General features: G+C 55.8%; 105 protein-coding genes, 2 tRNA genes, 1 other RNA gene and 1 pseudogene. 41 read left to right on the forward strand and 68 right to left on the reverse strand.

Annotation, left to right across the window (positions count from 1 at the left end; translation table 11 throughout):
• Window positions 1-13: 13 nt before the first annotated feature.
• The 20 genes and pseudogenes from M8013_RS12900 to bcsO form a co-directional block, all read right to left on the reverse strand.
• Window positions 14-931, reverse strand: coding sequence for a glycyl-radical enzyme activating protein (locus M8013_RS12900; protein ID WP_271268206.1), 918 nt, complete (start codon window positions 929-931; stop codon window positions 14-16).
• 94 nt (window positions 932-1,025) lie between these two features.
• On the reverse strand, window positions 1,026-3,578 hold the full coding sequence (grpM, locus tag M8013_RS12905; protein WP_271268207.1) for a glycyl radical diol dehydratase GrpM: 2,553 nt from the start codon (window positions 3,576-3,578) through the stop codon (window positions 1,026-1,028).
• A gap of 48 nt (window positions 3,579-3,626) precedes the next feature.
• Complete coding sequence (locus M8013_RS12910; RefSeq protein WP_271268208.1) at window positions 3,627-4,202, reverse strand: DJ-1/PfpI family protein; 576 nt, start codon at window positions 4,200-4,202, stop codon at window positions 3,627-3,629.
• Between the two features lie 10 nt (window positions 4,203-4,212).
• The gene (locus M8013_RS12915) at window positions 4,213-4,512 is read right to left on the reverse strand and encodes a BMC domain-containing protein (protein ID WP_271268209.1); all 300 of its coding nucleotides are present in this window, start codon (window positions 4,510-4,512) and stop codon (window positions 4,213-4,215) included.
• Between the two features lie 23 nt (window positions 4,513-4,535).
• Window positions 4,536-6,056: an aldehyde dehydrogenase family protein gene (locus tag M8013_RS12920; RefSeq protein ID WP_271268210.1), complete on the reverse strand. Its 1,521-nt coding sequence runs from the start codon at window positions 6,054-6,056 to the stop codon at window positions 4,536-4,538.
• Between the two features lie 49 nt (window positions 6,057-6,105).
• Window positions 6,106-6,891 (reverse strand): propanediol utilization microcompartment protein GrpI, encoded by a 786-nt coding sequence (gene grpI, locus M8013_RS12925; protein WP_271268211.1) that lies wholly within the window; start codon window positions 6,889-6,891, stop codon window positions 6,106-6,108.
• Between the two features lie 21 nt (window positions 6,892-6,912).
• Window positions 6,913-7,194: a propanediol utilization system shell hexameric protein GrpH gene (gene grpH, locus M8013_RS12930; protein ID WP_002438304.1), complete on the reverse strand. Its 282-nt coding sequence runs from the start codon at window positions 7,192-7,194 to the stop codon at window positions 6,913-6,915.
• 204 nt (window positions 7,195-7,398) lie between these two features.
• Window positions 7,399-8,598, reverse strand: a complete 1,200-nt coding sequence (gene tdcD / locus M8013_RS12935) for a propionate kinase (protein WP_271268212.1) — start codon at window positions 8,596-8,598, stop codon at window positions 7,399-7,401.
• A gap of 31 nt (window positions 8,599-8,629) precedes the next feature.
• On the reverse strand, window positions 8,630-9,127 hold the full coding sequence (locus M8013_RS12940) for a GlcG/HbpS family heme-binding protein (protein WP_271268213.1): 498 nt from the start codon (window positions 9,125-9,127) through the stop codon (window positions 8,630-8,632).
• 23 nt (window positions 9,128-9,150) lie between these two features.
• Window positions 9,151-9,423, reverse strand: coding sequence for a EutN/CcmL family microcompartment protein (locus M8013_RS12945; protein ID WP_271268214.1), 273 nt, complete (start codon window positions 9,421-9,423; stop codon window positions 9,151-9,153).
• An 11-nt stretch (window positions 9,424-9,434) separates the two neighbouring features.
• The gene (locus tag M8013_RS12950) at window positions 9,435-10,172 is read right to left on the reverse strand and encodes a flavoprotein (RefSeq protein WP_271268215.1); all 738 of its coding nucleotides are present in this window, start codon (window positions 10,170-10,172) and stop codon (window positions 9,435-9,437) included.
• Window positions 10,165-10,851 (reverse strand): phosphate propanoyltransferase, encoded by a 687-nt coding sequence (locus tag M8013_RS12955; protein WP_271268216.1) that lies wholly within the window; start codon window positions 10,849-10,851, stop codon window positions 10,165-10,167. Before M8013_RS12955 ends, M8013_RS12950 begins: the two co-directional genes overlap by 8 nt.
• A 139-nt stretch (window positions 10,852-10,990) precedes the next feature.
• The gene (locus tag M8013_RS12960; protein WP_271268217.1) at window positions 10,991-12,109 is read right to left on the reverse strand and encodes a 1-propanol dehydrogenase PduQ; all 1,119 of its coding nucleotides are present in this window, start codon (window positions 12,107-12,109) and stop codon (window positions 10,991-10,993) included.
• A 292-nt stretch (window positions 12,110-12,401) separates the two neighbouring features.
• Window positions 12,402-13,391 carry a family 8 glycosyl hydrolase gene (locus M8013_RS12965; protein ID WP_271268218.1) on the reverse strand — a complete coding sequence of 330 codons (990 nt, stop codon included), beginning with the start codon at window positions 13,389-13,391 and terminating at the stop codon, window positions 12,402-12,404.
• Between the two features lie 9 nt (window positions 13,392-13,400).
• A complete protein-coding gene (bcsD, locus tag M8013_RS12970) occupies window positions 13,401-13,868 on the reverse strand; it encodes a cellulose biosynthesis protein BcsD (protein WP_271268219.1) in 468 nt (155 codons plus the stop codon).
• Window positions 13,868-17,731: pseudogene (locus M8013_RS12975) on the reverse strand (cellulose biosynthesis protein BcsC). The gene bcsD and the pseudogene M8013_RS12975 overlap by 1 nt, the downstream one beginning before the upstream one ends.
• 13 nt (window positions 17,732-17,744) lie before the next feature.
• Entirely contained in the window at window positions 17,745-20,153 is a 2,409-nt protein-coding gene (gene bcsB, locus M8013_RS12980; RefSeq protein WP_271268220.1) for a cellulose biosynthesis cyclic di-GMP-binding regulatory protein BcsB, read from the reverse strand.
• Window positions 20,150-22,270, reverse strand: coding sequence for a UDP-forming cellulose synthase catalytic subunit (gene bcsA / locus M8013_RS12985; protein ID WP_271268221.1), 2,121 nt, complete (start codon window positions 22,268-22,270; stop codon window positions 20,150-20,152). Before bcsA ends, bcsB begins: the two co-directional genes overlap by 4 nt.
• 20 nt (window positions 22,271-22,290) lie before the next feature.
• The gene (gene bcsQ, locus M8013_RS12990) at window positions 22,291-23,097 is read right to left on the reverse strand and encodes a cellulose biosynthesis protein BcsQ (RefSeq protein WP_271268222.1); all 807 of its coding nucleotides are present in this window, start codon (window positions 23,095-23,097) and stop codon (window positions 22,291-22,293) included.
• On the reverse strand, window positions 23,088-23,645 hold the full coding sequence (gene bcsO / locus M8013_RS12995) for a cellulose biosynthesis protein BcsO (protein ID WP_271268223.1): 558 nt from the start codon (window positions 23,643-23,645) through the stop codon (window positions 23,088-23,090). The genes bcsQ and bcsO overlap by 10 nt, the downstream gene beginning before the upstream one ends.
• A gap of 503 nt (window positions 23,646-24,148) precedes the next feature.
• On the opposite strand from bcsO, the gene M8013_RS13000 reads away from it, so the two are divergent.
• Entirely contained in the window at window positions 24,149-25,318 is a 1,170-nt protein-coding gene (locus tag M8013_RS13000) for a coiled-coil domain-containing protein (RefSeq protein WP_271268224.1), read from the forward strand.
• Here the strand turns inward: M8013_RS13000 and M8013_RS13005 are convergent, their stop codons facing one another.
• Complete coding sequence (locus M8013_RS13005) at window positions 25,319-26,083, reverse strand: siderophore-interacting protein (protein ID WP_271268225.1); 765 nt, start codon at window positions 26,081-26,083, stop codon at window positions 25,319-25,321. It abuts the gene before it with no gap.
• Between the two features lie 147 nt (window positions 26,084-26,230).
• Between M8013_RS13005 and M8013_RS13010 the strand changes: the two genes are divergently transcribed.
• A complete protein-coding gene (locus M8013_RS13010) occupies window positions 26,231-26,725 on the forward strand; it encodes a PadR family transcriptional regulator (RefSeq protein ID WP_271268226.1) in 495 nt (164 codons plus the stop codon).
• On the opposite strand, the gene M8013_RS13015 is transcribed toward M8013_RS13010, so the two are convergent.
• Both M8013_RS13015 and M8013_RS13020 read right to left on the reverse strand, forming a co-directional pair.
• Entirely contained in the window at window positions 26,717-28,273 is a 1,557-nt protein-coding gene (locus tag M8013_RS13015; RefSeq protein ID WP_271268227.1) for a methyl-accepting chemotaxis protein, read from the reverse strand. The two genes, M8013_RS13010 and M8013_RS13015, sit on opposite strands and share 9 nt — an antisense overlap.
• Before the next feature lie 335 nt (window positions 28,274-28,608).
• Window positions 28,609-30,129 carry a methyl-accepting chemotaxis protein gene (locus tag M8013_RS13020; RefSeq protein WP_271268228.1) on the reverse strand — a complete coding sequence of 507 codons (1,521 nt, stop codon included), beginning with the start codon at window positions 30,127-30,129 and terminating at the stop codon, window positions 28,609-28,611.
• Window positions 30,130-30,551: 422 nt separating this feature from the next.
• Here M8013_RS13020 and ygjG point away from each other — a divergent pair, with 422 nt between their 5' ends.
• Window positions 30,552-31,931, forward strand: coding sequence for a putrescine aminotransferase (gene ygjG / locus M8013_RS13025; RefSeq protein ID WP_271268229.1), 1,380 nt, complete (start codon window positions 30,552-30,554; stop codon window positions 31,929-31,931).
• A 102-nt stretch (window positions 31,932-32,033) separates the two neighbouring features.
• Here the strand turns inward: ygjG and lsrG are convergent, their stop codons facing one another.
• The 6 genes from lsrG to lsrA are packed head-to-tail and all read right to left on the reverse strand — an operon-like array spanning window position 32,034 to window position 37,720.
• On the reverse strand, window positions 32,034-32,327 hold the full coding sequence (gene lsrG, locus M8013_RS13030) for a (4S)-4-hydroxy-5-phosphonooxypentane-2,3-dione isomerase (RefSeq protein WP_271268230.1): 294 nt from the start codon (window positions 32,325-32,327) through the stop codon (window positions 32,034-32,036).
• On the reverse strand, window positions 32,324-33,211 hold the full coding sequence (gene lsrF / locus M8013_RS13035; protein WP_271268231.1) for a 3-hydroxy-5-phosphonooxypentane-2,4-dione thiolase: 888 nt from the start codon (window positions 33,209-33,211) through the stop codon (window positions 32,324-32,326). The genes lsrG and lsrF overlap by 4 nt, the downstream gene beginning before the upstream one ends.
• Before the next feature lie 11 nt (window positions 33,212-33,222).
• The gene (gene lsrB / locus M8013_RS13040) at window positions 33,223-34,224 is read right to left on the reverse strand and encodes an autoinducer 2 ABC transporter substrate-binding protein LsrB (RefSeq protein ID WP_271268393.1); all 1,002 of its coding nucleotides are present in this window, start codon (window positions 34,222-34,224) and stop codon (window positions 33,223-33,225) included.
• On the reverse strand, window positions 34,224-35,204 hold the full coding sequence (gene lsrD / locus M8013_RS13045; RefSeq protein ID WP_271268232.1) for an autoinducer 2 ABC transporter permease LsrD: 981 nt from the start codon (window positions 35,202-35,204) through the stop codon (window positions 34,224-34,226). Before lsrD ends, lsrB begins: the two co-directional genes overlap by 1 nt.
• Window positions 35,205-36,236, reverse strand: coding sequence for an autoinducer 2 ABC transporter permease LsrC (gene lsrC / locus M8013_RS13050; RefSeq protein WP_271268233.1), 1,032 nt, complete (start codon window positions 36,234-36,236; stop codon window positions 35,205-35,207).
• Window positions 36,233-37,720, reverse strand: a complete 1,488-nt coding sequence (gene lsrA, locus M8013_RS13055; RefSeq protein WP_271268234.1) for an autoinducer 2 ABC transporter ATP-binding protein LsrA — start codon at window positions 37,718-37,720, stop codon at window positions 36,233-36,235. The genes lsrC and lsrA overlap by 4 nt, the downstream gene beginning before the upstream one ends.
• A gap of 214 nt (window positions 37,721-37,934) precedes the next feature.
• On the opposite strand from lsrA, the gene lsrR reads away from it, so the two are divergent.
• The 3 genes from lsrR to M8013_RS13070 all read left to right on the forward strand — a co-directional run bounded on the left by lsrR (window position 37,935) and on the right by M8013_RS13070 (window position 42,737).
• Complete coding sequence (gene lsrR / locus M8013_RS13060) at window positions 37,935-38,906, forward strand: transcriptional regulator LsrR (protein WP_271268235.1); 972 nt, start codon at window positions 37,935-37,937, stop codon at window positions 38,904-38,906.
• A gap of 33 nt (window positions 38,907-38,939) precedes the next feature.
• Complete coding sequence (lsrK, locus tag M8013_RS13065) at window positions 38,940-40,517, forward strand: autoinducer-2 kinase (protein ID WP_271268236.1); 1,578 nt, start codon at window positions 38,940-38,942, stop codon at window positions 40,515-40,517.
• Between the two features lie 198 nt (window positions 40,518-40,715).
• Entirely contained in the window at window positions 40,716-42,737 is a 2,022-nt protein-coding gene (locus M8013_RS13070; RefSeq protein WP_271268237.1) for an NADPH-dependent 2,4-dienoyl-CoA reductase, read from the forward strand.
• 121 nt (window positions 42,738-42,858) lie between these two features.
• Here the strand turns inward: M8013_RS13070 and rlmG are convergent, their stop codons facing one another.
• The gene (rlmG, locus tag M8013_RS13075) at window positions 42,859-43,995 is read right to left on the reverse strand and encodes a 23S rRNA (guanine(1835)-N(2))-methyltransferase RlmG (RefSeq protein ID WP_271268238.1); all 1,137 of its coding nucleotides are present in this window, start codon (window positions 43,993-43,995) and stop codon (window positions 42,859-42,861) included.
• An 85-nt stretch (window positions 43,996-44,080) separates the two neighbouring features.
• Between rlmG and M8013_RS13080 the strand changes: the two genes are divergently transcribed.
• The 4 genes from M8013_RS13080 to sstT all read left to right on the forward strand — a co-directional run bounded on the left by M8013_RS13080 (window position 44,081) and on the right by sstT (window position 48,357).
• A complete protein-coding gene (locus M8013_RS13080) occupies window positions 44,081-44,581 on the forward strand; it encodes a YgjP-like metallopeptidase domain-containing protein (protein WP_271268239.1) in 501 nt (166 codons plus the stop codon).
• Window positions 44,582-44,653: 72 nt separating this feature from the next.
• Entirely contained in the window at window positions 44,654-45,652 is a 999-nt protein-coding gene (locus M8013_RS13085; RefSeq protein ID WP_271268240.1) for a Gfo/Idh/MocA family protein, read from the forward strand.
• A 278-nt stretch (window positions 45,653-45,930) separates the two neighbouring features.
• Window positions 45,931-46,899 (forward strand): TerC family protein, encoded by a 969-nt coding sequence (locus M8013_RS13090; RefSeq protein WP_271268241.1) that lies wholly within the window; start codon window positions 45,931-45,933, stop codon window positions 46,897-46,899.
• Between the two features lie 216 nt (window positions 46,900-47,115).
• Window positions 47,116-48,357 (forward strand): serine/threonine transporter SstT, encoded by a 1,242-nt coding sequence (gene sstT, locus M8013_RS13095; protein WP_271268242.1) that lies wholly within the window; start codon window positions 47,116-47,118, stop codon window positions 48,355-48,357.
• 93 nt (window positions 48,358-48,450) lie between these two features.
• Here sstT and M8013_RS13100 read toward each other — a convergent pair whose 3' ends face one another.
• Together M8013_RS13100 and uxaC are read right to left on the reverse strand one after the other, a co-directional pair.
• Window positions 48,451-49,938 carry a UxaA family hydrolase gene (locus M8013_RS13100; RefSeq protein WP_271268243.1) on the reverse strand — a complete coding sequence of 496 codons (1,488 nt, stop codon included), beginning with the start codon at window positions 49,936-49,938 and terminating at the stop codon, window positions 48,451-48,453.
• Between the two features lie 15 nt (window positions 49,939-49,953).
• Window positions 49,954-51,366, reverse strand: a complete 1,413-nt coding sequence (uxaC, locus tag M8013_RS13105) for a glucuronate isomerase (RefSeq protein ID WP_271268244.1) — start codon at window positions 51,364-51,366, stop codon at window positions 49,954-49,956.
• Window positions 51,367-51,845: 479 nt separating this feature from the next.
• Between uxaC and M8013_RS13110 the strand changes: the two genes are divergently transcribed.
• The 11 genes from M8013_RS13110 to M8013_RS13160 all read left to right on the forward strand — a co-directional run bounded on the left by M8013_RS13110 (window position 51,846) and on the right by M8013_RS13160 (window position 59,137).
• Window positions 51,846-53,144, forward strand: coding sequence for an MFS transporter (locus tag M8013_RS13110; RefSeq protein WP_271268245.1), 1,299 nt, complete (start codon window positions 51,846-51,848; stop codon window positions 53,142-53,144).
• Window positions 53,145-53,260: 116 nt separating this feature from the next.
• The gene (exuR, locus tag M8013_RS13115) at window positions 53,261-54,037 is read left to right on the forward strand and encodes a transcriptional regulator ExuR (protein ID WP_271268246.1); all 777 of its coding nucleotides are present in this window, start codon (window positions 53,261-53,263) and stop codon (window positions 54,035-54,037) included.
• 345 nt (window positions 54,038-54,382) lie between these two features.
• Entirely contained in the window at window positions 54,383-55,045 is a 663-nt protein-coding gene (gene yqjA / locus M8013_RS13120) for a DedA family general envelope maintenance protein YqjA (protein WP_271268247.1), read from the forward strand.
• A gap of 3 nt (window positions 55,046-55,048) precedes the next feature.
• Entirely contained in the window at window positions 55,049-55,432 is a 384-nt protein-coding gene (gene mzrA / locus M8013_RS13125; protein ID WP_271268248.1) for an EnvZ/OmpR regulon moderator MzrA, read from the forward strand.
• A gap of 153 nt (window positions 55,433-55,585) precedes the next feature.
• On the forward strand, window positions 55,586-55,954 hold the full coding sequence (locus M8013_RS13130) for a DUF1090 domain-containing protein (RefSeq protein WP_271268249.1): 369 nt from the start codon (window positions 55,586-55,588) through the stop codon (window positions 55,952-55,954).
• Between the two features lie 29 nt (window positions 55,955-55,983).
• Window positions 55,984-56,289 (forward strand): ElaB/YgaM/YqjD family protein, encoded by a 306-nt coding sequence (locus tag M8013_RS13135; protein ID WP_271268250.1) that lies wholly within the window; start codon window positions 55,984-55,986, stop codon window positions 56,287-56,289.
• Between the two features lie 2 nt (window positions 56,290-56,291).
• Window positions 56,292-56,690 (forward strand): phage holin family protein, encoded by a 399-nt coding sequence (locus M8013_RS13140; RefSeq protein WP_271268251.1) that lies wholly within the window; start codon window positions 56,292-56,294, stop codon window positions 56,688-56,690.
• Window positions 56,687-56,998: a YqjK-like family protein gene (locus M8013_RS13145; protein ID WP_271268252.1), complete on the forward strand. Its 312-nt coding sequence runs from the start codon at window positions 56,687-56,689 to the stop codon at window positions 56,996-56,998. The genes M8013_RS13140 and M8013_RS13145 overlap by 4 nt, the downstream gene beginning before the upstream one ends.
• A 232-nt stretch (window positions 56,999-57,230) precedes the next feature.
• A complete protein-coding gene (locus M8013_RS13150) occupies window positions 57,231-57,623 on the forward strand; it encodes a DoxX family protein (RefSeq protein ID WP_271268253.1) in 393 nt (130 codons plus the stop codon).
• Between the two features lie 66 nt (window positions 57,624-57,689).
• Window positions 57,690-58,676 carry a glutathione S-transferase family protein gene (locus M8013_RS13155; RefSeq protein ID WP_271268254.1) on the forward strand — a complete coding sequence of 329 codons (987 nt, stop codon included), beginning with the start codon at window positions 57,690-57,692 and terminating at the stop codon, window positions 58,674-58,676.
• A 95-nt stretch (window positions 58,677-58,771) separates the two neighbouring features.
• Window positions 58,772-59,137 (forward strand): DUF805 domain-containing protein, encoded by a 366-nt coding sequence (locus M8013_RS13160; RefSeq protein WP_271268255.1) that lies wholly within the window; start codon window positions 58,772-58,774, stop codon window positions 59,135-59,137.
• A 52-nt stretch (window positions 59,138-59,189) separates the two neighbouring features.
• Here the strand turns inward: M8013_RS13160 and yhaJ are convergent, their stop codons facing one another.
• The gene (yhaJ, locus tag M8013_RS13165) at window positions 59,190-60,086 is read right to left on the reverse strand and encodes a DNA-binding transcriptional regulator YhaJ (protein WP_271268256.1); all 897 of its coding nucleotides are present in this window, start codon (window positions 60,084-60,086) and stop codon (window positions 59,190-59,192) included.
• Window positions 60,087-60,191: 105 nt separating this feature from the next.
• Here yhaJ and M8013_RS13170 point away from each other — a divergent pair, with 105 nt between their 5' ends.
• Window positions 60,192-60,893, forward strand: a complete 702-nt coding sequence (locus tag M8013_RS13170) for a pirin family protein (protein WP_271268257.1) — start codon at window positions 60,192-60,194, stop codon at window positions 60,891-60,893.
• Between the two features lie 36 nt (window positions 60,894-60,929).
• Here M8013_RS13170 and M8013_RS13175 read toward each other — a convergent pair whose 3' ends face one another.
• The 11 genes from M8013_RS13175 to M8013_RS13225 form a co-directional block, all read right to left on the reverse strand.
• Window positions 60,930-61,340 (reverse strand): Spy/CpxP family protein refolding chaperone, encoded by a 411-nt coding sequence (locus tag M8013_RS13175; RefSeq protein WP_271268258.1) that lies wholly within the window; start codon window positions 61,338-61,340, stop codon window positions 60,930-60,932.
• Between the two features lie 155 nt (window positions 61,341-61,495).
• Window positions 61,496-63,790, reverse strand: coding sequence for a formate C-acetyltransferase (pflB, locus tag M8013_RS13180; protein ID WP_271268259.1), 2,295 nt, complete (start codon window positions 63,788-63,790; stop codon window positions 61,496-61,498).
• A gap of 15 nt (window positions 63,791-63,805) precedes the next feature.
• Window positions 63,806-65,014: a propionate kinase gene (tdcD, locus tag M8013_RS13185; protein WP_271268260.1), complete on the reverse strand. Its 1,209-nt coding sequence runs from the start codon at window positions 65,012-65,014 to the stop codon at window positions 63,806-63,808.
• Window positions 65,015-65,043: 29 nt separating this feature from the next.
• Entirely contained in the window at window positions 65,044-66,375 is a 1,332-nt protein-coding gene (tdcC, locus tag M8013_RS13190; protein WP_271268261.1) for a threonine/serine transporter TdcC, read from the reverse strand.
• A gap of 11 nt (window positions 66,376-66,386) precedes the next feature.
• Window positions 66,387-67,376 carry a bifunctional threonine ammonia-lyase/L-serine ammonia-lyase TdcB gene (gene tdcB, locus M8013_RS13195; RefSeq protein WP_271268262.1) on the reverse strand — a complete coding sequence of 330 codons (990 nt, stop codon included), beginning with the start codon at window positions 67,374-67,376 and terminating at the stop codon, window positions 66,387-66,389.
• A 99-nt stretch (window positions 67,377-67,475) separates the two neighbouring features.
• Window positions 67,476-68,414, reverse strand: a complete 939-nt coding sequence (gene tdcA, locus M8013_RS13200) for a transcriptional regulator TdcA (RefSeq protein ID WP_271268394.1) — start codon at window positions 68,412-68,414, stop codon at window positions 67,476-67,478.
• Window positions 68,415-69,068: 654 nt separating this feature from the next.
• An RNA gene (rnpB, locus tag M8013_RS13205) (RNase P RNA component class A) lies at window positions 69,069-69,446 on the reverse strand.
• A gap of 32 nt (window positions 69,447-69,478) precedes the next feature.
• Window positions 69,479-70,624: a glycerate 2-kinase gene (gene garK, locus M8013_RS13210; RefSeq protein ID WP_271268263.1), complete on the reverse strand. Its 1,146-nt coding sequence runs from the start codon at window positions 70,622-70,624 to the stop codon at window positions 69,479-69,481.
• 60 nt (window positions 70,625-70,684) lie between these two features.
• The gene (garR, locus tag M8013_RS13215; RefSeq protein WP_271268264.1) at window positions 70,685-71,575 is read right to left on the reverse strand and encodes a 2-hydroxy-3-oxopropionate reductase; all 891 of its coding nucleotides are present in this window, start codon (window positions 71,573-71,575) and stop codon (window positions 70,685-70,687) included.
• Window positions 71,576-71,603: 28 nt separating this feature from the next.
• Window positions 71,604-72,374, reverse strand: coding sequence for a 2-dehydro-3-deoxyglucarate aldolase (garL, locus tag M8013_RS13220; RefSeq protein WP_271268265.1), 771 nt, complete (start codon window positions 72,372-72,374; stop codon window positions 71,604-71,606).
• 15 nt (window positions 72,375-72,389) lie between these two features.
• Window positions 72,390-73,724: an MFS transporter gene (locus tag M8013_RS13225; protein WP_271268266.1), complete on the reverse strand. Its 1,335-nt coding sequence runs from the start codon at window positions 73,722-73,724 to the stop codon at window positions 72,390-72,392.
• A gap of 414 nt (window positions 73,725-74,138) precedes the next feature.
• Between M8013_RS13225 and garD the strand changes: the two genes are divergently transcribed.
• The 8 genes from garD (at window position 74,139) to M8013_RS13265 (ending at window position 82,178) form a co-directional block, all read left to right on the forward strand.
• Window positions 74,139-75,710, forward strand: a complete 1,572-nt coding sequence (garD, locus tag M8013_RS13230; protein WP_271268267.1) for a galactarate dehydratase — start codon at window positions 74,139-74,141, stop codon at window positions 75,708-75,710.
• A 177-nt stretch (window positions 75,711-75,887) separates the two neighbouring features.
• Window positions 75,888-76,742: a tagatose bisphosphate family class II aldolase gene (locus M8013_RS13235; RefSeq protein WP_271268268.1), complete on the forward strand. Its 855-nt coding sequence runs from the start codon at window positions 75,888-75,890 to the stop codon at window positions 76,740-76,742.
• A gap of 22 nt (window positions 76,743-76,764) precedes the next feature.
• Window positions 76,765-78,036, forward strand: coding sequence for a tagatose-bisphosphate aldolase subunit GatZ (gene gatZ / locus M8013_RS13240; RefSeq protein ID WP_271268269.1), 1,272 nt, complete (start codon window positions 76,765-76,767; stop codon window positions 78,034-78,036).
• A gap of 14 nt (window positions 78,037-78,050) precedes the next feature.
• Window positions 78,051-78,518 carry a PTS galactitol transporter subunit IIA gene (gene gatA / locus M8013_RS13245; protein ID WP_271268270.1) on the forward strand — a complete coding sequence of 156 codons (468 nt, stop codon included), beginning with the start codon at window positions 78,051-78,053 and terminating at the stop codon, window positions 78,516-78,518.
• 27 nt (window positions 78,519-78,545) lie between these two features.
• A complete protein-coding gene (gene gatB, locus M8013_RS13250; RefSeq protein WP_271268271.1) occupies window positions 78,546-78,830 on the forward strand; it encodes a PTS galactitol transporter subunit IIB in 285 nt (94 codons plus the stop codon).
• A 4-nt stretch (window positions 78,831-78,834) separates the two neighbouring features.
• A complete protein-coding gene (locus tag M8013_RS13255; protein WP_271268272.1) occupies window positions 78,835-80,208 on the forward strand; it encodes a PTS galactitol transporter subunit IIC in 1,374 nt (457 codons plus the stop codon).
• Between the two features lie 42 nt (window positions 80,209-80,250).
• Window positions 80,251-81,294: a galactitol-1-phosphate 5-dehydrogenase gene (gene gatD / locus M8013_RS13260; RefSeq protein ID WP_271268273.1), complete on the forward strand. Its 1,044-nt coding sequence runs from the start codon at window positions 80,251-80,253 to the stop codon at window positions 81,292-81,294.
• Between the two features lie 110 nt (window positions 81,295-81,404).
• Window positions 81,405-82,178, forward strand: a complete 774-nt coding sequence (locus tag M8013_RS13265) for a DeoR/GlpR family DNA-binding transcription regulator (RefSeq protein ID WP_271268274.1) — start codon at window positions 81,405-81,407, stop codon at window positions 82,176-82,178.
• A gap of 95 nt (window positions 82,179-82,273) precedes the next feature.
• On the opposite strand, the gene rsmI is transcribed toward M8013_RS13265, so the two are convergent.
• The gene (gene rsmI, locus M8013_RS13270; RefSeq protein WP_271268275.1) at window positions 82,274-83,137 is read right to left on the reverse strand and encodes a 16S rRNA (cytidine(1402)-2'-O)-methyltransferase; all 864 of its coding nucleotides are present in this window, start codon (window positions 83,135-83,137) and stop codon (window positions 82,274-82,276) included.
• 62 nt (window positions 83,138-83,199) lie between these two features.
• On the opposite strand from rsmI, the gene M8013_RS13275 reads away from it, so the two are divergent.
• Genes M8013_RS13275 through dolP form a run of 4 tightly spaced genes read left to right on the forward strand, consistent with a single transcriptional unit; the run spans window position 83,200 to window position 86,810 of the window.
• A complete protein-coding gene (locus M8013_RS13275; RefSeq protein ID WP_271268276.1) occupies window positions 83,200-85,260 on the forward strand; it encodes a penicillin-binding protein activator in 2,061 nt (686 codons plus the stop codon).
• Complete coding sequence (locus M8013_RS13280) at window positions 85,218-85,613, forward strand: YraN family protein (protein WP_271268277.1); 396 nt, start codon at window positions 85,218-85,220, stop codon at window positions 85,611-85,613. The genes M8013_RS13275 and M8013_RS13280 overlap by 43 nt, the downstream gene beginning before the upstream one ends.
• Before the next feature lie 21 nt (window positions 85,614-85,634).
• Window positions 85,635-86,225, forward strand: coding sequence for a DnaA initiator-associating protein DiaA (diaA, locus tag M8013_RS13285; protein WP_271268278.1), 591 nt, complete (start codon window positions 85,635-85,637; stop codon window positions 86,223-86,225).
• A gap of 9 nt (window positions 86,226-86,234) precedes the next feature.
• Window positions 86,235-86,810: a division/outer membrane stress-associated lipid-binding lipoprotein gene (gene dolP / locus M8013_RS13290; RefSeq protein WP_271268279.1), complete on the forward strand. Its 576-nt coding sequence runs from the start codon at window positions 86,235-86,237 to the stop codon at window positions 86,808-86,810.
• A gap of 42 nt (window positions 86,811-86,852) precedes the next feature.
• On the opposite strand, the gene M8013_RS13295 is transcribed toward dolP, so the two are convergent.
• Window positions 86,853-87,497: an NAD(P)H-binding protein gene (locus tag M8013_RS13295; protein WP_271268280.1), complete on the reverse strand. Its 645-nt coding sequence runs from the start codon at window positions 87,495-87,497 to the stop codon at window positions 86,853-86,855.
• Between the two features lie 126 nt (window positions 87,498-87,623).
• Between M8013_RS13295 and M8013_RS13300 the strand changes: the two genes are divergently transcribed.
• Window positions 87,624-88,142: a type 1 glutamine amidotransferase domain-containing protein gene (locus tag M8013_RS13300; RefSeq protein ID WP_271268281.1), complete on the forward strand. Its 519-nt coding sequence runs from the start codon at window positions 87,624-87,626 to the stop codon at window positions 88,140-88,142.
• Here M8013_RS13300 and M8013_RS13305 read toward each other — a convergent pair.
• The gene (locus M8013_RS13305; protein WP_271268282.1) at window positions 88,128-88,556 is read right to left on the reverse strand and encodes a YhbP family protein; all 429 of its coding nucleotides are present in this window, start codon (window positions 88,554-88,556) and stop codon (window positions 88,128-88,130) included. The genes M8013_RS13300 and M8013_RS13305 overlap by 15 nt on opposite strands.
• A gap of 14 nt (window positions 88,557-88,570) precedes the next feature.
• Between M8013_RS13305 and M8013_RS13310 the strand changes: the two genes are divergently transcribed.
• Complete coding sequence (locus M8013_RS13310; RefSeq protein WP_271268283.1) at window positions 88,571-88,912, forward strand: GIY-YIG nuclease family protein; 342 nt, start codon at window positions 88,571-88,573, stop codon at window positions 88,910-88,912.
• Here M8013_RS13310 and M8013_RS13315 read toward each other — a convergent pair.
• Together M8013_RS13315 and ubiT are read right to left on the reverse strand one after the other, a co-directional pair.
• The gene (locus M8013_RS13315; protein WP_271268284.1) at window positions 88,899-89,402 is read right to left on the reverse strand and encodes a GNAT family N-acetyltransferase; all 504 of its coding nucleotides are present in this window, start codon (window positions 89,400-89,402) and stop codon (window positions 88,899-88,901) included. The two genes, M8013_RS13310 and M8013_RS13315, sit on opposite strands and share 14 nt — an antisense overlap.
• Window positions 89,396-89,920, reverse strand: coding sequence for a ubiquinone anaerobic biosynthesis accessory factor UbiT (gene ubiT, locus M8013_RS13320; protein ID WP_271268285.1), 525 nt, complete (start codon window positions 89,918-89,920; stop codon window positions 89,396-89,398). Before ubiT ends, M8013_RS13315 begins: the two co-directional genes overlap by 7 nt.
• A gap of 221 nt (window positions 89,921-90,141) precedes the next feature.
• Here ubiT and ubiU point away from each other — a divergent pair, with 221 nt between their 5' ends.
• From ubiU to M8013_RS13335, 3 genes are all read left to right on the forward strand, one after another.
• Window positions 90,142-91,137 carry a ubiquinone anaerobic biosynthesis protein UbiU gene (gene ubiU, locus M8013_RS13325; RefSeq protein WP_271268286.1) on the forward strand — a complete coding sequence of 332 codons (996 nt, stop codon included), beginning with the start codon at window positions 90,142-90,144 and terminating at the stop codon, window positions 91,135-91,137.
• A gap of 8 nt (window positions 91,138-91,145) precedes the next feature.
• Window positions 91,146-92,024, forward strand: a complete 879-nt coding sequence (locus M8013_RS13330; RefSeq protein WP_271268287.1) for a U32 family peptidase — start codon at window positions 91,146-91,148, stop codon at window positions 92,022-92,024.
• Window positions 92,025-92,114: 90 nt separating this feature from the next.
• Window positions 92,115-93,122 (forward strand): luciferase-like monooxygenase, encoded by a 1,008-nt coding sequence (locus M8013_RS13335; RefSeq protein WP_271268288.1) that lies wholly within the window; start codon window positions 92,115-92,117, stop codon window positions 93,120-93,122.
• A gap of 44 nt (window positions 93,123-93,166) precedes the next feature.
• On the opposite strand, the gene mtr is transcribed toward M8013_RS13335, so the two are convergent.
• From mtr to M8013_RS13395, 12 genes are all read right to left on the reverse strand, one after another.
• On the reverse strand, window positions 93,167-94,411 hold the full coding sequence (gene mtr, locus M8013_RS13340; protein ID WP_271268289.1) for a tryptophan permease: 1,245 nt from the start codon (window positions 94,409-94,411) through the stop codon (window positions 93,167-93,169).
• Between the two features lie 142 nt (window positions 94,412-94,553).
• On the reverse strand, window positions 94,554-96,506 hold the full coding sequence (locus M8013_RS13345; RefSeq protein ID WP_271268290.1) for a DEAD/DEAH family ATP-dependent RNA helicase: 1,953 nt from the start codon (window positions 96,504-96,506) through the stop codon (window positions 94,554-94,556).
• Window positions 96,499-96,579: a protein YrbN gene (gene yrbN / locus M8013_RS13350; protein ID WP_097919743.1), complete on the reverse strand. Its 81-nt coding sequence runs from the start codon at window positions 96,577-96,579 to the stop codon at window positions 96,499-96,501. The genes M8013_RS13345 and yrbN overlap by 8 nt, the downstream gene beginning before the upstream one ends.
• 109 nt (window positions 96,580-96,688) lie before the next feature.
• Window positions 96,689-97,573: a lipoprotein NlpI gene (gene nlpI, locus M8013_RS13355; protein WP_271268291.1), complete on the reverse strand. Its 885-nt coding sequence runs from the start codon at window positions 97,571-97,573 to the stop codon at window positions 96,689-96,691.
• A 110-nt stretch (window positions 97,574-97,683) separates the two neighbouring features.
• A complete protein-coding gene (gene pnp, locus M8013_RS13360; RefSeq protein ID WP_271268292.1) occupies window positions 97,684-99,816 on the reverse strand; it encodes a polyribonucleotide nucleotidyltransferase in 2,133 nt (710 codons plus the stop codon).
• Between the two features lie 242 nt (window positions 99,817-100,058).
• Window positions 100,059-100,328, reverse strand: coding sequence for a 30S ribosomal protein S15 (rpsO, locus tag M8013_RS13365; RefSeq protein ID WP_032614416.1), 270 nt, complete (start codon window positions 100,326-100,328; stop codon window positions 100,059-100,061).
• Window positions 100,329-100,480: 152 nt separating this feature from the next.
• A complete protein-coding gene (gene truB / locus M8013_RS13370) occupies window positions 100,481-101,425 on the reverse strand; it encodes a tRNA pseudouridine(55) synthase TruB (RefSeq protein ID WP_271268293.1) in 945 nt (314 codons plus the stop codon).
• Window positions 101,425-101,826, reverse strand: coding sequence for a 30S ribosome-binding factor RbfA (rbfA, locus tag M8013_RS13375; protein ID WP_271268294.1), 402 nt, complete (start codon window positions 101,824-101,826; stop codon window positions 101,425-101,427). Before rbfA ends, truB begins: the two co-directional genes overlap by 1 nt.
• Before the next feature lie 102 nt (window positions 101,827-101,928).
• A complete protein-coding gene (gene infB, locus M8013_RS13380; RefSeq protein WP_271268295.1) occupies window positions 101,929-104,625 on the reverse strand; it encodes a translation initiation factor IF-2 in 2,697 nt (898 codons plus the stop codon).
• A gap of 24 nt (window positions 104,626-104,649) precedes the next feature.
• Complete coding sequence (nusA, locus tag M8013_RS13385; protein WP_271268296.1) at window positions 104,650-106,137, reverse strand: transcription termination factor NusA; 1,488 nt, start codon at window positions 106,135-106,137, stop codon at window positions 104,650-104,652.
• A gap of 27 nt (window positions 106,138-106,164) precedes the next feature.
• Window positions 106,165-106,617, reverse strand: coding sequence for a ribosome maturation factor RimP (gene rimP / locus M8013_RS13390; RefSeq protein WP_271268297.1), 453 nt, complete (start codon window positions 106,615-106,617; stop codon window positions 106,165-106,167).
• Between the two features lie 208 nt (window positions 106,618-106,825).
• Window positions 106,826-106,902 (reverse strand) — tRNA-Met (locus M8013_RS13395).
• A 286-nt stretch (window positions 106,903-107,188) separates the two neighbouring features.
• On the opposite strand from M8013_RS13395, the gene argG reads away from it, so the two are divergent.
• Window positions 107,189-108,532: an argininosuccinate synthase gene (argG, locus tag M8013_RS13400; protein ID WP_271268298.1), complete on the forward strand. Its 1,344-nt coding sequence runs from the start codon at window positions 107,189-107,191 to the stop codon at window positions 108,530-108,532.
• A 151-nt stretch (window positions 108,533-108,683) separates the two neighbouring features.
• Here the strand turns inward: argG and M8013_RS13405 are convergent.
• From M8013_RS13405 to rlmE, 6 genes are all read right to left on the reverse strand, one after another.
• Window positions 108,684-108,770, reverse strand: a tRNA-Leu gene (locus M8013_RS13405).
• Between the two features lie 13 nt (window positions 108,771-108,783).
• The gene (gene secG / locus M8013_RS13410) at window positions 108,784-109,116 is read right to left on the reverse strand and encodes a preprotein translocase subunit SecG (RefSeq protein WP_271268299.1); all 333 of its coding nucleotides are present in this window, start codon (window positions 109,114-109,116) and stop codon (window positions 108,784-108,786) included.
• Window positions 109,117-109,336: 220 nt separating this feature from the next.
• Window positions 109,337-110,674, reverse strand: a complete 1,338-nt coding sequence (glmM, locus tag M8013_RS13415; RefSeq protein WP_271268300.1) for a phosphoglucosamine mutase — start codon at window positions 110,672-110,674, stop codon at window positions 109,337-109,339.
• Window positions 110,667-111,515 (reverse strand): dihydropteroate synthase, encoded by an 849-nt coding sequence (folP, locus tag M8013_RS13420; protein ID WP_271268301.1) that lies wholly within the window; start codon window positions 111,513-111,515, stop codon window positions 110,667-110,669. The genes glmM and folP overlap by 8 nt, the downstream gene beginning before the upstream one ends.
• Window positions 111,516-111,607: 92 nt before the next feature.
• Window positions 111,608-113,542 (reverse strand): ATP-dependent zinc metalloprotease FtsH, encoded by a 1,935-nt coding sequence (gene ftsH / locus M8013_RS13425; RefSeq protein ID WP_271268302.1) that lies wholly within the window; start codon window positions 113,540-113,542, stop codon window positions 111,608-111,610.
• 102 nt (window positions 113,543-113,644) lie between these two features.
• Complete coding sequence (gene rlmE / locus M8013_RS13430; protein WP_271268303.1) at window positions 113,645-114,271, reverse strand: 23S rRNA (uridine(2552)-2'-O)-methyltransferase RlmE; 627 nt, start codon at window positions 114,269-114,271, stop codon at window positions 113,645-113,647.
• 122 nt (window positions 114,272-114,393) lie between these two features.
• Here rlmE and yhbY point away from each other — a divergent pair, with 122 nt between their 5' ends.
• Window positions 114,394-114,687 (forward strand): ribosome assembly RNA-binding protein YhbY, encoded by a 294-nt coding sequence (gene yhbY, locus M8013_RS13435; protein ID WP_271268395.1) that lies wholly within the window; start codon window positions 114,394-114,396, stop codon window positions 114,685-114,687.
• A 153-nt stretch (window positions 114,688-114,840) separates the two neighbouring features.
• Here yhbY and greA read toward each other — a convergent pair whose 3' ends face one another.
• On the reverse strand, window positions 114,841-115,317 hold the full coding sequence (gene greA / locus M8013_RS13440; protein WP_271268304.1) for a transcription elongation factor GreA: 477 nt from the start codon (window positions 115,315-115,317) through the stop codon (window positions 114,841-114,843).
• Window positions 115,318-115,343 lie beyond the last annotated feature (26 nt).

Genomic DNA, 115,343 nt, shown 5'->3' on the forward strand with positions numbered 1-115,343 from the left:
CAAAAAACGTTTTTTAACCACCGATATGACAGTTAAACCCTGATGACTCAACCGTCGCTTTCAACGTTTCCATTTTGGCCTCGGCAATACTTTTTGCATCACCCATCGGGTACTGACGGCCTAATAAATTATATTTATTCTCGCCAAAGCTGTGATAAGGCAATAAGTGAATGGTATCGACATTTTGCATTAATCGGGCAAACTCAGCGATATGATGAATTTCCTGTGGATTATCGTTCACGCCGGGGATCACCGGAATACGCACCACCACTTTAGTTAAAAATGAAATGCGCAGCAGGTTTTCCAGAATCACGCTGTTTTTCACGCCGGTGTTACGCTCATGCACGTCGGGGTCGATCGCTTTGATATCGGTTAGCGCCATGTCGACATAGGGAAAAACCTCGTCAATCACCGCCTTAGTGGTGAAGCCGGTGGTTTCAATGGCGGTATGCCAGCCCTTGGCTTTACACGCTTTCAACAGTTCACGGGCAAACTCAGGTTGCGCCAGCGGTTCGCCGCCAGACAAGGTAATGCCCCCGCCGGAGCGACGGTATAAATTCTCTTCTTTTTCCAGCTCACGCATCACCGCCGCCACCGACATCCGCTTGCCTTTCATTTCCAGCGCGCGTGTCGGACAAACGTCCGTACATTTACCGCACTGAATACAACGGTCACGATCGATAAACCAGGTATTAGCGGTTGACAACGCCTGTTGCGGGCAAACATCAATACATTTCCCACAGCGAATGCAATCATTCTTTTTAAATAACAACTCTGGCTGCGGATGTTGTGACTCAGGATTACTACACCATTTGCAGGAAAGCGGACAACCTTTAAAAAAAGGAATGGTGCGAATGCCTGGGCCATCATGCAAAGAATAGCGTTGAATATTAAAAATGACGCCTTCGGTTTCGTAATCGACTTTATTCATAACAGCACTCTATATTAGCCAGTGGATTTACCCTGGAAGGTAAAAATGAATAATAACGGGCCAGATTGGTTGTCCTCTCTGGCCCGTGGGGTATTTACGACAGTTGCTGCTCAGTACGGCTAATAATATCGTCCTGTACTTCCTTCGCCAGCACCACCCACTGGGCGCTGTAGCCGGCTACACGCACCACCAGATCCTGATGCTGCTCAGGGTTTTTCTGCGCTTCAATCAGCGTGTTGCGGTCGATAACGTTGAACTGGACGTGCATCCCTTTCTTATCGAAGTAGTTACGCACCAGGCCGCTGAAATTACGCAGACCATTCTCGCCAGCCAGTGACGATGGCAGGAATTTCTGGTTATAGAGCGTGCCGTTAGAGGCAATAAAGTGGTCAAGCTTGGCCACCGAGTTGGCTGCAGCCGTTGGGCCAAGGGTATCTTTACCCTGACGCGGTGAGACACCATCTGCCAGCGGCTCTTTTGCCAGACGTCCATCCGGCAGCGCAGCAACGTCTTTCCCAAACAGTACGTTAGCGGAAACCGGGTAAATACCGGCCTGGAACTGGCCGCCACGCGGATTGGTGTACTTCTCCACTTCCTGGCAGTAGATCAATGCACATTTGCGCGCCACTAAATCCACGTCGTCGATATCGTTACCGAAGCAAGGGGTGTTTTCCAGGATACGGCGGATTTCTTCATGACGGGACAAAGTACCGGATTGCGCCGGAGCGGCATTGCCGGATGTCAGTTGACGATAGACTTCGTTTTTAATCGCCGCCGGATCTAACGCGCCATGCTGCTCAATGATGCGTTTCACCACATCGTAAATGTCCTGCTCGTTGAGCGAGGTTTTTGCCGTTGGGCTATGCGGGTTGGCGCCCACCGCGTGACCGAAATTGCTGTCCAGTGCGCTTTTCAGCTCGCTCAGGGAGAGCTTGCGATCTTCGAACACCTGCTTCTGGATGGCATACACAGAGTCACCGGTGTCCGCAACACCAAACGCCTGCGGGCCGGTGAAGTTATAGATCGCACCGCCTTCCTGCAGGGATTTACCCCGGCCGATACAATCGTCTACCAGCGCAGACAGGAACGGCAGCGGGCAGCGTTCGCCGTGGGCAATATCCACACTATTGCAGGCTTCAACCAGTTGATGAACGAAGTGCGCCATCTGTTTCTGGAACGCGTTGTAGAAATCGTCCATGCTGGTGTACTGAGTCAGTTCACCCGTTACCGGACCGAGCTGCTTGCTACCGGCGCGCCCGTTGTTGAGGGTGATTTCCAGCACTTTTGCGACGTTAAAGAACGCCGCATCATGCCAGCCTTCAGTGCGGTGCGGTGCCTGCGGCTCCACACAGCCGATGATGCAGTAATCACGCGCGTCACGCAGCGATACGCCACGGTTTTGCAGCGCCGGGATGATCACTTCATCGTTGTACATCGCCGGAACGCCAAGGCCCATGCGCACCAGCTCGCAAGCCCGATACAGGAACGCATCCGGGGTACCCTGCCATACGCGAATAGAGAACGACGGCTGCGGCAAACGCACGTGTGCGGTCGCTTCCATACACATGTAGCTCAGATCGTTGGTCGCGTCGCGACCGTCTTCAGTCTGGCCGCCACAGCACAGGTTCTGGAAGACGGCATAGCCGGCGAACGCCTGGGCAGACACTTCGTCACGGGTTTTGTTTATGTCGTTGAGTTTGATCCAGCAGCAGTCGACCAGTTCCTGCGCGAATTCGCGTGAGATCGATTTGTCCGCCGCCAGATACGGATACATGTACTGGTCGTAACGGCCCGGGGAGATAGAGTGACCGCTGGATTCGATCTGCAGCATGCTCTGAATGAACCAGAATGTCTGACACGCTTCCCAGAACGTGGTCGCACCGTATTCCGGTACGCGGGTACAGTTCTGCGCGATTTGCTCCAGTTCGCGTTTACGGGCCGGATTGCTTTCCAGCTGCGCCAGACGGGACGCTTCTTCCGCATAGCGATGGGCAAAACGAATCGCCGCGTTATAGCTTATCAGCACCGCGTTATAGAACTGCTCTTTTTTGATATAGCCAGGTTCGGTGCGGTCCAACGCGTCCAGCGCACGGGTTACCTCGTTGATGATGCCGCGAAAACCGATTTTCAGCACCTTGCCGTAGTCGACGCTAACGTGGCCGACGCCACCGAAGAAGTAGTTGCCTACGGTGAATACGCCGCTCGCCATACTCTCTTTGGTGCTTTCTGACATGTACGAGGCGGCAAGTGAACTGGTGGTTTTACCCGGCCAGTATTTGAACGCTTCATGCAGATCCTGGGCAGTCTTTTTCGAAATAATGAACGGGTCGGCGACGCGGCTTTCCATTGTCTCGAACTCTTTTTCCACCCAGTCGTAGGAGAACTCAGGGCAGATTTCCGTCGAGCGTGGATTAATGGTTACCGCACCCACAATTAATTCGTCCGGACGAATCGTCACCGGTAATTCGTTAAATATTTTTTCAACCACTTTTGCGCGGCGCATAATAGCCGGCAACTGTTCCGTCTCTTTATATGCTTCGGTTGCCAGTACTGCGCGCTCTGATTCCACATACGGCTTCGCCGTCAGAATCATGTTTTTCAGTCTTACAACACGGTCAGTCGGATTAGAAAAGCCTTTCTCTAACATAGATAACTCCCGAATATATTTTGATAACCTTGCGGCAGTGCCGGGGTATTAATGAATAATGCTGATACCTATCTGAGTAATAAATTGACGTAATATTTCAGGATGTCCCATCCAGGTGGTCGCAGTGATGAGGTTGCCATCGACGACAGCCTCATTATCCGCAGCAGTAACCCACAGGCCACCCGCCATTTCCACTTCGGGTTTCACCGTAAAATACCCTGTCAGCTTCCTGTCTTTTAATACCCCCGCAGCGGCCAGAATTTGTGGGCCATGACAAATTGCGGCAACAGGTAATGAGAAATTCATTGCATAATGGATGATATTCAGGACCGATTTATTTAATCGCAGGTATTCCGATGAACGCCCACCTGAAATATACACACCGCAATATTCTTGTAACTTTATTTCGTCAAATGATGCAGTCAATCTAAAAAGGTGTCCGGGTTTTTCAGTGTACGTTTGGTCACCTTCAAAATCATGAATCGCGGTTTTAATAAACTCGCCAGTTCGTTTGCCCGGACATACAACATCCACTCTGAAACCTAACATGCTTAATGCCTGCCATGGCACCATGACTTCATAGTCTTCAGAGAAATCGCCTGCGATAAGTAATATCTTCTTCATAAGCGAACTCTCAGAACGGGTTATCGTTTTCCTCAATAATTCGCATGGCTTCATACACCGCCGCGACTTCACCAAAAATGGCCAAGGTGGTGATGTGCTGAGGGCAACTGCCAAAGATTTCCGAAACCACCACATTGGCACTTTTGCTGGCGACATCGGCATAAAAATAGAGATCCGGAACCGGCAGCATTAACAGCCCAATAGCATCGATGCGAATCAACTCCAGACGCGAACGAAACTCCCCGGGCATGCGCCGTTTCAGCATCGCCAGAATATCCGGGGTCGGCGCGTTTATGATCCGTGTTTTCATCTTTGAGTCACCCTTCGCAATGGTTAGCGAATATTCAGCGCTTCAACCATTACACAGCGACGATGCCGTGCAAAAGCGCGTGCTGACGTAAGCCCTTCACCGGTCGGCCCGGCAATCGTGAAGGTGGCATGCCCTTCCCCCCCCACCCCGATCCCCGCATATGAGGGACCATTTTTCACAAAGATGGTGGTCTGGATCAGGCGCGCCATTTTGGTCAGCTTTTCGACGTTGGTGGAGTGCATAATCGCGGTATGTCGATTGCCGTGCTCCACTTTCACCGCCAGCTCGATAGCTTCATCAACGTTATCGACGCGCACCACCGGCAGGACGGGCATCATCAGCTCATGCACCACGAACGGATGGGTTCTCTCCGTCTCGATTAAGATGACTTTAATATCGTCCCCCACCGTGATCCCCAGCTGCTGCAGGATGTAGCGCGCATCTTTACCGACGAACCCGGTATTCGGCCCGGTGCCTTTTTCGTTAAGCACCAGCGTCTGCAACTGCTGAATCAGTTTCTTGTCGCACAGCAGATAAGCGCCGCTTTTCTTCATGCAGTGGATCAGATAGTCAGCGACCTGATTCACCACGATCACCTCTTTTTCGGCCACGCACGGCAGGTTGTTGTCGAAGCTACAGCCTTTAATAATATCCCGGGCCGCTTTTTCGATATCCGCCGTCTCGTCCACGACGGCTGGCGGGTTGCCTGCGCCTGCGCCAATCGCTTTCTTGCCGGATGACATCACGGTTTTCACAATCGCTGGACCGCCGGTTGCCACCAGCATGTTGATACGCGGGTCGTTGATCATGGCGTTGGTGTTATCGATTGACGGTTTCGTCACCGTGACCACCATGTTTGCCGGTGCGCCCAGCTGAGCAAGTTTGGTATTGATCAGCTCAACCGTGTACAGCGACACCTTGCGCGAACGTGGGTGTGGACTGAACACTACGGTGTTGCCCGCCGCCAGCATGCTGATACTGTTGTTAATGATGGTTTCGGTCGGGTTAGTGGTTGGCGTAATCGAACCAATCACCCCGAACGCGGAATACTCGATCAGCGTTAACCCGCCGTCTCCGGTAATCGCGCGGGTCGCCAGGTCTTCAAGACCTGGCGTTTTTAGCGCTGCGACGCGGTTTTTGATCAGTTTGTCCTCATAATTACCCATGCCGGTTTCGTCCACTGCCATACGGGAAATGGCGCACAGCACCTCCTCCTGCAGGAAAACGTCACGAACGCCATTAATAAATGAGGTACGGTCTTGCATCGAACAGTGGCGATACTGCACCTGCGCCAGTACGGCCGCTGAAATCGCCTCGTCCATCGTCTCGAATGCGCCATTTCCGACATTCGTGACCAACGATGATGCACTGGCGGCGCGCCCGGACGTTTGCTGCGCCAGCGCCTTAGCGACGATATCATCCAGGCTTTCAACCCGCGCCGCATCTGAGGTGGCGGGAGCCGCAGCCGGGGCCGTATCCGGTGTTGCTTTGGTGAATTTGCTCAGAATGGTCGAGACAGCCTGAGCGATTTCAATATCATTCATCTTTAAATTCCTTACTACCGACCGCGTCGCGCGCGTCGTCACCCGATGCTTAGATATACGGCGTCGTGGTGGATTTAATTTCCGCCGGATCTAACGTGGAGAGCAGTTGCAGGCCCACTTCACGTGCGGCAATAACGGCCTGGCGTACCGCACCGGAATCACCGGAAAAGGTAAAGATCACTTCGTTACTGAAGCTGGTTCCTTTTGCCGGGCTGGCGTAGCCCACCGGGTCGATAATGGCGGATTTCGCCGCAGCGTCAGCAATCACCAGCCCAATCGCCGCAGGCGAGGCACAGGTCATCCCGAAGGATTTACCAATCGGTGCACCGAGCGCTTTATGCAGTGCATCGCTGGCACGCGCGGTGTATTGAAATTCGAGATGGCCAGCCGGTGAGCCATAGACATCGCCCATGGTGCGTTCAATTTCTGAGAGCGCCACTTCAACTGCACGTCTGACGTCGGAGACATCAGACGCACCGAAAATAATCAAGCAACCGTGTCCGCCGCCACCTTCAGTGTCGCGAGCCAGCTCGATAGAAATGATTTCACTGTTAGTGGCTTTGATGGCTTCATCAGCGGCAAAAATTTGCGGGCCTGCGCCGGTACGCGCGCCCAGAATACCGATAGAGCGATATTTCTTGTCGATATTCATAATTTCATGTAACTGACTATCGACATTGGCAATCACCAGGCCGATAGTGTGACCCAACGCAGTGCCGACAAATTCCGTAATCCCACAACCTGCAAAATCCGCAGCGGTTTTGGCTTTCGGTTTGGTGTCGGTTTGTTTATTCATTACGTCAGATATAATCTGCTCAACAAGATTATCTCTCATGATCAGTATCCTTTATTGTTATTAACCGACGGCCTTCGGCAGAATTTTTTCCACCTCAATGTGCGGGCGTGGAATAACGTGTACGGAAACCAGTTCGCCCACTTTACCCGCAGCGGCAGAACCCGCATCGGTAGCGGCTTTCACTGCGCCCACGTCGCCACGAACCATCACGGTGACCAGGCCTGAACCGATTTTTTCATAACCCACCAGGGTCACGTTGGCAGATTTCACCATCGTATCTGCAGCTTCAATTGCAGAGACCAGGCCTTTTGTTTCAACCATTCCTAATGCTTCTTGTTGCATATCAACCTCGATATTTCTGATAGAAAGAAAACGTGCACAGAGGAATAGAAACCCACGCATTTACCCTGTGCGTTAATTATTTACGCATAATGATACTAAGGTTGTTCGGACAAAATGTTTTGCGCGCTAGCGGGACTATCTTGTTTTCAGATTCACCCCACCGACAATAAAATCCACCTCCCCACGGCAATAAAATGCTGAGGGTTATGCCAGGTCACGGGCAATGTTCGCCGCGTCTATGGCAATCATTTTTTCTTCATTGGTTGGGATAACGGCGATTGTCGTCGAGCCCGCTGTTGAAATCAGCCCGCTGCGGCCGCCGAACAACTGCTGATTGCGCGCCCCATCTAACACCAGCCCCAACGCCTGAAGCCGTTGCACGGTAAGTTCACGGACAAGCGCCGAGTTCTCGCCAATACCACCGGTAAAAATCAGCGCATCGAAGCGTTTAAGAGACGTGATATGGCCGCCGATATGCCGGGCGAGTCGATGCACCATTACGTCGATGGCCAGCGTCGCCCGTTCATGCCCCGCAGCACGGGCGTCCTGCAAGGTGCGGCAATCGCTGGACAACCCGGAGAGACCCATTAATCCGGACTGGCTGTTAACCATTTTGTACAGGGCGTCGAGAGACTGCCCGGTACACTTCGCCAGATAGGCGGCGACACCAAAATCCAGATCGCCGCAGCGCGTGCCCATCACCAGCCCTTCCAGCGGCGTCATCCCCATCGATGTATCGACGCTCTCGCCGTTCTGCACGGCGCAAAGTGACGACCCATTGCCCAGGTGGGCAATCACGATGCCGTGATCCGTTGGGTCCAGATCCAATGCATTTAGCGCTTCGCTGGCAATATAACGATGAGAGGTGCCGTGGAAACCGTAGCGACGTACCTGATAGTCACGCTGGTAATCCAGGGGGATAGCGTAGGTATACGCCGCCGGGGATAACGTTTGATGGAACGCGGTATCGAACACTGCAATCTGCGGCAACGCGGGCAGCAGCGCGCGCGCCGCTTCTATCCCCATCAGATTGGCGGGATTATGCAGCGGCGCCAGTGCGGACAACGCACGGATTTTTTCAATGACATCGTCGGTCACCCGCACCGAGCATTTAAAATCACTGCCGCCGTGCGCCACGCGATGCCCGATGGCGGTAAGAGTACCCAGCAGTTGCTGCTGCTCGAGCTTCCCGAACAGGACGTGCAACGCGCATTGATGGCTGGCTTCCGCCAGCGCCACGCGGGTTGTATTACCGTCGCGGTCTTTAAATGTCATGGTGGCATGATCACTCCCCAGCCGCTCTGCCAGGCCAGACAGTACCGGCTGGTCGGCATCCTGAGGGATGACGGAGAACTTCATTGAGGAAGAACCACAGTTAATCACTAATACACAAACTAAGGACATGGTGACCCCTGAAATGGACTGCGATGAAAAATTAACGTGTTATTGCGAGGGGAAAACGCAGCGCGCTAAACTGCGCCAGCGCCTGGCGGGCGATGGACATATCTTCTTCCACGCTGCCACCGCTAATGCCAATGCCGCCGAGCAGACATCCGCCCGACCAACAGGGAAATCCGCCGCCGAAGCAACAGATCCCTTTTTCTTTATCAAGACCGTATAGCTCGCCGCCCGGTTGCACGCGCGTCGCCAGTTCATGGGTCGCCATCTTCAGCGCCACGGCGGTCCAGGCCTTTTGCGGCGCCAGGATATGGCTCACCAGCAGGGCATTATCCATGCTGAAGAAGAACCGCTGTTGCCCGCAGGCATCCACCAGGCTACAAACAATCGGTACATGGCAGGCGATGGCGGCCTCTCGCGCCAGTTTCGCCAGCCGCTCACAGTCCTCCAGGCTCAGGGACGTACGCCGCTCCGGCAGGTGCGTGGCGATAGCGTTGTTAATCCAGTTGTCGAGAAAAGCGTCGTACGCAGCCATCCATTACCCTCCTCTGAGCGCCGCTATTTGTCGTTAAGTTCGAGCGCGTCCACGATGCCCACGACGGCAGCATCAATCACCGAATGCTCTTTGCTGTTGCTCATCCGCGCCGAGCTCCCGGTGGTCACGATGACAATCTCGCCGTTACCCGCACCGACGGTATCTACAGCCACCTGAGCATGGCCGGTCGGCCGATAGTTTTCATCCAAGCGCGCCACTATCAGCAGTTTCGAGCCATTCAGAGAGGCGTGTTTGGTGGTGGACACTAACGCGCCAGTGACTTTTGCGAGGTACATACTGCCTCCGGTTAGCCGTAAATAACGGTGAGATTGCGCCGCTTGATTTCGTCTTTCGCGGCAGGGGTGATCAGCGTATCGCGCTCGACCCGCAACTCTTCGCCGGGGGCAAGCAGACGAATATCGCGCAGGGCGATTAAGCGTTTTTTATCGGCGAACGGCTGGCGGGTGAAGGGCGCGGACGGGCTCACCGGGAGAGATCCGACGTGGGCCATTTTTTTGCCCGTAAGCGTCACTCCGTAGCTTTCCAGCATCTGCGTATACCCTTCCAGCCGCGCCAACAGCGGCAGCGGCAAGCGGCTGTCATGGCACTGCGGATGCAGCGTGGCGATCGTCGGTTTATGTTGCTGCAACGCCTGGAATACCGCCTCGCATGCCAGGTTGTCGCGGATGCCCAGCGCAATTTTGCTCATACTGTTAATCGAGAGCGCCGGGAGATAGAGTGCGTCATAGTCACCGTAATGGCGGTCGAATCCGGCGTGGGAACCCCACTGGCGCAGCGTATCGATGCAGGCATCTTTCAGCGCCGACTGGCTGGCACTGTGAGAAAAGCTCACCCATAACGAGTAGCCCGCCTGCTCAAGTGCCGTGAGACAGTTCAAGGTGTCAGGGAGCGAAGCAAGATCGTCGCCGGTCACCACCACGCGAACATTTTTTGGCACCACGGATTGTGCCAACAATTCAGCGATCGCGCGGTCAATCAGCGCGGCCAGTTCGTGCAAACGGCGATTTTCGCGGCTGTCAGCCATGGCGCACATCCTGTTTGATACCGCGTACCCTGTCGCCGTTACGCAGGCCAAAGCCGTTGGCCTCCTCCACATCGATATGCAGTTCCAGCACCGCATCCGCCGTGACACGTACCACCACGTGGCTCAGCACGCCGCCGCGCGGGCCGTCGGTCTTAACATCGATTTCCATCCCGTCACGCAGGCCATGCTGCTCGGCTTCCTGCGGTGAAATATGGATATGGCGCCAGGCGACAATCATGCCGTTGTGCTTCACCACGCGCCCTTTCGGGCCGATGATGTCAATCCCTGGCGATTCCAGCAGATCGCCCGACATGCGCACGGGCGCTTTGGCGCCCAGCGCGAAACCATCGGCAACAGAGATTTCCACCTGGGTGGTGTTACGCAGCGGGCCTAATACCCGCACGTTGCTCAGTTCACCTTTCGGGCCGCGCAGCGTCACCACCTCTTCAGCAGCATATTGCCCCGGCTGTTTAACCGCTTTAAAACGGGTCAGCGTTGAGCCGTATCCAAACAGAATGTCCATATCCTCCCGGCACAGGTGAATGTGACGGTTCGACACGCCCACCGGGATCTCCAGCGCAACCGGCGCAGTGGCGGACGCAGCTGGGCTTTTACGGGCGGCGAGCTCATGCAGTATTTGTTGGGTGATCCATTCAGCTTGTTGTTCGGTGTAATTCATAACGGAAACGACCTGATCATTGGGTTATCTCATGGGTGCTGAGCGTCTGTTCATCAGGATAAGGAGTCACGACGCCCGATATTTGTTGTTCGACAGGACTTTTTTGCCTGCTTCATGCGAGCAGGACAAAAGGTTCCCGTTAGCCAGTCACCTGATCGATGAGGGCTTCAACGTCCTGCGGGGTAACAGGCCGTGGGTTCGATGCCGTACACCCGTCAGCCAGCGCGGAACTCACCAGTGCCGCGCGCAGCGCGCTGATTTTCGCCCGTTCAATGCCCAACGCGCTCAGCGTGGCGGGAATACCAAAATGGCGGTTAATCTGACGGATAGCCTGCGTCATCTGCGCAATAGCCTGCTCGGGAACGGCATGATCGATACCCATGATCTGCGCGCAGCGGTGGTAGCGGTCGCGGGTGTGTAGAGAAGCCTGCTTGCTGTTGAAGTCGACAACAATCGGCAGCAGCATGGCGTTAATTTTGCCGTGAGGAATATGCAACATACCGCCAATGGCATGGGCCAAACCGTGAACCAGTCCCAGCCCGGCGGCGTTAAACGCCATTCCCGCCATGCAGGAGGCATTGTGCATATGGGTGCGCGCCACAATGTCTTTTTCATCGTTGAACACCTGCGGCAAGTAGCGCCAGGTGAGTGCGATGGATTTTTCCGCCAGCGCATCGCTAAAGTCGTTTGCGCCGGTGGCGACAAACGCCTCTATGGCGTGAGTCAGCACATCCATACCGGTATCCACCGCCACATGGCGCGGTACCGTTAATACCAGGTTGGGATCGAGAATGGCAATATCCGGCACCAGATGCCCGGAGATCAGCGGATATTTACGCCCGTTCTGCGGATCGGAAATGATCGCGTAGGAGGTCACTTCAGAGCCGGATCCACTGGTCGTGGGAATAGCGATGAGATCGATAGGATGATGGGCAAAATACTCTTCCAGCGTCACTTTGATGCCTTTCGCTGCATCCAGCGACGACCCCCCGCCGAGGGCAATAATCACCTCAGGCTTAAAGGTTTTAAAATGCGCCGCACCCGCAGTCAAAATATCAATATCCGGATCGGGTTTAACCTCACCAAAAATAGACACCGACGCCTGAGGCATGTAATTAATCAAATAACGGGTTTTACCTGACGTCACCATAAAATCGTCGGTGACAATACCGACACGTTTACCATTAAACTGGCTCAGGGAGGTGATCGCCTCCTCGCCAAAATAGATGTCAGGGCAGGAAAAACAATAACTGGCCATGTGTTAAAACCTTTATCAGGATACCGGCACGGTAAGCAGCAATAAACGATGGGGTTAAGCTAACATGGCATTATTTGTGAGAAGCTAAGGATGTTTGTGCAGCTGGGGGATTATTTTGCGCTCTTACTTTACGGTGGGCAAAAAAGTCCTTTAAACAATAAAAAAACCGGATCCAAATGCAGGATCCCTATTCGAACAAGGGATCACGGCCAGATCCCCTGCCCCCAAAACGCAAAAAGCGCCACCGCAAGTTATTCTTGCGAGGCGCTTTCCAGAACCAGGTGGAGAGACCCTATCTCGCCAGCGATACCAGCATTTTCAGGCTCGCAGAGTAGTAATCCTCTTTGATAGTAATCTGCGGCTCGCCTGCCGGGAGTTGCCCCATTGTGAAGTCGCGCACCGCCAGCAAACCGCCGTCCATCATGTACGGGGCTGGATCGTTGGTGGTGATGTTCACCCAGGCAGGCGTCTGGGTCCGCGTGAAACGTCCCCAGTATGCGCTGTAAGGCGCTAACAGCGGGCTGGCGGGCTGCGCCCACTTCACGTACAGCGGCACGCGGATCGCATCGTAGCTAAAGCGCGCCGGCCACTCTTTCGCCGGGGTGACGCGTCCGTCAGCGTACAGAGAGACCCAGTCCGCCGGCAGCTGCGTGTTACCGAAGCGCATTTTCACCAGCAGCTTTTGCCCGTCGTTGATCAGCTCACGCCACACCGTCAGGTGGCTACGTTGAGCAAAATCTTCCCACGCCGGGAAGATAAAATACGACGGATTGAGGTTAACGTAGCTGTTGAGGTTAAAGCCTTTCGCACCGGGCAGCATCACGCGATAACCGGCAAAGCTGATGACGTTGCGGGCCACCAGCGCCTTAGTAATCGCATCCGACTCGGTTAGATATTTGTTCTCATTCCACTGAGTGCCGGCTTTCAGCAGCGCCCAGGCGATAAAAGTGTCGCCGTCGGTGGCGTTGTTTTTATCGACAATAGGATCGGCGGCAACCGGGTTATAGCGCCAGTAGAACAGGCCGGTCTCCGGGTTTTGCAGGTTTTTTTTCGTCCAGCCCCAGATTTTGTCAAAGCTTGCCCGATCGTTGTTGCGCACCGCCATCATCATGGCGAAGCCCTGGCCTTCAGTGTGACTCACGCTGTTGTTGCCGGTATCAATGATGCGGCCATCCGCCATCAAAAATCGCCCTTTGTAGCTGTCCCAGGCGCTACCGGCTACGGCCTGATAACTGACTAACAGACCCAGCATCAGAACCAGGGTTTTACTTCGCTGCCACATGCCTGTTCCTTACTGATTATTTTGATATCTGAAGTGGATAACCGTAGCTGAGGGTGATGCCTCCCGCCACAGAGAAACGTGGGATTTCCCACCCTGCTCACGCATCCAGCGTGCGTACAGCCCCTCCAGCACCGCGCTGAACGCGTGGTTCCAGGCCAGCTGCTGCGCCGGTTCAGCCGGAACCGGTAGCGCCATATGGCTGATACGGATCGACGTGTCGCTGGCATCGATATCAATCATGCCCCAGTTAAACGCCGCCAGCCGGGCGTTAATCTGTCCCTCAAGCTCACCGACAGTATGCGCCGGGGTGAGCGGGAAACGCTCGGCCAGCGTCTCCCCCATCTGCACGAGGAACGGATGGCTTTGCGCCTCGCCGACGTTCGCCACCATCCCTTCAATCATCACGTGGAGCAATGAAAACCAACCCGACTGGGACTGTTGATTCTGGTAATACTGCAAAAGCTGCTGGTCATTCATCACTTGTTCCCCAGAATGTAGCGGAAGTAGAGGTTGGCTGTACTTTCGTTGTAATCGCCAAAGGTGTCATAGCCAATCTGCCCGCCGATGCTCATGTCTTTGTTAAGTTTGTAATCGGTTGAGGCGCGCAGGTTATACCCCATGCCGTTCTTGCTGCTGCCGCTGTAGAAGTACTCTTTGGCCAAACCACGAGCCACATAATCTTCCAGCTGTCTCTGCATCGCCGCATCCGTTGGGAAGTACGGGCTTTCATCCTGGGAGTAGGACTGGTAGCCAATCGACGCCCCTAACCCCAGCTTCCAGTTGTCGAACTTCTGGGTGTAATCCACCGGGAAGGCGACGCTGACATAGTCCTGCGGGCTGAAATAGCCCCCCTGACCGTAGCTGAAGTAGCTCAGGTTTTTGTCGAAGTTCATATAACTCATGTTGATGCCGGTTTTTAACTCGCGATCGTCTGAGTAATACGGGCGGAAATAGACCCCCGCCGAGCCGTTAACGCTGGTGTTGCTTGGGACATTCTCCCCGACGTAGTCGTACACGCCAAAACCAGCGTAAAAGCCCGCATCGGTATTGTCATAGCTAAGCTGCGCGCTGCCGCCGTTTTTGGTGACCTGGCCCCACCTCTTGCCGCTGTATTTGTCTTCGACACCGACGTACGACAGCAGGCTGTCCACCACCGCACGACGTTCCCCCACCAGCACCAGCTTGAGGTAATCGGTCAGCTGCGGCGACCACTGCACGCCGCCCACCACGGTATTCAGATCCTGGCCCAGCGGCGTGGATCCAACGTCAATTTTGTACTGATCGCCGGTGAGCGCCATCGCCACTTCGACGCCCGACGCGCTTTGCGATCCCTGCGAAGGCACCTTGATTTTGTCGAGATTCGGCAGTTCAGGCGGCGTGGTGGTCGAGGCGTTATACACCTCTTCGGCCACTTCGCCCTAGATCAGCGCCCCGGTGCCAAAGCGACGGCTGGATTCATCAGACGAGCTCCCGGCATCGAGGGTGATCGGCGACACGTTGACATCCAGACGCGAATCGCCAAACGGCACCGTCGACCACTGCAGCGGAGCTTTAAATTCAGTGAGCTTGCTGAGCCCCTCTTCGCCGTCACGCGAGCGCATCGCCGTCGAGCCGCGTACCCAGGTGGCGGTTTTGTCGACCAGCATCTCCATCATGTTATCCACCTGACGCAGCGTACCGGCCTGCGCCGTCTCGACCGGTAAATCGGTACGCACGGTGCCCGGCGGGGCGGTCTGTGGATTACGTGCCAGCTGGGCCACCTGCCACGGCATCGCTTCGCCATACAGCGATGAGGAGGTGTTCAGGTCACCCGCACGGGTGGTGCCGACAAACGGGTTATCGGCTAAAGCCAGCCCGCCCAGCATCGGCGCGGTTTCGCCGTTGTTGTCCTTCAGCCCCAGCAGGCGTCCGCGCGCGGTGCGCAGGTAGCTCATGGCCTGCTGATGGTTACCTTCGGCCTCGGAGACACGGGCCAGCAGCAGCAGACGTTCCGGGGTGCTGTCGTTTTTCAGCCCGGCGGTCAGTTGCTTCGCTTTATCTACGTCGTTGTTGGCTAACGCTACGTTGATAGCCCCGGCGCGCGCATCCTGCTGCGGCGTGTCGCGGGTCATCAGGTAGTCGTACACCACTCCGGCTTCTTTGTTCATCTTGCCGGACTGATACACGCGCGCCATCGCAAACATCAGATCGGTGTTTTGCGGATCGTTTTGCATCGCGCGGATCAGTTTGTCGTATGCCGCCGCGTAGTTGCCCTGGGTGCGCAGGCGATCGGCATCGTTGATCACGTAACCGTTGCGAAGGCTGGCCAGCTGCGTAGGAGTGCTGCGCGACTGCAGTTCCGGGTTGGCAAGCCAGGCCTGCGCCTCACTTCCCAGCCCCGCCTGATTGAGGACCGTCACCTGATCGGCATAATCCCCGGCGTTACCCTGCACGCCGCGGCGCATGTTGTCGCGCACCACGCTTACCGCGCTGGTGACATCCCCGCTTTGCGCCAGCATCCGCGCCAGCTTGCCCGCATCTGCCGGGCTTTGTGGCGGACGGGCCGCCAGCGCTTTCAGGGTGTTGGCCGCCGCCGCCCGGTCGCCCTGGGCCAGATAGCGTTCGGCGACGTTCATTTGCAGGTTGTAATTCACCCGCTGCGACAGCTCGCGCATATCCCGGTTCTGGCTATTAGCCGGAATGCGGGACAGCAAGGTCTGGGACTGCTGCCAGGCGTTGTTCTCGCTGGCAAACAGCGCCGCCGCATACAGTTCACTGGCGCTGGCGTTCGGCCGGAACGCCGGTGCCATGGCGCTTGCTGCTTCTGCGTCACGGCCCTGCTTTTGCAGCAGACGGGCCAGATCCAGCCGCAGCCACGGATCGGCCGGATAGCGCGCGGTACCTTGCGACAGTAAAGCAATAGCGCGCTGCGGATCGCCATTGGCGACGGCCTGCTGCGCCTGACGACGCAGCGGATCGGTTGGGTTGCCGCCGCCGGAGACACGCGGCTGGAGCTTCGCCTGCAGGCTGGCGGGCAGGGTTTGCAACATCGCCTGCGCTTCCGGCGCTTTATTCTGCTCGCGCAGCACGTAGTACAGGTTTTCCCGGGCCGAGCCGTTATTCGGCTGCTCCGTTAACAACCCGCGCAGTGTCTGCTCGGCAGCGGTGTAGTCTTTGTTATGACGCTGGACGTCGGCGCGGAACAGCTTCGCCGCCGCCCCCTGCTCGCCGCTCCGCTGGGCCAGCGGGGCACTCAGGGCCAGCGCCTGGCTGATATTACCCTGCTTGTAGGCCGCCTGCGCCTGGGCAAGCTGACCGTAAAATTCGGCATCCACCGCCTGCTGCTTACGCTCTTCAGAGGCAGAACCGCCCAGACTGGCGGCGCGATTGAGGTACTGCGCGCCTGCGGCGTAGTCACCCTTGCGCAGGGCAACGTAGCCCATCCCGGCCAGCGCGTCGGCATCTTCCGGGTTGGTCTGTAAAACCTGTTCAAACTGGCTGCGGGCGGTATCGGTATTGCCGCTGTTCAGCGCTTCAAAGCCCTCGCCTTTTGCCGCACCGCCGATGCTTTTACGGTAATAATCGCGTAACGCGGTGTCGTTCGGGTGGCGCTGAATATAGGTCTGATAAAGCGCGTCATCGCCCGCCTGCGGCCCCAGCCACAACAGGGCCTGACGCAGAGAACGATCCGCATCCTGACTGCCGCTCGCCAGATCCTGCAACACGTCAATCCCTTCCCGGCGGGTGCTTTCCTGATAGGTCAGCACCTTGCCCAGCGCGATTTTGATGTTGTTATCCTGAGGATATTGCACCCGCAGCTGGCGCAGTTCGCTCACCGCCTGCGGATAGAGGGATTTATCCCCCGCCATCGTCAGATAATATTCCGGGGCGAGGCTCGGCGGCGGCTGATTGCCGCTAAACAGGTTCTTCCAGGTGGCCAGCGCTGCCGGAATGTTACCGCTGCGCGCCTGTTGACGGGCCAGCTCCAGCTGACCGCGCGGCACTTGCTGCATCTGTTTGGCATTGTCCAGCGCCTGCAGATTGGCATCCTGCGGTGAAACCGCCGTTAAGCGCGCGCGCCACTGGGCCGCGCCTTTTATGTCACCGGCCTGCTGCGACCACAGCGCCATCAGGTACATCGCCTGGGTGTTGTTGGCATCCACCATCAGCACTTTCTGCAGCGATTCCTTTGCCAGATCGTCGTGAGATTTTTCGTGCCAGTAGTTCGCCTGATCGAACAGCGCTTTCAGTGCCGGGTTATTGGCGTCTGCCGCCAGGGCGGCGTTAATGCCCCCCAGCGCCAGGCCACTGAACAGACAAAGTACAGGCAGATGTCTGGCGGTTTTGCTCTTATTTTCCATTTTGTTACCACCTTTACTCACGATCTGAATCCTGAGGGTTAAGACGTTTGTGCGCGCGTTTTTTAAGGATCGTGTAGAGACTCAGACCGATAATCGTCGCAAACAGCAGTCCAAAAATTGCCAGCATGGCGGAGTGCTGCGTGGCATACCACACCACCATCATGTACCAGGGCATCTGGCCGCTCGGGAACTGTGGCCCGACGCGGAAACTGCGCACCCCGTTTTCATCGGTGATGATCGCGGTATCACCGCGGATCCCGGCGTTAATGCGGGCCGAGTTCAGATCGGTATGCAGGCGTGAAAGCTGTTCGTTGTTACTGCCAACCGCCATTACCACCAGCCGCGACGGGTTCCACTGCGAACGGAAGCTGACAAATCCGCGCCAGGCTTCGTTCGACGAGAAGTAGCGGTCGGCATCGACGCTCGACGCTTTCCAGTCCCCTTCCAGCCAGCTTTGCACTTTTTCCAGCAGCTTCGGTTCGCGTACGCCAAACGTATGCTCCTGGCTGATGTACGGCGACTGGGCCAGCAGCGCCCGGTTAAACGCACTTTGATCCAGCGTGGAGACCGCCAGCACATCGCTGTCACTCAGGCGCAGCAGGTTCGCTCCACCGGTCGGCAGGCCAAACATCACGCGGTTGTTATTCAGCGTGGTGCCGGTCGCGGTGCCCGAGCGGGCAGACAAGTCCAACAGGGTGCTGATTTCATTTTCGCTTGGGTTTTCCGGCAGCAGCAGCACCGTCTGGGAGAAGTCCGCCAGGCGGGTGAACGGGAACGACGCCCCCACGAAGTAAGAGAGATTCGGCAGCAACGTGAAGTGACGCGTTTTGGTCAAATCAATCTGAGCATCTTCATCGATACGACTCTTGATGTTGTTATTGAGCAAGACGCTGCACGGTGCCGCCTCTTTGGTGGCGATGTTGAAGTACAGCTGCAGCTGGTTGTCGCCGTAAATCAAATACGGCTCCAGCGGCACCTCAATCTTCTCCTGACGCGCATCGCCGCCGAGCTTGTGCCACAGCCCTTCGAGCAGCCCCTGTTTGTTGACCGGCAGATTGCGCAGGAACGCGCCGTTGAAGGTCATCGACAGGTAGGAGCGCTCTTCATCAATCCAGCTCTCGGACGGGAAACGATAGGAAACTTTCAGCGGAATGGTGTCGCCATCCCACATAAACAGATCCGGTGCGGCGCGGAACGCCAGCGTCAGCGGCTCGTGCCAGATGCCGGTCACGGTCATGCTCTGATCTTTGCGCACCAGCTCGCTCAGCCGCACCGGGCGTTCGGTAGAGATCCAGCGCGGCGCATCGTACGGTTTACTGAGCGGGATGTTTTGCGCGTCAACCGGGGTGCTGACCGTCTGGGTGTTGAACTCCCCCCGCGTCAGTCGCCACGCAGCGCTTTTCAGCTGTTGCTCGTTATTACCCACCACCAGCAGCAGCTTGTAGATCGGGTTGCCAGGGTTATCGATGATTGTGAGCGTTGCCCCGGTGCTGGCGGGCAGCGTCACGCCGCCAATCGTCTCGCCGGGTTTACCGAACAGCACGCCGTTTTTTTCTGGCAGGCGATCGTGCAACACCTCAAACGAGATGCCGCGATAGTCCGCCTCAATCCCCAGCCAGGATGCGAGCAGCGATGCCGCCCCCACCTGTTCCGGCAGGGTTTTGGCCGGGAACGCGAACGCCATGGTGGCGGGCGTCATCTGCATAGCGTCAAAGAACGGACGCGGGAAATGGCTGAGATCCGCGCCGATATTCAACTGCTGCGCCTCCAGGTCGAGGCGGCTGTTCGGCATAACGGTGACCTGATAGCTGTCGGAGAGATCGCGCTGGCACAGCAGCGCATCACCGTCGTTGATTTTGAAGCTGATGTTATTACGTGACACCACCATCGCCGCCGGAATATCCAGCTGATAGCTCGAGACGTTAGTGTCGGCCGCACCCAGCGGCACCGTGCCCAGCGGCTGGCCGTTAAGCATCAGTTGCATGGTGGTGTTACGTGCTGCCATTGCCGGAGAGACTTTCAGGTTCAGCTCCAGCTGGGCGTTGGTGATCACCTGGTCCGCCGAGAGCGTAAAATCGATCCCGCCCTGCAACTGCCCACCGCTGAGCACCACGCCATTCGGCTGGCCCATCTGCGCGATGGTAATGCTGCTGGTCGTCCCGGGGGTGATGCCCATCGGAACCGGGTTCGCCGCAAGGGTATCGGGAGCCGGGAACGCGTCCGCAGCCACAGGCGCATCCATGGCCGGTTCGGGCTCGGCCACCGCTGGGGTTTCGGCCACAGGCGTTGACTCCATCACCGGTGGCGGCAGATCCACCGGCAGCAGTGACTCGACGGTGGTTGGCTCTTCCGCCCTGACGGGCAGAGCCAGCACGCTGCACACCATCAGCATCTGGAAAGCTTTACGGGTCATCCCTTTCATACCGCGGTATCCTCGCTGGCACTTTTGCTGCGGCGCGCTTCGTCCTGACGTCGACGGCTGTTCTCGCGCCGTGATTTCCAGGTCAGCCAGAACAGATCGAAGACGCTACGAATAATAATAAACAGCGAGCGGAACGGGTTGTCCTGCGGCTTGAGTGGATTGATCCACGCATCGGCTCGGGTCAGCACCACGCGCACCAGTTCACGGCGACGGTCCAGTGGGATCTCATCAAACATCAGGCGAATGTACTGCTCATCGTGCGCAATCACGCTGACCGGAATACTGATCGCCCCCGACTGCAGCTGCAGCTCGATCTCTTCAATCTCATCGTTCAGGTGACGATCGTCGACGGTCGCAATACGGCACCCGCCCATCGACAAATCGGCGGTGTGGCTGCGCGAAGAGATACCGCTGGCGTAGTGGATAACGACCGGCACGCTGACATCGATACGGATGGTTTTACGCGTCTGACGGGTTTCACGCGCCACCGCAATGGCGGCCAGCAGGAAGATTAAGCTGTACAGCCCCCAGCCGACGTTTAAGGCAATAACCATTGGGTCGACGTTGAAATAGTCGTGGGCAAAGGCGCGCACAATCCCGGCAATAACCCCCGCCGCCAGCAGCACCGCAATAACCAGATGCGGACGCACAATGCTGAAGTCGAAATAACCCACGTCCAGCAACGCGCCTTTATCCGTCACGTTAAACTTGCCGCGTTTCGGGAATATCAACGTAATAATGGTCGGTAATACCAAATGGAAGGCAAGCACCAGGTCATAAATTTCGCCCCAGAAGCTATATCGGAAACGTCCGTTCAGCCGCGAGCTGACGTAAATACATAAGAACAGGTGCGGCAACATATAGGCAAAAATCAGGCTCGCCGACGAGTGGATAATATTCAGGTTGAACAGCAAATAGGCGAGCGGCGCGGTCAGGAACGCCACGCGCGGTAAAGCAAACTGGAAAGAGAGCATCGCGTTGAGATAGCACAGACGCTGCTGCCACTTTAAGCCCCGGCCAAACAGCGGATTATCAACGCGCAATATCTGCGTCATCCCGCGCGCCCAGCGGGTACGCTGAATGACGTGTACCACCAGACGCTCGGTGGCTAACCCGGCCGCCAGCGGAATATCGAGATACGCCGACTTCCAGCCCAGACGCTGCATCTTCAGCGCGGTGTGGGCATCTTCGGTGACGGTTTCTACTGCAAAGCCGCCAATCTCTTCTAACGCCGAGCGGCGGATAACCGCACAGGAGCCGCAGAAAAAGGTCGCGTTCCAGTTGTCGTTTCCGCGCTGGATCTGGCCGTAAAACAGCTGGCCTTCGTTAGGAATATCGCGGCCCGCCGACAGGTTACGCTCGAACGGATCCGGCGAGTAGAAGTGGTGCGGGGTCTGCATCAGCGCCAGTTTTGGATCGACCAGGAACGCCCCAACGGTGGCCTGCAGGAAGATGCGCGTTGCGACGTGGTCACAGTCAAAGACGCAAATCAGCTCGCCTTTGGTCAGCTTCATGGCGTGGTTGAGGTTGCCCGCCTTGGCATGGGAGTTGTCATTACGCGTGATGTAGCCCACCCCGACGTTAGCCGCAAAGACCGCAAACTCATTGCGCTTGCCATCATCAAGCAGATAAATCTTGAGCTTATCGGCCGGATAATCCAGGCACTGGGCGGCCAGCACCGTATCGCGCACCACGTCCAGACTTTCGTTGTACGAGGGAATATAAATATCCACCGTCGGCCACGTCGACATGTCCTCGGGCAAAGGCACAATCTTGCGCTGCAGCGGAAAAAGATTCTGCAGGTAGCTCAGTAAAATCGTCACCCAAATATAGAGTTCGGCGATAAATAACCCGATCCCGAGTATGGCTTCTATTTCGGAATTAAAGTGCAGCGTTTGCGTCGCCCGGAACCAGATATATCGGGTGGACATGAGCACTGCCACCACCATCATGATTATCGAGATACGGTGATTTTTGCTGAATCCCAACAGAAACAATACGCCAATAGTGATTAAGCCAAAGATATATTGTTTCTGGCTGTCCATCGGGGTAATAACAATGAGCACCGCAATTGGCGATAACACCAATAGCAGCAAATAAAACAGCACCTTTTTCATAGGACGTCCTGAAATTGTCGTCAGAAATTAGAAGTTTTCAGGTTAGCGTGCACTGCGCCGTCACCCACATTAACCCCCAACATACCCACAATACGCTTGCTCACCAGTTCGATGTCAAACGCAGCGGCCGAGGTCGCGTTGAAGTCGAGGATCGATTGCTGTGACGCATTCGCCTCTGCCACGCTTTCATCCCGATTGATCACCCCGAGCAGGCGATCGCCGAGGCGCTGTTGTAAAAAGGCGGTGACATCGCGACTGATATGGCGACGGCTGTCACTCTGGTTCACCAGGAACGAATAGCCCGCAGGATTCTTCGGCGGCGTACCGCCGGTCAGGCGGTGGTTTTCAATGTGCGGCAGCAGCGACAGAGAGGCCGTATCGGCCAGCAGCGTCACCAGATGCATATCCGCCAGCGGGGAGATCGCTTTCAGCGCCGGGTTCGGCCCCGGTGGGAAGTCAGCAAGAATGATCAGCCCCGGATAGTTCAGCAGGGAGCTTAAACCGCGCATCAGGAAATGGCTGTCGGTGGCGAGATTATGCTCGAACATTATGCGCTGTTCTTCGGTCACTTCACCGTAGGGCAGAACGAACATATTACTGCCCGCAGTGAGCACTGACTGACTCCAGTCGGCAGATTCATTGGCCCGGGCAACGTACCCGCGCCCGTCGGACAGCGGCACGCCAAAATGCAGACGCAGCGCGTTCTGCACATCGAAATCAATGGCCAGCACTTTGCTGCCGGATCGAGCCAGGGCGTACGCCAGGTTGGCCGTGACCGTGGTTTTTCCCACTCCGCCTTTTGGCGAGCAAATACACACTAACGGCATGAAGCGATTTTCTCCAGGAGCGGTTGTAACGGGAGGTCTTTGACCGGATGGCTGGCGCGGGCGCTGGCTTTGGTGGCAAACAGCTGCTCAAAGCGCACAGGCTCAACGGGCGCAGGTGCGGCCAGCGGCGCGGCAGGCGCGGGTGCAGACGCAACCAACGGCGCAGGCGCAGCTACCGGTGCGGGTGTCGGTGCCAACGTCGGTGCCGGCTGAATCAGCGGCTGGGGCGCAGCGGCAGGCGCTTGCGGGATCAGCTGTTCAAAAAGGGATGCCGCGGGTGCAGCCGGTTCTGTCATGGGGGCAATCGGAGCCTGCGCGAAAGGCGCAAACGCTGCCTCCAGTTCGCCAGGCTTAAGCGGTTGAGGAACGGGCACGGCAACGCTGCCAGCTTTTGCCAGTGCAGAGTCACTATCGCCGCCCGCAAGCTGATTGATAATCGCCCAGTCGCTGGTGGCAGCATTCTGCTTCTGTGCTGAGAAATCTTTGAACTTGATGTCGCCCGTGCGCGTTTTATCCTTAAAACGCTGCAAATCATCATAATTTTTCATGGCATTACTCTTGATTTACAAGCCAATGTGTTCGTACCTGCACAACCATGCCAGGGACAGCTTTTTGCGGGAATTAAAAACATTCAAAGGGTTGATAATACACAGCGTTATGAGAGCTTCCCTTCGGATGTTTTAACATTTACAGAGCGAATGACTAATACATTTTACGTAGTGCTAATAATATGTACAAGCTTATCGACTGATTGCAAAATTTCTCCACTTTCTTCGCTTACTAAAGCACAACATAAATATAAAACATCGACATAAATCAATGGAGTAGTGAGTTAGGTTGCCATGTAAACACTTACAAACATTTTATAGCGTAAAATAATGATAAGCGGAGTTTATGAGTGAATGCCGATCCTGCCTTTTTTTAACGTGCCATGAGCGGTGTTCTGCGCATTCCCTCGTCGCGCCAGACATCAGACGTGTGTATTATTCCTTGTCGTTCTTACAACAACTAACCTTAACTCAAATACTTAAGCGCAAAAGCGAAAAGCATCATGAGCACACCGATCAAACGGCTAGAAATCATTAAAAATGCCATTGAACTTGAAGATGACGACATCATTGAAAGCCAGCTGGCACGGTTAAAAAGCGACGCGTTTGACGATGAGCTACTGGCGATCGTCGTGGCGCTTGAGCATAAAAACTACACCGCCGCGCTGGCGGCCATCACCGACTGGCTGCAAAGCCAGCGTGCCGTTGCCCCGTGGCGCGATCCGCAGCTTGCCGCCAGCAAGCTGGAGCTGAAGGCGCTGGAAGAACGCCTGCGCGATCTGATCGATCGCCGCAACGCCCGCGTGCAGCAGCTGGATGAGTTTAACGATCTCTATTTCTCGCGCCTCGGGCCGCTGATGACGCAAATTCTCGCTCTGCGCAAAACGCTGGCGGAGCTCAACCTGCGCCGTCAGCAGGCGGAGGCCCGTCGCCGGGAAGCAGACTATCGCCGCTGCCAGCAGTATGTGGCCCAGGCGGTGGAGGTGCTGACCACCCTGACCGGGCACTGGCGCGATTTGCCTGCCGATTCGGTGCAGGCGGCCGGGGCGCGTAAGCATCTGCAGCAGCAGAGCAACCTGATCGCCAACCTGCTGGCCGAAGCGCAGGAGCTGGAGATGGGCCTCACCCGCGAAGAAGAGCCCGCCCGCCAGGCGCGTGACGAGGCTAACGACGAGTACGAGAAATACCGCGAGCAGCATCACGATGCCGAAGTGCGTCTGCGCAAAGGCAACGATCTGTCAGAAGAGGATCAGAATGAGTTAAAACGGCTCTGGCGCCAGGCGAGTAAGCTTTGCCATCCGGATCTGGTGGCGGACGATCTGAAAGAAGAGGCCAACGCCATGATGGTGCAGCTGAATCAGGCCCGGCAGCGTGGCGACGTCAAAACCATTCGCTCGCTGGTGGCCCGTCTGCATCAGGGGTTTGAACCGCTGATGGCCAGCGATCGGCTTAACGACCTGACGCGGCTGCGCAAAAAGATGGCCCAGGTGCGCGAGCAGATCGACACCCTGGTGAGCGAGCTGGCAGAGCTGGAGAAAGAAGAGTCCTGGCTACTGGTCTCTTCGCTGAGCAATATGGAAACCTATTTTGCCCAGCAGGAGAAAGCCCTGCACGAGGTGCGCGCCGCCCTTGAACATCAGGTCAGCGCCGCGCATCTCGACGACGTAGCCTGATTATTTGGCGTGCCAGTAGGCGCTGGCACGCACCAGTTTCTGGTCGATAGCGTCGGTTTCAAACTGGCGGCTCAGGTTTTTCACCACCTTCCCTTCCCCGGTCAGCCAGATAAAGTAATCCTCTGCGGGCACGCTGAGCGTCGCCAGATGGTCGGCCACCGCCTGTTCGCTATGTCCTACTACCCAGTGGATATTGAACTCGCTCAGGTGCGCCAGATAATCCTTATACGACGCGTCACCCACCGTCACCACCGCCTGGATCGCCGGGCGAACCGGCAGTTTGGCAATGGCTTCTAAACGGCGACGCAGGGCCGGCATGCCCGACTCATCGCAGACGTACAGCTGCCAGGCGTAATCTTCCGGCACCACCAGCGATCCGCGCGGGCCGCCAATAGACAGCCGATCACCGACCTTAGCCTCCATCGCCCAGCCGCTGGCAACGCCCCCGTCGTGGATAAAGAAATCGAGCGCCAGCTCGTGGCGGGCGCCGTCATACAGCGGGGTGTAATCGCGCGCCTGCGGGCGCACGCCGTCGCCCCACTCCACGCCCTCGTCGGTCACCACCGGGGGAATAAATGTTGTGCCGGGTTCCGGGAAAAAGACCTTGGAATGGTCGTCGAAGCCGCGGGAGCTAAAGCCGTCCAGCGCCTCGCCGCCTAAGACGATGCGCTGAAAACCGGCGCTAATGCGCTCGACGCGCAATACGTTCAGCTCACGAAAACGCAGGTCATTGCGGACACGTTGGGGGTAGCGGGTAGAGGTCATTTTTATCCCTTCATACGGTGAATACGATATATCTAAATTAATTTCAAATGATAATGATTGCTAATAAAGAAAAATGCAAGATGTTTTAGATTGCATCTAAAACTAACTTCGATATAAATTAGATATATCAAATTAAAGGGAAATGGTATGCGACATCCACACGAAGGCGGCGGACGCCGTCAGCGCTTTTTTGGTCACGGCGAGTTACGGCTGGTGATTCTGGACCTCCTGACCCGCAATGTCAGCCACGGTTATGAGCTGATTAAAGACATCGAAAGCATGACCCAGGGGAACTATACGCCGAGCCCTGGCGTGATCTACCCGACGCTCGATTTCCTGCAGGACCAGGCGTTTATCACTATCACCGAAGAAGAGAATGGGCGCAAACAGATTGCCATCACCGTGGCCGGGCAGCGCTGGCTGGATGAGAACCTGGAACAGCTTGAGAACATCCAGGCGCGTATTAAAGCGCGCTGTGTGGGCTTTCAGCTGCGTAAAAACCCGCAGATGAAGCGGGCATTAGATAATTTTAAAGCAGTGCTGGATTTAAAGGTCAATCAGGAAGGGTTGAGCGACGCGCAGCTGAAACAGATTATCGCTGTTATTGACCGCGCGTCGCTGGAGATCAATCAGTTAGATTAAGTCCTCGCGCACGCGGAACACTTTAACCAGCGCTTTCAGGTGCAATGCCTGGTCATTCAGCGCCGCCGCCGCCGCAACGGACTCTTCCACCAGCGCAGAGTTCTGCTGGGTGGTGGAGTCAATCAGGCCAATGGCGCTGTTAATCTGTGAAATCCCCTCCGTCTGCTCGTGGCTGGCCTGGCGGATTTCGCGCAGGATCACATCCATCTCCTCCACGTTGCCGACCATCCCGTTAATCAGCCCGCTGGCTTTTTCCACCAGATTCATCCCGTCCTGAGTCTGGCTGGTGGAGCTTTCAATCAGCTGGCGAATTTCGCTGGCCGACGAGGCGCTCTTCTGCGCCAGCTGCCGCACTTCGCCTGCAACCACCGCAAAACCACGCCCGTGCTCGCCCGCGCGTGCCGCTTCGACCGCCGCGTTCAGCGCCAGAATATTGGTCTGGAAGGCAATCGCGTCGATCAGGTTGATGATGTCGGACATGCGGTTAGAGGTTTCGTTAATCAGGCGCATTTTTTGCGTGACCTGCCTCATCATCTCGCCGTTGTGTTTCACCACCGTTGCGGCGTCGGCGGACAGATTGGTGGCTTCCCCGGTGTGGGCGGCGGTGTTTTTCACCGTCGCGGTGATCTGCTCCATCGAGGCCGCCGTCTGTTCAACCGAGCTGGCCTGCTCTTCGGTGCGCGCCGCCAGATCCTGGTTACCGGCCACAATCTGCGCCGCCGCGCTGGAGATATTCTCTGAGCCGGACTGCACCTGCTGCACAATATCCAGCAGGCGGGTTTTCATCTCCATCAGCGCCTGGAGCAAAAGTCCGGTTTCGTCTTTGGCCTGGGTGGAGATGTTGCGGGTCAAATCCCCTTCCGCGATGGCTTCTGCAAAGCTCACCGCTTCGCCCAGTGGACGCGTAATCGATCGCACGATAAACCAGCCCATCGCGCTACCGGCCAGCACGCTGACCAGCGTCAGTAAAATCAGCATCAGGCGGTTGGTGTGATAATCCGCGTCGACCTGCTGGCCAGCGTTCTGCATTTCGGCGTTTTGCACCGCGATCAGCTCCTGCACCTTGGCCTTATAGGCAGTTTGCAGGTTAACGGTGTTGGTCATCATCTCCTGAATCGCCCCGGCGCGGTCGTTGTTCTGCACGAACTGCAGAATGCGATAGCGGGAATCCAGATACTGCTGGCGCGCCTCGCCGATCCCGGCCAGGATTTGCTGCGATTTTTGGTCCGGTAGCGCGCTGTTCAGCGCTTTCAGGATAAGGGTGATCTGTTCGCTGATGGTCTTCAGGCGCTGCTGCGACTCTGCGGCATAGGTTCCCTGGTCATCCAGCAGCATCAGCTGTTGCGTGCTAATAAATTCCTGAAAATTATCGATCAGCTGATTGGCTTTTACCGTCGTGGGGTAGTCGTCAACAATAATGTCTTGCATCTCATTATTTGCCCGATTCAGGCTCAGCAGGGAGAGCGTTGCGCTCGCCACTATCAGGATAATAAATAATCCAAAGGCCAGAAATAATTTTGTGCCGATCTTTACGCCATGTAAGAACATATTTACTCCATCAATGTGATTATTTCTCAGACGATCATCGTTATCGGTAACACTTTCGCTAACTTTATGAGATTGATCGTTTTTTTATTTAATAATGACATTATGGATAGGTCACACCTATTGAATAATCCGCATCGATCGTTATATAGCCAACGCAGCAAGCGCGCTGAAATACAATGGCGTGAAATTGCCTTAGGAAGTGATAAATAACTTTTCAGTTTCTTTAGTTATTTAATGTTTATTTAACACAATAAGATCACTATTACGACAATAACAGAAATACAAAAGCCGCTTATTCCTTACGAAATAAGCGGCTTTATTGGAACATTATTGACTTAATGGAGAACCGTGACCGCGTCTTTCAGTCGCCCGGCGCGATGCTTCACCATCGCTGAGACGCGCGCGCTCTCTTCGACCAGATCGGCGTTTTTCTTGGTGATACCGTCCAGCTCCGCCACAGCACGGGTTAAATCATTCAGCCCCGTCGCCTGTTCCGACGTTGAATGGCTGATCTGCGCAATCAGCCGCGTGACGTTTTTCACCTGCTCAACGATGTCATCCATGGTGCGCCCTGCGGCATGAACCTGATCGGAACCGGACTGCACTTTACTGGCGCTGGCATCAATCAGCTTACGGATGTCGTTCGCCGCGTTAGCGCTGCGGCTGGCCAGATGACGGACTTCACCCGCCACCACCGCAAAGCCTTTACCCTGTTCACCCGCACGCGCGGCCTCAACCGCCGCGTTCAGCGCCAGAATATTGGTCTGGAAGGCGATATCGTTAATCAGTTTGGTGATGGATCCGATGCGCTGGGTGCTGTCGGCAATTTCATCCATGGTCTTCACCACGGTCTGCATCGCGTTACCACCTTCGCTTGCCGCCCCGCTCGCCGCCATCGACAGCTTGTCGGCGGCCACGGCAGTTTCTGAGTTGCTCTGCACCGACGCCGCCATCTGATTCATGGTCGCGACCGTCTGTTGCACGTTAGCCACCGTCTGGCGCGTGCGGTCATTCAGATCTTCGTTGCCCTTCGCCAGCCGATCGCTGCCGTCACGCACGCTGGCGACCTGGCTGGACACATCGTTGATCAGCCAGCGGCACATCAGCCCCAGCTGGCCCACCGAGCGCAGCGTCAGCCCCAGCTCGTCACTGCGGTTCAGGTGATCCACACTATGACGCTCACCGGTTGCCACCTTCAGGGCCTGGCGCGCCACGTTCTCAACCGGACGCACAATCTGCTGCTCAAACAGCAGCGTGCCCAACAGCATCACCAGCGCACTGACGGTAAGCGATACCCATCCTGCGTCAGTGGCATACAGGCTTCCGGCCAGCACCAGAAACAAAGCGCTCATTACGCTGCGCGTCCGCCAGCGCAGCGGCATCGCGGGCAGTTTACCGGTCCAGCCTTTTGCGCTGACCAGCCCCTTGTGAATGCGCTTGTTGCTGCGCCCTTCGTTCAGGGCCTGATACAGCGGTTCCACGGCGGCTATTTCGGCCTCCGTTGCCCGGGTGCGAATCGACATGTAGCCCGTCACCTGCCCGCCCCGCACCATCGGCACGGCGTTGGCGCGCACCCAATAGTGATCGCCATTTTTGCGTCGGTTTTTGACGATCCCGCTCCAGGGTTCACCCTGTTGCAGCGTGGACCACATATCGGCGAACGCGGCTTTTGGCATGTCCGGGTGGCGCACCAGGTTGTGCGGTTGCCCCAGCAGCTCATCAAGTTGATAACCGCTCACCTTCACGAAAGTATCGTTGGTGTGGGTCATGTAGCTGTTGAGATCGGTGGTGGACATTAAGGTGGTGTCGTCGTCCAGAGGATAGTCATTCTGAGTGACATACGGTTGAGCGGACATGGCAGGCATCCCTTGCAGGTTATTTGAATGTTAATTTTTAGGGTTAATCTTTTTTCGGCGGTAAAAAATTTATCTTTAGTTGTTAAAACCGATCGCGATCGCAAATTTCAGTTAAACCGCACTTTTTGTGCGTTTTTGTAATTGATTGATTTCAAATACTTTCATAGAGAAATTACTCTCAAAGTGGTACCAGTTAATTCCTGCTTAACATGAGGCATGCACCACCGCCGTGCGCGTGAACCATTCAGGGGCACATCCGTTCAGCGGCAAGGCGTCGGCTTCTCGCCCCGGCACGATTAAATTTTGCGCAATATTGGGTTGAACAGGCGTTTATCCCGATTTTCGTTAAGTCATCGGAAGTGGCGTAATCCCTGCAATACTTAATTCAGTATCATGTGATACGCGATACCCGGGAGCTCATTTTGAACAGGTTACCTTCCAGCGCATCGGCCCTTGCCTGTACCGCGCACGCACTGAATCTCATTGAGAAGCGAACGCTTGATCATGAGGAGATGAAACAATTAAACCGAGAGGTGATTGATTACTTCAAAGAGCATGTGAATCCGGGGTTTTTAGAGTACCGAAAATCTGTTACCGCTGGCGGGGATTACGGAGCCGTAGAGTGGCAAGCGGGAAGTCTGAATACGCTTGTTGACACCCAGGGACAGGAATTTATCGATTGCCTGGGTGGTTTTGGTATTTTCAATGTGGGGCACCGTAATCCAGTCGTGGTTTCCGCCGTACAAAATCAGCTCGCGAAACAACCCCTTCACAGTCAGGAGCTACTCGACCCGCTCAGGGCGATGCTGGCAAAGACGCTGGCAGCACTGACGCCGGGTAAACTAAAGTACAGCTTCTTCAGCAACAGCGGCACGGAAGCGGTCGAAGCGGCGCTTAAACTCGCCAAAGCGTACCAGTCGCCGCGCGGGAAATTCACCTTTATCGCCACCACCGGGGCTTTCCACGGTAAGTCGTTGGGCGCGCTCTCTGCGACGGCAAAATCGACCTTCCGTAAACCCTTTATGCCGCTGCTGCCGGGCTTCCGCCATGTGCCGTTCGGGGATATCAACGCCATGCGCAGCGTGCTGAGCGATTGCCGTAAAACCGGCGACGACGTGGCGGCGATTATCCTTGAGCCGATTCAGGGCGAAGGCGGGGTGATCCTGCCGCCGACGGGCTATCTGCCCGTGGTGCGCAAGCTGTGCGATGAGTTTGGCGCGCTGCTGATCCTCGATGAAGTGCAGACCGGGATGGGTCGCACCGGCAAGATGTTTGCCTGCGAGCATGAGAACGTGCAGCCAGACATTCTGTGCCTGGCCAAAGCGCTGGGCGGCGGCGTGATGCCGATTGGCGCGACGGTCGCCACCGAAGAGGTGTTCTCAGTGCTGTTCGATAACCCGTTCCTGCACACCACCACCTTTGGCGGCAACCCGCTGGCCTGTGCGGCAGCGCTGGCGACCATCAACGTGCTGCTGGAGCAGAACCTGCCCGCCCAGGCGGAGCAGAAAGGCGACATGTTGCTGGACGGCTTCCTCCAGTTGGGACGTGAGTACCCGGATCTGGTGCAGGATGCACGCGGCAAAGGGATGCTGATGGCGATCGAGTTTGTCGATAACGAAACCGGCTACAACTTCGCGAGCGAGATGTTCCGCCAGCGGGTGTTGGTGGCCGGAACGCTCAACAACTCGAAAACCATCCGCATTGAACCGCCGCTGACGTTGACCGTTGAGCAGTGCGAGCAAGTGCTGAAAGCGGCCCGTAAGGCGCTGGCTGCGATGCGGGTGAGCGTAACTGAAGCGTAGAAATGCCGGGCGGCGCTGCGCTAGCCCGGCCTACAAAACCCAAACCGCATCAACCCCGTAAGCCCGGTAAGCCCGGTAAGCGCCAGCGCCACCGGGCGTTTTTTATTCCGGCATCAATCCCACAAAGCAGCGTTTTTTACGCGGCTCCGACATTAATGCTTCGAGCTTTTCTACACACGCCAGATAGTGCGGGGTTTGCTTGTGCGCCAGCACCGCCTCTTCATCTTTGTAGGCTTCATAAATAAAGAAGCGGGTTTTGACACGCGGGTCCTGCAGGACGTCAAAGCGCAGGTTGCCCGGCTCCTGAATCGCCCCTTCGTGGTTGGCGCGAAAGACCTGCAAAAACTCGTCCACCCGCTCCGGTTTGATGTTGATCTCGACTAACGTTACGTTCATTTTGCTTCTCCCTGTTTTTCCTCCTGCCAGAACTGGTACGCCTCGCGGGCGCTGACGTTCTCGTGCACCACTTTTTTTACTGCTTTGAGCATCGCCAGCGGTGCGCTGGACTGGAAGATGTTACGCCCCATATCGACGCCGGACGCGCCCTGATCAATGGCGTGGAAACACATCTCCAGCGCCTCGAGCTCCGGCAATTTTTTCCCCCCGGCGATCACAATCGGCACCGGACAGCTGGCGGTCACTTTCTCGAACCCTTCTTCTACGTAATAGGTTTTGACGAACTGCGCCCCTATCTCGGCGGCGATGCGGCTGGCGAGTGAAAAGTAGCGCGCGTCGCGGGTCATCTCTTTGCCAACCCCGGTCACCGCCAGCGTCGGAATGCCGTAGCGATTCCCGGCATCCACCAGCTTGATGATGTTGTTGATTGACTGATGCTCGAACGGGCTTCCGATATACACCTGCGCCGCCACCGCGCAGACGTTCAGGCGCAGCGCATCCTCCATGGCCACCGCCACGCACTCGTTCGATAGCTCGCCCAGAATCGAGTTGCCTCCCGAGGCACGCAGCACCACCGGTTTGTTGGTGGCCGGTGGCACGGTGCTTCGCAGGATCCCGCGGGTGCACATCAGCACGTCGGTTTCGGCGAACAGCGGCGCAATGGAGAGATCGATGCGCTCGAGTCCGGTGGTCGGCCCCTGGAAATAGCCGTGATCGAAGGCCAGCATTACCGTGCGGTTGCTGGCGGGGTTAAAGATCCGCGCCAGCCGCGACTGCATGCCCCAGTCCAGCGCCCCGCAGCCTTTCAGCGTAAAAGGTGCGTTTTCTTGCGGCCGCCCGAGGCCAAAGTTTTTACCTTCTTTGATATCGTCTAAATCAGCCATGTTTTCCCCCGTCAGAAGTCGTATTTCCCGATGTTCTCTTTGGTGAACACCACCCGCTCCGGCAGCAGCACGATGCCATTCCCTTTCGCTTCATACTGATAGCCCTGCACGCTGTTCGGTTCGACCTTCAGGGTGCCGATATCGTTGACCTCTACGCTGTCGCCGACGTTAAGATCGCCTTTTTTCAACAACCGATCGGCGACATTGACCGCAATTTTGCCCTGTTGCACCACATCCCACAGGCCAAAGGCTTTTACCGTGCCGCGCTCCACGTACGGACGCATGACGTTTGGCGTACTGAATCCGACAATCGCCACCCCTTCGCGCTTCAGGTTTTCTGCCGCCTGCGCTGCCGCTGGCAACGCGTTGGCGTCCGGAGCGATGATCGCATCCAGATCCGGGTAGGCTTTTAAGATCCCCTCCGCGGTTTGTAGGGATTTGGTGGCGTCGTTATAGCCAAACTGGGTGGTGACGATCTGCCACTGAGGATGCTCTTTCGCGATCTTCGCTTTCGCAGCGTTGACCCACTGGTTCTGGTCGGTGACGGTAGGGCTGGAGTAGAAGAACGCCACTTTGGCGGCCGGTTTAGTCACCTGCTTTGCGGCCATCGCCACCAGCATGCCGCCGAGCTGTTCCGGGGTGCCCTGGTTAATGTAGATGCTGCGGCACTCCGGTTTGGTGTCGGAATCCCAGGTCAGCACTTTGACCCCACGCTGCATCGCGCGTTTCAACGCCGGGCAGAGGCCGTCCGGCGATACCGCCGAAACGATAATGGCGTTATAGCCCTGGTTGACGAAGTTATTGATCAGCTGCACCTGGCCGGAGACGCTCGGCTCGGTCGGGCCATCGTAGGTGACGTCCACACCCAGCGCTTTACCTGCCTCTTTTGCGCCGTTGCCGCCGCTGGTAAAGAAGCCTACCCCCACCAGTTTCGGGATAAACGCGATGCGATCCGCCGCCTGCGCCGAGGCCACGCTTAACGCTACGGCCAGCACCATCAGTTTTATTTTCATCATACGCTCCGGGTATTTTTTGTGAGAAGAGACCGCACCCATTCACGGTGCAGACTCAGCGAACGCCCCATCACCACCACAACCAACAGCGCCCCTGACAGCGCGCTCGACACCTGGTTGGGGATGCCGACCATCTGTAAACCCTGTTGTAGATACCCCACCAGCAGTGCCGCCAGCGCTGTACCGATTACCGAACCTGAACCGCCGTAGATATTCGCCCCGCCGAGCACCGCGGCAGTGAGCGCGGGCATCAGCAGGTCGCGCCCGAGATCGGAACGCGCCGAGCCGAAATAGGAGACCATCACCAGCGCGGCAATCGCCGAGGCGACCCCCACCAGGCCGTACAGCGCATACGGCATGCCGTTGACCGACAGCGCCGCATAGCGCGCCGCGCGCGGGTTTTGTCCTATCAAAAACAGATGGCGGCCAAAGCGCCCGCGATGGGCAATCAGCCAGAAGAAGAAGGTAATCACCGCAAACAGCACCAGCGGGATCGGCAGGCCCAGCAGCGTCAGGTTGGCAAACGCGGTGAAGCTGTCGGGGAAGCCGCCGATGCCTTCGTAGCCGGTTGCCCCCGCCATTCCCGAGAGCAGCAGCGCCCCGCCGCCGTACAGGTACAGGGTGCCGAGGGTGATCACCAGCGGGCTGATCCCGGTGTAGTGGATCAGTGCCGCGTTGAACAACCCGCACAGCAGCCCGAGCAATAAGGTCAGCGGGATCGCCGCCGCCATCGGCAGCCCGGCCTGCATCATCACCCCCAGCGCGATGGCGCACAGGCCGATGGTGGATCCGAGCGATATGTCGATCCCGCCGCTGACGATCACCAGCGTCAGCGGCAGCGCCACAATGCCGATGCAGATAAAATCGCTGGTGCTGAACAGCAGCATGTTGATGTCGAGCATCCGCGGATTGATGGCGCCAAACAGCAGGATCTCCAGCACCAGTAACACCAGCAGGGCGCACTCCCAGTTAAGCTTCATTTACGCCACCTCTTTTTTGCGTTTCGGAAATGGGGTGACGTGCTTCCCGCCTTTGTTGCCCGGCTGGAAGCGGCTGTACTTCAGTGCCCGCTGATGACGCGCCAGCGCCTGACGCAGCCGCCCGTCGAGCACCAGCACCCCCAGCAGCACCAGCCCGGCGATAAAGTCGTTCCACCATGCAGGAAGGCGGAACAGCACCAGCACGGTATCGATTTGGGTCAGGAAGAAGGCCCCGAGCAGCGCGCCGATCAAGGTCCCGGTACCGCCGAGCAGCGAGATGCCGCCCAGCACGCAGGCGGCGATGGCTTTCATCTCCAGCCCGCTGCCGGTCTGGTTGGGCACAAAACCAATCTGCGCGGCAAACACAATCCCGGCGCAGGCCGCCAGCACGCCATTGAGGGTGAAGGCCGCCATCCGGGTGCGATTGACCGCCACGCCCAGCTGACGGGCGGCGGCGAGGTTATCGCCAACCGCGTAAAAATCGCGGCCAAAGGCGGTGCGCGACAGGGTCCACGCCCCGACGGCGGCTAACGCCAGCACCACCATCCCCAGCGGCGATATGCCGAGCGCCAGCGGGGCCGAAAGCGATTTCAGGCTCGGGGGCAGTCCTTCAATCCACTTGCCGCCGGTCCACAGCAGCATTGCCCCGCGATACAGTCCCAGGGTGCCGAGGGTGGCAACAATCGCCGGAATGCGCAGCCCGACCACCAGCAGGCCGTTAAACGCCCCCGCCAGCGCACCCATCGCCAGCGCGAACAGGATCGCCACCGGCAGGCCGTAGCCGTTATTCAGCGCCACCCCCACGGCAATGGCGCTGAGCCCCACCGTCGAGCCCACCGACACGTCAATGTTACGCGTCAGCATCACCAGCGCTGCGCCAAGAGCCAGCAGGATCAGGATCTGCGAGCTGGCAAAAATCATCCCCAGCGTTTGCAGGCTCAGATACGCCGGGTTGAGCGCCACCAGCAGCGCGAACAGCGCCACAATGGCGAGAAAGGCGCTGAGTTCGCGGTTTTTCAACAGTGTTTTCATGCCTGTCCTCCAAAGGCCAGGGCCATCATCCGCTCGAGGCTGACAGCATGGCGCGGCAGTTCGCCGTTGAGCATCCCCTGGTGCATCACCAGCACCCGGTCGGCAAGACCGGGGAATTCGTCCATGTCGCTGGAGATCATCAGCACCGCCACGTTCTGCGCCGCCACGCTTTTCAGCAACTGGTAGATGTCGGCGCGGGCCGAGACGTCCACCCCGCGGGTCGGTTCATCGACGATCAGCAATAAAGGATTGGCTTCCAGGCAGCGCGCCAGCAGCACCTTTTGCTGATTGCCACCCGACAGCGTGCGCACGGTCTGATCCGGGCTGTTGAGCTTGATCCCCAGCGCCCGGTGATAGCGCTCGACCACCGCCGCCTCGCGGCTCTTTTGCTGCCACAGCGACGGTTCGTTCAGCGCCACCGTGTTCCAGCGCACTGGAGCATCAAGGAACAGGCCGGATACCTGCCGGTCCTCCGGGAGATAGACCAGCCCTTTATTAAGCCGGGCGCTGACCGGATCGCCGTCGATCTGCTGGTTCTCCAGCCAGACTCGCCCTGCGCGCGATGGGCGTAAGCCGTACAGCGTTTCGGCAAACTCGGTGCGCCCGGATCCCACTAACCCGGCCAGACCGACGATCTCCCCGGCGTAGATCTCAAGGTTCAGATCGATAAAGCCCTCCCCGGTGAGGTTTTCTACTCGCAGCACCGGGAAGTCTTTGGCCTGCGTGCGGCGATTGCCCGGCAGCGCCAGCCACAGCTTTTGCGTGTCCGTCAGGCCCTGTTCGCGGCTGACCGGGGTCATGGCGGCAATCAGCGCCGCGTCATCAAACTGCGTCGTTTCGCCACTCAGCACCACCGCCCCGTCGCGCATCACCGAGACGTGGCTGGCCAGCTGGCGGATTTCAGGCAATTTGTGCGAGATAAAGACAATGCCGACGCCCAGCTGCTGTAGGGCGCGGATCTGGCGAAAAAGACGCTCCGTTTCGCCGGGGGTCAGCGAGGCGGTGGGTTCGTCGAGGATCAGGATCTTCGCTTCGCGCATTAGCCCGCGCAGGATCTCCACCATCTGCTGATCCGCCACCTCCAGGGTGCTGGCGGCGACGTCTAAATTCAGCTGGCACTGGAGCTGCTCCAGTTTATCGGCAAGGCGCTGAGCGGTAGCGTTGCTGCGCGGCAGACGGAAGAGGATGTTTTCCCGCACGCTGAGATTAGGGAACAGCATCGGCTCCTGCGGCACCAGGTAAATGCCAAGCTGGTGCGCCTGGACCGGCTTCAGGCGAGCAAACGGGCGGCCAGCAATATAAAGTTCACCGCGGTCGGGGGTTTCAACCCCGGCGACAATCTTCATCAGCGTGGATTTGCCCGCGCCGTTGCCGCCCATCAGGGCATGCACCTGGCCCGCCAGCAGCGTGAAATCAATGTCTTTCAATACAGGAACGCCGGAAAACTGCTTGTGGATCCCGCGCGCTTCGATAAGTGCTGTCATTATCGCTCCGCCATTGAACAAATGATTTTTTGATTTAATAATGTTCAAAAGCGTAGACCCTGAACTATATTTACAACCGTGCAGGGATCACACTTTTATGACCAGGATCGCGATAAAGCAGAAACCTTCCTGAATATGCAATTTGCCGTGTGGCTCACACTTTCGCCCTGTGGCACACCGAACATATGATCTAAATTTTGATAAGAGTTCATCTATGAGCGAGAAACGCAGTGTCGAAGAGGGACGTTTTGCCGGGCTGGCGCTGGCGGAAGAGGAGCTGGTGGCACGTGTGGCGTGGTGTTACTACCACGACGGCCTGACGCAGAACGATATTGGCGAGCGGCTGGGGTTGCCGCGCCTGAAGATTTCGCGCCTGCTGGAAAAAGGACGCCAGTCGGGGGTGATCCGCGTGCAGATCAACTCCCGTTATGAAGGCTGTCTGGCGCTGGAAACCGAGCTGCAGCAGCGCTTCGGCCTGAAGCTTGCCCGCGTGCTGCCGGCGCTGAACACCCCGCCGATGAACGTGCGCTTAGGGATTGGTGCCGCCCAGTCGCTGATGGGCGTGCTGGCCCCCGGCCAGCTGCTGGCGGTGGGATTTGGTGAAGCCACCATGAGCTGCGTGCAGCACCTGAGCGGCTTTATCAGTTCCCAGCAGGTGCGACTGGTAACACTCTCTGGCGGAGTTGGGCCGTATATGACCGGCATCGGCCAGCTGGATGCGGCCTGCAGCGTCAGCATGATCCCTGCCCCGCTGCGGGTGTCATCCGCAGAGGTAGCCGGGATCTTAAAACGTGAAGCCAGCGTGCGGGATGTGATCCTCGCCGCCAGCGCCGCCGACGTCGCCGTGGTCGGGATTGGATCGATAAATCAGCGCCGGGATGCCACCATTTTGCGCTCCGGCTACATCAGCGAGGGCGAGCAGCTGATGCTGGCCCGCAAAGGTGCAGTCGGGGACATACTGGGCTATTTCCTGAATGCCGAAGGGGAACGGGTGCCAGATCTGGCCATCCATCAGGAGTTACTGGGCGTGACGCTCGACGAGCTGGCGCAGCTGCCCACCATCGTTGGCGTGGCCGGAGGGGAAGAGAAAGCCGATGCGATTTATGCCGCACTGAACGGCCGCCGTATCAATGGCCTGGTGACGGAAGAGATGACAGCCCGCGCGGTGCTGGCTCTGGCAAGCTAAGGGCCAATCCCGCGCCTGACACGAGGCAAACTGATGAGTTACCTTTTAGCGTTAGATGCAGGGACGGGAAGCGTTCGCGCCGTGGTGTTCGATCTTAACGGCAATCAGATAGCGGTCGGCCAGGCGGAGTGGAAACACCTGAGCGTGGAGAATGTCCCCGGCTCGATGGAGTTCGATCTCGACACCAACTGGCGGCTGGCCTGCCAGTGCATTCACCAGGCGCTGGCGCGGGCGCAGCTAAGCGCGGCGGATATCCAGTCCGTCGCCTGCTGCTCAATGCGCGAAGGGATCGTCCTGTACGACCGCAACGGTGAGGCCATCTGGGCCTGTGCCAACGTCGATGCCCGCGCCAGCCGCGAAGTGGCAGAGCTAAAAGAGATCCACGACTTCCGCTTTGAATCCGAAGTGTACGACGTCTCCGGCCAGACTCTGGCCCTGAGCGCCATGCCGCGCCTGCTGTGGCTGGCGCACCATCGCCCGGATATCTATCGCAAGGCCGCCACCATCACCATGATCAGCGACTGGCTGGCGGCGAAGCTCTCTGGCGAGCTGGCGGTGGACCCGTCTAACGCGGGCACCACCGGGATGCTCGATCTGTTCAGCCGCAACTGGCGTCCGGCGCTGCTGGATATGGCCGGGCTGCGCGCCGACATCCTCTCGCCGGTAAAAGAGACCGGCACCGTTTTAGGGGCTGTTACTCGTGATGCCGCGCAGCAAAGCGGCCTGCGTGAAGGCACCCCGGTAGTGATGGGCGGGGGCGATGTGCAGCTGGGCTGCCTCGGGCTGGGCGTGGTGCGCGCCGGGCAAACTGCGGTGCTGGGCGGCACCTTCTGGCAGCAAGTGGTGAATCTGCCGCAGGTGCGTACCGATCCGCAGATGAACATCCGCGTGAATCCGCACGTGATCCCCGGTATGGCGCAGGCGGAGTCGATCAGCTTCTTTACCGGGCTGACCATGCGCTGGTTCCGCGATGCTTTTTGCGCCGAGGAGAAGCTGATTGCCGAGCGGCTGGGCGTGGACACCTATCAACTGATGGAAGAGATGGCCAGCCGGGTGCCGCCGGGTTCTCACGGGGTGATGCCAATCTTCTCGGACGCGATGCACTTTAAGCAGTGGTATCACGCGGCACCGTCGTTTATTAACCTCTCCATCGATCCAGAAAAATGCAACAAAGCCACGCTGTTCCGCGCGCTGGAAGAGAACGCCGCGATTGTCTCCGCCTGCAATCTGGCGCAGATTTCGCAGTTTTCTGGCGTGACCTTTGACGGGCTGGTGTTTGCCGGGGGCGGCGCCAAAGGGGCGCTGTGGAGCCAGATCCTGAGTGACGTGACCGGATTGCCGGTGCGGGTGCCGGAGGTGAAAGAGGCCACCGCGCTGGGCTGCGCGATTGCCGCCGGAACGGGCGCGGGGCTGTTTACCGACATGGCCGCGACGGGCGAGAAACTGGTGCGCTGGAGCCGGGAGTTTACGCCAAACCCGGCACACCGGGAGCTGTACGACGGCATGATGCAGAAATGGCAGGCGGTGTACGCCGATCAGCTCGGGCTGGTGGACAGCGGGTTGACCACCTCGATGTGGCAGGCGCCGGGGTTGGTGCCCGCAGCACGTTAAACGCCGGATGGCGCTGGGCTTATCCGGCCTACAACACACCTGTCCGTAGCCCCGGTAAGCGCAGCGCCACCGGGGAAAAACGCCGCGCTTTTTGAATCTCATCACAATCATTGGATCCTGTTTTTACCTTTTCCCCGCCGCTGGCTAAATTAGTAACTCATCCGACCACATAACAATAATTTTACATTGGAAGAGACTATGAGCCGCTACCCGTCGTTATTTGCCCCCCTCGATCTGGGGTTTACTACGCTCAAAAACCGCGTGTTAATGGGCTCGATGCATACCGGTCTGGAGGAGCGCCCGGACGGCGCTGAGCGGCTGGCGGCCTTCTACGCCGAGCGCGCCCGTCATGGGGTGGCGCTGATTGTTACCGGCGGCGTAGCCCCGGCGCTTTCGGGCGTCGGGATGGAGGGCGGCGCGGTGCTTAACGATGCGGCACAGCTGCCGCATCACCGGATTGTCACCGATGCCGTGCACCGGGAAGGCGGTAAAATCGCCCTGCAAATTTTGCACACCGGGCGCTACAGCTATCAGCCGCAGCTGGTGGCCCCGTCCGCGATCCAGGCTCCGATCAACCGCTTTACGCCTCATGCCCTCACCCATGATGAGATCCTGACCCTGATCGACGACTTTGCCCGCTGCGCCGCGCTGGCGCGGGAAGCAGGCTACGACGGCGTGGAGGTGATGGGTTCCGAAGGCTATCTGATCAACGAATTCCTCGCCGCCCGCACCAACCAGCGCGATGACGAATGGGGCGGTGACTATCCGCGCCGGATGCGCTTTGCGGTGGAAGTGGTGCGTGCGGTACGGGCACGTGCGGGGGCTGACTTTATTATCGTCTTCCGCCTGTCGATGCTCGATCTGGTGGAGGGCGGCGGCACCTTTGATGAAACCGTCCAGCTGGCGCAGGCCATTGAAGCGGCAGGCGCGACCATCATTAACACCGGGATCGGCTGGCACGAGGCACGGATCCCCACCATCGCCACCCCGGTGCCGCGCGCGGCATTCAGCTGGGTGACGCGCAAGCTGAAAGGCAAAGTATCGATCCCGCTGGTGACCACCAACCGCATCAACGATCCAAAAGTGGCAGACGACCTGCTGGCGAACGGCGATGCCGATATGGTCTCGATGGCGCGGCCGTTCCTCGCCGATGCGGAGATCCTTTCCAAAGCGCAAAGCGGGCGAGCGGATGAGATCAACACCTGTATCGGCTGTAACCAGGCTTGTCTGGATCAGATCTTCGTCGGCAAAGTGACCTCCTGCCTGGTGAACCCCCGTGCCTGCCACGAAACCCTGATGCCAATTGTGCCGGCGGTAAACAAAAAGCGGCTGGCGGTGGTGGGCGCAGGCCCGGCGGGACTGGCGTTTGCGGTGAATGCCGCCGCGCGTGGTCACGCGGTAACGCTATTTGATGCGGCCCCGGAGATCGGCGGGCAGTTTAATATCGCTAAACAGATCCCCGGCAAAGAGGAGTTCTATGAAACCCTGCGCTATTACGCGCGGATGATCGAACTTACGGGTGTCGATCTGCGGCTTAATCAGTTTGTCACCGCGCAGGATCTGCTCGACTTTGATGAAACGATCCTCGCCAGCGGGATCGCCCCGCGAATGCCTGAGATCGACGGTATCGATCATCCAAAAGTGTTGAGCTATCTCGACGTGCTGCGCGACAAAGCCCCGGTGGGCGAGCGCGTGGCGATTATCGGCTGCGGCGGCATCGGCTTTGATACGGCCATGTACCTGAGCCAGCCGGGGCCGACCACCAGCCTGAATATCGCCGAATTCTGCGAGGAGTGGGGAATCGACACCACGCTGAACCAGGTCGGCGGTTTACGCCCGCAAGGGCCACAGCTGCCAAAAAGCCCGCGTCAGATCGTGATGCTGCAGCGTAAAGCCAGTAAACCGGGGGATGGGTTGGGGAAAACCACCGGCTGGATCCACCGGACGACCCTGCTCTCGCGCGGCGTGAAGATGATCCCGGCAGTGAGTTATCAGAAGATCGACGATGACGGGCTACACGTATTGATCGGCGGTGAACCGCAGCTGCTGCGGGTGGATCAGGTGATCCTCTGCGCCGGTCAGGAGCCAAAGCGCGGCCTTGCCGATCCGCTGCGTGAAGCAGGAAAAACGGTACATTTGATTGGCGGGTGCGACGTGGCGATGGAGCTGGATGCCCGGCGGGCGATTGCCCAAGGGACGAAATTAGCGCTGGAGATTTAACGGCATCGCCGGGAGGCGAGGTAAAAGCAAAACGGCAACCTGGTTGCCGTTTTTAGTGTTTGCACCCTCTCCCCGTGGGAGAGGGCCGGGGTGAGGGCATCAGGCCGCACCCGTTTGAATCTTAGCGGTTACGACCGGTCTTCACCGCTTTCAGCACCACGAATTTTTTATTGGTGGCGACCGTTTCACAGTTACCGAAGATCTTCTTCAGCTTGTGGAAGTAGTCCAGGTGACGGTTGGCCACGATGTACAACTCACCACTGATTTTCAGGCAACGGCGTGCGTGGTGGAACATCTCCCAGGCGACGTTATCGGTCAGCGCATGCTGCTGATGGAACGGTGGGTTGCACAGGATTGCGTTAAAGCGGAACGGCTCGACGCCTGACAGGGCGTTGTTGATCATAAACTCGCAGCGATCCAGCGCATCGGGCATGTTGCTTTCAACGTTCAGACGGCTGGAGGCCACCGCCATCGGCGATTCATCGGTAAACAGCACGCTCGCCTCTGGGTTCTTCGCCAGCAGCGTCAGACCCACTACCCCGTTACCACAGCCGAGATCGACGATTTCACCTTCGAGGTTTTCCGGCAGATTCTCGATAAAGAAGCGCGCACCAATATCCAGCCCGGTACGAGAGAAGACGTTCGCGTGGTTGTGGATGGTCCAGTCGGTGCCTTCCAGTTTCCAGCTTAAAATCTGCTGTGCGTCGGCAAGCGTAGGTTCGCTGAAGGTACAGTTGATCAGACGCGCCTTTTTCCACGCCAGCGTGGTGGTGGTCGGGCCCAGCACTTTCTCGAACAGCTGCAGCGTTGAGGTGTGGATATCTCGCGCTTTTGCACCAGCAATAATGCGCGTTTGCGGCGTAACAACCCGGCGCAGCGCGCGCAGCTGCTGTTCCAGCAATGCCATGGTTTTCGGGATCTTAATCAGCACCACGCCCGGCGCCTGCGGGTAGTCGGCGTTGCTGTCGAGAAACTTAACGCTGGATTCCGCAATGTCGTTGTGACGCAGGTTTTCACGCGTCGCCAGCTCGCTCAGATAAGAGTCACCGATGCTGTACGGCGTATGTTCAGCCAGCGCGCAGCCTAATGCACCGAAAATATCATTCAGGATCAGAACCGGGCCGCTAATTTCGGTGTCATCCAACTGCTGCAGCAGATATTCATCCGCCGCTTCCCACGCCTGGAGCGGGTTAACGTCATCCGTTTCCGGGAAACGTTTTAAGTCGAGTGAACGGAAACCGTTGTCTAAGTGGCTCATCGGCCCTCCTGAATGGTAAAATTTTGGCGTTATCCCTGAAAAGGGTGCGTGAGTATACCCGTTTTCATCTTCATTTGGGGTTTTGATGAACCAACTAACCTATCTCCAGGGCTATCCGGACACTTTATTGTCCCAGGTGCGCACACTCATTAGCGAGCAAAAGCTGGGAAGCGTGCTGGAAAAACGCTATCCGGGCACCCACGACTTCGCGACGGATAAAGCCCTCTGGCAGTATACGCAGGACCTGAAAAACCGGTATTTGAAGAGCGCCCCGCCGATCAATAAGGTGATGTATGACAATAAGATCCACGTGCTGAAAAACGCGCTGGGCCTGCATACCGCCATCTCCCGCGTGCAGGGCGGCAAGCTAAAAGCCAAAGCCGAGATCCGCGTGGCAACCGTGTTTCGCAACGCACCGGAAGCCTTTTTACGCATGATTGTGGTGCATGAACTGGCGCACCTGAAAGAGAAAGAACACGACAAAGCGTTCTATTCTCTGTGCTGTCATATGGAGCCGCAATATCACCAACTCGAGTTTGATACCCGTCTGTGGCTGACGCATTTATCGTTAAAGAGTAATGCGTGATGGCGCACTGGTTTTGTCATCATCGCGTGTTACAGTGACAAAAGGTCCCCTCTACGGAGCACGTAAAGCGTTATGATACGTTTCGCAGTCGTTGGCACGAACTGGATCACCCGTCAGTTCGTCGATGCCGCCCATGAAACCGGCAAATATAAACTCACCGCAGTCTATTCCCGCAGCCTTGAGCAGGCCCAGGCTTTTGCAAGCGACTACCTCGTCGAGCATCTGTTTACCTCTCTGGACGATCTGGCACAAAGTGATGCCATTGACGCGGTTTATATTGCCAGCCCCAATTCGCTCCACTTCCTGCAAACGAAACTGTTCCTCAGCCATCAAAAACATGTGATTTGCGAGAAACCGCTGGCGTCGAACATTCAGGAAGTCGAAGAGGCCATTCAGCTTGCGCGGGAAAACCATGTAGTGCTGTTCGAAGCGTTTAAAACTGCCAGCCTGCCGAACTTCCTGCTGCTGCAACAGTCTTTGCCGAAACTCGGCAAAGTGCGTAAAGCCTTCATTAACTACTGCCAGTATTCGTCACGCTATCAGCGCTATCTGGACGGCGAGAATCCGAATACCTTTAATCCGGCTTTCTCCAACGGGTCGATTATGGATATCGGCTTCTACTGCCTGGCCTCTGCGGTCGCGCTGTGGGGTGAACCGCATCGGGTGCAGGCCACCGCGAGCCTGCTGGAGAGCGGCGTGGATGCACACGGACTGGCGGTGCTGGATTACGGCGATTTCAGCGTCACGCTGCAGCACTCCAAAGTAAGTGACTCAGTGTTGCCAAGCGAAATCCAGGGCGAGAACGGCTCTTTGGTTATCGAGAAGATCTCCGAATGCCAGAAACTGAGCTTCGTGCCGCGCGGCGGCAAAGCCCAGGAGCTGACGCAGCCGCAGCATATTAACACTATGCTGTATGAGGCAGAGGTGTTTGCGCGCCTGGTTGAAACCGAAGAAGTTAACCACCCGGGTCTGGCAGTGAGTCGCACAACGGCGAAGCTGCAAACCGAGATCCGTCGCCAGACAGGTGTGGTCTTCCCGGCAGACGGCGTGAGCGCAGAAGTTCCCGCGTAAAGCTGCGTAATGAATACGTGCAGGCCATTGACGAGGTTTCTGGCCTGACATATTTTGTTACCTGCAAAGGGGAGTAACTTCCTTGCCGGTGGATCGTCATTACGGTGCGTACAAAACCGCACCCGGTCGCCGGGCAACGAAAAAGGTGTACGCCAATCGTATTCCTTTCTGGTTGTAAGTGAGACCTTGCCGGAAGGCGAGGTCTATGCATAAAAAACGCAACGGCTATCGTCTTCTGACGCTAGCCGTTTTGTTTTTATATGCATAAGGACACGATTATGAATACTGTAGGTACGCCGCTGATGTGGGGCGGATTTGCCGTCGTGGTGATTATCATGTTGGCGGTAGATCTCTTACTGCAAGGGCGTCGCGGCGCACATGGCATGACCATGAAGCAGGCAGCCAGCTGGTCGCTGGTATGGGTCGCGCTCTCTTTACTGTTCTGTGCTGCTTTCTGGTGGCATCTCTCCCTTACCCAGGGTCGCGCTGTTGCCGATCCGCAGGCACTCGCGTTCCTCACCGGCTATCTGATTGAAAAAGCGCTGGCCGTCGATAACGTCTTCGTCTGGCTGATGCTGTTTAGCTATTTTGCCGTTCCTGCGGCGTTGCAGCGTCGGGTGCTGGTGTACGGCGTGCTGGGCGCGATTGTGCTGCGTACCATCATGATTTTCGCCGGTAGCTGGCTGATTTCACAGTTCGAGTGGCTGCTGTATGTCTTCGGCGCGTTCCTGTTATTCACCGGCGTGAAGATGGCGCTGGCGAAAGAAGATGAAGCGGGAATCGGCGAGAAGCCGCTGGTGCGCTGGATCCGCAGCCACCTGCGAATGACCGACACCATCGACAATGAGCACTTCTTCGTGCGCAAGAATGGCCTGTTGTTCGCGACACCGCTGCTGCTGGTGCTGATCCTCGTTGAGCTGAGCGACGTGATCTTTGCCGTCGACAGCATCCCGGCGATTTTTGCCGTGACCACCGACCCGTTCATTGTTTTGACCTCAAACCTGTTTGCGATCCTCGGCCTGCGTGCGATGTACTTCTTGCTGGCGGGCGTGGCAGAGCGCTTCTCAATGTTGAAATATGGCCTGTCAGTGATCCTGGTGTTTATCGGCATCAAGATGATGATCGTCGATTTCTACCACATTCCGATCGCCATTTCGCTGGGCGTGGTGTTTGGCATCCTGGTATTGACCCTGATTATCAATGCCTGGGTTAACCACCTGCGTGATAAGAAACAGCAGCCACTGTAAGGTTTGTGCCCGGCTTCGCAACAGCGCTAGCCGGGCCTGCAAAATTGTAAAATTAAAGTTAAAAAGTATGACGTAGTACGTAAAACCCAGCATTTTACACTTCCCAGCCCCCGCACTTTCAATATACTCAACCAGGCAAACACAGACCTCAATCCGGGATGACAAGTGCCTCAGAGCACCGCCGGGACGGAACGCAATTTCATTTAAGGAATACCCATGACCATACAATCTTCTGGTCTGCTCGGGCGTCTTTCGCGCGGCAGTCTCGTTAAACAAATACTGATAGGCCTGGTGCTGGGCATCGCGCTGGCACTTCTCTCTAAACCTGCAGCGGTTGCTACCGGCCTGCTCGGCACGCTGTTCGTCGGCGCGCTAAAAGCCGTTGCGCCGGTGCTGGTGTTAACGCTGGTGATGGCCTCTATCGCCAACCATCAGCAGGGGCAGAAAACCAATATCCGCCCTATTCTCTGGCTCTATTTATTCGGTACTTTCGCTGCCGCGCTGACCGCCGTCGTGGTGAGCTTTATTTTCCCTTCTTCGTTGCAGCTGACCACCGGTGCGACCGATATTACGCCGCCTGCGGGTATTGTTGAGGTGATGCACGGCCTGCTGATGAGCATCGTCGCGAACCCGATTCATGCCCTGCTCAACGCCAACTACATCGGGATTCTGGTGTGGGCCATCGGCCTCGGCTTTGCCCTGCGCCACAGCAATGACTCCACCAAAAATCTGATCAACGACCTCTCTAATGCCGTGACATGGATCGTGCAGCTGGTGATCCGTTTTGCGCCGATTGGTATTTTCGGCCTGGTCGCATCGACGCTGGCAACCACCGGTTTTAGTGCACTGTGGGGCTACGCCCAGTTGCTGCTGGTACTGATTGGCTGTATGGCCGTGGTAGCGCTGGTTATCAACCCGCTGCTGGTGTTCCTGCAGATCCGTCGCAACCCGTATCCGCTGGTGCTGATGTGCCTGCGTGAAAGTGGCGTTACCGCGTTCTTCACCCGCAGCTCTGCCGCCAACATTCCGGTGAATATGGCACTGTGTGAGAAGCTGAACCTGGATCGTGATACCTATTCGGTGTCCATTCCGCTGGGCGCGACCGTCAATATGGCGGGTGCAGCGATCACCATTACCGTGCTGACGCTGGCTGCGGTTTATACGCTGGGTATTCCGGTGGATCTGCCGACGGCGCTGCTGCTGAGCGTGGTTGCGGCCCTGTGTGCCTGCGGTGCATCCGGCGTGGCGGGCGGTTCGCTGCTGCTGATCCCGCTGGCCTGTAATATGTTCGGCATCCCGAACGAAATCGCCATGCAGGTGGTGGCGGTAGGCTTCATTATTGGCGTGCTGCAGGACTCCTGTGAAACGGCGATCAACTCCTCGACTGACGTGATGTTTACCGCCGCAGTGTGTCAGGCGGAAGACGCGCGTCTGGCGAAAAACGCGTTACGAGGTTAACAGCAAAACGGCAACCCTGAGGTTGCCGTTTTAAATGTTTGTACCCTCTCCCTGTGGGAGAGGGTCAGGGTGAGGGCATCAGACCGCGCCGGACTACAGCGTCACACCACTCTTAAAGATCGCCAGCTCGCGGAAGTCGTTGCGTTCGTTGCAGGTCGGATTGCCGTTAGCAATATCCACAATCACATCCACAAACTCGTTCAACAGCTGCGGCATTGCTTTGCCGTGGATCAGCTGACCTGCATCAAAATCAATCCAGTGCTTTTTCTTCGCTGCCAGCTCACTGTTGGTGGCGATTTTCACCGTGGGCACAAAACCACCGTACGGCGTACCGCGACCGGTACTGAACAGCACCATGTGACAGCCTGCTCCCGCCAGCGCGCTGGTGGCGACCGCATCGTTGCCCGGGGCGCTTAACAGGTTCAGACCGTGAGTGTTCAGGCGCTCGCCGTAACGCAGAACGTCCACCACCTGGCTGGCACCCGCTTTCTGGGTACAGCCGAGGGATTTCTCTTCAAGCGTGGTGATCCCGCCCGCTTTGTTGCCCGGGGAGGGGTTTTCGTAGATCGGCTGGTTGTGGGCAATGAAGTACTGTTTGAAATCGTTGACCATGGTGACGGTCTTTTCAAAGGTCTCTTCGTCGCGGCAGTGGCTCATCAGAATACGCTCTGCGCCAAACATCTCCGGCACTTCGGTCAGGACGGTGGTGCCGCCATTGCCAATCACGTAATCCGAGAAACGGCCCAGCATCGGGTTGGCGGTAATACCGGACAGACCGTCCGATCCGCCGCACTCGAGGCCAAACTTCAGCTCGCTCAGCTTACCCGCTTCGCGCTGGTCGTGACGCATCACCTCATACAGCTGATGCAGGTGCTCCAGCCCGGCTTCCACTTCATCATCCTGGTGCTGACAGACCATGAAATGCACGCGCGAGGCATCGAAATCACCCAGAGTTTCGCGGAACGCATCGACCTGGTTGTTCTCGCAGCCGAGGCCAATCACCAACACCGCCCCGGCATTCGGGTGACGCACCATGTTTTGCAGCATGGTGCGGGTGTTAATGTGATCGTCGCCGAGCTGGGAACAGCCGTAGGTGTGGCTGAACAGAAACACCCCGTCGGTACCTTCGGCATCGTGGGTCTCTTTCAGGAACCGGCTCTGGATCTGGCGGGCGATCCCGTTGACGCAGCCGACGGTCGGCAGGATCCACAGCTCATTGCGGATCCCCACCTCACCGCTGGCGCGGCGGTAGATCTGCACGTCACGATCGTCTTGCTGGTTGTCTTCAGCCTGAAAATCAGGTTGATAGCTGTACTCATCCAGATCGCTAAGATTGGTGCGCGTATTGTGGGAGTGAATGAATTCACCCGCCGCGATATCAGCCAGCGCATGACCGATGGGCAAGCCGTATTTCACCACGTTTTCGCCTTTGGCAATTTCGCCCAACGCGAATTTATGCCCGCGCGAAACCGCCTGACGAAGCGTGACTACCTGGTTATCGAAAGTCACTTCCGTGCCTTCGCTCAGGTCGGCCAGCGCTACTGCAACGTTATCCAGCGAATGGATTTTGATGTATTGCATATCAACCTCAAAGGCTTAGTTCAGTTCAATGGCGAAGTAGTCGCGCGCATTGTTAAAGCAGATGTTTCTCACCATTTCGCCCAGCAGCTGGATATCCGCTGGCGCTTCGCCCGCAGCCACCCAGCGACCAATCATCTGGCACAGGATGCGGCGGAAATATTCATGGCGAGTATAAGAAAGGAAGCTGCGGCTGTCGGTTAGCATACCAACGAAGCGGCTCAGCAGGCCGAGCTGTGCCAGCTGGGTCATCTGACGTTCCATGCCATCTTTCTGATCGTTGAACCACCAGCCGGAACCAAACTGCATTTTGCCCGGCATCCCTTCGCCCTGGAAGTTGCCAATCATGGTGCCCAGCACTTCGTTATCGCGCGGGTTCAGACAGTACAGAATGGTTTTTGGCAGCAGATTTTCTTCGTTCTGTTTGCTCAGCAGCTTAGAGAGTTCTTCTGCCAGCGGGCGGTCGTTGATGGAATCGAAGCCCACGTCGGCACCCAGCAGTTTGAACTGACGCTGGTTGTTGTTGCGCAGCGCACCGATGTGGTACTGCTGCACCCAGCCACGACGGGCATATTCCGCAGCCAGCCACACCAGCACAGCGGTTTTAAACTGCGCCACTTCACGTTCGTTAAGGCTCTCGCCGCCGAGGCGACGCGCCAGAATGCTGTCCAGCTCGCCTTCGTTAGCGTCGGCAAACAGCACCACGTCGAGGGCATGGTCAGAGACTTTACAGCCGTGTGCCGCAAAGTGATCCAGACGTTTCGTTAACGCCGTTTGCAGATCGGCAAAGCGACGGATCTCGGTATCAGACACTTCACCCAGCTTCGCCATGTAGTCGGCAAAGGTCGCCTGTTCAATGTTGAAGGCTTTATCCGGGCGCCAGCTCGGCAGCACTTTGACATCAAAAGAGGTGTCTTTGGCGACAACAGCGTGGTGCTCCAGAGAATCAATCGGATCGTCGGTGGTGCCGACCATCTTCACGTTCATCTGCTTCATGATGCCGCGGGCAGAGAACTTGTCCTGCGCCAGCAGTTCATTGCATTGGTTCCAGATTTCATCGGCCGTGCTCGGGGAGAGCAGCTTGCCGGTGATACCGAACGGGCGGCGCAGCTCGAGGTGCGTCCAGTGATACAGCGGGTTGCCGATGGTGTGCGGCACGGTCGCCGCCCAGGCGTCAAATTTCTCACGATCGGAGGCGTCGCCGGTACACAGGCGTTCTGCTACGCCGTTGGTACGCATCGCGCGCCATTTGTAGTGATCGCCTTTCAGCCAGATGTCATACAGGTTTTTAAAACGGTAATTTTCGGCAACCTGCTGCGGTGGAAGGTGGCAGTGATAGTCGAAAATCGGCTGATCTTTGGCGTAGTCGTGATACAGGCGGCGGGCAAATTCAGTATCTAACAGAAAATCTTCGGTCATAAACGGGGTCATTAGCGTCTTCCTCTTACGAGCTTACGAGTGCGTTAGAAAGTTAATGTTTAGATGCTGCAAAGTTATCACACCAATTTCCAGAGTCAGATGATTTTTTCGTGAGTTAGATCAATAAACGTCAACAAAAAAAGTAAGCCCTAAGGGGTAAACCCTGTGCAACCCCGCGCCAGCACTGGCTTGACGCAGCAATTACAATGCCCTTACAAATATTGACACATTTGTGATGGCTCTCACCTTTTAAAGCTGTATGACAAGTTATCTTTTGGCCGTCGCAAAATATAAGCCGACGGAATGCAATACCGGTGCTTCAGGCATCGGATTTAGCGGTACGGATACCGACTTATGCACGATTACTTATGGCAAGGTTCGGGCCGTTCCGGGAGTCTCTCCTGGCTACGCCCTCCCGTTACAAGCCTCTCCCGCACCGCGTAGGGAGGCACCGCATTCGCGGCGGAAATAACATAACGATGAGGTTTTACATGCGTAAAATTAAAGGGTTACGTTGGTACATGATCGCACTGGTGACGCTGGGCACCGTGCTGGGTTACCTGACGCGTAATACCATAGCGGCGGCTGCGCCAACGCTGATGCAGGAACTGAATATCTCCACACAGCAGTATTCCTACATTATCGCGGCCTACTCTGCGGCTTACACCATCATGCAGCCGGTTGCGGGCTACGTTCTGGATGTTCTGGGGACGAAAATCGGCTACGCCGTCTTCGCCGTTACCTGGGCGATTTTCTGCGGCGCAACCGCGCTGGCAGGCAGCTGGGGTGGCCTGGCGCTGGCACGTGGTGCAGTCGGTGCAGCTGAAGCCGCAATGATCCCGGCTGGTCTGAAAGCCGCCTCTGAGTGGTTCCCGGCGAAAGAGCGCTCCATCGCGGTCGGCTACTTCAACGTCGGTTCTTCTATCGGTGCGATGATTGCCCCACCTCTGGTGGTTTGGGCTATCGTGATGCACAGCTGGCAGCTGGCGTTCATTATCTCGGGCGTACTGAGCTTTGCCTGGGCAATGGCCTGGCTGATTTTCTACAAGCACCCACGCGATCAGAAAAAACTGTCTGAAGAAGAACGTGAATACATCATTGGCGGCCAGGAGTCTCAGCACCAGACCAACAACGGCAAGAAAATGACCGTTTGGCAGATTCTGGGTACCCGTCAGTTCTGGGGTATCGCTCTGCCGCGCTTCCTGGCAGAACCGGCCTGGGGTACGTTTAACGCCTGGATCCCGCTGTTCATGTTCAAAGTCTACGGCTTTAACCTGAAAGAAATTGCGATGTTCGCCTGGATGCCAATGCTGTTCGCTGACCTGGGCTGTATCGTCGGCGGCTATCTGCCACCGCTGTTCCAGCGCTGGTTTGGCGTGAACCTGATTGTCTCGCGCAAAATGGTCGTGACCATGGGCGCAGTGCTGATGATTGGCCCTGGGATGATCGGCCTGTTTACCAGCCCGTACGTGGCCATCGGCCTGCTGTGCATCGGTGGATTCGCTCACCAGTCTCTGTCCGGTGCACTGATTACGCTCTCTTCTGACGTCTTCGGTCGTAACGAAGTCGCAACCGCCAACGGCCTCACCGGAATGGCGGCCTGGACAGCCAGCACCATGTTTGCCCTGGTGGTAGGTGCACTGGCGGATACCATCGGCTTTAGCCCGCTGTTCGCCGTGCTGGCCATCTTCGACCTGATGGGTGCAGTGCTTATCTGGACGGTGCTGAAAAATCAGTCCGCCGAAGAGCTGGCAAAAAGCTCTCTCGGTGGGCCCGCGACGCAAAGTTAGCGCGGTCGCTCAGTGAAAATGCCGCTCCCTGGAGCGGCTTTTTTATTGGCAAATCTGGAGGCTGACTCGCAAAAGTGGTATAACAAATTATCAGTCTTCCCCTTCCTGGAGCGCATATGGAAATCAACGAACCCCGTCGTCTTTATCAGCAACTTGCCGCTGAGCTGAAAATGCGCATTGAGCAGGGCGTTTATCTGGTAGGTGAGAAGTTACCTGCGGAACGCTATATCGCTGATGAGAAGAGCGTGAGTCGCACCGTGGTTCGTGAAGCCATCATCATGCTCGAGGTTGAAGGCTACGTCGAAGTGCGTAAAGGGTCGGGTATTCATGTGATCGCCAGCCAGCCAAAACACTCCCCGGTGCCGGATGAAGAGCTGGAATTTGCCAATTACGGTCCCTTTGAGCTGCTTCAGGCGCGTCAGCTGATTGAAAGCAACATTGCCGAGTTTGCTGCTACCCAGGTCACTAAGCAGGACATCATGAAGCTGCTGGAGATCCAGGAAAATGCGCGCAAAGAAAAATGTTTCCGCGACTCCGAGTGGGATTTGCAGTTTCACGTTCAGGTCGCACTGGCTACGCAAAACACTGCGCTGGCTGCAATTGTCGAAAAAATGTGGACTCAGCGCGTTCATAACCCGTACTGGAAAAAACTGCACGATCATATCGACTCACGCACCGTTGATAACTGGTGCGATGACCACGATCAAATTCTCAAGGCCTTGATTCGCAAAGACCCGCATGCGGCAAAACTGGCGATGTGGCAGCATCTTGAGAACACCAAGCAGATGTTGTTCAACGAAACCAGTGACGACTTCGAATTCAATGCCGACCGCTATCTTTTTGCTGATAATCCGGTGGTTCACCTCGATACTGCTACCAGTCATGCAAAATAATGACCTGATCCTCCGGCAGGCGCTTCTCCGCGCCTTCCGGCTGAAGTGGGTAAACAAACCTCTATAGTGTCAGCCTGTGTAAATACCCTCGCGTCAACTCCCCGGGTTAGCCAAAATCAACCTCGTAAGATGCAAAATCTGTGACGAACAACCTCTGGCTTTGTTACAATTGGATTCATTTTGCATTTAAGTTAGTTAGTACTTGCTTACCTAGCCGTTTAACAGGGATCAGTTCTGGCCACACAATGTGTCCGCGAGCGACCATAATGAAATCATAAAAAATGTCGCCGTGCTGTTTTGACCCGGTTGACAGGTGAGACGTTAACCGATTTCCAGGAATACTGAATGGAACTTTTGACCCAACTACTGAACGCCTTATGGGCTCAGGATTTCGAAACGCTGGCCAATCCCTCCATGGTTGGCATGCTTTATTTTGTCCTGTTTATGATTCTGTTTCTTGAGAACGGTCTGCTGCCGGCCGCGTTCCTGCCTGGCGATAGCCTGCTGGTGCTGGTGGGTGTGCTGTGCGCGAAAGGGGCAATGCAATTTCCGCAAACCGTGGTGCTGCTGACCATTGCAGCGAGTCTCGGCTGCTGGGTGAGCTATATCCAGGGACGATGGCTCGGCAATACGCGCATTGTGCAGAACTGGCTTTCGCATTTACCGGCTCACTATCACCAACGCGCGCATCACCTGTTCCACAAACACGGTCTTTCTGCGCTGTTAGTTGGGCGCTTTATTGCCTTTGTGCGCACATTACTGCCGACTATTGCCGGACTTTCCGGTCTTAACAGCGCACGTTTCCAGTTCTTCAACTGGATGAGCGGCCTGCTGTGGGTGCTGATCCTCACTACGCTGGGCTACCTGCTAGGCAAGACCCCGGTGTTCCTCAAGTACGAAGATCAACTGATGTCCTGTCTGATGATCCTGCCTGTGGTGCTGCTGGTGTTCGGTCTGGTGGGCTCGCTGGTGGTGTTGTGGAAGAAAAAGCACGGGAGCCAGGGGTAAATTATGGCCAGCCCGAACCTTACACTGCGTCGTTTATCCTGGGCCATGGCCGCGCTGATCATGTTCAGCGCCCTGCTGCTGGCGTGGGCTGCTATGCAGACACAGGACTCGACGCTGGCTATCCGCTCCGTTAATCGCGGCGCCAGCATGCCGGACGGCTTCTCCGTCTGGCATCATCTTGATGCCAACGGCATTCAGTTCAAAAGCATTACGCCAAAAGACGACGTTCTGTTGATCACCTTTGACTCCAGCGCGCAGAGCGCCGCGGCGAAAAAGGTGCTCGACCGCAGTCTGGCCCACGACTACATTATTGCCCAACAGGATGAAGACAATCAGGCTGCTGTCTGGCTGACGCGTCTGCGCGATACCTCACGCCTCGCCGGCTAAACTTCCACTATTCTGAATCTTTTCACTCACTTTGGTGATATCACCGTTTACTTACTATGCTTAAGTACGCGGAGCACCTGTCACTCGTACTCCGCATGACTCTGGAAATCGACATCCCCACAGGGAATGTCGAAAACAATGGAAGGTTCAATAATGAATTACCGCATCATTCTGGGCGTCGCCCTTTTTTCGCTAAGCACAGCAGCGTTCGCGAACTCTCCTTGCCAGGAGAAGGAACAAGATATCCAGCGCGAGATCAGTTACGCTGAAAAGCATAACAATCAGAACCGAATCAACGGGCTGAAGAAAGCGTTAAGCGAAGTGAAAGCTAACTGCTCCGACAGCAAGCTGCGTGCCGATCACCGGAAAAAGATTGCTGAGCAGAAAGATGAGATTGCCGAGCGCCGCCGCGATCTGGCGGAGGCCAAAGAGAAAGGCGATGCAGACAAAATTGCTAAACGTGAGCAAAAACTGAAAGAAGCGCAGGACGAACTGAAAGCGCTGGAATCTCGGGATTATTGAGTTAACGGAAGTCTCAACAGGAGAGAATCATGTCAAAAGATACCACGTCAGAACATTTACGAGCTGAACTGAAGTCCCTGGCGGATACCCTGGAAGAAGTGCTGAGTTCTTCGGGCGATAAGTCGAAAGAAGAGTTGAGCAAGCTGCGCAGCAAGGCACAGCAGGCTTTAGAAGAGAGCCGCTATCGTCTGGGTGAAACCGGTGATGCGCTGGCGAAACAGACCCGTGAAGCCGCCGCCCGCGCCGATGAATACGTGCGCGACAATCCGTGGGCAGGCGTGGGTATCGGTGCCGCAGTCGGCGTCGTTATCGGCATGCTGCTTACGCGACGTTAATTATGGACGATTCACGGCAACCACACGGCCCCGCTAAAAACGTTCTTGGTATCGGACAGCGGATTTTGACCACCCTCGTTGGCATTGCGGAGACGCGCGTCCGGCTGGCGGTGGTCGAACTGGAAGAGGAGAAAGCAAACCTCTTCCAGCTGCTGCTGATGCTGGGGTTGACCATGCTCTTCGCCGCCTTTGGTCTTATGAGCCTGATGGTATTGATTATCTGGGCTATCGACCCGCAGTACCGCCTAAATGCGATGATCGCAACGACCGTGGTGCTGCTGCTTGGTGCCCTGATTGGTGCAATCTGGACGATGCGCAAAGTGCGCCACTCAACCTTATTGCGCCATACCCGTAAGGAACTGGCCAACGATCGGTCCCTGCTGGAGGATGACAAGTCGTGAGCAGTCATTCAGAACGTCAGCGGCATAAGGCCTTCTTGCTGAGTCAGATCCAGCAGCAAAGGCTGGATCTGTCAGCCAGCAGCCGGGACTGGCTGGAGGTCACGCACGCGTACGATCGCGGATGGAATACCTTCCTCAACCTGCGCGGCTGGGCGTTAGTAGGAAGCAGCATTTTGGCGGTGCGGGCAGTCCGTCATCCGAATTTGCTGATCCGCTGGGCGCGCCGTGGTCTGGGTATCTGGAGCGCCTGGAGACTGGTTAAGACCACCATTAACCAGCAGCAATTGCGTAAATTCGACGCGCGTTGACGTGACAATCTGCTCCATCTGATAAAGCGCCTGAGGGCGCTTTATTTATTTCTGCCCCGCCCTTTCCCGCTGCGCTTACTCAATATCTTTGATGAAGATTGACAGTTTTCCTTGCTAACAATTGTCATTCGCCCCGTTTATGATTCTCTCCATCGACAGCAACACCGCGGCATCCGCCCGATTTTGCACACTAAACCGTATTTACAGCCCACGTGGTTCCCTGGAGAGTAAGATGAAAAAATTAGAAGATGTTGGTGTACTGGTAGCGCGCGTTCTGATGCCAATCCTGTTTATTACCGCAGGTTGGGGCAAAATCGGCGGCTACGCAGGTACCCAGCAGTACATGGAAGCGATGGGTGTCCCAGGGTTCCTGCTGCCGCTGACCATTTTGCTTGAACTGGGTGGTGGTCTGGCAATTCTGTTCGGTTTCCTGACCCGTACCACGGCGCTGTTCACCGCTGGCTTTACGCTGCTGACCGCGTTCCTGTTCCACAGCAACTTTGCGGAAGGGATGAACTCTCTGATGTTCATGAAAAACTTGACCATCTCTGGCGGCTACCTGCTGCTGGCAATCACCGGTCCGGGTGCGTTCAGTATTGACCGCGTCCTGAATAAGAAGTGGTAAGCACGCTATACTGAAATAAAAAGGCGAGGAGATATCTCCTCGCTTTTGCTATCTGAGGAGGAATAGATGGGACAACTCGTTGACGGCGTCTGGCAGGACATCTGGTATGACACCAAATCCACCGGAGGGCGATTCAAACGTTCCGCTTCCGCCTTCCGCAACTGGCTGACGGCCGATGGTGCGCCCGGCCCCAGCGGTGAAGGCGGATTTGCTGCCGAGAAAGACCGCTACCACCTGTACGTTTCGCTGGCCTGCCCCTGGGCACACCGCACGCTGATCGTGCGCGCGCTCAAAGGACTGGAATCGTTAATTCCCGTTTCTGCCGTCCATCCGCTGATGCTGGAAAACGGCTGGACCTTTGGGGATGATTTCCCGGCGGCGACCGGCGACACGCTGTATCACCACGATTTCCTTTATCAACTGTATCTGCAGGCCGATCCGCATTACACCGGACGCGTGACCGTCCCGGTATTATGGGATAAGAAAAATCAGACCATCGTCAGCAATGAATCAGCGGAAATCATTCGCATGCTGAATACGGCCTTTGATGCCCACGGGGCGCGGGCCGGTGATTTTTATCCTCCCGCACTGCGCGAAAAAATTGACGACCTGAACAGCTGGATCTACGACAACGTCAATAACGGTGTCTATAAAGCCGGGTTTGCCACCAGCCAGGAAGCGTACGACGAGGCGGTAACGAAGGTATTTGAATCGCTGGAACGCCTGGAACAAATTCTGGGGCAGCATCGCTATCTGACCGGCGACCAACTGACCGAAGCCGATCTGCGTTTGTGGACTACGCTGGTGCGCTTTGACCCGGTTTATGTCACCCACTTCAAGTGTGATAAGCACCGGATCAGCGATTATCTCAATCTGTATGGCTTCCTGCGCGACATCTATCAGATGCCGGGCATCGCCGAAACCGTCAATTTTGATCATATTCGCCATCACTATTATCGCAGCCATAAGACGATCAACCCGACGGGCATTATCTCTATTGGCCCGTGGCAGGATCTGAACGAACCTCACGGACGCGACGTCCGCTTCCGCTAAGCCTTCAGGGCGCTTTCTGGCGCCCTTTACCCTCCTTTTATTCCCGTCTATGCTTCTAGAAAACAAGCGATTAATTGCTACTGAGGCGGCAAAAAATGGACTGGTATCTACACGTACTGAAAAATTATGTTGGGTTTAAGGGGCGCGCGCGGCGCAAAGAGTTCTGGATGTTTACGCTGGTGAACTTCATCCTGATTTGCGTCCTGAGCCTGATCGATAAAATGCTGGGTTGGGAGCGCGCTGGCGGAGAAGGCATTCTCACCACAATTTATGGCGTACTGGTGTTTCTGCCCTGGTGGGCGGTGCTGTTTCGTCGCCTGCACGATACCGACCGTTCAGCATGGTGGCTGCTGCTGGTGCTGATCCCGGTGCTCGGCTGGCTGATAATCTTGCTCTTCAACTGCCAGCGCGGCACGGAAGGTGAGAACCGTTTCGGGCCGGATCCGTTGCTGAAAGGCTGAGGAATCGCCCGGCGGCGCTACCGCTTGCCGGGCCTACAAACTGCACACCGCATTATCGTTGGGTGAACAGCTTCTGGATCTCGCGCAGACACCAGGATTTGGCCTCGCCCATGCTGTCGCGACGCCACGCCATAATGATGTCCACTTCACTGGTGTACTCCGGGCTAACCACCCGCAACCGCCCTTCAGCAATGTCTTTTTCCACAAACGGATATGGCATGGTCGCCACGCCCAGCCCGGCCAGCAGCGCCTGACGTTTGTCTTCCAGGGTGCTGACGGTGAGGCGCGGCTGTTTGTCGAGCAGCTGTACAGTTAATACCGGACGCTCGCGGGCCGTATCAGCCACCGCTACCCCGCGATACTTCACGCGGGTGACTTCGGACAGCGGCTCAGGCTCCTGGTGAATCGGGTGATCCGGGGCCGCCACGTACACGTTCATCACTTTATACAGCTTGCGGGAGTTGATCTCGGACGAGGATCGAAAGTGCATGTCCGGGGCAATCACGATATCTGCCCTGCCCTGCTCCAGACGTTCCCACGCCCCGGCCAGCACTTCAGTGATGATCGACAGCTGAGTGTTGGCCTTATCCGCCAGCCTGTCCACCAGCGGGTAGAGCGCCGAGGTGGGGACCAGTGCTTCAGTGACCAGCGTCAGGTGGGTTTCCCAGCCGCGCGCCAGTGCTTCGGCATCGGTGGTCAGCTTATCTGCCGCTTCCAGCAGCACGCGGCCACGTTCAAGCAGCATCCGGCCTACATTAGTGAATTTTGTTCGATGACCGGAGCGGTCAAACAGCACCACATCCAGCTCTTCTTCCAGCTTCTGCATGGTGTAGCTGAGGGCCGATGGCACGCGCCCCAGTTCATCCGCCGCGGCGGCAAAGCTGCCCCGCCGGTCAATTGCGTCCATAACCCGTAGTGCTTCAAGGGTCAATGCTCTCTCTTTAGCCATGGCGTTCTCATTCAGGAAATTTGAACATACCGGGCAGAATATCTGGCTAACAATGCAGCGTCCATACCTTTACCATTGTTTTAGTGTAAAGAGAGGTCAAGAATTATGATTACGACAAGAACAGCTAAACAGTGCGGACAAGCCGATTTCGGCTGGCTGCAGGCCCGCTACACCTTTTCCTTTGGCCACTACTTTGACCCGAAGCTGTTGGGCTATGCCTCTTTGCGCGTGTTAAATCAGGAGGTGCTTGCACCTGGTGCCTCCTTCCAGCCGCGCACCTATCCGAAAGTGGATATCCTGAATCTGATTCTTGAAGGCGAAGCCGAGTACCGCGACAGCGAAGGCAACCATGTGCAGGCGAAAGCGGGCGAAGCCTTGCTGATCGCCACCCAGCCAGGTATTAGCTATAGCGAGCATAATCTCAGCAAAGATAAAACCCTGACCCGCCTGCAGCTGTGGCTGGATGCCTGCCCGGAGCGGGAAAACCCGCCGGTGCAAAAGATTGATTTACTCGGGGATAAGCAGCAGTTGCTGGCCTCGCCGGATGCCAGCACGAACAGTTTGCAGCTGCGCCAGCAGGTGTGGCTGCACCATATCGAACTGGATAAAGGCGAGCGTTTGAGCTTCCAGCTTCACGGACCGCGCGCCTACCTGCAATCCATCCATGGGACGGTGCATGCGTTAACCACTGCGGAAGAAAAAGAGGCGCTGACCTGCGGTGACGGGGCGTTTATCCGCGATGAGGCGAATATCACCCTGGTGGCCGACACGCCGCTGCGTGCGCTGTTGATTGATTTACCGGTGTAACATCTCCCTCTCTTCGCACGAAGAGAGGGACTTCTATCAGTTGGCCAGCGCTTCAGCCATATCAGATTTAACCTGCGTACGCTGCTCGGGTGTCAGCACTCGGCTCACATCAAAGTAGTACTTCACGCGGTAATAGCGCGTTTGCTCTTCAATCTTGCTGAACGCCGCCAGCTGATTTTTAACCGTGCTTTCATCCCATTTACCGCTATGGAACATATCCATCAGCGCACCGTCTTTGACGCCGGTCATCGGGATCTTGCTGACGTTATCGGCCAGCTGCTGGTGCAGACTTTCAATTTTCTTCACCTGCTCAGGGCTCAGTTTCAGGTGTTGTACCAGCGGATCCTGCGCCGGAGACGGGGCGGCCTCTACATTGGCTGCCTGCGCCGTAAAACTGCACACCACCAGGGCGGCAGCAGCCAGAGCAATACGGGTCATTTTCATCATCTTAATGTCCTTCTCAATACTGTTTAGGGGGGACAGCAGGCTCATTGTTTTTCAAGAACGGATGATCATCTGTAAATAATTATATAAACAATTTTGTATGTTGAGCGGGCAAAAAAAAGCCCCCTTGCAGGAAGGGGGCGGAGTAAGGATCAGGCTTAAAGCGCGTGAGTGAACGTCCGGGATATCACATCCTGCTGCTGCTCGCGCGTGAGCGCATTAAAGCGCACCGCATAGCCCGAGACGCGGATCGTCAGGTTCGGGTAGTTTTCTGGATTTTCAATCGCATCCATCAGCATTTCCCGGTTCATCACGTTGACGTTCAGATGCTGCCCCCCTTCGATCGACGCTTCGTGATGGAAATAGCCGTCCAGCAGCCCCACCAGATTGGTTTTGCGGATCCCTTCGTCTTTGCCCAGCGCCTGCGGCACGATGGAGAACGTATACGAAATACCGTCTTTGGCGTAGGTGAACGGCAGCTTCGCCACCGAGGTCAACGAGGCCACCGCGCCTTTGCGGTCGCGGCCGTGCATCGGGTTGGCCCCCGGCGCAAACGGCGTGCCGCCGCGACGACCGTCAGGCGTGTTCCCGGTCTTCTGGCCGTACACCACGTTCGAGGTAATGGTCAGAATCGACTGAGTCGGCACGGCGTTGCGATAGGTTGGCAGCGCCTGAATCTTCTTCATAAAGCGCTCAACCAGGTCGCAGGCAATGCTGTCGACGCGATCGTCGTTGTTGCCGTACTGCGGGTACTCGCCTTCAATCACGAAATCAACCGCCAGGCCCGTATGGTCGCGCACCGGTTTAACGGTGGCGTATTTAATGGCCGACAGGGAATCCGCTGCCACAGAAAGACCGGCCATTCCGCAGGCCATGGTGCGATGGACATCCCGGTCGTGCAACGCCATTAGCGAGGCTTCGTAGCTGTATTTGTCGTGCATGTAGTGGATCAGGTTCAGCGCGCTCACGTACTGCACCGCCAGCCAGTCCATAAAGTGATCGAGACTCGCCATAACGGTGTCGTAGTTCAGCACATCGTCCAGCAGCGGTTCGGTTTTCGGCCCGACCTGGATTTTGAGCTTCTCGTCCACCCCGCCATTGATTGCGTACAGCAGCGTTTTCGCCAGGTTGGCACGCGCACCAAAGAACTGCATCTGCTTGCCGATCACCATCGGGCTGACGCAGCAGGCAATCGCATAGTCGTCACTGTCAAAATCAACCCGCATCAGATCGTCATTTTCGTACTGCAGCGACGAAGTGGCGATCGACATCTCTGCGGCGTATTTCTTAAAGGCGATCGGCAGTTGTTCAGACCACAGAATGGTCAGGTTCGGCTCCGGTGCCGGCCCCATGGTGTGGAGCGTATGCAGATAACGGAACGACGACTTGCTCACCAGGGTACGGCCATCGAGCCCCATCCCGCCGATCACTTCCGTCGCCCAGATCGGATCCCCGGAGAACAGAGTGTCGAACTCCGGCGTACGCAGGAAGCGCACCATGCGGATCTTCATGATGAAATGGTCGATCAGCTCCTGGGCCTGGATCTCGTTCAGACGCCCGGCCTGCATATCGCGCTCAATATAAATATCGAGGAAGGTCGCCGTGCGCCCCAGCGACATCGCTCCGCCGTTTTGCGATTTCACCGCTGCCAGATAGGCGAAATAGAGCCATTGCACCGCTTCCTGGGCATTCATCGCCGGGCGGGAAATATCGCATCCGTAGCTCGCCGCCATCTGCTGGATCTGCATCAGCGCGCGTTTATGTTCCGATAACTCTTCGCGCAGGCGGATCGTCGCCTCCAGATCCACCCCGCGTTCCATATTGAGCTGTAAGTCGGCGAACTGCTGCTCGCGCTCGCGCACCAGATAACTGATGCCGTACAGCGCCACGCGGCGATAGTCGCCAATAATACGCCCACGACCGTAACCGTCCGGCAAGCCGGTGAGCACACCCGATTTACGGCAGCGCATCATCTCCGGTGAATAGACGTCGAATACGCCCTGATTATGGGTTTTTCGCAGATGCGTGAACGTGTATTCGAACTGCGGATCCATTTCACGCCCGTAGGCTTCGAACGAGCTGCGGATCATGTTGATCCCGCCGTAGGGGTGCAGCGCGCGCTTGAGCATTTTATCCGTTTGCAGCCCCACCACCGTTTCGAGATCCTGGTCGATATAGCCCGGCCCGTGGGCGGTAATGGTGGTTGCTACGTTGAGGTCAAAATCGACCGGGGCGTGGGTGGCATTTTCCTGACGAATGCCCTGCATCACCTTCTGCCACAGCGCCGTCGTAGCAGGCGTGGCCTGTGCCAGGAAGGATTCATCACCTTCGTACGGGGTGTAGTTGTGCTGAATAAAATCACGCACGTTAATGCTGTCCTGCCAGTCGTTGCCGCGAAAGCCGGCCCACGCATCGCTGTAAGGGGCAACGCGGGTATCCATTGTTACTTTCATGATGTTCTCTCTGTATCAGGCATACGTCGCAGCCAGACTCACCTTTCCGAGACGGAGGGCATCCAGCGCGATCATTTTTTCTTCGTTGGTGGGGATCACCGCGCAGACGGCGCGGGAGGCAGCGGCGGTGATCACCCGTTCGCCTTCACTGTTTGGCAGGGCATTGCGAACAGGATCCAGTTCGATGCCGAACACCCGCAGACGATCTGTCACCAGCTGGCGGATCAGCACCGAGTTCTCACCGATGCCGCCGGTAAAGACAATGCTGTCCAGACGATGCAGGGAGGCCGCGTGCCCGGCGATGTGTCGCGCGATACGCTGCACGAAGGTCTCGATGGCGAGACGCGCGCGCGCATGTCCGTTGTGCCAGGCTTTTTCCAGCGTGCGCAGGTCGGACGACAGGCCGGAGAGCCCGAGCAAGCCGGACTCTTTGTTAACCACACGGGTGAGTTCCTCAAGTGATTGTCCGGTTTGCTCGGCAATCCACGCCATCGCGCCAAAATCAACATCGCCGCAGCGGGTGCCCATCACCAGCCCTTCCAGCGGGGTCATACCCATCGACGTATCCACGCTCTGACCATTACGCACGGCGCAGATCGACGCCCCGTTACCGAGGTGAGCAATCACCAGCCCGCTGTCGTCCTGGGGCAGATCCAGCAGCGCATACGCCTGCCGGGCAACGTAGCGGTGCGACGTGCCGTGAAAACCGTAGCGGCGCACCCCCAGTTCTTCGAAATAGCGGTACGGGAGCCCGTACAGATAGGCCTGTGGCGGCAGCGTCTGGTGGAAACTGGTGTCGAACACCGCCACCTGCTGCACGCCCGGGAAAAGATGCTGTGCCGCTTCCACGCCGCTGAGATTGGCATAGTTGTGCAGTGGCGCCAGCGGAGACACCTGACGGATCTGGTCAAGCACCGCCTCAGTGATGAGGGTAGACTCGCGAAAGAGACTGCCACCGTGGGCAATGCGGTGGCCGATTAAGGCCACGCTGCTCATCAAGTCGCGCTTTTCCAGCGCCAGGGCGATGGCTGCCAGCGCCCCTTCGTAGTCCTTGCGAGCCAGGCTGACTGGCTCGCCCCCATTCACGGATATAAAGGCGTTGTCGGTGTTCACGCCGTCTGCCAGGCCCGTTACCAGCGCGTCACAGTTTGCTGCATCGAGCACCGAGAACTTAACAGAGGACGATCCACAGTTAATGACCAATACAACCGGAAATTCATTCATCTCTTTACTCCGCTCTTCCTGAGCTTAAATCAGAACAGTTTGTAGGCGATATTCAGAATGGTCAGCAGACCAATCACGGTGACAAAGATGTTCTCAGTTCTGCCTCTGAACTTCGCCAGCGCAGGGACTTTACGGATGGCGAACATCGGCAGCAGGCACAGCAGGGAGGCGATAATCGGCGCACCCATGGCTTCGATAAGATCGAGAATGTTCGGGTTGGCATACGCCACCACCCAGGTTGATCCCATGATGAAGATCATGCTGATGGTGTTCAGTTTGCTGACGGAGACTTTCTTCTTGTCACCTTTGTAGCCGAACTTCAGGACCAGGCCGTTCAGCCCTTCCAGGGTGCCCAGATAGTGGCCGAAGAAGGATTTGAAAATAGCGACCAGCGCGATGATCGAGGCGCCATATTCCAGCACGGTGGCAAAGGTCGATTTTGAACCCGACATGGAAGCAAAGTGGTTTGCCAGGTAAGAGAGCACCGGAATGTTCTGGGCTTTGGCTTCCGCCATGTTCTGCGGAGAGAGCGTAAACAGGCAGCTAAAGGCGAAGAACATCACTACGGCCACCATCAGCATGCTGGCGCGGCCGATGATTTTGGAACATTTCTGCTCGGTGTACTCTTTACCAAACTCCCCTTCGTACTCTTCACGCTTCGATACCACAAACGAGGAGACAATAGGCGAGAAGTTAAAGGAGAAGACCATGATCGAAATCCCCAGCCAGACGGTGACCAGAATGCCGTCGTGCCCGGTAAAGGAGAGGTCGCTCAGGCTCGCCTGGTCGATAACGGCAGAGTTCCAGTAAGGGATCAGTGACAGGGAGATCAGTACCAGGCTGGCAATGAACGGGAACACCAGCCAGCTCATCACTTTCACCATCAGGTCTTTACCAAACCAGATAACGAATGCCATCAGCAGCAGCAGGAACAGCGCCACAAAGCCACGGTTCAGGGCTGGCATCTGGAGCTGGTTTTCCCAGAAGGTCATAAAGGTGTTGGTAATGGTGACGCCGTAAATCCACAGCAGCGGGCAAATCGCAAAGAAATAGAGGAAGGTGATCACCACCCCGCCGGTTTTGCCGAAGTGCTCTTCAACCGTCTCGGTGATGTTACCGGATGGGTTGCTGCCGGAGAGACACAAACGCGCCAGCGCACGGTGGCAGTAGAAGGCGATCGGGAAGGCCAACACCAGCATCAGTAAAATAGGGATCAGCCCGCCAAAACCGGCGCGAATAGGGAAGAATAAAACCCCGGCACCAATCGCCGTACCAAATAATCCGAGTGTCCAGGTGGTGTCAGATTTTCGCCAGGACGATGCTTTTGTCTGGCCAATGATAATGCTTTCAGTATTGCTCATAGGAGATCCTTTTATGCGTCAACTAAGCCAGTAATATGTGAAACGCGGGAGAGATCGATATTGCCGCCGGAAATAATGCTTACCGTTTTCCGGCCCTGAATATAGTGGTCAAGTTTGCCGCTTAATAGCGCCGCCGTTGCCAGCGCGCCTGCGCCTTCGGTAACCACTTTATTTCGCTGAATCAGGGCAACCATGCTGTTGCGAATATCGTCTTCGCTGACCAGCACGATGTCGTCCACTAGTTCACGCACAATTTCGAAGGTTAATTTACCCGGGCGAGAGACATCGCAGCCATCGGCTAATGTCCCGGTAGTGCGGTGATTTATTATTTCCCCGGCATAATACGAGGCCGCCATGCCGTGAACATTTTCAGCCTGCACGCCGATAATATTGATAGTGGGGTTAATCGATTTAATCGCCGTGGCAATACCGGCAATTAACCCGCCACCGCCAATCGGCACAATCACGTTATCCACGTCGTACAGGTCTTCCAGAATTTCCAGACCAATGGTTCCCTGCCCGGCGATGACTAACGCATCGTCATAGGGCGGGATAAAAATACGGCCTTCCATCTCAACGATTTCGCTGACTTTGGCGATCGTGTCGTTGAAGTTCTCGCCGTGGAGTACCACCTCTGCCGAGTAGTCACGAGTGGCGGCAACTTTGGATTTTGGCGCGCCGGTCGGCATTACCACTTTGCCGTCGATACCCAGCATCGCGCAGGAGAGCGATACGCCCTGTGCGTGGTTACCCGCCGAACAGGCCACCACGCCTTTACGTCTTTCGGCATCGGTCAGTGAGCTTAATTTATTGAATGCACCGCGAATTTTAAAAGAGCCGGTACGCTGCATATTTTCAAACTTGAGGTATATTTCACCTTTACAGCGTTCGCTTAAATAATTAGAGCGCGGCATGCCGGTTTTATATATTTTACCCGCCAGTCGCTGGCGTGCAGCCTGAATATCTTCAATCGTTACCGGAAGGTCATAAGTAATGTGCATATAATCCTCTTTATAATCATTTATGTTCTGTAGGCAAAGTTCGGCCGCCGGCGAATCATCAATATTCGCCTGATGGGTATATCTTTATCGTTCGTTTATTTATTCCGCTATTTCGGCTTGTTTTCGCCTTACGCTATTTTGCGCAGAATATTGCTTCGCGAGTTCGACTAATACCGAAGCGGATTTTTTAATTCGGTAATTTTTTGACCATACTGCCGCGTAGCGCGCGACGGGTAATTTCTCTTCGACCGGCAGTACCACAAATTGATCCGAACCGAATGGCGCGATCATGTCACGCGGGATCACGGTGAGATAATCGGCGTTAAGCACCAGGTTATAGATAGTGACCACGGAGTCGGTCTGGACAATGTTTTCAATGCTGATGTGGTTGTTCTGAAGCGTGGTGAGCAGTTCTTTGTAATAGCCCATATCGGTTTGCGGCATCACCCACTGCTCATGGGTGAGCGATGCCAGGGTCGTCGGGCCGGTGCTCGTTCGTGAACGGTTTGCCACCAGCACAAACTCGGATTCAAACAGCGGCTCGACGTGCAGATCCTGCAGCAGCATTTCATCACTCAGCGTGCCGATAGCAAAATCCAGTCTGCCGTCGCGGATCGCAGGCAGGAAGGAGGAGAGCTGCGCTTCAAACATCGATACGCGCGCTTTCGGGAACACTTCCTTGAACTTCTTGATCATGCTGGAGAGAAAAGTAAAGCCAATCAGCGACGGGTAGCCGAACGACACATCGATGACGGTGCTGAAGCTCAGCGTGCTCATTTCACTGACCATGTTCTTCATTTCGCGGGTGATGGATTCGGAGTACGCGAGCAAGGTCTGTCCGGCACTGGTCAGCTTCACACCGGTGTTCTTGCGCACGATCAGCTCAACGCCGAAGTAGGATTCGATATCGTTGATGATTTTGCTGACCGCCGGCTGCGTCAGACCCAGCTGTCTGGCAGCAGACCCGATGGATCCGCTTTTAATGACTTCCTGAAATACGACCAGGTGCTGCGTCTTCGGTAGAATAATAGTGTTCATCATATTCTGCGCTTATTTCCTTATCCCGATACAGAATTCTACCCATTATTGATAACGAGGGTATGTGCTGTTACTCACAAATTACTTTTCCTTTTATATTGCACGGCGAAAAACAACCATATTAACCGTTAAAAAACAATAACTTAAAATTTATCCATCACAGTTTTGCCTGATATCGATCAACAAAAACCGGCGAGATGAATTTATTTTATGGCGATAACTACGTGGGAATACAGACAATTTAACAAGCCGATAAAGGTGATATTTCAGGCAATTAAAGACTAATAAATAGCCGTTAAACTAATTAAAAAAATATGTAAATTATCAAATAAATGAATAAATAAACGCGTACGTTGGAATAAAGAGTGGTGTGCATCACATCATTCACAAGGTGAATGTAATGAACATCAATATCTGGTTAATGAATAACAAAGTTCGTCACGTACAAGCAACAAACGCAACATTAACCCAACACTGAAAAATGGCAATTTTATAGCGCGTAATTTTGTGATGCAGACCACTCACATTTGATACGTGGCACTGTTTTACCAAAAAGCAGTGAAATGTGCTTATTGTCGCAAATATGAGAATTGGTTCATCTACCAGGGGAGTGTCAGAAAGCAAAAAACCCGCCGAAGCGGGTTTCTCTTGAAGAGGTGAAGCTGACCGATAAGCCGGGTTCTGTCGTTGGACAGTCATTCATCTAGGCCAGCAATCGCTCACTGGCTCAAGCAGCCTACCCGGGTTCAGTACGGGCCGTACCTTGTGAACCCCTATTTGGCCTTGCTCCGGGTGGAGTTTACCGTGCCACGGACTGTTACCAGCCGCGCGGTGCGCTCTTACCGCACCCTTTCACCCTTACCTGATCCCACTTACGTGGGCCATCGGCGGTTTGCTCTCTGTTGCACTGGTCGTGGGTTTCCCCCCCAGGCGTTACCTGGCACCCTGCCCTATGGAGCCCGGACTTTCCTCCCCTCCGCCCGTCTCCCCCGAAAGGGACGACGACGAAGCGGCGACTGTCTGGTCAGCTTCGGCGCGCAGTATAGAGGGTTTAGCCGCTGCTGTCACCCTTCCGTGCGCATCCCCACCTGTAGGGTGGCGGCAATATTGCGTGAGGCGCGATAAATATTGTCAAACGCGCCACGGAAAGCCTCTTCAAGGGTGCTGATCCGGGTCAGAACGCTGAATACGGCGTCGATGCCATACTGATGCACGATGCCCACGTCGTTGGTCAGACTGCCTGCAATACCAATCACCGGCTTATGGTACTTTTTGGCGACACTCGCCACGCCCACCGGGACTTTGCCATGAATACTTTGACTGTCCAGGCGCCCTTCCCCGGTAACGACCCAGGTACAGTCATGAATATGTTCTTCGAGGTTGAGGGCCTGGGTGACAATTTCGATGCCGCTTTTCAGCTCTGCACCGAGGAAGGCCATCAGTGCCGCGCCCATGCCGCCTGCAGCGCCCGCACCGGGCACATTTTTGACGTCGATGTGCAGCGAAGCGTTAATCACATCGGCGAAGTGACCGAGATTGGTGTCGAGCTCGACGATAATCGCTTCAGTGGCCCCTTTCTGCGGGCCAAAGATCCGGGATGCACCCTGCTCGCCGACCAGCGGATTGCTGACGTCGCAGGCCACCCGGATGGCGCAGGATTTGAGGCGCGGATCGAGCGCCGAAATATCAATGTTGTTCAGTGCGATCAGGCTACCGCCGCCATGGCCGATCTCGGTGCCATTGGCATCGGTCAGCTTTGCGCCGAGGGCTTGCACCATACCGGCACCGCCGTCGTTGGTGGCGCTACCGCCAATACCAATAATGATGTTGCGCGCACCTTTATCAAGCGCAGCAAGGATCAGCTCCCCGGTCCCGCGGGAGGTGGTAATGAGAGGGTCGCGCTGCGCCGGAGGCACTAACACCAGTCCGCTCGCCGCGGCCATCTCAATAAATGCCGTGACGCCATCGCCGGAAATTCCCCAGCAGGCATCGACTTTCTCTCCCAGCGGCCCGGTCACTACAGCGTGTTGTACCGTACCCTGAGTGGCGGCAATCATCGCTTCAACCGTTCCTTCTCCGCCATCTGCAACGGGAACAGAAACATACTCTGCATCAGGAAAGATTTCCCGAAAGCCTTTTTCTATCGCCTGCGCTACCTCGGTGGCAGAGAGGCTTTCTTTATAAGAGTCAGGGGCGATTACGATTTTCATAGTTGTAGCCTGTTACCGCTTGAAGCAAAAATAGCGGGCGCGTTCCCGCGCCCGTCTTTGTTAGCGAGAGATTTCGACCTTCGCCAGTTTTTCGTAATAGCATGCGATGGCGCTGTGGTCGTCGTTGCCATGACCGTCAGCACGCAGTGCCTGCATCATTTCCATTACTGCAGCGGTCAGCGGCAGCTGCGCGCCGACGCCGTGAGAGGTGTCCAGGGCGTTCGCCAGATCCTTGATGTGCAAATCAATGCGGAAGCCCGGCTTGAAGTTACGATCCATGACCATTGGCGCTTTGGCATCCAGCACGGTGCTGCCAGCCAGGCCACCACGGATTGCCTGATACACCAGATCCGGGTTAACACCCGCTTTGGTCGCCAGGGTCAGCGCTTCGGACATCGCGGCAATGTTCAGGGCCACAATCACCTGGTTTGCCAGCTTGGTAACGTTACCTGCACCAATATCACCGGTGTGAACCACCGAACCGGCCATCGCTTTCAGCAGGTCGTAATATTGGTCGAAAATCGCTTTATCGCCGCCCACCATCACAGACAGGGTGCCATCGATAGCTTTTGGCTCGCCGCCGCTGACCGGCGCATCCAGCATGTCGATGCCTTTCGCTTTCAGCGCTTCGCTGATTTCACGGCTCGCCAGCGGTGCGATGGAGCTCATGTCGATAACCACCGTGCCCGGCTTGGCGCCGTCGATGATGCCGTTCTCACCCAGCGCCACGTCTTTCACGTGTGGGGAGTTTGGCAGCATGGTGATGATCACATCACACTGCTCGGCAATGCCTTTTGCCGTGGTCGCAGTCTCGGCACCTGCCGCGATAAGCTCGGCCACCACTTCAGGATTGCGGTCAGAAACCACCAGTGAGTAACCTGCTTTAATGAGGTTTTTACTCATTGGTTTACCCATGATACCCAGGCCAATAAAACCAACTTTCAGTGTCATAATTGCGTCTCTCTCTATTCAGTGGTGGTTATTTTTTAAAGGAATCAGCTAACTTCTGGGTCGCGGAGCGGAACACGCCGAGATCGCTGCCGACGGCAACAAAGGTCGCGCCCCATTCCAGATAGCGGCGGGCATCGGCCTCAACCGGGGCCAGGATGCCGCACGGTTTGCCGTTTGCTTTGGCGCGGGCAAAGATGTGCTGAATGGCGCGCTGCACTTCCGGGTGGTTGGCATTGCCGAGGTGACCAAAGGCTGCCGCCAGGTCGCTTGGGCCGACGAAGATGCCGTCCACGCCGTCAGTGGCGGCGATGGCATCAACATTGTCCACACCCTGCTGGCTTTCAATCTGCACCAGGATGGTGATGTTCTTGTTCGACTGCACGAGGTAGTCCGGCACGGTGCCAAACATATTGGCGCGATGCGAAACCGACACCCCACGGATCCCTTCCGGCGGATAGCGGGTAGACGCGACAGCCTGTACCGCCTCTTCCACGTTTTCCACAAACGGGATCAGGAAGTTGTAGAAGCCGATATCCAGAAGGCGCTTGATGATCACCGGCTCATTAGTCGGGATGCGAACCACTGGCGCGCTGTTGCTGCCTTTCAGCGCCATCAGCTGCGGGATAAACGTGGTGACGTCGTTCGGAGCATGTTCACCGTCCAGCACCAGCCAGTCAAAACCTGCCAGCCCCAGCACTTCGGTGCTGATTGGGCTTGCCAGTGCGGACCAGCAGCCGATCTGAATCTGATTTGCCGCGAGGGCCGCTTTAAATTTGTTCGGGAAAATATCGTTACTCATCGTTTATACCTTTGCTTATTTCTGCAATTCCATACGTTTGATGTCGCCCACTACGAACAGGTAGCAGAACATCGCCATCAGTGCTGAACACCCTACGAATACCAGCGCCGCGTTGAACGAGTGCAGTTCGCTGACCAGATAGCCAATCACCAACGGCGTGACGATTGACGCTACGTTGCCAAAGACGTTAAACACCCCGCCGCACAGACCGACGATCTCTTTTGGCGCAGTATCAGAAATTACCGGCCAGCCCAGCGCACCAAAACCTTTACCGAAGAATGCCAGTGCCATCAACGCCACCACCAGCGCAGTGTTGTTGGTGTAGTTACACAGAATAATGGTGGATGCCAGCAGCATACCGACCACAATCGGCAGCTTACGCGCCAGGGTAATCGACTTGCCTTTCTTGATCAGATGGTCGGAGAAGACGCCACCCAACACGCCACCGGCAAAACCACAGAGCGCCGGAATAGAAGCCACCAGACCCACTTTCAGAATCGACATGCCTTTTTCCTGCACCAAATAAATCGGGAACCAGGTGAGGAAGAACCAGGTGATGGTGTTGATAAAATATTGCCCGAAAAACACGCCCAGCATCATGCGGTTCGACAGTAATTGCTTGATGTAGTGCAGTTTAGGACCGCTTGCCGCTTTGTCGCCCGGCTTTTTATGGTCCATGTCGACAACCGCGCCACCGTCTTTAATGAACTGCAACTCCTCGGCAGTCATACGTGGGTGATCGGTTGGGTTATGGATTAACTTCACCCACAGACCGGTCAGTACAAAACCAATCACGCCCATTACGGTAAAGACATGTTCCCAACCCCAGGCAAAGGTCAGCCAGCCGAGCAGCGGAGAGAACAGCGCCAGTGAGAAGTACTGTGCGGAGTTAAAAATCGCTGATGCGGTGCCGCGCTCTTTGGTCGGGAACCAGGCCGCCACAATACGGGCGTTGGCCGGGAACGACGGTGCTTCAGAGAAGCCCAGCATAAAGCGCATAAAGAACATCGAGATACCAGCCCAGGCCAGCGGCACGAAATCGACGAAGCCCTGCAGGAAGGTAAACAGCGACCAGAAGAACAGGCTGTAGGTATAGACCTTTTTCGATCCAAACTTATCCAGCAGCCAGCCGCCGGGGATCTGCATCAGCAGGTAGGCCCAGCCGAAGGCGGAGAAGATGTATCCCATCTCCACCGCGCTTAACTGCAGCTCCTCGGCCACTGCGGTACCGGCAATAGAGAGCGTCGCGCGGTCAGCGTAATTGACCGCCGTAACAATAAAGATAATTAACAGAATCAGGTAGCGGGTGGGAGCACCCTTTTTTGCACTCACGGTAGTATCCAGCAACATTTTTATTTCCTCTGGCACATCGGTGTCGTTATTTTTATTATTTTAAGAAAGAGGCGTTCCTGATTATTTATTGATAGCAGGCAATATCAGGTAATTAACCAGACGCATTGAAATCGTTATTGAGTATAATCAACTGCCCTACCCTCCGCACTGTCGCATTGCTCAATTTTAGACGGGTGCAACAATAATATTTTGAGCATATGCACAACATCCTGGGCGCTGATGCACAGATTTATGCATTACCCTACCAGGGCGGGATCTGATGTCAAAAATGAGTGATCTTGATCACGTTTTCAATTCGCTGCGCCTGACATTCTTTATTCCACTGAGCAGAGTCTTTATTTCCGACTACAAGAAAATATACGCACTCTTTTACCAAAAATTTATCTACCCCTTGTTGGAGAATACTGGAAAATGGCCGATATCGAAATTCGACAAGAGTCGCCAACCGCGTTTTATATTAAGGTTCATGAGACCGATAACGTGGCGATTATTGTTAATGATCATGGGTTAAAAGCCGGAACGCGTTTCCCGGACGGACTCGAACTTATCGAGCATATTCCGCAAGGTCATAAAGTGGCGCTGGTGGATATTGCCGAAAAAGGCGAAATCGTGCGTTACGGCGAAGTGATAGGTTATGCGGTGCGCGCAATCCCGCAGGGCAGCTGGATTGATGAATCGCTGGTCTCACTACCGGAAGCGCCGCCGCTGAACACCCTGCCGCTGGCAACCCGCGTGCCGGAACCGCTGCCAGCGCTGGAAGGCTATACCTTTGAAGGTTACCGCAATGCAGACGGCAGCGTCGGCACCAAAAACCTGTTGGGTATCAGCACCAGCGTGCACTGCGTTGCAGGCGTAGTCGATTATGTGGTCAAGATTATCGAGCGCGATCTGCTGCCAAAATACCCGAACGTCGACGGTGTCGTCGGCCTGAACCACCTTTACGGCTGCGGTGTGGCAATCAACGCTCCGGCGGCAATCGTGCCAATCCGTACCATCCACAATATCGCACTGAACCCGAACTTCGGCGGTGAAGTGATGGTGGTGGGTCTCGGTTGCGAGAAGCTCGTGCCAGAAAAACTGCTACAGGGCACCGAAGACGTGCAGGCCATCCCGGTGGACAGCGCCAGCATTGTGCGTCTGCAGGATGAGCATCACGTCGGTTTCCGCTCGATGGTGGATGACATCCTCCAGGTTGCAGAACGCCATCTGGCGAAACTGAACCAGCGTAAACGTGAAACCTGCCCGGCATCCGAGCTGGTTGTGGGCACCCAGTGCGGCGGCAGTGACGCCTTCTCCGGCGTGACGGCTAATCCGGCGGTTGGCTATGCATCCGACCTGTTTGTGCGCTGCGGTGCTACGGTGATGTTCTCGGAAGTGACCGAAGTCCGCGATGCCATCCATCTGTTAACGCCGCGCGCCATCAACGAAGAAGTGGGCAAACGCCTGCTGGAAGAGATGGCCTGGTACGATAACTATCTCGAGATGGGCCAGACCGATCGCAGCGCCAACCCGTCTCCGGGTAACAAGAAAGGTGGTCTGGCGAACGTGGTGGAAAAAGCACTGGGCTCGATTGCTAAATCAGGACAGAGCGCCATTGTTGAAGTGCTTTCACCGGGCCAGCGCCCAACCAAACGTGGTCTGATTTATGCCGCCACGCCGGCCAGCGATTTTGTTTGCGGCACCCAGCAGGTGGCTTCCGGGATCACCGTGCAGGTGTTCACCACCGGTCGCGGCACCCCGTACGGCCTGATGGCCGTGCCGGTTATTAAAATGGCGACTCGCACCGAACTGGCCAACCGCTGGTTCGATCTGATGGACATCAACGCAGGCACTATCGCCACCGGCGAAGAGAGCATTGAGGACGTGGGCTGGAAACTGTTCCACTTCATTCTGGATGTCGCGAGCGGACGTAAGAAAACCTTCTCGGATCAGTGGGGACTCCACAACCAGCTGGCGGTATTTAACCCGGCACCTGTGACCTGATAATGCTGTAAACCTCCTTTAGCATGGCTTCGGCCATGCTTTTTTTTTGCCTTTCGTTCTTTCGCAACCTTCCTTTCACTTTCGATTCTTTCGTTTTTACGATATCAATCACAAAAAAGCATTCCGAAACACTATATCTTCTTTCGAAGAAAACAAACGAAAGGTTTCGGAGGAAGGATGTACATCATTTCGACCAAAGCGATGCTGACGAAGGCCCGACATGCCGGTTACGCCGTTCCGGCTTTTAATATTCATAACCTTGAAACACTGCAGGTGGTGGTGGAAACCGCCGCCGAGATGCGTTCCCCGCTGATTGTTGCCGGCACGCCGGGCACGTTCAGCTACGCCGGTACCGGCAACATCATTGCCATCGCCGGGGATCTGGCGAAAACGTATAACCAGCCGCTGGCGATCCACCTCGATCACCATGAAGATTTCGACGATATCGCGCAGAAAGTGCAGGCAGGCATTCGCTCGGCGATGATCGACGGCTCGCACCTGCCGTTTGCCGACAACGTGGCGCTGGTGAAACGGGTCGCCGACTACTGCCATCGCTATGACGTTAGCGTCGAAGCGGAGTTGGGGCGTCTCGGTGGTCAGGAAGACGATCTGGTGGTGGACAGCAAAGATGCGCTGTACACCCATCCGCAGCAGGCCCGGGAGTTTGTCACCCTCACCGGCATCGACTCCCTTGCCGTCGCCATTGGCACCGCTCATGGCCTGTATACCGCCACGCCGAAACTCGATTTTGAGCGTCTGGAAGCGATCCGCAATCAGGTTGATGTCCCGTTGGTACTGCACGGCGCATCGGGCCTGTCGACGGCCGACATTCGCCGCGCGATCGGCCTGGGCATCTGCAAAGTTAACGTCGCCACAGAGCTGAAAATCGCCTTCTCCGACGCGCTAAAAACCTATCTGGCCATCCATCCTGAGGCCAGCGATCCACGCCACTACATGATCCCCGCCAAAGCCGCCATGAAAGAGGTGGTGCGCAAAGTCATTAATGACTGCGGCTGCGAAGGCAAACTGTAAACCACGCTAACCGGAGGAAACGGTGAAAAATATTATTGCCCGTCATAAGGCGGGAGAGCATCTCGGAATTTGTTCGGTCTGTTCAGCCCATCCATTGGTGATTGAAGCCGCCCTGCGCTTCGACCTGCCGACCGACAATAAAGTATTGATTGAAGCGACGTCCAACCAGGTGAATCAATTTGGCGGCTATACCGGCATGAAGCCTGCCGACTTCCGCGATTTCGTGCTGACCATTGCCGCCAGAGTGGGCTTTCCCACGGAGCGACTGATCCTCGGCGGTGACCATCTGGGTCCCAACTGCTGGCAGAACGAACCCGCAGAGGCGGCAATGGAGAAGGCCGTTACGCTGATAAAAGCTTACGTCGCGGCGGGCTTTAGCAAGATCCATCTCGATGCGTCGATGTCCTGCGTCGACGATCCAGTCCCGCTGGATCCTGACGTGGTGGCCCAGCGGGCAGCGCGTTTATGTCAGGCCGCAGAAGCGATCGCCACTGACGCGCAAAAAGCCGCGCTAACCTACGTGATTGGCACCGAGGTGCCGGTTCCGGGCGGGGAAGCCAACAGCATCGACAGCGTGCACGTCACACGGGTGGAGGATGCCGCCCGCACCCTGGAAACCCACCAGCAGGCGTTTCATGCTCTGGGGCTGGATACGGCGATGGAACGCGTGATCGGCATCGTGGTACAGCCCGGCGTGGAGTTCGACCATACGCAGATTATCCACTATCAGCCGCAGGCTGCCGAAGCGCTGTCGGGCTGGATCCGCCAGACCCCGATGGTCTACGAAGCGCACTCTACCGACTACCAGTCACGCCAGGCTTACCGGGCGCTGGTGCGCGATCACTTTGCGATCCTGAAGGTTGGCCCGGCCCTCACTTTCGCCCTGCGCGAAGCGATATTTGCCCTCGCGCAGATGGAAGAGGTGCTGATCGCCCCGGAGAGCCGCAGCCGCGTAATGGAGGTGATCGATGAAGTGATGCTGAACGAACCGGATTACTGGAAAAAATACTATCGCCCGACCTGGAGCCAGGCGATGGTGGACATTCACTTTAGCCTGTCGGACCGCATTCGCTACTACTGGCCGCACCCGCGCATTCGTCAAAGCGTGGACAAACTGCTCGCCAACCTCGGCACCCTGACTCTGCCGCTGGGGCTTGTCAGCCAGTACCTGCCGGTGCAGTTTGAACGCTTAACCGCCCGGACGCTCGCAGCCACGCCGCAGGATCTTATCCTCGATAAAATCCAGGACGTACTGCGCGCTTACCGCTACGGCTGCGCCCCTGACGCTGCCTGAAAACCGGAGATCCCATGAGCAAACTGTTTGTCCGTACCGGCATTGAATTCGCCACCTGCCAGCAGGCGCTGGCCCATATTGGCGAAGAGATGCTGACGAAAGGGGTGGTTCATGCCACGTACCCTGCCGCGCTGCTGGAAAGGGAAGCGGTGTTCCCGACCGGCATTGTCCTTGAAAGCCATGCGGTTGCCATTCCGCACTGCGAAGCCATCCACGCCAGAGAACCGGCCATCTACCTGATTCGTCCGGACAAACCGGTGAATTTTCAACAGGCAGACGATGATGCGGAAATCGCCGTATCACTCATTATCGCGCTGATCGTTGAAAACCCTGCGGCGCAGCTCACCCTGCTGCGCCGGTTATTTAGTGAGCTACAGAACCCAGCCACGCTTACGGCGCTGCTTGCCGCGCCGGACCACCAGCTGGCGGCACTGTTTCGGGGTTTCATCCTGACCTCTGAACCCTGCAAACAGGCCTCATAACATACTGATAATAAGAAGGAGTACCCTATGAAACGTAAAGTGATTGTTGCCTGTGGCGGTGCCGTTGCGACCTCGACCATGGCCGCAGAAGAGATCAAAGAGCTGTGCGATGCGCACAACATTACCCTCGATCTGGTGCAGTGTCGGGTTAATGAGATCGAAACCTACATGGATGGGGCGGATCTGATCTGCACCACCGCGAAGGTCGACCGCACCTTCGGCGATATTCCGGTAGTGCACGGGATGCCGTTTATCTCCGGTGTCGGTATTGAAGCCCTGCAGCAAAAAATCCTGACCATCCTCGAGGGGTAAGGCCATGTTTAACGAAATCATGCGTTACATCCTCGATTTGGGGCCGACGGTGATGCTGCCTTTAGTGATCATCGTCTTCTCGAAGCTGCTGGGGATGAAGCTCGGCGACTGCTTTAAATCGGGGCTGCATATCGGGATCGGTTTTGTTGGCATTGGGCTGGTGATCGGTCTGATGCTCGACTCGATCGGGCCCGCCGCCAAAGCGATGGCAGAGCAGTTCCAGATTAACCTGCACGTGGTGGACGTAGGCTGGCCGGGGTCATCGCCGATGACCTGGGCCTCACAGATTGCACTGGTCGCCATTCCTGTCGCCATCGGGGTGAATATCCTGATGCTGGTCACCCGCATGACGCGGGTGGTGAACGTCGATATCTGGAATATCTGGCACATGACGTTTACCGGCGCAATGCTGCATCTGGCGACCGGTTCGTACTGGCTGGGGATCTTAGGCGTGGTGGTACACGCGGCATTTGTCTACAAGCTGGGCGACTGGTTCGCCAGAGATACGCGGGACTTTTTCGGCCTTGAAGGCATTGCTATCCCCCACGGCTCCTCCGCTTACCTTGGGCCAATTGCGGTGCTGGTCGATACGATTATCGAAAAAATTCCGGGACTTAACCGCATTCATTTCAATGCCGATGACGTGCAGAAGCGCTTCGGGCCGTTTGGCGAGCCGGTGACCGTCGGGTTTGTGATGGGTCTGGCGATCGGCATGCTGGCCGGTTACGACGCAAAAGGCGTCCTGCAGCTGGCAGTGAAAACGGCGGCGGTGATGCTGCTGATGCCGCGGGTGATTAAACCGATCATGGACGGCCTGAACCCGATAGCTAAACATGCCCGCAAGCGCCTGCAGGCAAAATTTGGTGGCCAGGAGTTCTTAATTGGTCTCGATCCGGCGCTGCTGCTGGGCCACACCGCGGTGGTCTCCGCCAGCCTGATCTTTATCCCGTTAACCATTCTGATTGCGGTGCTGGTGCCGGGCAACCAGGTTCTGCCGTTTGGCGACCTGGCCACCATCGGCTTCTTCGTGGCGATGGCCGTGGCGGTGCATCAGGGCAACCTGTTCCGCACGCTGATCTCCGGCGTCATCATCATGAGTATCACCCTGTGGATCGCCACCCAGACCATCGGTCTGCACACGCTGCTGGCGCAAAATGCCGGCGCACTGAAAGCGGGCGGACTGGTGGCTTCAATGGATCAGGGCGGATCTCCCGTCACCTGGCTGTTGATCCAGCTCTTCACCTGGCAAAACGTGGTGGGCTTTATCGTCATCGCAACTATCTATCTGACGGGCGTACTGCTCACCTGGCGTCGGGCACGCAGCTTTATCGCGGCAGAAAAACAGACCGCCATTCAGCAAAACCAGACTGCATCTTGATCCCTGGGGAGCGATGCTCCCCTTTTTTTTCTGGAGTGAATCATGAAATCAGTGGTAATTCACGCTGAGGGCAGCGTGCGCGTTGAAGAACGTCCTGCGCCTCAGATTCAGGACGCGGATGATGTGCTGGTGCGCATCGTCTGCTCCGGGCTGTGCGGATCCGATATCCCGCGTATTTTTGCTAAAGGGGCCCACTATTACCCCATCACCCTCGGTCACGAATTTAGCGGCTACGTTGAAGCCACCGGGGATCAGGTTGCGGATCTCGCGCCGGGAGATGCAGTCGCCTGCGTGCCGTTGCTGCCCTGTTTTACCTGCCCGGAGTGTGAAAAAGGCTATTTCTCGCTGTGTAAGCAGTATCAGTTTGTCGGCTCGCGCAGCGAAGGGGGGAATGCGGAGTTTATCGTGGTGAAGCGGGCCAATCTGTATCGGCTGCCTGCCGCTATGCCCATCGAGGACGGCGCCTTTATCGAACCGATCACCGTCGGCCTGCACGCGTTCCATCTGGCGAAAGGGTGTGAGGGTAAAAACGTGGTGATTGTCGGCGCGGGCACCATTGGTCTGCTCGCGATGCAGTGCGCGCAGGCGCTGGGCGCGCGCAGCGTGACGGCTATCGACATTAACGAGGACAAACTGACCCTCGCCGCCTCGCTTGGCGCGACCCAGGTGTTCAACAGCAAAACGCTGAGTGCCGCCGGGATCCTCGCCGGACTGCAGGAGAATCGCTTCGACCAGCTGATTCTGGAAACTGCCGGTGCGCCGCAAACCGTCTCACTGGCGATTGATATCGCCGGCCCGCGTGCACAGGTGGCGCTGGTGGGCACCCTGCACCAGGATCTGACGCTATCCGCCGCAACGTTCGGGCAGATCCTGCGTAAAGAGCTGACCCTGCTCGGTAGCTGGATGAACTATTCCGCCCCCTGGCCAGGCGTTGAGTGGGAAACGGCGGCGCGACTGCTTACCGAGAAAAAACTGCAGCTGGCACCGCTGATTGCCCATATCGGCGACAGCGAAAGTTTCGCTCAAGCCATTCAATCTCTGAATGGTTCTCCGATGCAGGGTAAAATCCTGCTGCGCCTGAGCTGAGCCCATGAGCCAGCAACCGGAGCTGGCTCACATTTACTTTCGAACGCTAGCGTTCACCTTTCGCATCCCTTCGATTAAACTGGAGCAAGTTAATTATCAGGCAAATCAAAATGAACTCATTTGAGCGAAGGAACAAAATCGTCGATCTGGTGAATGCCAACGGTAGCGTGCTGGTGCTCGACCTTTCGAATTCTTTTGGCATCTCCGAGGTGACCATCCGTGCCGATCTGCGGCTGCTGGAAGAGAAAGGGCTGGTGACACGCTTTCACGGCGGCGCAGCCCGGCCGGGCAGTAATCTCGCCGAAAGCGAAAGCCAGGAAGTGATGCTGGAAGATCGCTATAGCCTCGCCAGCGATCCGAAAAAACGGATCGCGATCGCGGCCGTAGCAATGATTGAAGAGGGGATGACGGTGATCCTCGACAGCGGCAGCACCACGATGCTGATCGCCGAAGGGCTGGCGAAAAAAGCCAATATTACGGTGATCACCAACAGCCTGCCGGCGGCCTTTACGCTGTCCGACAACAAAGACATCACCCTGGTGGTGTGCGGGGGAACCGTGCGCCATAAAACCCACTCGATGCACGGCACCATCGCCGAGCGCTCATTATCCGGCATCAGCGCCGATTTAATGTTTGTCGGCGCGGACGGTATCGACACTACCAACGGCATCACAACCTTCAACGAAGGCTACTCGATCAGCAGCGTGATGGCAGCGGCGGCGCATAAAGTGATCGCCGTGCTGGACGCGAGTAAATTTAATCGCCGGGGATTCAACCAGGTACTGCCGATGGAGATGATTGACTGCGTCATTACAGATGAGGGGATCGGCCAACGCGACAGAGAGTTACTGGGCAAGAGTGACGCCGATGTAATTATTGTCTGAATGCACGCTGGCAGGTTATCGCATGACCTGCCAGGTTCCCTTTTTATTCCGACATTTGTTCCGACATGTCGGAAGGTTTTACTCAGCGCACTGAGTTATTCCCCCTGCTGCTCCAGGGCATACTTATACAGCGCATTCTTCTTCACGCCGTGGATCTCCGCTGCCAGCGCTGCCGCTTTCTTCAGCGGTAACTCCGTCTGCAGGAGGGCCAGGGTACGTAGCGCATCAGCTGGCAATGCATCTTCCTGCGCCTTATGCCCTTCGACGATCAACACCATCTCGCCCTTACGGCGGTTATCATCTTCTTTCACCCACGCCAGCAGCTCGCCAACCGGCAGGCCGTGAATGGTTTCCCAGGTTTTGGTCAGCTCACGCGCCAGCACCACGTAACGCGCCTCTCCCCAGACGGCCACCATGTCTTCCAGGCTCTCCAGCAGGCGGTGGGTGGATTCATAGAAAATCAGCGTGCGCGGTTCGGCTTCAAGCTCTTTCAGCACATCACGACGGCCTTTCGATTTAGCGGGCAGGAACCCTTCGTAGCAGAAGCGGTCTGACGGTAGGCCCGCCGCACTTAATGCGGCAATGGCGGCGCACGGCCCCGGCAATGGCACCACCCGGATGCCCGCTTCGCGGCAGGTGCGCACCAGATGGTAGCCAGGGTCATTGATCAGCGGCGTCCCGGCATCGGAGACTAACGCGATGTTCTGTCCCTCTTTCAGCTTCGCCACCAGGGTGTCAGCTTTTTGTTGCTCATTGTGATCGTGCAGGGCAAACATGCGGGCGTTAATCGCGAAATGTTGCAACAGCAGGCCAGTATGACGGGTGTCTTCAGCCGCAATAAGATCAACGTCTTGCAATACGGTCAGTGCACGGTGGGTAATATCAGACAAATTCCCGATGGGAGTAGGTACAATAAAGAGCTGACCCTGAGAATTATCTGCCGTTTCGTGTTGTTTCATTGTTTCATCCGTATTGCCGATTTAATATTGAGCATTGCGTAAAAAATATCACTGGATACAGTATGGTACCCTTAACGTTTCTTCGTAAGAAAGTCACGCGCAGCCTTCCGCTGGTGCTGGCAGCCCTCATCTTTGCTGGCTGCGGTACGCAGGCGCCCGATCAAAGTGCTGCCCACATGGCGGGTACAGCGCAGGCTGATTCCGGCTTCTACCTGCACCAGATGGAGCAGAGCGCAAATGATACCCGGATCAACTGGCAATTACTCGCCATTCGTGCACTGCTGAAAGAAGGTAAAACCCAGCGCGCCGCCGAACTGTTTAACCAACTGCCGCAAACCATAAGCGACAGCCAGCGCCGCGAGCAGTCACTGCTGGCCGCCGAACTGAAGGTTGCGCAGAACGATGCCGCCGGGGCGAAAAAGATCCTCGCCGATATCGACATCAGCGCGCTGGATAAAAACCAACAGGCGCGTTTCTGGCAAGCTGGCATTGCCGCTGAACAAGGACGCCCTTCCCTGACTCTGCTGCGCGCCCTGATCGCCCAGGAGCCGCTGCTCGCCGGAGCCGATAAACAGAAAAATATCGATGCAACCTGGCAGGCGCTCTCCGCCATGAACCCGGATCAGGCCAACGCGCTGGTGATCAACGCCGATGAAAATGTCCTGCAGGGCTGGCTGGATCTGCAGCGCGTCTGGTTCGATAACCGCAATGACCCGGATATGCTGAAAGCCGGGATCCGCGACTGGCAAACCCGCTATCCGAACAACCCAGGGGCGACTCTGCTGCCAACCCAGTTGGTGAATGTGCAGAACTTCAAACCGGCCTCCACCAGCAAAATTGCGCTGCTGCTGCCGTTGAGCGGCCAGGCCGCCGTCTTCGGCCGCACCATCCAGCAGGGTTTTGAAGCGGCGAAAAATGGCACCACCGCTGTTGCAGGCGACGCCGTACCCGCCCAGGTGGCGCAGGCCGCCAACACAGGTGATGTGGTCAGCCCGTCAGCAGCGGAAACCGGCGATCTGACCGGCGCCCAACCTGTCGCAGCACAACAACCTGTCGCCGCACCACAAGACAGCGTACAGGCGCCGGTTCAGGCCCCTGTCACTGCCGAGGCGACACAGGCCGTGAGCCCATCGCCCGTTGCCGCCAACCCGGCTGCCGAGCTGAAAGTGTATGACACCAGCGCGCAACCGCTGAGCCAGGTGCTGGCTCAGGTTCAGCAGGATGGGGCCAGCATTGTGGTTGGCCCGTTGCTGAAAGGTAACGTTGAAGAGCTGATGAAAAGCAACACCCCGCTGAACGTGCTGGCGCTGAACCAGCCTGAGCAAGTGCAGAACCGTCCAAACGTCTGCTACTTCGCCCTGTCGCCAGAAGATGAAGCCCGCGATGCCGCGCGCCACATCCACCAGCAGGGTAAACAAGCTCCACTGCTGCTGACGCCGCGCAGCGAGCTGGGCGAACGTGTCGCTTCCGCCTTTGCCAGCGAGTGGCAACATCTGGGCGGCGGTATCGTCCTGCAGCAAAAATTTGGCTCGCTGTCCGAGCTGAAAATGGGCGTTAACGGCGGGTCCGGCATTGCCCTAAGCGGCAGCCCAATCGCGTCCAGCCTGCCGCAGCAGCAGAGCGTAACCGTCGGCGGCCTGACCATCCCAGCCCCGCCAACCGACGCGCAAATCAGCGGCGGTGGCGCTGTGGACGCGGCCTATATCGTGGCAACCCCGGACGAAATCGCCTTTATCAAACCGATGATTGCGATGCGTAACGGCAGCCAGAGCGGTGCCACGCTGTACGCCAGCTCCCGCAGCGCACAGGGCACCGCCGGGCCGGACTTTCGTCTTGAAATGGAAGGCCTGCAGTACAGCGAAATCCCAATGCTTGCGGGCAGCAATCCCCAGCTGATGCAGCAGGCGCTCAGCAGCGTGCGTAACGACTACTCGCTGGCACGCCTGTACGCCATGGGCGCTGACGCCTGGGCGCTGGCAAATCACTTCACCCAGATGCGCCAGGTGCTGGGCTTCCAGATTAACGGCAACACCGGCGATCTTACCGCCACTCAGGATTGCGTGATTAACAGGAAGTTATCATGGCTCAAATACCAGCAGGGACAGGTCGTTCCGGCCAGTTAACCCGCAAACAGACCGGCGCCGCGTGGGAGTTACAGGCACGTCGCTGGCTTGAGCGCAAAGGACTGCGTTTTATCGCCGCGAACATACACGGGCGCGGCGGTGAAATTGACCTCATTATGCAAGACGGCCCGGTGATCGTGTTTATCGAGGTGCGCTATCGCCAGTCATCACAATTTGGCGGTGCCGCCGCCAGCGTCACCCGGGCCAAGCAGCAAAAATTATTACACACCGCCCAGTTGTGGCTTGCCCGGCAGAATGGGAGCTTTGATACTGTGGATTGCCGGTTCGATGTGGTAGCCTTCACCGGCAACGCCATCGAATGGCTCAAAAACGCCTTCGGCGAAGACGCGTAAATCAGATCGTTAAGGGATACTGTGCTCGAAAGAATTAAGGCTTGCTTCACGGAAAGCATTCAGACTCAGATTGCAGCGGCAGAAGCGCTGCCGGACGCCATTTCCCGCGCGGCGATGACACTGGTGCAATCCCTGCTTAACGGCAACAAAATCCTCTGTTGTGGCAACGGCACATCGGCCGCCAACGCCCAGCATTTTGCTGCCAGTATGATTAACCGTTTTGAAACTGAGCGTCCCAGTTTACCTGCCCTTGCACTTAATACCGATAATGTGGTCTTAACGGCGATTGCTAACGATCGTCTTCATGACGAGATCTACGCCAAGCAGGTCCGCGCGTTAGGACATGCCGGTGATGTTCTGCTGGCTATCTCCACGCGCGGTAACAGCCGCGACATCGTAAAAGCCGTTGAGGCTGCCGTCACCCGCGATATGACCATTGTCGCACTGACCGGCTACGACGGCGGCGAGCTGGCCGGGCTGTTAGGCCCGCATGATGTTGAGATCCGCATTCCCTCCCACCGCAGCGCGCGTATTCAGGAAATGCACATGCTGACGGTGAACTGTTTGTGCGATCTGATTGATAACACGCTTTTCCCTCACCAGGATGATTAAGGAGTTTACATGAAGGCATTTTCGCCCCTCGCAGTCCTTATTTCTGCACTGCTGCTTCAGGGATGTGTTGCTGCAGCGGTCGTGGGTACCGCGGCGGTCAGCACCAAAGCCGCAACTGACCCGCGTTCAGTGGGCACGCAGGTAGATGACAGCACGCTGGAGCTGCGCGTAAACAGCGCATTATCCAAAGACCAGCAGATCAAGAAAGACGCACGCATTAACGTCACCGCTTATCAGGGCAAAGTGCTGCTGGCGGGCCAAGCACCGAATACCGAACTCGCCGCCCGAGCGAAGCAAATCGCGATGGGTGTAGAGGGGACAACCGAGGTGTTTAACGAAGTGCGCCAGGGCCAGCCGATTGGCCTGGGAACGGCGTCGAACGATACCTGGATCACCACTAAAGTGCGCTCCCAGCTGTTGGGCAGCGATCAGGTGAAATCGTCGAATGTGAAAGTGACCACCGAGAATGGCGAAGTGTTCCTGCTTGGCCTGGTGACCGACCGTGAAGGCAAAGCAGCGGCCGATCTCGCCAGCCGGGTGAGCGGCGTTAAGCACGTCACCACTGCCTTTACCTATCTCAAGTAACTCTGCCTTGCGCCCTCTGCATTCAGGAGAGGGCGCAACACATCATCCTTCACCCTGCGCCATCTCCCGCAGTTTTGCCGAAGGAATGATCGTTGTCCCGGGCGGTGCCGCAGTCAGTGCCTCTTTTAGCATCACCTGCGCCACGTCGCGGGCATCAATCGACTTCCAGTTACCCGGCAACAGACGGAACACCGGCGCAAACAGCGATTCACTGAAGCGATGCTTTTCCCGATCCCCCAGCAGCATCGACGGACGCACAATGGTCAGCCGCTCCCACTGCTGGGCAATCAGCGCCTCTTCCATTTTCCCTTTCACTTTGTTGTAGAAGAACGGCGAGTGCGCGTTGGCTCCTATTGCGCTGACTACCAGCATGTGTTTTGCCCCGAGCCGTTTGCCGGTCAGCGCCGTATCCACCACCAGGGTGTAATCGGCATGGATAAAGGCCTCTTTGCTGCCCGCCTCGCGCTTCGTGGTGCCCAGACAACAAAAGACAATATCCACCGGATCCTGAACCTGTGCCAGAGCGTCAGTGAGCTGGGGATCGTGCGGGTTAAAGACCCCGTCAATATCCCCCAGTGGTCGCCGCGTAGGTGCCGCGATATAGTTGAACTTCCGCTCCTGAATCAGCATCCGCAGCAGATGCCCTCCCACCAGACCGGTGGCGCCGGTAATTAAAACCTGACTCATGATTCCTCCTTTGCAGATTAGTCCGTATGCGATTTGATGCATTTCAACCACACTGAGTAGTCTTATCGGTAAGTATTTACCACTCACCGAAAAAAAGCTGTCTGAAGCCAAAACAACGGAGGAAACATGAGCAAGAAAATAGCGGTCTTGATCACCGACGAGTTTGAAGATTCAGAATTCACCTCGCCTGCCGAGGCGTTTCGCTTAGCGGGGCACGAGGTGATTACGATCGATAAAGAGGCCGGGAAAACGGTGAAAGGCCACAAAGGCGAGGCCAGCGTCACCATCGACAAGGCCATTGACGATGTCAATCCGGCTGATTTTGATGCCCTGCTGCTGCCCGGAGGGCACTCCCCGGACACCCTGCGCGGCGACGAACGCTTCGTCACCTTCACCCGCGATTTTGTCGCTTCCGGGAAACCGGTGTTTGCCATCTGTCATGGCCCGCAGCTGCTGATCAGCGCCGAAGTGGTGCGCGGTCGTAAACTCACGGCGGTGAAGCCGATCGTTATCGATCTGAAAAACGCCGGCGCGGATTTTTACGATCAGGAAGTGGTGGTCGACAAGGATCAGCTGGTGACCAGCCGAACCCCGGACGATCTGCCCGCCTTTAATCGCGAAGCGTTGCGCTTACTCGGGGCGTAGCCAGTGCAGTTTTGTACCAAAGCCCAGGGTGTTGTCGGTGAACTTGAGTTCGTCGAGGCGAATTTCCCATACCGGGGCTGACAGCGCCAGCGCCACCGGAAAGCGACGATTATAGTGCTTACGCTTAGCGTCGCTTTCCTCCCCTTCCAGGCGGCGAATTTCCCCTTTGAACTGCAGCCCGCGGATCAGCGCCACGGTTTTCGGCTGCCCGTTGACCGTGCCTGCCACCTTCGCCTGTTTACCGGTCATCTGCGCGTGACGGGTCTTATCTTCACTCAGAACATAGAACGCCACATGCTGCGGATCGTAGTAGTAAAAGGCGTTGGCGCACCACATCTCCTCTTCCTGGTGTACGCACCAGGTGACGACGTGCTGCTTCGCCAGCCAGCGGTTGATGGCGGCCAGAGTTTCCATTTCGCTTCTCTCTCGTGCTAAGGTGCGTTCACCTTAACATACTGAATCTGTCCGCCGTGTGCTGGTTTCTCTATCTGGTCCGAACCGCTGATAATGCGCTGTATACCGGCATCACCACTGATGTCGCGCGTCGCTTTCTGCAACATCAAACAGGAAAAGGGGCGAAGGCGCTGAGAGGCAAAGGCGAACTGACGCTGGCCTTTTCTGCCATCGTGGGTGAACGCTCGCTTGCGCTGAGACTGGAATACCGCATAAAACAGCTGACGAAGCGCCAGAAAGAGCGCCTCGTCGCCGGGGACGGGTCGTTTGAGGCGCTACGCGAGAGCCTGCAAACGTCGCTGATTAAAAGCGATTGAAGTGGTCGTGATACTCTACCAGGCCGCTGACACCGTTCAGGGCATCGTCCGCCAGGCCATGCAGCTGGAAGGCCATTTCGGTGCCCGGCCAGCGGCAGTGCAGATCGTAGTTCGCTGCTTTCTCAAAGCCTAAACGGCTATAAAAGGCCGGATCGCCCAGCGTCACGACCGCCGCATAACCAAATTCGTTCAGCGAATCGAGCCCTTCATAGACCAACTGGCGCGCCAAACCTTGTCCACGGTAATTCTCATCAACGGCCAACGGCGCCATGCCAACCCACTGCAGCTCTTCACCCTGTACGCTAACGGGGCTAAAAGCGACGTAGCCAACCACCTGGCCTTCATCGTCGGTAGCGACCAGGCCTAGTGTAATCAGGCCGTCTTCACGAAGATCCTGCACCAGTCGCGCTTCGCCGTCACTTTCGAACGTCCGGCGTAATAACGCATCAATACCCGGCGCATCGATCCCAATTTCAACTCGAATCAGCATGGCTCACCTACAGAAGTGTGTTTACTTTCCGGCGGAGTGTTTAAACCCGCCTCGACAAAATCGGCCATTTGCAGCAACGCCATGCGCAGCGCCTTTGGCATCTGCTCCAGTTCAATCGCATCCATCAGATTTTTGACGTACAGCCCTAGCTCCGTATCGCCTTCAATCACCAGACGGCGCTGGAAAAAGAGCGTATCAGGATCCTGCTTACGCGCTGCGATCATCAGCAGATCGCTGGCGTTAGCGCTAAAACTGACGTCTGCATCGGCCGATTCACGTACGATAAGTTGACCGTTATCGACCGAGGTGTACCAGCGTAGGCCAATATCCCGCACGTCGATACTTAACCAGCGTCCTTCCAGAAATTCCAGCTCGCCCTCCGCCAGCGCCTGGCGAAATTGCCAGCTCAGCACCTGCTCCAGCACCTGGCGCTTAAGCGCAAACGGTGCCAGCTTGACCGGTACGCTCAACAGCGACGGGCCAACGTGGACGAGACGTGAACGCAGTTTATCCAGCACGAGCATTACTCCCTGATATCTATAGTTCCAATATTTTGCCATATCCAGTCGACGGTATAGCGGCGTAAATCAACAAACTGACATCCGGCGTAATTCAATATTGGTGTCATCAATACGCCATTAGCTGCCTTAAATCAAAAATTGTCGCCAGATGGTTAATTAAAATCCCTCCTCGATAACAATTTTACCGCCCTCTGGGGCGGTAAACGCCAGGATAAATTATGGAGCTGCTCTGCCCTGCTGGAAATCTACCGGCGCTTAAGGCGGCCATCGAAAACGGTGCCGATGCGGTTTATATCGGGCTGAAGGACGATACCAATGCCCGTCATTTCGCTGGACTGAATTTTACCGAGAAAAAACTGCAGGAAGCGGTGAGCTTTGTGCATCAGCATCGCCGCAAGCTGCATATCGCGATCAATACCTTTGCGCACCCGGACGGCTATCAACGCTGGCAGCGGGCGGTGGATATGGCCGCCCAACTGGGTGCCGATGCCCTGATCCTTGCCGACCTCGCCATGCTGGAGTATGCCGCTGAACGTTACCCGCATATTGAGCGCCATGTCTCGGTTCAGGCATCGGCCACCAATGAAGAGGCTATTCGCTTTTACCATCGTCACTTCGACGTGGCGCGCGTGGTGCTGCCGCGCGTGCTCTCTATTCATCAGGTTAAGCAACTGGCGCGCGTGACGCCGGTCCCGCTGGAGGTGTTTGCCTTTGGCAGCCTGTGCATTATGGCCGAAGGCCGTTGCTACCTTTCCTCTTACTTAACCGGCGAATCGCCAAACACCGTGGGTGCCTGCTCCCCGGCCCGCTATGTGCGCTGGCAGCAAACGCCACAGGGGCTGGAGTCACGCCTGAACGAGGTTTTGATCGACCGCTATCAGGACGACGAAAACGCTGGATACCCGACGCTGTGCAAAGGTCGCTATCGGGTGGATGGCGAGCTGTACCACGCGCTGGAAGAGCCGACCAGCCTGAACACGCTGGAACTGCTGCCGGAACTGCTGGCAGCTAACATTGCGTCGGTGAAAATTGAAGGCCGTCAGCGCAGCCCGGCATACGTCAGCCAGGTGGCGAAAGTGTGGCGCCAGGCGATCGATCGCTGTATGGCGGACCCACAGCACTATGCCCCGCAGTCCGCCTGGATGGAAGCACTCGGATCCTTGTCCGAAGGCACTCAGACTACGCTTGGTGCCTATCACCGTAAATGGCAGTGAGATAACGCATGAAATATTCATTAGGACCGGTGCTGTACTACTGGTCAAAAGAGACGCTGGAGGATTTCTACCAGCAGGCGGCGAACAGCCAGGCCGACGTGATTTATCTCGGCGAAGCGGTGTGCAGCAAACGCCGCGCCACTAAAGTGGGCGATTGGCTGGAGATGGCGAAAAACCTGGCGGACAGCGGCAAGCAGGTGGTGCTGTCCACGCTGGCACTGGTGCAGGCTTCGTCTGAGCTGAATGAGCTGAAACGCTATGTCGATAACGGTGATTTTCTGCTGGAAGCCAGCGACCTGGGGGTGGTGAATCTGTGCGCCGAGCGTAAGCTGCCGTTTGTCGCCGGGCACGCGCTGAACTGCTATAACGCCGTCACCCTGCGCCTGCTGCTCAAGCAGGGCATGACGCGCTGGTGCATGCCGGTAGAACTTTCCCGCGACTGGCTGGTTAACGTATTAACTCAGTGCGACGAGCTGGGTATCCGCAATCAGTTCGAAGTCGAGGTGCTGAGTTACGGGCATCTGCCGCTGGCGTACTCTGCCCGCTGCTTTACCGCGCGTTCAGAAAATCTGCCAAAAGATGAATGTGAGACCTGCTGCATCAAATACCCTAACGGGCGCAGCATGCTGTCACAGGAGAATCAGCAGGTGTTTGTGCTGAACGGCATTCAGACCATGAGCGGCTACGTGTACAACCTGGGTAATGAGCTGGCCTCAATGAAAGGGCTGGTGGATATGGTCCGCCTGTCGCCGTTGGGCACCGATACCTTGGCGATGATTGATGCCTTCCGTGCGAATGAAAACGGCACCTCCCCGCTGCCCCTGACTGCAAACAGCGAGTGCAACGGCTACTGGAAGCGGCTGGCCGGGCTGGAGCTGCAAGAGTAAAGGATGAAGTGTAAAAGCTCACTTTGTTAACAACGGTTATCATTTTTTAATGCACTATTAAAAGATTCGCCGTCGACAAAGTGAGCTGTTATGACTGATAAAACCATTCCCTTTTCGGTGCTGGATCTGGCACCCATCCCAGAAGGATCCTCGGCTGGAGTTGCCTTTTCCCACTCTCTGGACCTTGCCCGTCTTGCTGAACAGCGCGGTTATCATCGTTACTGGCTGGCCGAACACCATAACATGGTCGGGATTGCCAGTGCCGCCACGTCGGTACTGATAGGCTATCTGGCGGCCAATACGACGCGGCTACATTTAGGCTCTGGTGGCGTAATGCTGCCCAACCACTCGCCGCTGGTGATCGCCGAACAGTTTGGCACGCTTAATACTCTCTATCCTGGCCGTATCGATTTGGGTCTGGGCCGTGCACCGGGTAGCGATCAGCCCACCATGCGGGCCTTGCGCCGGCATATGAGCGGCGATATCGACAACTTCCCCCGCGATGTGGCCGAGCTGGTGGACTGGTTCGATGCCCGCGACCCGAACCCGCACGTACGCCCGGTTCCCGGTTACGGCGAACAGGTCCCGGTCTGGCTGCTGGGTTCGAGTTTATACAGCGCCCAACTGGCGGCACAACTTGGCCTGCCGTTTGCGTTCGCCTCGCACTTTGCCCCGGATATGCTGCACCAGGCGCTGCATCTGTATCGCACAAACTTTAAAGCGTCCGAGCGGCTGGAAAAACCGTACGCGATGGTGTGTATCAACATCGTTGCTGCCGACAGTAACCGCGATGCGGAATTCCTGTTCACCTCCATGCAGCAGGCGTTTATGAAGCTGCGCCGTGGCGAGACAGGCCAGCTACCGCCGCCGGTAGAGAATATGCATCAACTGTGGTCTGCGTCCGAGCAGTATGGCGTCCAGCAGGCGCTGAGCATGTCGCTGGTGGGCGATAAGGCTAAGGTCCGTCACGGGCTGGAGTCAGTTCTGCGTGAGACACAGGCGGACGAGATCATGGTGAACGGCCAGATTTTCGATCATCAGGCGCGGCTGCATTCGTTTGATCTGGCGATGCAGGTAAAAGAAGAGTTGGTGGGATAACGTGTTGCTTTGCCCGGTGGCGCTACGCTTACCGGGCAAATTCTTTACTGATATACCGGCAACAAATTAAAGCTGGAAAGTACGTGTACCAGCGCGTTGCCAATACCGAACACCAGGATCAGTGCAATCATCGGCTTGCCGCCCCAGACGCGGAATTTTGGGCTGCCGAAGCGTTTACGTGATTTGCGTGCCAGTAGCGCTGGCACAATCGCCGCCCAGATGGTGGCCGCCAGGCCTGCATAGCCAATGGCATACAAGAAACCGTTCGGCCACAGTAGACCACCAACCACTGGTGGCAGGAAGGTCAGCAGCGCAGTTTTCAGACGCCCCAGCGCAGAATCATCAAAACCGAACAAATCCGCCAGATAGTCAAAAAGGCCCAGCGTTACGCCAAGAAAAGAGCTTGCCACGGCAAAGTTGGAGAAGACAACCAGCAGCAGTTCCAGACTACGGCTGTTCAGCACCCCGCTCAGGGCCTGCACCAACACATCAATGTTGCCGCCCTTCTGCGCAATACCGATAAACTCCGGGCGTGGAATGTTACCCATCGTCCCCAGCAGCCAGATCACATATAACCCCAGCGCCAGCAGCGTGCCGTACACCAGGCAGCGGATAATGGTGTGCGGATCTTTACCGTAATACTTCATCAGGCTCGGTACGTTGCCGTGATAGCCAAACGATGCCAGGCAGAACGGCAGGGTCATCAGCAGATACGGAGAGTACGAGGTATTGCTCTCGGCAACATTAAACAGCGTGGTCGGTGTGACATGCCCCAGCAGACTGCCAAAGGTCAGGAAAAAGGTGATGACCTTGGCTCCGAGCACGATCGCCGTCATCCGGCTCACCGCCTTGGTGCTCATCCAGACGATAAAAGCCACCGCCAGAGCAAACACCAGACCCGCCAGCCGTGCCGGAACATTCAACGACATCTCCAAAAAGGTATGGTGCAGAATCGAGCCGCTCGCAGAGATGTAGGCGTAGGTCAGGATATAGAGAACAAAGGCAATAGAAATGCCGTTGACGATATTCCAGCGCTTACCCAGCAGGTCGCGGGTAATGGTGTCGAAGCTCGAGCCAATACGGTAATTCAGGTTCGCTTCGAGGATCATCAGGCCAGAATGCAGCATACAGAACCAGGTGAATACCAGCGCCGCCAGCGACCAGAAGAACCACGCCCCGGACATGACCACCGGCAGGGAGAACATACCTGCGCCAATGATTGTGCCGCCGATGATCACCACGCCGCCGAGCAGCGAGGGTGACGTTTGGGTGGTGGTTAGTGTCGCCATACAGCCAATTCTCCAGTGAAAAGTTTTGCTACCGAATCTTAATGCGTCGCACTGTACCAGTACAAGAGTACAAAAGGAATAAAAAAAGCCCCGATATCGCTATCGGGGCTGTATATATTACTTTACGACAGAAGCGTAAGGCTTACGCGTCACGACGACGGGTAGGCGCTGCGCCATCTTCGCGACGTGGGCCACGGTTTTCGCGACGCTCACCGCTGAAGCGGCCTGCACCTGCTGGTGCTGCGCCATCACGACGAGGACCACGGTTGCCTTCACGACGCTCGCCGCCGCCGAAGCTACGACGGTCGCCAGCTGGGCGATCGCCTTCACGACGAGGACCACGGTCAGGACGCGGCTGGGCATCGCCCATCAGCTGCATGTTCATCGGCTTGTTCAGGATGCGGGTACGGGTAAAGTGCTGCAGCACATCGCCCGGCATACCTTTTGGCAGCTCGATGGTGGAGTGAGTACCGAACAGCTTGATGTTACCAATGTAACGGCTGCTGATGTCGCCTTCGTTAGCGATCGCGCCAACGATGTGACGAACTTCAACACCATCATCACGGCCCACTTCAATGCGGTACAGTTCCATCTCGCCAGCATCACGACGTTCGCGACGTGGACGGTCTTCACCAGGCGCACCTGCTGCACGTTCAGGACGGTCACCACGTGGGCCACGATCGTTACGGTCACCACGATCATTACGATCGCGACGCTCGAAACGCTCATCGCGTTCACGGAATTCACGCTTCGGACGCATTGGTGCATCAGCCGGAACGATCAGCGCGCGTTCGCCCTGAGCCATTTTCAGCAGTGCTGCTGCCAGCGTTTCAACATCCAGCTCTTCGCCTTCTGCGCTCGGCTTGATTTGCGCCAGCAGAGCACGGTACTGATCCAGGTCGCTGCTTTCCAGCTGCTGCTGTACTTTCGCGGCGAACTTCTCCAGACGGCGTTTGCCCAGCAGATCTGCGTTTGGCAGGTCGGCTTCTGGAATGGTCAGCTTCATGGTGCGTTCGATGTTACGCAGCAGACGACGCTCGCGGTTCTCAACGAACAGCAGCGCACGACCCGCACGACCCGCACGACCGGTACGGCCGATACGGTGAACGTAAGACTCGGAGTCCATCGGGATGTCATAGTTAACAACCAGGCTGATACGCTCAACGTCCAGACCACGTGCTGCCACGTCGGTTGCAATCAGAATATCCAGACGGCCGTCTTTCAGACGTTCCAGAGTCTGCTCACGCAGTGACTGGTTCATGTCGCCGTTCAGCGCTGCGCTGTTATAACCGCTACGCTCCAGTGCTTCTGCCACTTCCAGGGTCGCATTTTTGGTACGAACGAAGATAATCGCCGCATCAAAATCTTCTGCTTCCAGGAAACGCACCAGCGCTTCGTTTTTACGCATACCGTGTACAGACCAGAAAGTCTGGCTGATGTCCGGGCGAGTGGTTACGCTGGACTGGATACGCACTTCCTGCGGATCCTTCATGAAACGACGGGTAATACGACGGATCGCTTCCGGCATGGTTGCAGAGAACAGAGCGGTCTGATGACCTTCTGGGATCTGCGCCATAATGGTTTCTACGTCTTCGATGAAGCCCATGCGGAGCATTTCGTCAGCTTCATCCAGTACCAGACCGCTCAGTTTAGAGAGATCCAGTGTACCGCGTTTCAGGTGATCCAGCAGACGACCCGGCGTACCGACGACAATCTGTGGGCCCTGACGCAGGGCGCGTAACTGCACGTCATAACGCTGGCCGCCGTAAAGGGCAACCACGTTTACGCCGCGCATATGTTTAGAGAACTCAGTCATCGCTTCCGCAACCTGAACAGCCAGTTCACGGGTCGGAGCCAGGACGAGGATCTGCGGTGCGCGCAGATCAGGATCAATGTTGTTCAGCAGCGGCAGCGAGAACGCCGCAGTTTTACCGCTACCAGTCTGGGCCATGCCCAGCACGTCACGACCCGCGAGCAGATGTGGGATACATTCTGCCTGGATCGGAGATGGTTTTTCGTAACCCAGATCGTTAAGGGATTCAAGGATAGGAGCCTTCAGGCCCAGATCTGCAAAAGTGGTTTCGAATTCAGCCATGTAGTACAAGTGCCTCGATATTAATGGCGGCCAGTCTACATAACTCGTCGTGAAAATGATTAGCAATTTTCATTGAAAAGTGTGAACCGGCTCAAAGTAGGTGTATTGACGAACAACAACGCCCTCACCCGTGAAGATGATGACAATCAAAAAATGATTATGGGCTGATGTGTTGACGTCAGCTATTGCTGGTCCGATTCTGCCAGGTCGTCATGCTCCTGGCCCAAGAGCGATAATTCCAACAATGCATAACGGTGCTCAACATAGTTGTGTACGTTGTTAGCAACCGCTAATTTGAACAGTGCCGTGGCGCTGTCCATATCCCCCAGACTTAGGTAGTACTTACCTAAATAGAAGTTGGTTTCACTGAGATGCTCAGCGAGCGAGGTGTTATCCGTTGCGTCCGCCTTGAGGCGTTCCATCAGCGTTGCTTCGCTAATGTTCCCCAGGTAGAACTCGACAATATTCCATCCCCATTGTTCCTTGTCCGATTTGTCGAAGCGCTGATTTAACGCCTCTTTTGCCTGCTTTGGATCGAGCTTCTGCTCAACAAGATAAAGCCACAGGCTACGGAAAGGATCATTAGGATCGTCTTGATAAAACGCCAGCAGATCATCTTGCGCTAACTTGTCACGACCGCCGTAGTAGAGGGCGATACCGCGATTCAAGTGCGCGTAGTTGTAAGTTGGATCAAGCTCAAGTACAGAATCAAACGCTTCATAGGCAGCATCAAAATTGCCTGCCTGCGTTAAATAAATGCCTAAGTAATTGAATACTTCCGGCATATCCGGTCGGATCGCTAACGCTTGTGAAAAATCATTTCGCGCCAGTGCCCTCAGACCGAGACTATCATACAACACTCCGCGCTCATATAAAAGCTGTGCGCGTTCATCATCGGTTAAAGCCCGACTGGCAAGAATTTGTTCCATGCGTGCCAGAATCACTTCCTGCTGCAAAGTCGGTTGCAGTGGCACTGCGAGGACTTCACTTTTACGCCAGGCAGAGTTGCTGCATCCTGCCAGCGTCAAAGCTGTCGCAACGAAACACCAGCGCAGAAAAGGCTTCATTTCCCACTCCCGAAGACAACTATTGGATGAACGTCCTGTCCCCCGGCGGCTCAACAAGGCGTCCTGCCTGATAACAAGCCCTCCGCATATGCGGAGGGCAAACGGCAAGCTTACTCGCCCTGTTCTACTGCCGGAGCTTCCGGTGCAGCAGCAGAGGACTGCTCGGTCGCTTCTTTAATGCTCAGACGGATACGACCCTGACGGTCAACTTCCAGAACCTTAACCGGCACTTCCTGGTTCATCTGCAGGTAATCAGTCACTTTCTCAACGCGCTTGTCAGCGATTTGAGAGATGTGAACCAGACCTTCTTTACCGCCACCGATGGCAACGAATGCGCCAAAGTCAACGATACGGGTCACTTTACCATTGTAGATGCGGCCCACTTCGATCTCTGCAGTGATCTCTTCGATACGACGGATAGCGAATTTCGCTTTCTCACCGTCGGTCGCAGCGATCTTCACAGTACCGTCATCTTCGATTTCGATGGTGGTGCCAGTTTCTTCGGTCAGGGCACGGATAACAGAACCGCCTTTACCGATAACGTCTTTAATCTTGTCCGGGCTGATCTTAATGGTGTGGATACGCGGTGCGAACTGAGAAATATCGCCACGTGGCGCGTTAATCGCCTGTTCCATCACGCTCAGAATGTGCAGACGCGCACCTTTAGCCTGGTTCAGTGCCGCATGCATGATCTCTTTGGTGATGCCTTCAATTTTGATATCCATCTGCAGTGCAGAGATACCGTCGCGGGAACCCGCTACTTTGAAGTCCATATCACCCAGGTGATCTTCGTCGCCCAGGATGTCAGACAGAACCACGAAGTTCTCGCCTTCTTTCACCAGACCCATTGCGATACCCGCAACAGCAGCTTTGATAGGCACGCCTGCATCCATCAGGGCCAGAGATGCGCCACAAACAGAAGCCATGGAAGAAGAACCGTTGGATTCGGTGATTTCAGAAACCACACGAACGGTGTACGGGAATTTGTCGGAGTCTGGCATTACTGCCAGCACGCCGCGCTTCGCCAGACGACCGTGACCAATTTCACGACGCTTTGGCGAGCCAACCATTCCGGTTTCACCTACGCAGTACGGAGGGAAGTTGTAGTGGAACAGGAAGCTGTCAGTGCGGTCGCCCATCAGTTCGTCGATGTTCTGCGCGTCACGTGCGGTACCCAGAGTCGCGGTAACCAGCGCCTGAGTTTCGCCACGGGTGAACAGTGCAGAACCGTGAGTACGTGGCAGCACGCCAGTACGCACATCCAGACCACGGATCATGTCTTTTTCACGGCCATCGATACGCGGCTCGCCTGCCAGAACGCGGCTACGAACAACGTTTTTCTCGATAGCGTGCAGAATTTCGCCCAGCTCGTTAGCGTCCAGGGATTCATCTTCTGCAACCAGCGTCGCGATGGTTTCAGATTTGATGACGCCAACCTGAGCATAACGCTCTTGTTTGTCAGTGACGCGGTATGCATCGCTCAGACGTGCTTCAGCCTGGGCTGCAACGCGCGCGTTCAGCGCTTCGTTCACCACTTCTGGCTGCCAGTCCCAACGTGGTTTACCGGCTTCTTTCACCAGGTCGTTGATGTTCTGGATAACAATCTGCTGCTGCTCGTGGCCAAAGACCACAGCGCCCAGCATCTGGTCTTCACTCAGCAGTTCTGCTTCGGATTCAACCATCAATACTGCAGCTTCGGTACCGGCAACAACCAGATCCAGCTTACTTTCTTTCAGCTCGTCCTGAGTTGGGTTCAGAACGTACTGGTCATTGATGTAACCTACGCGAGCAGAACCAATTGGGCCATTGAACGGAAGACCGGACAGTGACAGCGCCGCAGAGGCACCGATCATCGCAACGATGTCCGGGTTAACCTGTGGGTTAACGGAAACAACGGTGGCAATAACCTGAACTTCGTTAATGAAGCCTTCTGGGAACAGCGGGCGAACCGGGCGGTCAATCAGACGCGCGATCAGGGTTTCGCCTTCGCTTGGACGGCCTTCACGACGGAAGAAACCACCCGGGATTTTACCAGCAGCGTAAGTACGCTCCTGATAGTTAACTGTCAGCGGGAAGAAGTCCTGGCCCGGTTTAGTTTTTTTCTGGCCAACCACGGTCACGAATACAGCAGTGTCATCCATGCTTACCATAACGGCAGCAGTGGCCTGACGTGCCATCATACCGGTTTCCAGCGTAACGGTGTGCTGACCGTACTGGAATTTGCGAACGATCGGATTCAGCAAGATTCTGTCCTTTCTTAAATGAATGACAGCACACCAGAGGCGTGCTGACGTTTTAGCAGGACCTTCTTCGCATCCTCGCGACTAATGACAACCTTAACCCAAACAGGTAAAGCCTCTCATTAGCCGCGCGAACCTCTGCAATGAAGATCATTTATAGCAACAATACATTAGTTTCCAGTGAATTGCTGCGGCCTGGTTGAAAAAAGGGGCCATAAGGCCCCCTTTTCTGAAACTCGCAAGACTTAGCGACGCAGACCCAGACGCTCGATCAGCGCGGTGTAGCGTGCAACATCTTTACGTTTCAGGTAGTCGAGAAGTTTACGACGCTGAGAAACCATACGCAGCAGACCACGACGGCTGTGGTGATCTTTTTTGTGCTCTGCAAAGTGACCCTGCAGGTGGTTAATCTGTGCAGTCAGCAGTGCAACCTGAACTTCGGTAGAACCACTGTCGTTAGCATCACGACCAAACTCAGAAACGATTTTAGCTTTAGCTTCAACGCTTAGAGACATTTTAAAACTCCAAAGTATAAAGAATGTAAGGATGCCGATCTCTAATTCAGCTATCCCATGTATAACGCTCGCCAATTGTTAAACAATTGGCCAGACGTTAAGCGGCGATATTCTACCCGCCTCCCCTGCTTATCGCAAGGTAAGCCGTCAGCTTATGCCGGATATTCAACCACCAGACGACGCGGAGCAACACGACCTTCGTCGTCAATTTCACCCATACCGATAAAGGCATTCTCATCGCCTTCAGTGACCCGCACCAGCCCTTGATAAGGGACCTCAGACGTGCGAACCGGGTTACCGTTTTTGAAGTACACCGACGAGGTTAACGGCAGATTCACGACCGGATAGTCCGACGCAGGACTGTCCATCGGCATCAGCAGCGGGTCCAGCAAATCGGCGGCCGGGATGTCCTGCTCCTGCGCCTGTTCAACCAGCGCCTGCAGCTGCTCCAGCGTAACCATGCGTTCAGCCGGATACTTACTGACGGCCAGACGACGCAGATAGATAACATGCGCGCCACAACCCAGTTTTTCACCCAGATCGTCGATGATGGTACGGATGTAGGTGCCTTTTGAACAGTGTACTTCCAGCTCCAGCTCATCACCTTCATGGCGAATAAACAGCAGCTCATAGACCGTGATTGGACGGGCTTCGCGCGGAACATCAATACCCTGACGCGCGTACTCGTAGAGTTTTTTGCCCTGATATTTCAGCGCAGAATACATCGACGGAACTTGCTGGATGTCACCGCGGAAGGTCTCCAGCGCCGCATCAAGTTGCGCGGCAGTGAACGTCACCGGACGCTCTTCCACCACCTGCCCATCGGCATCAGAAGTATCTGTGCGTTGACCCAGTTTCGCAATGACGCGGTAGCGCTTGTCCGAATCCAGCAGATACTGGGAAAACTTCGTCGCTTCGCCCAGGCAGACTGGCAGCATGCCGGTCGCCAGCGGATCCAACGCACCGGTATGCCCGGCGCGGTTGGCATTATAGAGACGCTTCACTTTTTGCAGCACGTCGTTACTGGAGGCACCTTGAGGTTTATCCAGCAGCAGGACTCCGTGCACGTCGCGGCCGCGACGACGAGGACGACTCATCAGTCCTCCTTGCTATCGTCCGGGTTCACACGACGCTCATCATCCTGTTTCACCACGCTGGTGACCAGGTTGGACATGCGCATCCCTTCGACCAACGAGTTGTCGTAGAAGAAGGTCAGTTCCGGCACGATACGCAGGCGCATCGCTTTGCCGAGCAGGGAACGGATAAAACCGGATGCATCCTGAAGAGCCTTGATACCCAACTTAACGGCAGCTTCATCTTTATCATTCAGGAAGGTCACGAAAACTTTGGCATAGGCCAGGTCGCGTGACACTTCAACGCCGGATACGGTCGTCATCATACCCAGGCGCGGGTCTTTAATTTCGCGCTGCAGGATGATGGCGATCTCTTTTTGCATCTCCTGGGAAACGCGCTGCGGGCGACCAAATTCTTTCGCCATAATAAATTCTCCAGACAAAAAAGGGGCTAAATGCCCCTTTTGATAATTCTTGCCGGGTGGCGCTTCGCTTACCCGGCCTTGATTCCGTTAATCTTACTAAGATTAATCGATGCTACGTTTGATCTCGATGATTTCGAACACTTCGATCATGTCGCCAACGCGAACGTCGTTGTAGTTCTTAACGCCGATACCACATTCCATGCCGTTACGGACTTCGTTAACGTCATCTTTGAAGCGGCGCAGGGATTCCAGCTCGCCTTCATAGATAACCACGTTGTCGCGCAGTACGCGGATTGGGTTGTGACGTTTAATCAAGCCTTCGGTAACCATACAGCCCGCGATTGCACCGAATTTCGGTGATTTAAACACGTCGCGAACTTCAGCCAGACCAATGATCTGCTGTTTCAGTTCCGGAGACAGCATGCCGCTCATCGCCGCTTTCACTTCGTCGATCAGATGGTAGATGACGGAGTAGTAACGCAGATCCAGGCTTTCTGAGTCGATAACTTTACGCGCAGATGCATCAGCACGTACGTTAAAGCCAACCAGGATAGCATTGGAAGCCGCAGCCAGAGTTGCGTCGGTTTCGGTAATACCACCCACACCAGAACCGATGATCTTCACTTTCACTTCGTCGGTAGACAGTTTCAGCAAGGAATCGGAGATCGCTTCTACAGAACCCTGAACGTCTGCCTTCAGGACAACGTTCACTTCGTGAACTTCACCTTCGGTCATGTTGGCGAACATGTTCTCGAGTTTGGATTTCTGCTGACGAGCCAGCTTAACTTCACGGAATTTGCCCTGACGATACAGTGCAACTTCACGGGCTTTCTTCTCGTCACGCACAACAGTAACTTCATCACCCGCAGCCGGAACACCGGACAGACCCAGGATTTCCACCGGAATGGACGGACCTGCTTCCAGAACTTCCAGACCCAGTTCGTTACGCATTGCACGAACACGGCCATACTCGAAGCCACACAGCACGATGTCGCCTTTGTTCAGGGTACCTTCACGTACCAGAACAGTCGCTACCGGGCCACGGCCTTTATCCAGGAAGGATTCGATGACTGCGCCGCTCGCCATACCATTGCGAACTGCTTTCAGTTCCAGAACTTCAGCCTGCAGCAGGATAGCGTTCAGCAGGTCATCAATACCGGTACCTGCTTTCGCAGAAACTGGGATGAACTGAGACTCACCGCCCCACTCTTCCGGCATAACGCCGTACTGGGACAGTTCGTTTTTAACGCGATCCATGTCCGCTTCAGGTTTATCGATTTTGTTCACCGCAACGACAACCGGCACCTGCGCCGCTTTCGCGTGCTGGATTGCTTCGATAGTCTGTGGCATCACGCCATCGTCTGCTGCGACAACCAGAACAACGATATCCGTTGCCTGAGCACCACGAGCACGCATAGAGGTAAACGCGGCGTGACCCGGGGTATCCAGGAAGGTGATCATACCGTTGTCAGTTTCAACATGGTAAGCACCGATGTGCTGAGTAATGCCACCTGCTTCGCCAGACGCTACTTTCGTGGAACGAATGTAGTCAAGCAGCGAGGTTTTACCATGGTCAACGTGACCCATGATAGTCACAACCGGTGCACGGGCTTCAGCCGCTGCGCCAGTGTCACGATCGCTCATTACCGCTTCTTCCAGTTCGTTTTCACGACGCAGGATAACTTTGTGGCCCATCTCTTCAGCAACCAGCTGTGCTGTTTCCTGGTCGATGACCTGGTTGATGGTGGCCATTGCGCCCAGCTTCATCATCGCTTTGATGACCTGAGAGCCTTTAACCGCCATCTTGTTAGCCAGTTCGCCAACGGTGATGGTTTCGCCGATCACGACGTCACGGTTAACAGCCTGCGCTGGCTTCTGGAAGCCCTGCTGTAAAGAAGAACCTTTACGCTTGCCGCCTTTACCACCGCGGCCAGCAGCACGTGCTTCTTCACGGTCAGCTTTAGATTCAGAATGCTTGTTGCCTTTCTTCTGAGGACGAGCAGCTTTAGTCGCAGTACGCGTACGGCTACGACCCGCTTCAACCTCACGGTCGTTTTCGTCTTCGGCCTGGCGTGCATGCTGAGAAGTGGTGACGTGATAATCGCTCTTATCTTCTTCACCTTTGGCTTTCTCTTGCTCAGCCCAAACACCTGCATTTTCTTCTGCCATACGACGGGCTTCTTCAGCAACGCGACGTGCGTCTTCTTCCAGCTTGCGGCGAGCTTCTTCTTCTGCTTTACGCTTCAGCTCAGCAGCTTCATTTTCACGACGGGCTTTATCCGTCAGGGCAGTTTTGGTCATTTCGTCAGTCTGTTGATTGCTCACTTTGTCTTTTTCCGCAGCGTCGCGCTTTACTTTGTCACTGGCATCGCGCTTCGCTTTTTCTGCGGCCTCACGTTCAGCTTTTAATTCTGCCTCACGTTTGGCGGTAACTTCCGCCTCACGCTGAGCTTGTTCTTCCGCTTCACGCTGCGCCTGCTCTTCCGCGGCAAGGCGTTCAGCCTCTTGCGGATCACGTTTTACAAAGGTGCGTGTCTTGCGGACTTCGATTTGTACCGATTTACTTTTTCCACCGGTACCTGGAACGTTTAACGTACTGCGCGTTTTACGCTGTAACGTCAATTTGTCAGGCGCCGAACCGTGTTCACGGTTCAGGTGCGATAACAAAGTTTGTTTCTCTTGCGCGGTCACTGAGTCATCAGCGGACTTCGGGATCCCTGCATCAGCAAATTGCTGTACCAGGCGGTCCACGGAAGTCTGAATCTCAGCAGCCAGCGTTTTTACAGTTACATCAGTCATGCTGTTCCTTCCTGCTACAGTTTATTACGCTTCGTCGCCGAACCAGCAAATATTACGTGCGGCCATGATGAGCTCGCCGGCTTTCTCGTCGGTTAAACCTTCGATATCAGCCAGGTCATCAACGCCTTGCTCAGCGAGATCTTCCAGCGTACAAACACCACGGGCAGCCAGCTTGAACGCAATCGCACGATCAAGACCTTCCAAATTCAGCAGGTCATCAGCCGGCTTGTTATCACCAAGGCTTTCTTCCTGAGCCAGTGCCAGGGTGGTCAGTGCGTTTTTAGCGCGTTCACGCAGGGCTTCAACGGTGGCTTCATCCAGGCCGTCGATTTCCAGCAGTTCTTTCATTGGCACGTAGGCCAGTTCTTCCAGGGATGAGAAACCTTCCTCAACCAGAACAGTGGCGAAATCTTCGTCGATGTCCAGGTATTTGGTGAAGGTATCAATCGCTGCATGCGCTTCAGCCTGATGCTTAGCCTGCAGGTCATCAACGGTCATCACGTTGAGATCCCAGCCGCTCAGCTGTGAAGCCAGACGCACGTTCTGACCGTTACGGCCGATAGCCTGCGCCAGATTGCCTGCTTCAACGGCGATATCCATGGTGTGCTTATCTTCGTCTACAACGATAGACGCGACATCAGCCGGTGCCATTGCGTTAATCACAAACTGCGCCGGATTGTCGTCCCACAGAACGATATCAATACGCTCGCCGCCCAGTTCAGTCGAGACAGCCTGAACGCGCGCGCCACGCATACCGACGCAAGCACCGACCGGGTCGATACGCTTGTCGTTGGTTTTCACTGCGATTTTCGCACGGGAACCCGGATCGCGAGCCGCCGCTTTTATCTCGATAACTTCTTCGCCAATTTCTGGCACTTCAATGCGGAACAGTTCGATCAGCATTTCAGGCTTAGAACGGGTCACAAACAGCTGTGCGCCGCGCGCTTCTGGACGCACTGAATACAGTACGCCACGGATGCGGTCACCCGGACGGAAGTTTTCGCGTGGCAGCATATCTTCACGCGGAATCACCGCTTCGGCGTTGCTACCCAGATCCAGAGAGATGTTGTCGCGGTTAACCTTCTTCACCACACCAGTGATAATCTCACCTTCGTGCTCGCGGAACTGGTCAACAACCATTGCACGCTCAGCTTCACGTACTTTCTGTACGATAACCTGTTTTGCAGTCTGCGTCGTGATGCGGTCGAAGGTGACGGATTCAATCTGATCTTCAACGTAATCGTCAACGTTCAGACTTTCATCTTCATAACGTGCTGCTTCCAGCGTGATCTCTTTCGTCGGCTGGGTTACTTCTTCAACAATAATCCAACGACGGAAAGTATCGAAGTCACCGCTTTTGCGATCGATCTCTACACGGACATCGATCTCTTGTTCGTATTTTTTCTTGGTTGCCGTAGCCAGTGCACTTTCCAGCGCTTCGAAAATCTTCTCACGCGGCAGTGATTTCTCGTTGGAGACGGCTTCAACAACAGCCAAAATTTCTTTGTTCATCGCGGGCTTTTCACCTCATCCAGACTGTTAAAAGTGGGGAACCAGGTTCGCCTTCTGGATATTACTCAGCGCGAACACTTCATCTTTGCCTTCGACTGTTACTGTGATCATCTCACCATCAACGGCCTTAATAACGCCCTGCCATTTACGGCGGTTTTGTACAGCCATACGCAGAACGAGAGCCACTTCTTCACCAATGTACTGAGTGTAGTGTTCAACAGTAAACATCGGGCGATGGAGGCCAGGTGAGGAAACTTCCAGGTTATAGGCGACAGTAATAGGATCTTCAACATCAAGAACCGCACTTACCTGGTGGCTGACATCAGCACAATCATCAACATTGATGCCATCTTTACTATCAATATAGATGCGCAGCGTGGATGTACGGCTGCGAATAAATTCGATGCCGACCAGTTCGTAGCCCAGTGCTTCGACTGGTGCTTTAATCATCTCTGTTAATTTTTGGTCTAATGTGGACAAGCCCACCCCCAAGACGTAAAAAAAGGGCATAAAGCCCAGTTATTCTGTAGTCAGATAACAAAAAACCCCGATAAATCGGGGCTTTAGATAACTGAACCCTATAGCCACAGCAGTGGCCTGGAGCACTTTCAAAAAGAATTTTTTCAAATCCAGCTACGAAGGCGTTTGGTCTTCACAGTATATTTGAAAAAAGAACTTTACAGGAAAGTGGTTGCGGGGGCCGGATTTGAACCGACGACCTTCGGGTTATGAGCCCGACGAGCTACCAGGCTGCTCCACCCCGCGCCTGAAACGTGGCAAATTCTACTCGCTATGGGTAAAAATTGCAAATAATGCTGGGATTTGGTACCGAGGACGGGACGTAAAATCGGCCTACAGTATATTGATAGCGCGCACCATCTGTCAACCCTATGAACAACAGGTGTTAAGGCGCGATATTTTGACAAAAAAAACACGAATCTCTTCCGGTACTCGCCAAAAGATGATTAAATGAAAACTCACTTATTCTGCATAAAAATGCAATTAAGGTGAAAGCAATCACTCATCAGTCAATCAAGCAGGGTTTTATTTTATGACGACGATTCTCAAGCATCTTCCGCAAGGACAACGTATTGGCATCGCTTTTTCGGGCGGCCTGGATACCAGCGCTGCACTGCTGTGGATGCGCCAGAAGGGAGCGGTTCCTTATGCATATACTGCGAACCTCGGTCAGCCGGATGAGGACGATTACGAGACCATTCCTCGTCGTGCCATGGAGTATGGTGCAGAGAACGCACGCCTGATTGACTGCCGTAAGCAGCTGGTTGCAGAAGGCATTGCTGCTATTCAGTGTGGGGCATTCCACAACACCACCGGCGGCCTGACCTATTTTAACACCACCCCGCTGGGCCGTGCTGTTACCGGCACCATGCTGGTTGCCGCCATGAAAGACGATGGCGTGAATATCTGGGGTGATGGCAGTACTTATAAAGGTAACGACATTGAGCGTTTCTACCGTTACGGTCTGCTGACCAATGCTGAACTGCAGATTTACAAACCGTGGCTGGATACTGACTTCATCGACGAACTCGGTGGCCGTCACGAAATGTCCGAATTCATGATCGCCTGCGGTTTTGACTATAAGATGTCCGTAGAGAAAGCTTACTCCACCGACTCCAACATGCTGGGTGCAACGCACGAAGCCAAAGACCTCGAGTTCCTCAACTCCAGCGTGAAGATCGTTAACCCGATCATGGGCGTTAAGTTCTGGGACGAAAACGTCAAAATTCAGGCGGAAGAAGTGACCGTCCGTTTTGATCGTGGCCACCCGGTTGCCCTGAACGGTCAAACCTTCTCTGATGACGTAGAACTGATGCTGGAAGCAAACCGCATCGGCGGTCGTCACGGTCTGGGGATGAGCGATCAGATTGAAAACCGAATCATCGAAGCAAAGAGCCGTGGCATCTATGAAGCCCCGGGGATGGCGTTGCTGCATATCGCTTACGAACGTTTGCTGACCGGTATTCACAACGAAGACACCATTGAGCAGTATCACTCACACGGCCGCCAGCTGGGTAAACTGCTGTATCAGGGCCGCTGGTTCGATCCGCAGGCGCTGATGCTGCGTGACGCTCTGCAACGCTGGGTTGCTAGCGCAATCACCGGTGAAGTGACGCTGGAACTGCGTCGTGGTAACGACTATTCGATCCTGAACACAGTCTCCGACAACCTGACCTACCAGGCAGAACGTTTGACCATGGAGAAAGGTGATTCTGTATTCTCGCCGGACGATCGTATTGGCCAGCTGACCATGCGTAACCTTGATATCACCGATACCCGTGCCAAGCTGTTCACTTACACTCAGAACGGCCTGCTCTCGGTATCAAGCAGCAACGGTCTGCCGCAGGTTGAGAACCTGGAGAACAGCGATAAGTAATCGCTGACGTGAAATGAAAAAGGCGCCTGATGGCGCCTTTTTTGTTATCTGTTCCGTCGTGTTTAGGCCCGCTAAGCGGGCCTAGCAAAATCCTGAACAAAAAGTACAGACGAAAAAAAAGACATCTTGCGATGTCTTTTTTTCGGAATATTGGTACTGAGGATGGGACTCGAACCCACAAGCCCGTTAGGGCACTACCACCTCAAGGTAGCGTGTCTACCAATTCCACCACCTCAGCACAGATACTGCAATTACTGTGGGATATCGCTGGTCGGCTTAGCCGGCGCTGCGGACTGAGTCTGCTCGGATTTCGCCGGTGCGCTCAGATTTTCCCACTCACTTCCTTTACTGGTCTTGTTGCTGTTGATATTTCCCAGCGCCAGACTGATGATGAAAAACAGCGTTGCCAGAATCGCCGTTGCGCGGGTCATAAAGTTACCAGAACCATTTGAACCGAACAGCGTACCAGAAGCGCCTGCTCCAAAGGAGGCTCCCATATCAGCGCCTTTACCTTGCTGCAGCATAATCAACGCTACTAGAGCGATGGCTACAATAAGGAAAACTACCAAAAGAGCTTCGTACATAATCAACCTGTTCCTTGCGGATTTGCCGCATACCAAAGCTTCGACCAATAACCAGGAATACATGTTTCCTGATGAAGCGGGTGTGAATACTAACCAAAGCGAATGGCCTTCGCAAGGGCAATTTCGGCACATTGTATCAACTGCAGAAAAAAACAGCAAAACCGCAGTAACTGTGCAAAATTAAGGCGGCAAGCACCGCCTTTTTAGACACTTAACGTACTTATGCGGCTTTAACGGCATCCGCAATACGATGCGCGAACTCGGTAACCTGCGCTTCGTCTTCGCCTTCTACCATCACACGGATCAGCGGCTCGGTACCGGATTTACGCAACAGGACGCGACCACGAGCCCCTAACGCAGCTTCCACCTCGGCCATGACCGCTTTCACATTGTCATTTTCCAGCGGGTTGCCGTTGCCGGCCGTAAAGCGGACGTTGACCAGGATTTGTGGGAACATTTTCATTCCACTGCACAGATCGTGGAGGGTCATATGGTTACGCACCATCGCGGCAACTACCTGCAGGCTCGCCACGATACCGTCACCGGTGGTGGTTTTATCAAGCAGAATGACGTGACCGGAGTTTTCTGCCCCAATACGCCAGCCTTTCTCCTGCAGTTTTTCCAGCACATAGCGGTCACCCACTTTCGCACGCACAAACGGGATACCCAGCTGCTTAAGCGCCAGTTCCAGTCCCATATTGCTCATTAATGTGCCGACTGCACCACCGCGCAACTGGCCCTGACGCAGGCCTTCACGGGCAATGATGTACAGGATCTGATCGCCATCGACTTTATTGCCTTCGTGGTCAACCATGATCACGCGGTCGCCGTCGCCGTCATAGGCGATCCCCAGATCGGCCTTTTCCGCTAACACGCGCGCCTGCAGGGCACGGACATCGGTCGCACCCACTTCTTCATTAATGTTCACACCGTTTGGCTCACAGCCAATGGCGACCACTTTTGCACCCAGCTCGCGGAAGACATTAGGAGCAATGTGGTAAGTTGCACCGTTAGCGCAGTCAACCACGATTTTAAGGTGACCCAGACTCAGCTCATTCGGGAAAGTGCCTTTACAGAATTCGATATAGCGACCGGCAGCATCGACGATACGACTGGCTTTGCCGAGTTCAGCAGAGTCAACGCAGGTGATATCTTTTTCCATCTCAGCTTCGATGGCCTCTTCCACATCATCCGGCAGCTTGGTGCCGTCGATTGAGAAGAACTTGATGCCGTTATCGTAAAACGGATTGTGGGACGCAGAAATCACAATACCCGCTTCAGCACGGAAGGTACGGGTGAGATACGCTACAGCCGGCGTCGGCATTGGACCGGTAAAGGAAGCCGAGAGCCCCGCCGCCGCCAGACCGGCTTCCAGCGCGGATTCCAACATATAGCCAGAAATACGCGTGTCTTTACCAATGATGATTTTGCGTGAGCCGTGGCTTGCCAGCACCTTGCCTGCCGCCCAGCCTAATTTCAGAACAAAATCAGGGGTGATTGGCGCATCTCCCACTCGTCCACGAATGCCGTCGGTACCAAAATATTTACGATTACTCATAGCGGTTGTTTTCCTTAGCGGCGAGGGTAGCTTCCACCACGCGCATTGCTTCTGCAGTTTCTTTTACGTCATGGACGCGAATAATATGTGCACCCTGCATCGCGGCAATGATCGCGCAGGCCAGGCTGCCGCTCAGGCGATCCGTTGGCCCCACGTTCAGCAACTGCCCTATCATGGACTTTCGTGACATTCCAACCAGCAGCGGCAGGCCAAAATGGTGAAACTCAGATAAGCGCGCAAGAAGCTCGTAGTTATGAGAGAGATTTTTACCGAAACCGAATCCCGGGTCGAGCAGCAATTTCTCTTTTGCGATACCAGCACGTTCACAACGTGCAATTTGCTCAACAAAGTAGCGATTTACATCGGCGAACACATCTGCATATTTTGGCGCTTCCTGCATTGTCTTCGGCTGTCCCTGCATATGCATCAGACAAACAGGCAGGCCTGTCTCAGCCGCCGCCTCCAGTGCATCCGGTTCGCTCAGGGAACGAATGTCATTTATAATGTGAGCGCCCACTCTCGCTGATTCGCGGATCACCTCAGGTTTGGAGGTATCAACCGAAATCCACACTTCGAATCGCTGCGCAATGGCTTCAACTACCGGAATTACCCGTGACAACTCTTCATCAACGCTGATATCCGCCGCACCGGGCCGCGTCGACTCGCCGCCAACATCAATAATCGTCGCCCCAGCGTTGATCATCAGATTCGCGTGCTTGACCGCCTCGATAAGCGTGTTGTGCGTGCCACCGTCAGAGAAAGAGTCTGGCGTGACGTTCAGGATCCCCATCACATGTGGATGTGAAAGATCGAGATAAGAATCCTGGGCAAAGAGTTTCATGGCTAATCCCTGGTTTTGATTAAGCAGACAAGAAAAACCCCGGGGCAAGCCCCAGGGTTTAAGGTAAAGAAAACATCATCGACAGCAGTGGCTTATTTGTCGCCCAACTGTTCTGACATGGTGTTACCCGGGTTCGGCGTACGCGGTTCATCGACCGGACGCGGTGCACGCGGGGTGCCATTACTGTCAGAGTTGTTGGACGTACCTGGATCTTCCCAGCCCGCTGGCGGACGCACATCACGACGCGCCATCAGGTCATCGATCTGCGGTGCATCGATGGTCTCATATTTCATGAGCGCATCTTTCATCGCGTGCAGGATATCCATATTGTCGTTCAGGATCTGACGCGCGCGACCGTAGTTACGTTCAACGAGCAATTTCACTTCCTGGTCGATAATACGCGCCGTTTCATCGGACATGTGTTTCGCTTTAGCGACTGAGCGGCCGAGGAACACTTCACCCTCTTCTTCCGCATACAGCAGCGGACCCAGTTTGTCGGAGAAGCCCCACTGCGTGACCATGTTACGCGCCAGGTTTGTCGCGACTTTAATGTCGTTAGACGCACCGGTTGAAACACGTTCAACACCGTAGATAATCTCTTCCGCCAGACGGCCACCGTACAGAGTCGAAATCTGACTTTCCAGCTTTTGACGGCTGGCGCTGATGGCATCGCCTTCCGGCAGGAAGAACGTCACGCCAAGCGCACGACCGCGCGGAATAATCGTCACTTTATGCACCGGATCGTGTTCCGGTACCAGGCGACCGATGATCGCATGGCCTGCTTCATGGTAAGCCGTGGACTCTTTCTGCGCTTCCGTCATCACCATAGAGCGGCGTTCCGCACCCATCATGATTTTGTCTTTCGCTTTCTCGAACTCCACCATTGAAACCACACGCTTGTTGCCACGGGCAGCAAACAGCGCTGCTTCGTTTACCAGGTTAGCGAGATCCGCACCAGAGAAGCCAGGTGTTCCGCGCGCAATGATTGCCGCGTCAATGTCCGGAGACAGCGGTACGCGACGCATGTGCACTTTCAGGATCTGCTCACGACCACGAACGTCTGGCAGACCCACAACGACCTGACGGTCAAAACGGCCTGGACGCAGCAGCGCAGGGTCAAGAACGTCCGGACGGTTAGTTGCCGCGATAACGATAATACCTTCGTTACCTTCGAAGCCATCCATCTCAACCAGCATTTGGTTAAGAGTTTGCTCACGTTCATCGTGACCGCCACCCAGGCCCGCGCCACGCTGGCGGCCTACGGCGTCGATTTCATCGATAAAGATGATGCACGGTGCTGCCTTTTTGGCCTGTTCGAACATGTCACGCACACGAGATGCACCGACACCCACGAACATTTCCACGAAGTCAGAACCCGAAATCGTAAAGAACGGTACCTTCGCTTCACCTGCGATGGCTTTCGCCAGCAAGGTTTTACCGGTACCCGGAGGACCGACCATCAGAACGCCTTTCGGGATCTTACCGCCCAGCTTCTGGAAACGGCTCGGTTCACGCAGGTATTCCACCAGTTCAGCCACTTCGTCTTTCGCTTCGTCACAACCCGCTACGTCAGCAAAAGTGGTTTTTATCTGGTCTTCCGTAAGCATACGCGCCTTGCTCTTGCCGAACGACATGGCACCTTTGCCACCGCCGCCCTGCATCTGACGCATAAAGAAGATCCAGACACCGATCAACAACAGCATCGGGAACCAGGAAATGAAGATTGAAGCCAGCAGGCTTGGTTCTTCCGGCGGCTCACCGACCACCTTGACGTTTTTAGTCAGAAGATTATCAAGCAGCTTAGGGTCGTTCACCGGAATGTAAGTCGTGTAACGGTTACTATCTTTCTTGGTAACGTTGATCTCACGTCCGTTGATACGCGCTTCGCGAACCTGATCCTGATTGACCTCTTGCAGGAAGGTAGAGTAGTCCACCTTGCGGCCATTAGACTCGCTGGGCCCAAAGCTCTGGAATACTGACATCAGCACAACGGCAATGACCAGCCAGAGAATTAGGTTTTTCGCCATGTCACTCAAGGGATTAACCTCTTATTACAACTGTGTTAAAAACAGCGGCAGGATATTTTATAACCAGTTTGTTTCACACTTTCGCCTGAAACCAACCGGCTATTATTTTCGCCCGGTCGCTACAATATACACTTCACGTGAACGCGCACGTGAAGAGTCCGGCTTACGAACTTTGACCTTCGCAAACAGGGAGCGAATTTCCTTTAGATACTCCTCGAAACCTTCGCCCTGGAACACCTTCACTAAAAAACTACCACCTGGCGCTAATACATCACGACTCATTTCTAACGCCAGTTCTACCAGATACATGGAGCGGGGGATATCCACCGCCGGTGTTCCGCACATATTTGGTGCCATATCGGACATCACAACTTGTACTTTACTGTCACCCACACGTTCAAGTAACGCTTTCAGCACTAATTCATCACGAAAATCGCCCTGAAGGAAGTCCACACCAACGATGGGATCCATAGGTAAAAGATCGCATGCGATAATTCGACCATTCCCACCGATTTGCGTCACTGCATATTGCGACCATCCACCGGGTGCAGCGCCGAGGTCAACTACCGTCATCCCCGGTTTAAAGAGTTTGTCACTTTGCTGTATTTCATCAAGTTTAAACCAGGCACGGGAACGTAACCCCTTTTTCTGTGCCTGAAGAACATATTTATCGCTAAAGTGTTCCTGGAGCCAGCGGCTCGAACTTGCAGAACGCTTTTTACCTGTCATTTTACTTTCCGTCCGGGTTCATCGTAGCCAGCGGTGTAAATTTCCACATAGCAATTTGGCGATATAAGGGAGATGGCGGTAGAATGAACCGTTTTCAATCCCAACGTAAGCAAAAATATACGATGAATCTGAGTACTAAACAAAAACAGCACCTTAAAGGTCTGGCACATCCGCTCAAGCCTGTAGTTATGCTTGGCAACAATGGTTTGACCGAAGGGGTACTGGCCGAGATTGAACTAGCGCTGGAGCACCACGAGTTAATCAAAATCAAAATCGCCTCTGAAGACAGAGAGACTAAGACGCTGATTGTGGAAGCTATCGTGCGCGAAACCGGCGCCTGTAATGTACAGGTCATCGGTAAAACGCTGGTGCTCTATCGCCCAACTAAAGAGCGCAAAATTTCGCTTCCTCGCTAAGATTATCCTGAATTAAACACATTGTGATGTGCTTAATGAGGGGTTTTTCTTTCGCAGGTGAGCAAAATGCCATGCTCCTTGAGTTGATAAAAGGCCGCGATGCGGCCTTTTTCCTATCTTTACAATGTATCAACAACTTGCCGGAGATGCGAATTACAGGTAATCAACCTTGAGAATTTCGAACTCCACTTCCCCGCCTGGGGTGCGAATCGTCACCACATCGCCCTGCTCTTTAGCCACCAGTCCACGTGCAATTGGCGAGTTTACTGAGATAAGATTTTGTTTAAAGTCGGCCTCATCATCGCCTACGATGCGATAAGACACCTCTTCGTCGTTGTCCACATTAACAACGGTTACCGTGCAACCAAAAATGACCCGTCCGTTATTGGGCATTTTTGAGATATCGATCACCTGCGCATTAGACAGCTTCGCTTCGATATCTTTGATACGTCCTTCGCAGAAACCCTGTTGTTCACGCGCAGCGTGATATTCCGCATTCTCTTTCAGATCACCATGCTCACGCGCATCGGCGATGGCGGCAATGATCTCAGGACGGCGAACAGATTTCAAAAAATCCAGCTCTTCACGCAGTTTTTCAGCACCACGTAAGGTCATCGGAATAGCTTGCATTTGTTATACCTCTTAAACATTCCTGT

Source organism: Silvania confinis, from assembly GCF_025564085.1.
GTDB classification, from domain to species: Bacteria; Pseudomonadota; Gammaproteobacteria; order Enterobacterales; family Enterobacteriaceae; genus Enterobacter; species Enterobacter confinis.

Coding starts and splice junctions, on each gene's coding strand:
- M8013_RS13330 (WP_271268287.1), top strand. CDS start 91,146: ATGAAATATTCATTAGGACCGGTGCTGTACTACTGGTCAAAAGAGACG.
- bcsO (WP_271268223.1), bottom strand. CDS start 23,645: ATGAAAAATTATGATGATTTGCAGCGTTTTAAGGATAAAACGCGCACG.
- M8013_RS12910 (WP_271268208.1), bottom strand. CDS start 4,202: ATGAAGAAGATATTACTTATCGCAGGCGATTTCTCTGAAGACTATGAA.
- yhbY (WP_271268395.1), top strand. CDS start 114,394: ATGAATCTGAGTACTAAACAAAAACAGCACCTTAAAGGTCTGGCACAT.
- yqjA (WP_271268247.1), top strand. CDS start 54,383: ATGGAACTTTTGACCCAACTACTGAACGCCTTATGGGCTCAGGATTTC.
- M8013_RS13225 (WP_271268266.1), bottom strand. CDS start 73,724: ATGTTGCTGGATACTACCGTGAGTGCAAAAAAGGGTGCTCCCACCCGC.
- M8013_RS12960 (WP_271268217.1), bottom strand. CDS start 12,109: ATGGCCAGTTATTGTTTTTCCTGCCCTGACATCTATTTTGGCGAGGAG.
- M8013_RS12920 (WP_271268210.1), bottom strand. CDS start 6,056: ATGAATGATATTGAAATCGCTCAGGCTGTCTCGACCATTCTGAGCAAA.
- garD (WP_271268267.1), top strand. CDS start 74,139: ATGGCCGATATCGAAATTCGACAAGAGTCGCCAACCGCGTTTTATATT.
- M8013_RS13305 (WP_271268282.1), bottom strand. CDS start 88,556: ATGGAAACTCTGGCCGCCATCAACCGCTGGCTGGCGAAGCAGCACGTC.
- garR (WP_271268264.1), bottom strand. CDS start 71,575: ATGACACTGAAAGTTGGTTTTATTGGCCTGGGTATCATGGGTAAACCA.
- grpI (WP_271268211.1), bottom strand. CDS start 6,891: ATGAGAGATAATCTTGTTGAGCAGATTATATCTGACGTAATGAATAAA.
- lsrD (WP_271268232.1), bottom strand. CDS start 35,204: ATGAAGCTTAACTGGGAGTGCGCCCTGCTGGTGTTACTGGTGCTGGAG.
- M8013_RS13080 (WP_271268239.1), top strand. CDS start 44,081: ATGAACCAACTAACCTATCTCCAGGGCTATCCGGACACTTTATTGTCC.
- grpH (WP_002438304.1), bottom strand. CDS start 7,194: ATGCAACAAGAAGCATTAGGAATGGTTGAAACAAAAGGCCTGGTCTCT.
- M8013_RS13255 (WP_271268272.1), top strand. CDS start 78,835: ATGTTTAACGAAATCATGCGTTACATCCTCGATTTGGGGCCGACGGTG.
- M8013_RS13265 (WP_271268274.1), top strand. CDS start 81,405: ATGAACTCATTTGAGCGAAGGAACAAAATCGTCGATCTGGTGAATGCC.
- ftsH (WP_271268302.1), bottom strand. CDS start 113,542: ATGGCGAAAAACCTAATTCTCTGGCTGGTCATTGCCGTTGTGCTGATG.
- sstT (WP_271268242.1), top strand. CDS start 47,116: ATGACCATACAATCTTCTGGTCTGCTCGGGCGTCTTTCGCGCGGCAGT.
- M8013_RS13085 (WP_271268240.1), top strand. CDS start 44,654: ATGATACGTTTCGCAGTCGTTGGCACGAACTGGATCACCCGTCAGTTC.
- tdcB (WP_271268262.1), bottom strand. CDS start 67,376: ATGCACATTACTTATGACCTTCCGGTAACGATTGAAGATATTCAGGCT.
- folP (WP_271268301.1), bottom strand. CDS start 111,515: ATGAAACTCTTTGCCCAGGATTCTTATCTCGATCTTTCACATCCACAT.
- M8013_RS13010 (WP_271268226.1), top strand. CDS start 26,231: ATGCGACATCCACACGAAGGCGGCGGACGCCGTCAGCGCTTTTTTGGT.
- bcsB (WP_271268220.1), bottom strand. CDS start 20,153: ATGAAAGGGATGACCCGTAAAGCTTTCCAGATGCTGATGGTGTGCAGC.
- M8013_RS13295 (WP_271268280.1), bottom strand. CDS start 87,497: ATGAGTCAGGTTTTAATTACCGGCGCCACCGGTCTGGTGGGAGGGCAT.
- bcsQ (WP_271268222.1), bottom strand. CDS start 23,097: ATGCCGTTAGTGTGTATTTGCTCGCCAAAAGGCGGAGTGGGAAAAACC.
- M8013_RS13345 (WP_271268290.1), bottom strand. CDS start 96,506: ATGGCTGAATTCGAAACCACTTTTGCAGATCTGGGCCTGAAGGCTCCT.
- lsrR (WP_271268235.1), top strand. CDS start 37,935: ATGAGCGAGAAACGCAGTGTCGAAGAGGGACGTTTTGCCGGGCTGGCG.
- pflB (WP_271268259.1), bottom strand. CDS start 63,790: ATGAAAGTAACAATGGATACCCGCGTTGCCCCTTACAGCGATGCGTGG.
- M8013_RS13020 (WP_271268228.1), bottom strand. CDS start 30,129: ATGTCCGCTCAACCGTATGTCACTCAGAATGACTATCCTCTGGACGAC.
- M8013_RS13235 (WP_271268268.1), top strand. CDS start 75,888: ATGTACATCATTTCGACCAAAGCGATGCTGACGAAGGCCCGACATGCC.
- secG (WP_271268299.1), bottom strand. CDS start 109,116: ATGTACGAAGCTCTTTTGGTAGTTTTCCTTATTGTAGCCATCGCTCTA.
- nlpI (WP_271268291.1), bottom strand. CDS start 97,573: ATGAAGCCTTTTCTGCGCTGGTGTTTCGTTGCGACAGCTTTGACGCTG.
- M8013_RS13300 (WP_271268281.1), top strand. CDS start 87,624: ATGAGCAAGAAAATAGCGGTCTTGATCACCGACGAGTTTGAAGATTCA.
- M8013_RS12900 (WP_271268206.1), bottom strand. CDS start 931: ATGAATAAAGTCGATTACGAAACCGAAGGCGTCATTTTTAATATTCAA.
- M8013_RS12965 (WP_271268218.1), bottom strand. CDS start 13,391: ATGTGGCAGCGAAGTAAAACCCTGGTTCTGATGCTGGGTCTGTTAGTC.
- M8013_RS13170 (WP_271268257.1), top strand. CDS start 60,192: ATGATTACGACAAGAACAGCTAAACAGTGCGGACAAGCCGATTTCGGC.
- M8013_RS13280 (WP_271268277.1), top strand. CDS start 85,218: ATGGCTCAAATACCAGCAGGGACAGGTCGTTCCGGCCAGTTAACCCGC.
- rbfA (WP_271268294.1), bottom strand. CDS start 101,826: ATGGCGAAAGAATTTGGTCGCCCGCAGCGCGTTTCCCAGGAGATGCAA.
- rsmI (WP_271268275.1), bottom strand. CDS start 83,137: ATGAAACAACACGAAACGGCAGATAATTCTCAGGGTCAGCTCTTTATT.
- exuR (WP_271268246.1), top strand. CDS start 53,261: ATGGAAATCAACGAACCCCGTCGTCTTTATCAGCAACTTGCCGCTGAG.
- lsrB (WP_271268393.1), bottom strand. CDS start 34,224: ATGAAAATAAAACTGATGGTGCTGGCCGTAGCGTTAAGCGTGGCCTCG.
- garL (WP_271268265.1), bottom strand. CDS start 72,374: ATGAGTAACGATATTTTCCCGAACAAATTTAAAGCGGCCCTCGCGGCA.
- M8013_RS12945 (WP_271268214.1), bottom strand. CDS start 9,423: ATGTACCTCGCAAAAGTCACTGGCGCGTTAGTGTCCACCACCAAACAC.
- M8013_RS13315 (WP_271268284.1), bottom strand. CDS start 89,402: ATGCTGATTCGAGTTGAAATTGGGATCGATGCGCCGGGTATTGATGCG.
- bcsD (WP_271268219.1), bottom strand. CDS start 13,868: ATGAATGACCAGCAGCTTTTGCAGTATTACCAGAATCAACAGTCCCAG.
- nusA (WP_271268296.1), bottom strand. CDS start 106,137: ATGAACAAAGAAATTTTGGCTGTTGTTGAAGCCGTCTCCAACGAGAAA.
- M8013_RS13110 (WP_271268245.1), top strand. CDS start 51,846: ATGCGTAAAATTAAAGGGTTACGTTGGTACATGATCGCACTGGTGACG.
- grpM (WP_271268207.1), bottom strand. CDS start 3,578: ATGTTAGAGAAAGGCTTTTCTAATCCGACTGACCGTGTTGTAAGACTG.
- M8013_RS13130 (WP_271268249.1), top strand. CDS start 55,586: ATGAATTACCGCATCATTCTGGGCGTCGCCCTTTTTTCGCTAAGCACA.
- bcsA (WP_271268221.1), bottom strand. CDS start 22,270: ATGAAAAAGGTGCTGTTTTATTTGCTGCTATTGGTGTTATCGCCAATT.
- uxaC (WP_271268244.1), bottom strand. CDS start 51,366: ATGACCCCGTTTATGACCGAAGATTTTCTGTTAGATACTGAATTTGCC.
- M8013_RS13135 (WP_271268250.1), top strand. CDS start 55,984: ATGTCAAAAGATACCACGTCAGAACATTTACGAGCTGAACTGAAGTCC.
- M8013_RS13335 (WP_271268288.1), top strand. CDS start 92,115: ATGACTGATAAAACCATTCCCTTTTCGGTGCTGGATCTGGCACCCATC.
- M8013_RS13155 (WP_271268254.1), top strand. CDS start 57,690: ATGGGACAACTCGTTGACGGCGTCTGGCAGGACATCTGGTATGACACC.
- M8013_RS13000 (WP_271268224.1), top strand. CDS start 24,149: ATGAGCACACCGATCAAACGGCTAGAAATCATTAAAAATGCCATTGAA.
- yhaJ (WP_271268256.1), bottom strand. CDS start 60,086: ATGGCTAAAGAGAGAGCATTGACCCTTGAAGCACTACGGGTTATGGAC.
- greA (WP_271268304.1), bottom strand. CDS start 115,317: ATGCAAGCTATTCCGATGACCTTACGTGGTGCTGAAAAACTGCGTGAA.
- M8013_RS12915 (WP_271268209.1), bottom strand. CDS start 4,512: ATGAAAACACGGATCATAAACGCGCCGACCCCGGATATTCTGGCGATG.
- M8013_RS13150 (WP_271268253.1), top strand. CDS start 57,231: ATGAAAAAATTAGAAGATGTTGGTGTACTGGTAGCGCGCGTTCTGATG.
- glmM (WP_271268300.1), bottom strand. CDS start 110,674: ATGAGTAATCGTAAATATTTTGGTACCGACGGCATTCGTGGACGAGTG.
- M8013_RS13175 (WP_271268258.1), bottom strand. CDS start 61,340: ATGATGAAAATGACCCGTATTGCTCTGGCTGCTGCCGCCCTGGTGGTG.
- M8013_RS13160 (WP_271268255.1), top strand. CDS start 58,772: ATGGACTGGTATCTACACGTACTGAAAAATTATGTTGGGTTTAAGGGG.
- lsrA (WP_271268234.1), bottom strand. CDS start 37,720: ATGACAGCACTTATCGAAGCGCGCGGGATCCACAAGCAGTTTTCCGGC.
- rpsO (WP_032614416.1), bottom strand. CDS start 100,328: ATGTCTCTAAGCGTTGAAGCTAAAGCTAAAATCGTTTCTGAGTTTGGT.
- M8013_RS12940 (WP_271268213.1), bottom strand. CDS start 9,127: ATGGCTGCGTACGACGCTTTTCTCGACAACTGGATTAACAACGCTATC.
- M8013_RS13005 (WP_271268225.1), bottom strand. CDS start 26,083: ATGACCTCTACCCGCTACCCCCAACGTGTCCGCAATGACCTGCGTTTT.
- argG (WP_271268298.1), top strand. CDS start 107,189: ATGACGACGATTCTCAAGCATCTTCCGCAAGGACAACGTATTGGCATC.
- M8013_RS13070 (WP_271268237.1), top strand. CDS start 40,716: ATGAGCCGCTACCCGTCGTTATTTGCCCCCCTCGATCTGGGGTTTACT.
- rlmE (WP_271268303.1), bottom strand. CDS start 114,271: ATGACAGGTAAAAAGCGTTCTGCAAGTTCGAGCCGCTGGCTCCAGGAA.
- lsrK (WP_271268236.1), top strand. CDS start 38,940: ATGAGTTACCTTTTAGCGTTAGATGCAGGGACGGGAAGCGTTCGCGCC.
- lsrC (WP_271268233.1), bottom strand. CDS start 36,236: ATGAAAACACTGTTGAAAAACCGCGAACTCAGCGCCTTTCTCGCCATT.
- M8013_RS13275 (WP_271268276.1), top strand. CDS start 83,200: ATGGTACCCTTAACGTTTCTTCGTAAGAAAGTCACGCGCAGCCTTCCG.
- M8013_RS13015 (WP_271268227.1), bottom strand. CDS start 28,273: ATGTTCTTACATGGCGTAAAGATCGGCACAAAATTATTTCTGGCCTTT.
- lsrG (WP_271268230.1), bottom strand. CDS start 32,327: ATGAACGTAACGTTAGTCGAGATCAACATCAAACCGGAGCGGGTGGAC.
- infB (WP_271268295.1), bottom strand. CDS start 104,625: ATGACTGATGTAACTGTAAAAACGCTGGCTGCTGAGATTCAGACTTCC.
- yrbN (WP_097919743.1), bottom strand. CDS start 96,579: ATGAAAATTGCTAATCATTTTCACGACGAGTTATGTAGACTGGCCGCC.
- mzrA (WP_271268248.1), top strand. CDS start 55,049: ATGGCCAGCCCGAACCTTACACTGCGTCGTTTATCCTGGGCCATGGCC.
- rlmG (WP_271268238.1), bottom strand. CDS start 43,995: ATGAGCCACTTAGACAACGGTTTCCGTTCACTCGACTTAAAACGTTTC.
- ubiU (WP_271268286.1), top strand. CDS start 90,142: ATGGAGCTGCTCTGCCCTGCTGGAAATCTACCGGCGCTTAAGGCGGCC.
- M8013_RS12955 (WP_271268216.1), bottom strand. CDS start 10,851: ATGAATTACACCGAACAACAAGCTGAATGGATCACCCAACAAATACTG.
- garK (WP_271268263.1), bottom strand. CDS start 70,624: ATGAAAATCGTAATCGCCCCTGACTCTTATAAAGAAAGCCTCTCTGCC.
- M8013_RS13100 (WP_271268243.1), bottom strand. CDS start 49,938: ATGCAATACATCAAAATCCATTCGCTGGATAACGTTGCAGTAGCGCTG.
- lsrF (WP_271268231.1), bottom strand. CDS start 33,211: ATGGCTGATTTAGACGATATCAAAGAAGGTAAAAACTTTGGCCTCGGG.
- M8013_RS12950 (WP_271268215.1), bottom strand. CDS start 10,172: ATGGCTGACAGCCGCGAAAATCGCCGTTTGCACGAACTGGCCGCGCTG.
- tdcD (WP_271268212.1), bottom strand. CDS start 8,598: ATGTCCTTAGTTTGTGTATTAGTGATTAACTGTGGTTCTTCCTCAATG.
- tdcC (WP_271268261.1), bottom strand. CDS start 66,375: ATGAGCAATACTGAAAGCATTATCATTGGCCAGACAAAAGCATCGTCC.
- tdcA (WP_271268394.1), bottom strand. CDS start 68,414: ATGAACACTATTATTCTACCGAAGACGCAGCACCTGGTCGTATTTCAG.
- dolP (WP_271268279.1), top strand. CDS start 86,235: ATGAAGGCATTTTCGCCCCTCGCAGTCCTTATTTCTGCACTGCTGCTT.
- gatA (WP_271268270.1), top strand. CDS start 78,051: ATGAGCAAACTGTTTGTCCGTACCGGCATTGAATTCGCCACCTGCCAG.
- truB (WP_271268293.1), bottom strand. CDS start 101,425: ATGAGTCGTCCTCGTCGTCGCGGCCGCGACGTGCACGGAGTCCTGCTG.
- gatD (WP_271268273.1), top strand. CDS start 80,251: ATGAAATCAGTGGTAATTCACGCTGAGGGCAGCGTGCGCGTTGAAGAA.
- M8013_RS13090 (WP_271268241.1), top strand. CDS start 45,931: ATGAATACTGTAGGTACGCCGCTGATGTGGGGCGGATTTGCCGTCGTG.
- tdcD (WP_271268260.1), bottom strand. CDS start 65,014: ATGAATGAATTTCCGGTTGTATTGGTCATTAACTGTGGATCGTCCTCT.
- M8013_RS13140 (WP_271268251.1), top strand. CDS start 56,292: ATGGACGATTCACGGCAACCACACGGCCCCGCTAAAAACGTTCTTGGT.
- gatB (WP_271268271.1), top strand. CDS start 78,546: ATGAAACGTAAAGTGATTGTTGCCTGTGGCGGTGCCGTTGCGACCTCG.
- mtr (WP_271268289.1), bottom strand. CDS start 94,411: ATGGCGACACTAACCACCACCCAAACGTCACCCTCGCTGCTCGGCGGC.